We start from the raw sequence: 113572 nt of genomic DNA on the forward strand, positions 1-113572 counted from the left end.
ACCCCCGCACCCATACCTCACTCATCCTTCAACCGGCGTGGGAAAAGTGGCAGCAGAGGGGATGTCAGACCCCCAACCACGCGCGGAACCCTTGGTTGACCTGCGGATACGTCGCCCGTCCCGGAGAGGCTCGCGCAAGAGATGTCGCAAGAGAAGGCGCAGGAGTAGCCGCAAGAGATGTCGCAAGAGATGTCGCAAGGTTCGGCGTTTCGGGTGCTTCCCCAGGGGGGAGAGTGTATTATTGATTTTGAAGTCAGGCGGCAACCTGACTCAGTCTCAGTCACCAACACGAGGAGCCCCCTTGAACACGGAAGCGGAAACCGTTGACGCGGTAAGCCGACTCACGATCCACCTTGCTGGAGAGCACAAGACCGACGCATCCATCGGTCTGACGCTCATTCCCCTTCTGAAGATTCCCACGGCAATCATCGAATTCCGGCACCCTACCGGCGCGCGCGTTTGGTGGGAAGGCTGGTGCGAGGCCGCCGCAATGCTCGACAGGATCTTTCCCGAGCAGGTCGACGCGGGAGAATTGCGCGAACCCGAATTGACCATCAATTCGTTCGTGATTCTGGACGACGCGCCCCGTCGCGCCAAAATCCGGGCTCGCAGCGCGGCTGTAAGCCCCGACGGAATCGGCGCATTGTCCGTCACCGTCGGAGGTCTGACGATCGCGTGCGCGTCCCGCGCGGCTGTCGAGTGCCAGGTGCGCGGGTGGCGCGAGGCATACGACATGTTCGCCAGCGACGGAGGGTTCGGACTGCCGTCCGCCGACGACGTGGCCTCGCGCGTACGGGCCGACCACGCCCGCCACGGGGCCAACGAGCTCTTGACGGCCGCCGAGGAGCAGCGGGCAGCCCGGACGCAGTGACGCGCCCAGGGTGGGACGGCCACCGGTCGCCCCACCCTCCCGGAGCCACAGCCACCAGAGAGGGGACAGCATGACCGCCACAGGACCGATCAGCCGAGGGCAGCGGGTACGCATCGAGCGCAACCCGACCCGGAGTCTGGCCGCCTACGCCCGCCCGAGGACCGCGAACCGGCCCGCCCCGTGGCCCGAGGTCTGGGAAGGCACCGTGTTGCAAGTGACGTACGACGAAGGCGAGTTGACCGACATCGAGGTCTACGGCAAGCGCGAGAGCACCGGCGAGACCAAGCGCGTCACGTTCAGCCTCAGCCGCAACCCGTTCTTTCGTACGAGCGTGACGCCGGTGGAGTCGCCGTAACTCACCAGGTCCGGGGGGTGATTGAGGGTTGACGATCACCCCCCGCGAGAGTGTATTATTGATTCTGCGGGTGAGCGGCAACTCACCCGCCACCAACTCGACAACCCAAGGCAGGGGAACGATGAGCGAGTACCAAGACCACGTACGGCAGAGCCTCGAAGGGCAGAACGTCGACCCGGGCGAGGATCTCGGCATTGACGCCATGCGGTGGACGCCCGACCCCGTCAGCGAGGACGTGACGGACGAGGCGACGCAGACCGCCGCCGACACGGCGCACGCGTTGCTCGACCGCGCCGCCGACGCGTACCTGTCCCTTCTGAACTCCGTTCTCGGCGACGGGACGCACCACATGGTGGCGAGCGCCAGCACGCCGCACGGTGACCTCACCGAAGGCCAGGAACTCACCGTCATCGGTGACGCCCTGATCATCAACGAGGCCGCATCCATGCGTGTCTGCGCCGTGATCGCGGCAGGCATGGTCGGGTGCGGAACCGGCGGACTGGTCGTGCGCACCTTCGGCCCCAACGGGTCGGAGTTCGTACGCGGCTGGAAGGTCCGGAACTTCTGGCTTCGGCCGCTCACCGCTCAGGAGATCCGGGAGGCGTACACCGTCATCCCGGAGACCGGCGAGCCGGTGGCCCCGGAACCGGGCGTGGAGTACCGGCAGGCCGAGCGGGTGCCCCGTCCGGACCAGGCCCCGACGCACGGCGCGAGCGCCAGCCACACCGCACCCCGGGACAACCGGCCCCCGAACCGCCGCAACTGAGCACCACCCGCCGGGGCCGGTCGCCCGACCGGCCCCGGCGGGAACGCCCCTGCCGCCCCCTGCCCTGCCTCCCGGTGTGAGCGGCAACTCACCCGGCACCAACCCGCCCAGGAGTGACCCGACATGACCGCGACCACGCGCCCCGCCAGCAGCACGAGCGCCCCCGCCCAGGCGCCGGCCCCGACCCCTGCCCAAGTGCCGGCGCCCACCGCCCCGCCCCACACGGCGGACGCCCGAGGGGTGGCCCTCCCCCGCAACCTGGCCCGCCTCACCGCCCAGGCCGAGGAGGCCGGTTGGACGGCCACCGTCCAGACGCAGCCCGGACACTGCGCGTTGCTGCTCACCGCCCGCCAGGAGGCCGGGGAAACCGTCCTGCGCTGCGTGTGGCGACTCACCGCCCGGGGACACCGCTGGGACGGCGCCACCCTCACCCGCTACGGCCAGACGGCCGCCCAGGGCATCGCATGGCGCGCCGTCGCGGACCTGGTGACCGCCGAGGCGCCCACCGCCCGCACACAGCCGACCGCGCCGGACCGGGCGGACGCTCCGGCGCCCGGTCCGGCCGAGACCGCGGCGGAGACTTCGGCCCCCCGGAAGCGTGCCCGTAAGGCGCCGTCCGTGACGGAAGTCGAGCGCGCGCGTAGGGCGGCGGAGGAGTGGCCGGAAGCGATGGAAGCGCGGTCGCTGGGCGATCGTTACGAGGGGGAGTTCCGGCGCTCCGACCTGCTGTCGGAACTGTCCGTGTGCGGTGAGCGGTTCCCGTTCCGCTTCCATTTCAAGTCGGGCGGCGGACACACCGTGACCCTTCCGACGGGGGACGTGCGCGGTACGTGGGGTGAGGTCACGGGGGCCGCTATCGCGTACGTGATCGCGGAGCGTCCGGCGTCGGTGCTGCGCGCGACGGCCGAGACGGCGCGCGTGTACGGCATCCAGGCGGAGAGGGCGGCGCAGAAGGCGGAGGAGAACGCGCAGACGGCCGTGTCGGTCGGTATGGCGCGCGCTGCCCTGGACACGGTCCGTGCGTTCGCTCAGCGCATCGATTGGGACGGGCTGACGGACGAGCAGTACGACAGCGCCCAGGGTGCGGTCCGTGAGGCCGAAGAGTGCGCAGAGGGGGCAGAGTCCGCGTACGGGCGGGGCGACGTCGACACGGCCCGTTGGGAAGCGCGTGACGCTCTCGCCGTCGTGCGCTGGTTCGGGCTTGACGTGCCGTCGGCTCAGGAGTGCGCGGAGCGTGCGCCGGAACCGCGCGCGGTTGCTGGGCGGTTGCGGCCCCAGGCGTCAGCCTTCCTGCTGCGCATCACCCGCCCGGGGTGGGAGGGGCCGGCCGAGAAGACCGAGGTTCCGGCCGGCGACGCTCCGGCCGGTAGCGGCGTGACACCGGACGTTCCGGCGGAGGAGAACGAGGTCAAGAAGACCCCGGCGGTGTTGCCCGACGTCGTGTCGGACCCCGGCGGGGTGGACGGGTGGGAGACCGACGGCGGCGCGGTTGAGGTGCTGCCGGTGATCTGCCACGGCAACGGGGGCGGGGTGTTCCCGGTGGCGTTCCGTGGCCCGTATGAGGGCACGGTGCGGGTGTCGCGGGCGTGGCTGACGGAGCGTGCGCGCCGCGCGCTGACCGTGGCGCGTGAGCGGCTGACGGTGGCGGAGGAGCACGCGGAGACGTGCGCGGCGTGGCGGCGGGATGCGTACGAGCTTCACCAGGAAGTACGCCGGTCGGCTGGTGTGCTGGGCCCGGATGTGTGGGTTGCAGAGGAGACGGCAGGGGCGTGGTCCGCGCGTGCGCGTGAGGTGTCGTGGGCCGCAGACAAGCGGCGCCAGGGTGCGCGGGATGTGGTGCGGTGGCGTGAGCGTGAGCTGTCCGCGCTGGAGTCGGAAGCCAGGGAGGCCGGGGAGCGTGCGGCGGCCGGTCGCAAGTTCCTGGCCCGTGCGGCAGCCGGTGACGTTCCGGCGGGGCGTGGGGCGTGGGCGTCGGCCGATGGCGGGGCGGCGGCGATGTTCGAGCTTCCGGCGTGCGCTGAGGTGTCGCCGGACATGGAACACGCGCCGGGCATGGCGGAGCGTCGCGCGTTCGTGGATCTCCTCGCGGACGCCGTGTCGGCCCGTGACGAGGGGCGCGCGCTGATCGGGCGTGACCTCCCGTCGAAGAAGACGCACGGGCGTACGAGCGGGATTGAGAAGGGGCAGGCGTCCGCGTCGGTCAAGGCCCTGGTTCAGCCGTGGAAGGCGCCGAAGATCCCGGCGGAGGGTAAGGCGCCGACGGCGGCTCAGTTGGAGGACTGGCAGGACGGATACGCGGGTGCGCCGGTCGTGGCGGAGACGGAGGCGGCGCCGGGTGTGTGGCTGCCCATGGCTGCCCTGGCGTTCGCCGAGACGGCGACGGCGAACGGGTGGACTGTCGCAATGCAGCGCCAGGGCGCCACGGTGACCGTGCGCGCCGGGGGGCGGGCCACGGGCAAGGTTCCGGGGGAAGTGCGCGCGGTGTGGTCGGCCGGTCTGTACGACGTGACCGCGTCGGGTGCATGGGTGGACGGGGTCCGGCTGGACACCGTGGCGACGCTCCACGCGGTGAACGCCACGGTTGCTCAGCAGTGCAAGGCGCCGGGTGTTCTGGCCGAGGACGCGCGGCCGGACGCGCGGCCGGACGCGCACGCGGATTCGGTCGACCTGGACGGGTGGGAGGGCGAGGGCGGAGCGCTCGCACGGGACGGCGGAGAGCTCCCCCCGCCGGCAACCCGTGACGAGGTGTCCGCGCGGGAGGCTGACGTGGTGTCCGACCCGTCCGGGGCGGACGTGTGGGATGCAGAGGGCGGCACGGTGCCGGGCGTCGACACCCCGGCCCCCGTCGCCGCGGCTGCGGCGGTTATGCCGATCGACTGGGCGAAGCCTGCCGGGCGCGGTGACTGCGCGGCGGCAAACAGGTGTGGCGGGTACGGGGTGCTGCTGTGGGACGTGCCCGGCTGTGCTCCGCGCTGCGCCGAGTGCGCCGCACGGGTCATGGGGCACACTCCGGCGGCACTGCGCGCGCTCACCCTGCCCGGGGACGTCGCGGAGGCGGAGGAGGAGGCCGAGGCAGCCGACATCGTCATCCGGCACACCCACGAAGACGGCACCACCGTTGAGGGCTCCGCCAAGGGTGACGGGGTGTGGGAAGCGTTGCGCCCGCTGGGCTGGACCTACCGGCGTACCCCGGGGATCTTCATCCGGGGCAGCCGCTACAAGGGCGCCGACCGGTGGAAGATCAACCGGGCTGCGGAGGCGGTGCGCGCACTCGGCCTGTCGTGCGCTGTGGTGATCGAAGAGGGCATGTCGTTTGCGGAGCGGGAGGCCGCCCGCGTGGATGCGGCCGAGGAGCGGACGGAGCGGTTCGCGGACCGGGCCGGACGGGCGGCGGTGGCGTCGCAGTCGGCGCGGGATGCCTCGGACCGGATCGGCGACCGGTTCTGGATGGGTCAGCCGATCCTGGTGGGGCACCATTCGGAGGGGCGCGCCCGCAGGGACCAGGAGCGCATGCACAACGCGATGCGCAAGAGCATCGCCGAGGGCGAGCGGGCCGGTTACTGGGCCAACCGCGCCCAGGCGGCGGAGGCTTACGAGCGGTACCGGAAGAACCCGGGGCGCACGCTGCGCCGTATCGAGAAGCTGGAGGCGGAGCGGCGCGGCGTCCTGCGGGAGCGTGACGGCGTTGACGACAAGGGCCGTACGGCTGATGTGTGGCGACGCGAGCCGTCCGAGGCGCGCCGGGAGGAGCTGACGCGCCGTCTGGCCGAGTACGACGAAGAACTGACGTACTGGGCGGAGACGATCAAGGAGGCGGAGCGGCGCGGCTTCAAGGTGTGGGGTCGGGCCGACTTCGTGAAAGGCGATTTCGTGCGGTGGCGGGGGTCCTGGTACGAGGTGACCCGGGTCAACGCCAAGACGGCGACCGTGCCGCACATCCACGCCGCGTTTGATGGCGGCACCGTCGGCGCCGTCGACGGATGCCGCGTGGTCACCCGCGCGGCAACGGCTGAGACCCGGCACAAGGGCAGCACCTACACGCTCCCCTACAACGAGGTGAGCGGGCGCATGTCGGCCGAGCAGATGCGGGCCGCCCTGGCGGGCGAGTCGATCCCAGCCGACCCGCGCGACATCACCCCGGAGCCCGCCCTGTCACCGGGTTCGCCGACTGATGCGGATGAAGCGTTGAACCCTCCCCAGTAAGGGCGTATTATTGATTTTATAGGTGAGCGGCAACTCACCGGCCGCCGACCGACACGCAACGAGCAGACAGGGAACCGCACATGGGCGCCTACGGACACGACATCACCGCCGGAATGCTGGTCTTCGACCGGAAGGACTTCACCGCCTACCGGCCCGGCTCGGAGCCGGTCTGGCTGGTCGAGGCGGTGGCCGGACACGAGGAGTGCCGCCCGGGCGGCAGCACCGTCTACAGCAGGTACGCGCAGGTCCGCAACGCCGAGGTGCACGGCAAGGACACCACCCCGGCGAACTCCGGATGGACCGCCACCAAGCCCCTGGGACGGCTGGTCGAGGCCGCCGCGGAGGACGACCACACCAAGCCGGGAACCTTCCGCATGGACCGCGCCATGGTGGCCTTCCTGCGCGCCACCCGCTTCCGGGGGTGCACCTCCGACGACTACACGACCGTGCGCGACCTGGTGAACGCCGCCCCCTACGACCGGCACGGGTTCCTGGTGGGCGCACGCACGGTCACCCCGCACGGTCTGCGCTACGAACTCGGCGCCCTGTCGGTCTGCCTGGGAAACCTGCTCTGCGACCTGTCGGCAGGCCGCATGACGGCCGCCGACCTGGAGGCGGGCGGCATCTCCGTGACGCTGCTGGACGCCACCCGCGAGGCCCTGCGCACCGCCGACTCGGCCGCCCGGGCCTGACCAACTTGCCGGGCGCCGACCACGGCGCCCGGCCCCCTACCGGATTGAGCGGCAACTCATCCGGCACCACTCGATACAGGAGGACGCACCATGACCACGATCCGCCGGAACTGGACCAAGCGTGTGGCGGAGATCCGCACGGCAGCCCGCACCTGCCACGCCTACGACTCCGACAGCGGCAACATGGTGCCGGTCGACCCGGCAGACGCCTTCGAGGCGTGGGAGAGCACGCCGCGCGCCCGGCTCACCGAGGACACCCCCGGGCAGAAGTGGACGGTTCACGTTCACTCCAACCGGTTCTACGTCCTGACCGCAGAGGAGCCCGCCACCCCGGCGGACGACGAGCCGGCCGCCGAGGTTCCCGCGGCCCCCACCGCCGCGCCCGGCACCCGCCACGCGCACCAGGCCGCCGGACCGACCAGCACACACGACCGCAGCGCGGCTCGCACGCTCGCCCGGCACGCGCGGGCATCCGGCGTGCCGGACGGTGACCGCCTGCCCGGTCATCTGCCCGCCCTGGCGGTCGATCTCGTGGGAAAGACCGTCCGCGTCAAGCTCGCCCAGGGCTACAGCCACGAGCAGATCCGGGACGAGTTCGAGCAGGAGCGGGCCGAGGCGCAGGCCGCCGGAGACGCCGGGAGGGTCACGGCCCTGGGGACGGTGCTCGAGGCGCACGCGGCGATGGTGACCGAGGAGGACGCCGCCCCGTCGCTCACCAGCCCCGCCCCGGCCGACCACGGCCACAGCTCACCGGAGGAACAGCAGCCCGTCCGGCACCGCCCCGGCTCGCCGCGCGAACGGCGGGTGAGCCACGACAGCGTGCTGTCCCGCATCGACTCGGTTCTGCACGACGCCGCCGTCACCGACGACTACACCGTCAGCGGCGACGCCATGCGGTCGGTCCCCCTGACCGACCCAGGCGAGATCATCCACGCCTACACCCGCGCCCAGGCCCTGGCAGACGGCGTCCTGGTCGCCGCCGACGCCGACTCGGTCCGGGAGGCCGGCTTCCGTGTCCCGGTCGCCCTGACCAGCGCCGTATGGGAGGGCTGCGTGGCCTGGAACGAGGGCGACAGCGAACGGCAGGTGCCGCAGGACGAACGGGGCCGCCTGTGGGATGTGCTGACCATGTGCCGTGCGGCGATCCGGCGTAGCGGCGGGGGCGACGGGCAGGTCACCGTCGATCTGCGGCGGGTGCCGCGCGACGGCCGCGCCCGGCAGGCCCAACCGGTCCAGCTCGTCTGCGCGATCGGGCCGGGTGACCACGGCGAGCCCGTGATCACCATCATGCAGCCCGACGAGGACTGACCTCACCGCCCAGGGGGGCGGACACCGCGCCGCCCCCCAGTCCTGGCCGACCACGCCGCCGCAGTCCCCCGGATGAGCGGCAACTCATCCGGCACCGACCCGTCGAGAGGGCGAACCATCATGCCGTCCATCACCTACCAACTCGCCACCGAAGCCGCGCCGTTGATGCCCGGCGGCTGGAGTGCCCGTCCGTCCGCCGCCTCCGGCAAGGAGGGTGCCGCTCTGGAACACCCCGACGGGCGGCGCGTCGAGATCAGTCCCGCGCGGCGTGAGGGCTACGTCCGGGCATGGGTCGCCTATCCGGACACGTCGTACGACCTGATGCAACGGCACCGCCCCAGTACAGAGATGCGCGCCGACCGGGGCGGCAGGGCGCTGGAACAGGCCGTCCGTACCAAACTGCTGCCGGTCTACGACGAGACGTACCCGAAAGTGCTCGCGGCCAACGAGAAGTCCCGCCAGCACGCCGAAGCCCGGGCCGCCGTGGCGGATCTCCTCGTGTCGCTGGTCCCGGGAGCCGAGGTCATCCGGGCCGAACCGTCCCCGATCGTCGAGTACGAGCGCGGGAGCATCGAGCGGGTGACCGCGCAGGTCCTCGGCGGGGGCCTCAACATCGTCACCTTCCGCTACGTCGACGACGAGGCGACCGAGGCTGTCATGAAGGCCTACGGCGAGGTGATCCGGCGCACCGCCCCGACCCCGGACGGCCGTTCCGGCGAGGTCGCGCGATGAGCACGCCGCCCGCCCGCCACCGCTGCCCCTACCGGCCCGGTGCACCGTCCTGGTACGTCCGCGCCACCCGCCGCGCCCTGCCCCAGGGCCGCTTCCCCGCCCTCAAGCGCCAGCAGCTCACCGCAGAGCAGGTGGCCGTGTCCGTCGACCACTCCGGCGAGGACGGGACCGCCCACGTGACGCTGCTCATCGGACGCCACCTCGGCAAACCGCCGAGGCCCGGAGCAGCCCGCGACACCTGGCTACGGGTGCGGGCCGACATCGCCGCCCACCTCCACAAGGCCGGGTTCGCCACCGCGTTGACGAAGGCCGGTGTACGGGCCACCCCGCCCCGGCCTGAGCCGGTCGCCGTCCACCTGGAGCACGGTGACGTGTTCCGTGACGGGCTCGACGCCTTGGGCCGCTACCGCATCTGGTGCCCCGAGCACCCCCATCTGGCCGGCCGCCTGCAGAATGCTCACGGCCTGGGACCGCAGGTGTTCACCTACGTCTTCGCGACCCAGAAGGCCCGGCACCCGATCTGGCCGACCGGCTTTCGCACCCTGCACGCCGCCGCCGAAGCGTGGGCCGCCCACATGGGCCTGCCTCCGGTGACGGTGACCGAGACCTGACCGCCCCGCCGCAGGCACGTACGCCCGAAAGGCGACCCTGACCAGCACGGTTCCCCAGCACTCCCCCAGAAAAAAGGTGTTGCCCCACGGCCTGAATGGCGTATAATTGATTTCACGAGCAAGCGGCAACTTGCTCAACACCAACCGACCGCACGAGGAGCAATCCGTGAGCGACACCGCAACCACCACACCGATGCAGCGGGTCACCCTGCGGCTCGGCCAGATCCGCGTCAACGAGAACAACGTCCGCCAGGACCTCAACCTGGACGAGAAGTTCCTCAAGTCCGTCGCGGCCAACGGCGTGAAGGTCCCCGTCGTGGTCCTCCCGCTCGGCGAGGACACCTACGAGCTGAAGATGGGCCACCGGCGCTACTTCGCCGCCCGGGCCACCAAGGAGACCGAGGCGGAGCAGGACGCGATCGAGGTCCCCGCGTACGTGCTCGACCCCTCCCTGCGCGAGGCGGGCGAGGACTTCATCGACCAGCTCATCGAGAACGACGACGACTACCGCCGTGGCCTGACCGAGCTGGAGCAGGCCGACGCCCTGTTCGGCGCGGTCGGCGCGGGCATGAAGCAGGCCAGGGTGGCGGAGCTCACCGGCCGCTCCCGCAGGGACGTGTCTCAGGCGGTGAAGACCGCCAAGTCGGTCGGCGAGCGGACCCGTTCGGCGCTCGCCGAAGCCGGTACGTACGACCTCGACCTCGAAGTGCTGGGTGTGCTGGGCGAGTTCGACGACGACTCCGCCGCCGTTGACCGGCTGCTGGACGCCTACGCCAAGGGCCGCTTCGAGTTCCAGGTGCAGTGGGAGCGCGACGACCGCGCCGAGCAGCGCGCCCGTGAGCAGGTCCGCCCGCAGCTGCAGGCGGCCGGGGTGCGGCTGGCCGAGGACGGCGACACGCTTCCGCAGACCGCCGAGCCGGTCAGCGAGCTGGACGGCCCGGACGGCGAGCCCATGAGCGCCCAGGCGCACGCCGACTGCCCCGGCCACGTGGCGACCTGGGCCGAGAACCCCCGCGAGCCCGGCGAGGTGGACTACTTCTGCACCGACCCGGAGCGCTTCGGCCACTACCCGCCCCAGGAGGACGCCCCCGAGGCGGACGGCGACCAGGACGAGGAGCAGCCGCAGGCGGCGGGTGCGGCCAAGCCGTCGGAGCCGTCGCGCGAGTACGTCAAGGCGGGCAACAAGGCCTACCGCGCGGCCGAGAAGGCCCGGCAGGCGTGGCTGAAGGACCTCATCGGCCGGAAGACCGCGCCGAAGCCGCTCGCCGCGTTCATCACCGAGCAGCTCCTTTCCTGCCCCAAGCCGGTGGCTCAGTGGGTGGGCGACGCGGGCCGCCGGGACCTGGTCAAGGAGCTGACCGGCTACGACCAGCCCGCCGAGCGCGCCAAGTCGGCGACCGCGGCCAAGCTCACCCTGCTGAACTTCGCGGTGCTGGCCGCGACGTTCGAGAAGCGCATGGGCGAGGTCCGCACGTGGCGCACCGACAGCACCGCCCGTTCCGCCGTCTACGAGCTGCGGGAGATCCGGGAGGACGCCCGCACGTGGCTGTCCTTCCTTGCGGAGATCGGCTACCCGCTCTCCAGCGTCGAACAGGCCATCGTCGACGACGAGCCCTACCAGGAGGGCGAACCGGACACGGCCGACACCGACGGCCAGGCCGACGAGGACACCCCGGACGACCCGGACGGCGTGAGCGCCGAGGACTCCGAGGACGCGTCCTGACCTGCTGCCCGGGCCGGACCTGTCAGGTCCGGCCCGGGCCCCCTCCCCCTTCCCTCTCTGCGCGCTGCCCGCCCGGAAGGCCTCGCCATGCTCCGCTCCGAACTCCGCCTCAACGCCTCTCTGTTCGTTGCCCAGGCCGCCGTCAGCAACCACACGGGCCTGATCGCCCGGGCCGGTCTCGCCATGCCGGCCGCGCCGTTCGGCTCCCCCGCCTGGCAGCTGCCCGCCCTTCTCTCCTACCTTCACCGCCTCCACCAGGACGAGGAGGACCCCTCCCCCGAACTGTGGCGCGCGCACACCGAACGCCAGACCGGTCCCGTGCCCCGGCCGCACATCCGCTACCACGGTGACGGCCTGCACGATGCGGACGCGGTGTGCGTGCTCGACATCCAGCTCGGCCCGCGCGACGAGGACACCGGCTGGCCCGCCGCCGATCTCGCCGTCATCGAGCAGGAGGAAGGCGCCTGCCCCTTCGGGCGTGTCACCCGCCGCCACGGGGTCGAGGCGATCGCCGCGTACGCCGCCCAGGAGCTGACCGCCGAGCACGCGGCGCTGATGGACCGCGCCCGCCAGCACCAGGACGCCGCCTTCGTTCGCCTCGCCGGACTGGCCCAGCGTGCCGCCGAGTGGGCCGACAAGGTCCGCGCCGCCGCGCACGCCGATGCCGTCCACGTCCAGGCCGACCGTGCCCGGTCCCGCATCACCCGCTGACCGCCCCCGCACACCCGCGCCTACTGCCGCCGTTGGAGGCCTGCGCCATGTACGAGTTCGAGCCCGCCTCTCCGCCCTACGCGATCTCCGACACCATCGTCGAACACCACCTGCGCGGCCGGGACCGCACCCGCGCAGACCTGCCCGGCGGCTACCGGCTGACCCTGCGCACCCGCGAGCGGCACGGCCAGCTTGAGGCCGCCCTGGCCGCGCCGTCGCCCACCGGCCCCGCCCGAATCTGCACCGCGCGCATCAGCGCACACACCCCGACGCCCGTCACCTCCCGCATTCTCGACACGGTCACCCGCTACGCCCCGGCCCTGCCCGACGCCCGCGACGCCCACCCGCCCCTGCAGGCCGTTGCCCGCCTGCTCACCACCGGCGCCCCCTTCCAACGGCCCGGCGAGCCGGGACTGTTCGTCCGGTTCGGGCATGCGGAAGCCTGGCTGGAAGGCAGGCGGCTCAGCGTCACCCTGGGCAGCCCCGGCAGCGGCCTCAGCCTGGTCCTGGGCGGCCCGTGGGACGCTCCGTCCACCGCCCGCCTCACCGCCGCCGTCCTGCGCGAGCTGACCGAGGCCGACCAGTTCGCCGGCCAGGTCGCCTCGCTGCTGCAGCCCGGACCGTGGCAGGTCCTGTCCGACCAGTGGCACCCGGACGCCGCCCTCGTCCTGCCCGAATCCCTCCGCGTGGACCCGGAAGACCCGCTCGGCCGCCGTGTCTCCCGGGCGCTGCGTGAGGTCAAGCACGACTTGAGCGCGGCACAGCCGGACTGGGACTTCCAGGGACTGATCTCCGCCGACGGCTCGGCCGTGGCCCTGCGCGTCACCCCGCGCGATCGCGCCGTCCCCCACCTGGTCCGCAAGGTGGTGGGCGACGGCGCCTTCGACCCGGACGAGTTGGGCAACACCCGCACGACGTTCCTCCCCGCCGACCTGCCCCCACCACCCGACTTCGCCCCGGCCCGGCATCCCCACGAGGTCCCGTCCCTGGACCTCCAGGTCGCCCCCAAGAACGAGGCCTACGCGTACGGCGTGAAGCTGGAACTCGGCGACTGGGCCTACGCCTTGGACTCCCGAGCCGTCTTCTACGGGCCCGGCTGGTACCCCTTCCACGAGCACGTGACGCGCCGGGAGAAGGACCCCACCGCCCCGCTCAACGACCGCGAAGTGCCCACCGGGCGCACCGTTCCCGCCCGGGTGCGGCTCTCCCCCGACGTCGCGGACTTCTCCTGGGGCAACGAGTACGTACAGCTCAGCCCCGTCGACCACCGGGTCGAGGCGCGGCTGCATCTGTACGTCGGCCAGGAGCAGGCCCGCACCCTGGTGCGCACCGTGACGCTGGAGGTCGATCTGCGGGCGCGGCGGGTGGTGCTCCCCGTCCAGTTGCCCGCAGATCTGCGTCACCAGGCGGAGGTCAAGGGCCGGCGGATCCTCGATCTGCTGCTGGCCGCGCGACGCGAACGCGCACAGGGGGCGAGGGAGCCGCGGGCTGTCCTCGGTCCCTGGGACCGCGACCCGCCCAGCGCGGACGCCTGACACGGTCGCCGACCGCGTGAGCCACGCCCGCTCGCCGTTTTGCCCCACCGCCGGTCCGGGGCGGCAACCCCGGACCGGCCCCCCACTCACCAACTCGAAGGACACGCCGTGAACACCGTGCTCGCCGCCCCAGCCCGCCCGATGCCGGCGCCGCCGGTGTACACCCCGTATCCCGAGACGTGCACCTGCACGCCCGCCGTTCGCTACGCCTGCGGCCACTGCTACCACGAACAGTGCCTGGACTGCGGGTTCTGCACGATGGGCAGTTGCGTCTGCCGCTGCGAGTACGGCCTCGGCTTCCACCCCGGTGACTCGCCGCCCGAGGGGCCGATGTTCTGGCTCGGCGGACACCACGCCAAGTCGCTGTCCACCTGGGGCGTTCCGATGTGCGTCTCGCGCTCTGCCCTGACCGGCCGTGCCACGCTGCCGCGCGCCGCCGAGGCCTGGGTGTACGACTCGGGCGCCTTCTCCGAACTCGACACCCACGGCGGCTGGACGATCGGCCCGCACGCCTACGTCCGTGAGCTGCGCCAGTTCCGCGACGGGATCGGCCGCCTGGTCTGGGCCGGTCCGCAGGACTGGATGTGCGAGCCCGACATGATCGCCAAAACCGGTCTGTCCGTGCGCGAGCACATCGACCGCACCGTGGGCAACTTCGTCGATCTGATGGCCGAGGACCCCGGCGTCGACATCATCCCGACCGTCCAGGGCTGGCGGCCGGCCGACTACGAAGCCTGCCTGGACCTGTACGACAAGCGCGGCGTACGGCTGGCGGACCATCCGCTGGTCGGGGTCGGCTCCGTGTGCCGCCGCAAGTCGGTCAAGGACGTCTCTGCCGTCCTCGCCACGGTGGCCACCGCCGGGCTGCGCCTGCACGGCTTCGGGCTGAAGACCCAGGCGCTGGAGACGTGCGCCGAGTACCTGGCCTCCGCCGACTCCCTGGCGTGGTCGCGTGACGCCCGCTGGAACGACCCGCTGCCCCAGTGCGAGGGCAAGCACAAGAGCTGCTCCAACTGCGTGCACTGGGCGATGCGCTGGCGCGAACGCGTCCTGGACGTGCTGCACGCCCCCCGTCAGCTGATGCTCCCCACCACGACCTGACCCACCGCCGGCCGTGCCGGTCCCGGGGCGGCAACCCCGGGCCGGCCTTCCTTCACCAACTCACCGACCCGAGGGGAACACCCTGATGTCTGCGTACGAGCAACCCCCGCTCGATCTCGGCGCCGTCTGCCAGCGGTGGAAGAACCGCCGGCACAGCTGGAGGCCGACCAGCGAGGGCGGGTTCGATCCCGCTCGCTACCGCGTCCGCGAGATGCCGAACGAGCTGGTCCACACGGCGAAGGCCTTCGTGCGCGCCCACCACTACAGCGGCTCGTGGCCCGCTGTCCGCTTCGCCTACGGCCTCATCGACACCGCCGCGCCCCCGGAGACCAGCCTGGTGGGGGTGCTCACCCTGGGCATCCCGACCCAGGTCGCCGTGCTCACTTCGGTGTTCGGCCGGCTCACCCCGTACGAGGAGAGCTTGGAGCTGAACCGGCTGGTGCTGCTCGACGAGATCCCGGCGAACGCGGAGACGTGGGCGCAGGCATGCGCCTTCCGCCTGGCGGCCGCCCGGGGTGTCCGTGGGGTCGTCGCGCACAGCGACCCCGAGCCCAGGACGCGCCTCACCGCCCACGGACCCGAGCTGGTCTTTCCCGGTCACTACGGGACGATCTACCAGGCCAAGGGGATGAACTACCTGGGTAAGACGCGCCCGCGGCGCCTGACCGTGCTGCCCGACGGCTCGGTCCTCCACGGCCGTGCGATGTCCAAGGTCCGCAACGGCGAGCGTGGCCGAGGCGGAGTCGAGCGGCGCCTGGTCGCCCTCGGCGCTCGCCCCCGTGACGAGGGTGAGCCCGGCCGGGCGTGGCTGGAGGAGGCCCTGCAGGCCATCGGCGCGCGGGTCGTAGCCCACGGGGGCAATCACCGCTACGCGGCCTACATCGGGCCGCGCACCGGCCGGCGGCTCACGGCCACCTCCTACCCGTACCCGAAGGCCGACCAAGGGGGTGCGGCCGCATGACCGCCGGATCCCTCACCGGCGGCGACGATGTCGAACTGGTCATCAACTGGGGCCTGGGTGTCGACTCGACCGCATACCTGGTGAAGATGCTGGAGGACCCGGCCGCCCACGGAGTCGATCTGGCCCGCACCATGGTGATGCACGAGCTCACCGGGGACGAGTGGCCGGCCACCCGCGCCCACGCCGCTCAGTACGTGCTGCCGCTCCTGCGCGAGCACCAGGTCCGGCTCGTTCAAGTCGCCCGGGCCAGCCGCTCGTTGGAGATCGTGGTCATGGACGACTCCCGCCAGCCCGAGCGGATCATCGAGCGCGGGCCCTGGGCGCTGTGGGACGAGTACGAGTCCAACGGCACCGTTCCCCAGCAGGGCGGCATTCGGCTCTGCAGCTTGCATGCCAAGGGAGAGGTCGGCGACGCGCTGATCGCCCAGGAGATCGGCGACCGGCCGTTCAGGCAAGTGATGGGGTTCAACGCCGACGAGGTCAGCCGCAGCCGCCGGGACGAGGCCGCAAGCAAGAACCCGCTGCGCCAGGGCGTGTACCCCTTGATCGTCTGGGGGTGGGGGCGCGAGCGGTGCGAAGCGTTCCTGTACGAACGGTTCGGGGTGCGGTGGGAGAAGAGTTACTGCAGCTTCTGCTGTTTCCCGGTGTCGATGGGGGCCATGGATGCGCACCTGGACCGGATGCGCGCCCACCCGGACATCGCCGGACGGGTGCTGCGCCTGGAGTACACCTCGGTCAGCCTCAACCCGCAGGCGAGGCTGTTCGGCCGGCGCAGTCTGCTGGAGCAGTTCGACCCCGGCCGGGCTGCCGACCGGCCTGTGCTCGCCGCGTTCGAGGAGGAGCTCGCCTGTCCGTGGGCGCTGTACCACGTGCGGCGGATCCTGCCCGTTGCGAAGGCGGACCCGACCCGGCGCGGGCGGGCGATGCGCTCGGTGGAACGGGTCGACGTGGGCCGGGCTTCCACTCTCGGCCGGAGGTTGCTGAGCGTCTCGGAGCGGCGCGGCGTCCCGGTCGAGGTCGACGAGCGCTACGGGAGGGTGCGGGCGTGGGTCCAGCGGCGCGGTCCGGAGCTTCCGACCGTGGAGGAACTGATGGTCACCGCCCCGTTCCACGTCCGGGACAAGAAGGTGCCGCACTTCGAACAGAAGTGGGCCGCACATCGCCGCAGCCGGTTGTGACGTGCTCTGGGTGCCGGCGAGATTGACAGCCACCCACCAAGAGCGTCATATTGATTACGCGAAACAAGCGGCAAAAGCGGTGGGCGGCGGAAGGCACCCTCTCACGAGGGTGTCGGCCCAGGGCGGCAACCCCGACCGAACGTCCCGCCGACCACCTTCACCAACTCGACTCGCCCGCCGGCGCGTGAGCGCCGAAGGACCAAGAGGAGCAGGCCCTCAGTATAGGGCCGCGATCCGAACCGGAGAGTGCAATGTCCAAGGCCCTGAACCCGCAGCGTCGCGTCGTCGGCGACCGTGCCGTGGTCAACCGCGACTGGATCCGCGAGTTCACCGGCGCCAGCGTCGGCACCGCGGCCCGCTGGTACAAGATCCGGCTCGAGCAGCCGGAGGAGCACCGCCACCCGGAGAAGGAGCGCATCGACGGGAGCGACTTCTACGACGAGCAGCAGTTCCGCGACTTCTACACCTGGTTCCAGCAGGAGAAGGCGAACAAGGTCCTCAAGGCCGACCCCGAGCTGTACCGGGCCGACCCGGAGGACGTCGTCTCCATCAACACGGCCGCCAAGTGGCTGGGCTTCAACGGAGCCTCGGCAATCCGCAAGTACCTCAAGGACAACCCCGACTACTTCCCCAAGCCCCTCGCCGAGCCGGTCGAGGGCCCGACCGGCCGCATGATCCCTGGCTTCCGCGTCGGCGACCTGCAGGACTTCGACAAGAAGCGCACCGGGGACAAGCTCGGCAAGGCCGGCCGCCGTCCCGGGCCCCAGGCCGACGCGGCCGTCGGCCGGCCCTCCGCCCTCGAGGAGGCTCTCGCGGCCGAGCTGAGTGCCCACGCCGGCGGTGAGCCGCTCACCGCCACGCAGCTGGCCGCGCAGTACGCCGCCGAGGCGATCGACCGCGACGGCTACCACCCGGGGCTGGCCGCGGAGCTCAGCGTGCAGCACGGCGGGCCACAGAGGTCCTGGGAGTACGTCGTGCGCACCGCCCTCGAGCACCGACCCGCGGTCACGCCGGCCCGCTCGGAAGCCGACCGGCGGGCGGCCGTCGCCCTGGCCGCACTGCGCGAGCGCGGCGACGTCCGGGGACTCGCCGCCTCCCTCGCCCGCGAGCACGGAGGCAGCCCCGACGTCTGGTCGCGCGCAGTGAACGCGGCACGCGGGATCGCCGACTCGACCACTGATCGCCCCACACGGAAGGACGAGCCCCGATGACCAGCTACCAGCTCCGCGACACCACCACCCGCCAGCTCCTCGCCCGCGACCTGGCCGACTACGCCGCGGCCGAGACCGCGGCGGACCGCCTCGACGACGAACTGGAACATGCTCTTGCGGCCAATGGCGAAGGCGCCGGCCGAATCCGGCTGCGCCTGGACGTCGAGCGGGTCACCGACGGCGCCACCGAGACCGTCGGCCACCACGTCCTGCTCCTCGGCGTGGACGACGTGCCCGACCCCCTGCCCGCCGTGTGATCGCCGCGCGCGAGACGGAATCACCACCTCACGCGGCCGCGAGACGCCAGGCTGTGGCCCCCGGTAGCCGGGGGCCACAGCTGTGAGCAGGGTTGCCAAGACCCAACAAAGAGCGTATAATTGATTTCAAGTTTCAGGCGGCAATCTGGAGCCCTTCCTCCGGGACGAGCCCCGGCAGTCCCACCTGAGGCGCCTGTTCAGTCCCCTCTCTGTCGGCCGGGCGCGGCAACGCCCGGCCGACAGGTCACCAACTCAGCTCACCAGGAGACGTCGCGCATGAGCAGCAGCCTGCAGCTCGGTCTGTTCCCCACCGAAGCGGGAGCCGACCCCATGGCGGACCTCGTCCCGGACGAGGTCGACATCTACATCCTCAATCTCTCGGGCGGGAAGGACGGCCCCCGCGCCGCCGCTCTGGCGCTGGACGCTGCGCGCGCCGCCGGCGTCGAGGACCGGGTTTACACCATCCATGCCAGTCTCGGTCCCCTGGAGTGGCCCGCCGTCACGGTCGACGGCGTCCGCTACCCCGGCAGCAGCGAACTGGCGGCCCTTCACAGCCGGGCCCTGGGAGTGCCTCCCGAGCGGCACATCGAGGTCCGGCGGGCTCGTGAACTGGAGGGCGAGCGCGTCCCGTACGACCTGCTGACCTACATCGCCGAGCGCGGTGACTGGCCGTGGAAGGGCGTGCTCCCGTGCCGCAGCGACTGGAAGACCGGCCTCATCTATGGCGCCTTCAGCGCGATGGTCCGGGACCGCAAGAAGCAGCTTGGCCGTCCGGTCGTCTGCGCAAACGTTCTGGGGATCAGGGCGGATGAGAGCCCGGATCGCAAGAAGCGGCTGGCCTTCCGTACGACGACCGACAACACGGCCCGTGTCGTACACGAGTGGTCCCCCGCCCACCAGGTGACCACCCAGGAGGTCAAGGACTGGACGGACGAGCAGGGCCTCCCCCACCAGTGGTGCTACGACTCCCACCCTGGCGCGGGCGATTGGAAGGGATCCAGCCGCTGTTCCTGCTCGCTGTGCGTCCTCGCCTCCCAGCGGGACCTGCTGCTCGCCGTGAAGCGCCGGCCGCAACTGGCGGAGCTGTACGCCCTCGTCGAGCGGGTGCGGGGTGTCCCCTTCAACCCCAACACCAGCATGGCCGAGTTGATCGAGCGGGCCAGCCGCCCCGGAGCTCCCGATCCAGGGGTGGTCATCGAGGACGAAGGACCCGAGTTCGAGACTCTGACGAACGCCGTCGAGGCCGCGCTGAAGAAGCCCGCCAAGCGGGCTCGCTACGTCCGCCCCGGCACCCCGGCGGACGCCCTGCCCGGCAGCTGCGACAGCTGCGCAGCAGGCAACCCCACCGCCGCTGCGGACCAGGAGGCGTGACGTGTACAGCTCTGGCCACCTGTTCAGCGGAGGCTGGGGTGACGGCCGCGGCTTCATGAACGCCGGATACACCCCGCGCTTCGGCGCCAACCACAACCCTTGGGCCATCAAGACCGCCCGCGCCAACGTCCCGGACATCTACACGCGGGAAGCAGCGATTCAGACGATCGACATGCGCACCCTGCCCTACGCGGATGTCCTGGTCGGCTCGCCGATCTGCCGGGAAGCCACCCCCGCAGGCGGCAACAGCAAGGCCCGCGTCCAGGAGGAGTTCGACGTCGGCGACGGAACGCAGGGCAAGCCCAGCCGGTGGGAGCAGACGCGTATGACCGCGTGGGAACCAATCCGCTACGTCGACGTCCATGAGCCGCTGGCCTACGTGGGAGAAAATGTGCCCGGGTTCTTCACCCGCAATCCGCGGCTCTTCGACGCCTGGTTGAGGGTGTGGGACGTCCTCGGCCGCCGCGGCTATTACGCGACGCTCGCCTGCGTGAACTCCGCCCACGTCACCGTCGAGATGCCGGACGGCACCACCCTTGGCCCGGTCCCTCAGTACCGCGACCGGCTCGTGTGGGTGATGGTTCGCAAGGACATCGGCAAGGTTCCCAACCTGCTGCCCCGCCCCAACTCGATCTGCCCGAACTGCGGCCCGGTCCGGGGTATCCAGCACTGGCCGGGCATCCAGAATGGCCGCGGCCGCCGCATCGGTGCCTACCTGCGCAGGATGCCCAAGAGCGGCGCCTCCCAGGCGAAGCGGTCGTACTACTACGTGTGCCCGACCCAGCGCTGCCACTCGCGCGTAGAGCCGATCACCCGGGGCATTGGCGACGTCATCGACAAGAACGTCCGCGGGCACCGGTTCGGTGACGGCCGCCAGGACCGCAACGCGTTCGAGGCGTACGCGCCTGCTGCCCGTGCCGCTGTGGTGGAGGGCCACAAACGGTTCGGTGGCGAGCCGTTCATTGTCACCCGCCGCAACCACGGTGGCGCGACCCCCCTCGACGCGCCGATCGGCACCGTCACCGCGCAGGGCGGCGCTCACCACTACCTCGCGCGCCCCACCCCCGACATGAACGTCGACGAGTGCGAGTACCGCCCCCTGACCGTCACGGAGAACGCCCGCGCCCAAGGCTTCGCCAAGCAGCACGTCTTCGCCGGCGAAGAGCCCGACCAGAAGCTCCAGGTCGGCGACGCCGTGCCCGTCACCGTCGCTACCTGGGCTGCACAGGAAACACTGAGAGTCCTGCCGTCGTGATGGCAGGACTGTCGTCCTGAGCCAGCTGCAGGCAGGCGCGAGACTACGGAGCCCCAGGCGTTGCCTGGGGCTCCGTTCCGTGGTCCCGCCCGTCCATGGCCTTACGGAGCGGCGACGGTCAACGCACGAACCGCTGGTGACGCCGGACTTGCTGTGCCAGTCGTTGGAGCAGGCGCCGAAGATCCGCCCATACTGCCCGCCCCTCGAATCCGATCAGCATCTCAGCTCCCCTTTGCTGCGCTGCGGCAGGTACGCGCCGCACCACCGCGGTCCCTCGCCGACTCACACGCGCGGGCTTGCGGGGAGAGCAGGCCATCGCCGGGCCAAAGGTCTTGTTCGGCCACGAGGCCGGCAAGGAAGACGTCGACCTCGGCCAGCACGGCGGCCCGCTCGGCGGCCCCGTAGACGACGAACTCGTCGGCTGCGGCGTCGAAGGCCCGCACGTGGCTGTGCGGGCCGGTGCAAACGAGGGCTCGCGCGATCTCGGGCAGGCCGAGACTGAGGGCATCGCAGTTCCCGAAGCGAACGAGCTGCAGCAGGTCGGTGGTGACGTGTTCCCAGTCGCCGACGGTCGGCCAGTCGACGCCGCCGTTCAGTTCATAGGTGAGGGTGGACAGCGGGATGATCTCGCCCGGCTGGCGTCCTTGGGTGAGAAGGTCGTGGATCCGGGTGCCGTCGGGCTGGAGCACTTGCGGGTGGAGCAGGGAGCCGGCGGCCACGACGGTGGTGTTGATCTCCTGGGTTCCGGGGCCGACGTAGTACGGCTCGTGTGCGAAGAGCAGGTAGACGTCCTGAGTGCGGACGGCCGGGCCCGACTCGGGCTGAGGCTGAGGCTTGGGCATGAGGACGGTTCCCTTCAGCGGTGGTGTGCTGGGTGTGGTGCGAGGTGTCGTCGGCCGAAAACCCGACGGGCCCGGTGATCGCCGGGGCTCGCGGGTCTGGCCCGCATCGGCGGCGCCGCCCTCGGTGGCGTCGCGCTCAACGATCTGCGCGACCTGGTGGGCGAGTTGGAGCATCAGCCGTTCACGGGCGATGAGGCCGTCTGAGGCCGAGCGGGTGTCCTGGGTTTGGAGCAGGTCGGCGGCGTCCCACAGCAGGTTGTGGCCGATCTCGGCCGAGCGGCGCAGTTCGTAGCGCTCGCTGCCGGCGGCGGCCTGGACGAGCGAGGTGTGCAGGGCGGCGAGGCGCTGCAGGTAGCGGCAGGCATCGTCGCCTTCGACGATGTGGACGTGTTCGCGGGCCCGGCTGTCCAGCCGGTCGGGCAGGTGTTCGGCGAGCAGCGGGGCGAGGAGCATCGCTGGCAGGGCGACATCGACGGGGACTCCGTGGCTTATGGCGAACAGGCCAGCGACGAGGCTGAGGAGCGCGACGGCCGCGGCGGAGAACCGCAGGGACCCGGGGACGCTGTCCGGGGCGATGCGCTGGGCGGGGCGCCTGGTCAGCCAGCGCAGGGCAAGGCGCTGCGTACGCGTGGCAGCTGGAGTGAGCACCGCGATCCGGTGGGGGATCTCGGGCGGGCGGCCGTCGCCGGGGACGGTCCAGGCGAGCCAGCCCCAAGGGGTGCGCTCATGGACGAGCACCAGTTCGCAGGCGGCCGAGCAGGTGTGGTCACGGACGTGGCCGGTCCGCAGTGCGCGGGAGCGTTCTCTTTTCCACCGTCCCGGGTCGTGGGTGAAGGGGCGCTCGTGGTGCGCGGGCACGGTCGGTGGTGGTGTGTGGAGCGTGGCTGTCACGGGCTGATTCCTTCCAGGTGGTGGTCTGTCAAGGCGGAGGCGCACGTGGTGCAGCGGCCGTCGCCGTCGGGGTGGGCACGCCGCGGTGTGGGGCCGGGGCAGGTGCGGCAGAGCGGCCAGCCGAGGCAGGCCGGGCAGAGGTCCTCGCCGGGGGCGGTTCCGGGAACGCCGCAGCCGGCGCATTCGGTAAGGGCCCGGTAGGTCAGGGCCTCGCTCACCGTGCGGGCGGCGGCGGAGCCGGTCATCGGCTGCGGCGGCTGGTCGTCCCATGCGGATGCGTCCTGGTGGCTGGCCGCGAGGGTGGGCGGCGGGTAGGCCTGGGCGGCGCGCAGGCGGGCGGCGATGATCGCGCCGACCGTGGTCCGTACCGGATGGGGCAGGGGCCGAGCGGCGATGACGTGCCGCAGTTGCTCGCGGCTCCAGCCGGATTCCAGCATCACGGTCACGACGCGGCCTTGGTCGGTCAGCGCCTGCCCGGTCAGCAGCAGCTCGGGGCGGGCCGCCCCGAGGTCGAGCAGCAGCCGGATCCCCGGGTGCATCTCATCCGCCGCGGGAGCGGCCGGCGGGGACGTCGGTGTGGCCGGCCGGTCCGTCCGTCCCGGTGTTCGCGACGTGTCGCCGCGGCACGGACGGAGGGGTCTGGTGTTCTGCTTGTTGGTCTTCTTTCTGTTGGTGTTCTTAGTGGAGCGATCAGCCAACGTAGGTTTATCCACTGGTGGAAAACCCGACTCTGGTTGTGACCTGCTGCTTTGCAGAGCGGGCAGGTCGGTGAGGAAGTACGCGGCCGCGCCGAGGGTGCCGTCTGGGCCGCGCTCGCGTTCCCGCACCAGGAAGCCGTGCTTCTCCAGCTCCTTCAGCCCGCTCTTGACGGCTGAGTCACCGTCGCGGCCACGGCGGGCGATGTCGGCAACCGTCATCCGCCAGCCGTCCCGGTGCGTGGAGAGCAGTCCGAACAGGCCCTTGGCCTTGAAGGACAACTGGGGGTCGCGGAAGAGCTGGTTGGCGATCTGGGTGAACTGATCGGCCGCCATCACGCCCCGGCGGATCCCAGCCGGGAGGCCGCCGGCGTGCTCGGCCTCGGGGGACATGGCCATCACGTCGGCTTCGATCAGCGCGATGTCCAAGGTGGCCGGTCGGTCGGTGATGCAGTAGACGATCTCGCCGAGGGTGCCGTCCGGGCGGCGCAGGCGTTCACGGATCAGGTAGCCGTGTGCCTCGAGCTCCTGCAGGCCGGTGCGTACCGCTTCGCGTCCGTCCGGGCCCAGGCGGACGAGGTCGGTGACCGTCACCTGCCAGCCGTTCCTGTGCGTGGAGACGTACCCGAAGATGCCCTTCGCTTTGAACGACAGCCCAGAGTCACGGAACAGCGCGTTGGCGATCTGGGTGAACTGATCGGCCGCCATCACGCCCCGGCGGATCCCCGCCCCGAAGCGGCTCACCGCCCTGCCCCCGAGGCCTGCCGAGCGCAGTGGCCACGGCGGCACACCGAGCCCGCCGAGATGGGGCGGTCGGTAGTCCTGGGCGTCGAGGCGTGCGTGTGTTCCATGGCGTCAGCTCACCCGCCGACCCCGACCAGGCTGACGGCCACGAGCCCCGACCATCGGTCACGATCCGACAACGGAGCCGTCTAGCTGCCATGGTCGGGCTCATGGTCGGGCCGACCACGTGCCTTCAGCCCGGGCGCTCAGTGATTGCGCAGCCGACTGCGAAGCCCCGGACGGGCGTTGCGCAATCGGGCTGCGCAACCGGCCCGGGGATCCTGCGCAGTCGAGTTGTGCCGGGGTCGCTGCGCAGTCCGCCCGCGCGTTCCTGATCTTCTCTTGCGCAGGTCCATATCGCGCACTGCGCAGGCGTCTGTCACGGCCCCGCCGGCTTCCGTCTGCGCATCGGTATCCGGGCCCTCTGGCCGGGCGGCACGTGATCGCACAGCGGTCGCCGGTCCGGGGAACAGCACCGGACGCGATGGCCTGTCACCGGCTCCCGACTGACCCATGGTCGGGGTCATGGTCGGGCCGACCATGACCCCGACCATGGACTTCGTGTCCCCATCGTGACCATGGTCGGGGGTTCATGGTCGGTGGTCGGGTCGGGGTCGCCGGGTTTTCTCGAGGTCAGCAACATCCGTTCTGACCTGGGAGTTTGACCATGTCCCCTGGCAAGCAGGCCTCACAGAGCGAGGCCGCTGCTCCGATGGCGGCCGGCGCCCGGCTGGAGGCGATGCGCCGCCGCGTACGCCTCTCACGCGTTGCGGTCTGGACCGTCATCGCGGCCGGCCCCATCGCCCTCGCCGTCGCCGTCGCCTCCACCCCGACCACGGTCGCGGCGGCCCCCGCGCCCAAGCCCACCGCGGTGCGCACCGCGACATCCGCCACCGACCCGGGCGGCTATGCGCAGGTGTTCGTCGGCGCGTGGCTGCGCAGCGACGCGAACGACGAGACGAGTGCGCAGGCGCGGCTTGCGCAGTCGATGGCGCCGGACGTCGAACTGCCCAACCCGGCCGCCGATGCGCAATCGGCGCCTCAGTCCGTGACGGCGGTGCGCAGTGCGCAGCGGGCCGACAGTGCGTGGTCGGTGACGGTGGCTGCGCAATACGCCAACGGCTCGGTGCGGTACTACGCCGTGCCGGTGGCCGCCGACCGCACGGGCTCCTCGTTCACGGTGACCGGTGCGCCCGGTGTGGTGGCCGGCCCGGCCCGGGCCGAGGTGCCGAAGTCGTCGTACGCCGTGACCGTCCCGGAGGGGGATCTGTCGTCCGCCGTCGGACAGTTCCTCGGCGCCTACCTGACGGGTGCCGGTGAGGTCGACCGCTACCTCGCGCCGGGCGTGCACCTCGCCGCCGTCTCACCTGCCCCGTACACGGCGGTCACCGTCCAGGAGGTGTCCGCCGTCGAGGAGGATGCGGCCGCCGAGCAGGTGCCGGCGGACGGCACGACGGTGCGGGTCCTCGCCTCGGTGGAAGCCCGTGACGCGACCGGTAGGTGGCCGCTGGCGTACGAGCTCACACTCAAGGCCCGCTCGGGCCGGTGGGAAGTCGCCGAGCTTCAGTCCGGCACGGCTAAGGACGGGGGTGCCCGATGAACACCGTGCACAGCCTGATGCTCGCCGGGCAGCTGGACGACCTCGGCAATAGCTGGATCAACATGTTCAAGGAGTGGGCGACGAAGGGTCTTCAGGCCGGTCTGATCTGCCTGGTCGTCGTCATCATGATCCAGAAGTTCTCACTGAAGGCGGGGATCGGCGCCCTGCTCCTGATGGTGATCGCGCTCGGTCTGTACAACTCGCGCAACGACCTGGCGAACATGTTCACCGACGAGGTGAAGAACCCGTCGAAGGGGGCGCCCGTCGTTCCTGGGGTCGTCCGTTCCCAACTCCCGGCCTCTCGTGATCACTCGCCGGGCGTCGGGGGCTGGCTGTGAGCGCGACAGCCGCGGCACGGGTGGGCCGCTTCTACACCTCAGCCCGCCGCCACCCCTGGGTGCTGGGCAAGGTCGCCGACTGGAAGATCCCGCTCGGCCCGTACACGCCCGCGCAGATCGCGGTCGCCGTCGGCGGCGGCTTCCTTCTGATCAAGACGATCAGCTGGTGGTCATGGATGGGGCCGGTCCCCATCGTCGGGTGGGGCCTGGTCATCTGGATGGTGCGCCGGCCAAAGGTCGCCGGCCGTGCCCCGATGCAGGCCGCCTTGGGCTGGGTGCTGCTCGGCTGGCAGCCCCGCGGTGGGCGGATCGGCGGGCGCGCCGCCCGCGACCGCGCTGCCCGCCCATTGCTCGGCGGCTTCACCATCGAGGACACGCCCGCGCCTGTCCCCGCTGCGCAGACCGCACCCTCTCGTGCGGTGCAGCGGCGTCCAGCCCGGGCGCCGCACCCGAGCCCGGCCACAGACCGCTCGACCGCACCCCGCCGTACACCGGCGGTTGCTCCCGCGGCAGCTGCAAGGCCGGTGTCGGGTGTGCAGCAGCTGCTCGCGCTCGCCCAGCAAGGGGGTGCGCGGTGAGGGTTCCGATCCGTCACATCGCTGGGCATCTGGTGTGGTCGACGCAGGGCAGCGTGTGGGCGATCTACCGCCTGCACCCCGGCCCGGACGCGCAGGGACGCCGCGAGGAGACCGTCCAGGGCACTTACGTGCCCGCCCCCGTCCGAGACGAACAACTGGCAAAGATCACTCACTTGGTGCGCTCGCTGTCCGGGGCCCCGCGCCTGTATGGCATGTGCGCCCAGGTCGACCCGGGCGAGGTCGCCCTGAGGATGATCGAGGGCATCGAGCCGGCCGAGCAGGAACCCGGTGCGGGCCGGCACCCGTGGGTGGAGAACGTCGAAGCCACCCTCGACCTGCTCGACGACCAGGAGATGCACCGCCGCACCCTGTGGCTGGCCGTGCCCCTGCAGACCGAAACAGGCGGACTGCAGGTGTCGACGTCTCTCGGCGCGGCGTGGGCCGAGATCGCGCCGATGCTGGGCATGCGCCCGGCGCCGGTGGCCCGGCGCGAGGTGAGCGCGTATCGCGAGCAGGCCTCGCGGGTTCAGGCCGCGCTCGCCGGCGGCATCGCCTTCCGCCCGGCCCGCCCGGCGGAGATCGTGTGGATGATCCAGCACGCCCTGCACCGCGGCCTCGCCGAGCCCCTGCTCGCCGAAGCCGAGACCAGCGAGTTGTACGGCGGGCAGATCCGGGACGGCGTTCTGCGCTCCCCCAGCTACGCCGACCTGGGCCAGGTGCGCCTGCAGGAAGGCGGCATCGACCCCGACCTCGACGACGTCGACGAGCTCAAGAGCGCGGGGCAGATCACCCGATCCGGGCGGAAAGCCTGGTGGCGGGTGAACACCGGATCGCCGCTGGGGCGGCGCTGGCTGCAGGTCGAGTCCGACAACGGGGTGGGCTACCAGGCGCAGTTGGCGCTGGCCGAGTGCCCGCCCTCGGTCAGCCAGGATGCCGCGGATCTGTTCGCCCAGTTGGAGATGCTCGACTTTCCCGTCGACTACACCGTCGACCTGACGCTCGTGCCTGCGGAGAAGGCCCGCGACCAGGTTCGGCGCAAGAAGAACGAACTCATCGACCAGGCCGACCAGTACGACGCCCGCCCGACCGGGATGCCCGCGTCGTTGACCGAGGCCGCCCGCGACCTGGGCGAGCTCGATGCCCGTCTCTCCCGCACCAGCGTGGAGGTCGAGGTGCAGTCGGTGACGGTGCTGACGGTGTGGGGGCCGACCGCCGCCGTCTGCGACGCCCGGGCCCGCGCCCTGGCCGCGCTGCTCGGTGGCGCCGACTACCGGGCGGTGCGCCCGGCCGGTCTGCAGGAAGCCCTCTTCACTCTCGGCCTGCCCGGCACGGTACGGCCGGGGGTCGTGCGGGAGTTCACCCAGCACCAGGTCTCTGAAGACTGGGCGCTTTCCGGCGCCTTCACCGCTGCGGAGGTCGGCGACCCCAACGGCATGTTCCTCGGTATCGACCTGGACTGCGGTACCACCCGCCCCGTCATGATCAACGTGGCGGATGCACCCAAGGTCGACGCGTCCGCCTCCATGGGCATCGTCGGGGACCTCGGCGCGGGCAAGAGCGTCCTGCAGAAGCTGATCGCGGAGGCGGTGTGGGCGCGCGGCGGCTGCGCGATCTGTATCGACCGCACCCCTGTACGCGAGTGGGCTACCTTCGCCCGCACGGCGGCCAAGGGCCGGGTCCAGATCATCGACGCCGCGCAGGCCGAGGTGTCCATTGACCCGCTGCGCATGTTCGACGGGCCCGAGGGCCGTCACTACGCCCTGTCTTACCTGACCCTGCAGCTCGGCATCGGCCCGATGAGCACCAGCGGCGAGGTCCTGCACCACGCGGTCGAACAGGCCGCCGCCGGTCCCGAGCCGTCCATGCACCGTGTCCTTGAGGTCCTCGAGGAGATGGCGGCGCGCGAGGCGGGCAAGCGGCAGGACGCGGCCGCGACCCTCGCCGGCCTCATCCGGGTCGTCGCCACCAACTCTCTGGCGGCGATGGTCTTCGACCCGACGCTGCCGCCGGTGCGGCTGGACGCCTCCAGCGCCTCCGACATGATCGTGATCACCACCACGGGGCTGAAGCTGCCGCCGAAGGCTGCGTTCGCGAACCCCGAGATCCTGCACCAGCAGCCGCTGGAGGCGTTGATCGGCCGGGCGGTGCTCTACCTGATCGCCGCGATCGCACGGCAGACGGCTTTCGAGGACCCCGAGCGGTTCACGGCGGTGGTCCTGGACGAGCTGTACTGGCTCACCTCGTCTGCCGAGGGCACGGCCCTGGTCCACGAGATCCTCCACGACGGGCGCAAGCACGGCGCCGGCCTGATCGCTGGCTCGCACGACGCCGAGGAACTCGGCCCCGACCGAGGCCTGATGGCCTACCGGGCGCTCGCCCGCACCGCCGACCGTGAACGCGCCCGTCGCGGCCTGGAGTTCGTCGGGCTCGACCCGAACGACGGCGAACTGCTGCGGCTGGTGACCACCGGCCTGTCCCCCGTCGGCCAGAAGGGCCGGGAGGGCGAGTTCCTGCTGACCTGCCCGAGGCAGAACACCGGCCGCGTCAAGGTCTCCATCCCCCGCATCCCGCGCATCACCACCTCCATCACCACCACGCCCGGACGCCGCACGAGCGCTGCCTCCCCCACGGTGCCGGAGCCGCTCGCCGGTGAGGCCGCACAGACCCGTCCGAAGGAAACCGTCTGATGACCACTTTGTCCTGGGACCGCTCGAGGCGCGTCGCCGCCGTCGTGAGTGTCCTTACCGTGATCGCCGTCGTCGTCGCCGCGGTCGTGCTCGTCCTCGGGTTGGGCGTGCCGCAGGGGTGGTGGCCGCACACCGGGCAGGCCTTCGCCGCCGACGCTGCGCACCGGGATCCCTGCGCCCTGATCGTGGGCCCGGCCAAGGCGTACTGCGAGCGCGGCGCCGCAGCAAATGCTTCCGCCGGTCATCAGGACGTGGCCGGCGGGGCGTGGAGGCTGGTGCCTGCCGGTGCGGGTGTGGGTGCTCTCGTGGTGTGGCGGCTGCGCGGCGCCGCTGGGCAAAGGCGGCGCTGACGTGTTCCGTCCAGACCGCGCGACCCTGCGTTCCGCCGGCTTCGTCGTGCTGCTAACCGGCGTGTTCCTCCTGGTGAACACCCAGGTCGTGTACGCGGCCGGCAGTAACAGCGAGACCGGAGACCTGCTCGCCCCGCTGAACATCTACTCGTCCGAGGGTGTGCCGATCGACGGGTACGACCTGAACGCCGAAGGCGGCTCCATCGTCGCCTTCAAGACCCAGGCTCTGGCCTTCGCCCTGTCGGGGCTGTTCACGCTGATCCGGCTGCTGGTCGGGCTGGCGGGGTGGGCGATCGAGGTGGCCTTCCGGTTTCCGCTGCTCAAGCTCCTGACCAAGCCCGCGCAGAAGGTCGCCGACACCTACGACACGGTGGTCGTCGACACGCTCGGGTTGAAGGGGCTCTTGCTGGCCTGGGCGTTTGTGTTCGCGGGGTTCATGATCGTGCGTGGCCGGGTCGGCCGCGGTCTGGGCGAAATCTTCCTCACCCTGCTCATCGGGGCCATCGCCGCCTCGGCGCTCATTCGCCCCGACACCCTGCTCGGCCCGGACGGGCCGCTGGGGCAGTCCCAGCAGGTGGCTGCCGAGGTCGCCCAGCAGAGCGTCAACTCCTACGACTGGGGCGGCAAGATCGCCAGCTATGACCCGTGCGCGGGCATGGCCGGTAACGCCGAGATCAAGTGCGAGGAGCAGCAGGGCGACGGACCGGTCTCCTCGACCGAGGTGGCCCGGCCCATCCAGGATTCGATCACGAACGCCTTGATTGTGAAGCCGTACATGCTCCTTCAGTACGGGCGCATCCTGGACCCGGCCAAGGATTCCGACCGCAAGGCCTACGCCGTCCATCTGAAGTGGGTCACCGGCGGATACATGCCCAGCTCGACCCCGTCGGACAAGGCGAAGGATGCCTGCAGACTGATCCACGGGCCGGGCAAGAAATACTGCGAACGCGACGTCGACGACAAGCCGCCCAGCACCGACGATCTCCCTTCCCTCACGCCCGGGGGCGAGCTCCTCGACGCCTCCAACGCGATCGTCACCGACGAGGACCAGGCGTTCGCGGCGTTCCTCGCGGACATGAAGAAGGCCGGCCCGGTCGGCAAGTCGTGCGCGGCCTATGCCGAGAAGCCCACCTGGTGGCGGGTCGGCGGCGCGTTCCTGCTGCTGATCGCCGCGCTGTTCATCTGCGGGATGCTGCTGTCCAGCGCGATCGTGCTGCTGGGCACCCAAGGTGTGTGTGCGGCCGCGGCGGCCGTCGGCGGGGTCACCTTCGTCGCGGGCATGCTGCCCGGGCCCGCCCGCCAGTCGGTGTGGAAGTGGCTGTCCGTGTGGGGGATCGCGGTCCTGGCCGTGGTCGGGATCTGCGCGTTCATTCCGTTCTTCGGGATCGCCGTCGACGCCACCATCACCAATGGCCCCGACCTGATGGTCGAGCGGATCCTGCTCATTGACGTCCTGGCCATCGCCGGCGCGGCCGGACACCGCAGACTGCTGACCGGGATCGCCTCCTTCGGCCGGCGCATGGCCATGCGGATGCGCTACGCCAAGGTCGGCGGCACCCACATGCCCGGCGACACCTCCGAACTCGGCGCCGCGCTCGCCATGAACTCCCCGGCCGGGATGGGCGGATACAGCGCGGGGCTGCGCGCGTTCACCGGCGGGGGTGGCGGCAGGTTCGGGATGCTCGGCACCCGGCAGCGGCTGATGGGCGCGCTCACTTCCCTGTTCGACGGCGCGGGCATGCCGGTGGACACCGGCGGGATCCTCGCCGATGCCACGGCCGAGGCCGGGCGCGGTCTGGCTCCGCTGACGGCGGCCGCGGCCGTGGGCGGGCTGGGCGCACGTCTCGGGGTCAAGGGCGCCGGCTGGCTGCTGATCGGACGGCGGCCGGACAAGGAGCAGTTGGCCAAGTGGCGCAAGCCCACGGCCGACGGCGACCCCGGCACGGGCGGGCCGTCGGACGGCGGGGACGGCGGTTCAGACGGCACGGGGCCGCGTCGGCCCTCGGGCCCGCCCGACCGGTACCGCAACGATCAGGGGCAGGTCGTCGACCGCAACACCGGCCAGGTACTGCACGACCAGAACAGCGACCGCACGCTGCTGTCGACCCGGGCACATAATCGGCTGGTCCGTTTCCGCGGGTACCGCATCCTGCACCGCGGCGGCCGAGCCGCGTACGGGGCGACCGTTGGCCTGCCGGCCAATGTGCGCCGCGCGCGGTCGGGCGGCTCGCGCTACTCACAGGACGCCCGCCAGCAGGTGCGTGTGTGGGGCAACACCGTCCGCGAGGACGGCCGGGCCTGGGGCGACACCGGGCGCCACGTCGCCCGGGTCATCCGCGACCACACCGACGACAGCGGCGGAACCGGTCCGTTCACCAGCCGCCGCCTGCCGACCGCAGCCACGCCGGCCGCCACCCCCCGCCCGGCACCCCGTCCGCGGCCCGCACCCACCAGTCGTCCTTCGAGCCGTCCGACCCCTGCCCCACCACCGCCGACCACGCCTGCGAGCGGGCCCGCAGCAACTCCGCCTCCGGCACCGCTCCCCCGCCGGAACGGCCCTGCGCCGGTGCCTCGGTCCGATCTCGGCAGGCCCGGGAGTCCGGCGCGCCAGGGCCCGAATCGGTCCGGGCCGGTCTTCCCGGGCGGAGGAGGCGCTCGCAACAGCACCCGTGACGAGGCGCATCGCCGGTTCCAGGAGCTGATGCGGCGCACCGCGTCCGACGCCGAGCGCCGGCGCCAGGAGCGGGCCCGGCAGCCGGAAGACGGTGAGGACGAGTGAGGCCGCCTGGGCGCCGTCTGGCGCGGTGGGGGTGTGTGGTGACGCTGCTGCTGTTTGCCGCCGTGTGCTGCGCCGCGCCGGTTGGGAACGCGATCAGCGCCTACGTCGCGCTGAAGACGGGTCAGCAGGACGACGGCGGGATCGCCGAGGGCGGCAGTGCCGCGGACATCCCGCCGCGGATGCTGACCGCCTACAAGAAGGCCGTACAGCAGGTCGGGAAGTACGTGCCCAAGTGCCAGGGCATGCGCTGGCCGATCCTCGCCGGCATCGCCAAGGTCGAGTCCAACCACGCGGTGGGCCGCAACATCGCCGACAACGGCGACATCCGCCCGAAGATCTACGGGGTGCTCCTCAACGGCTCCGGCGCCGGCGGCAACACCACCGTCTTCCCTGACACTGACAACGGCAAGTGGGACGGTACCGCCACCGGTGAGCGTGCCGTCGGCCCCTTCCAGTTCATGCCCTCCACCTGGGAGTCGATCGGCAAGGACGCAGGCGGCGACAAGATCGCCGATCCGCACAACGCCGACGACGCCGCGCTCGGCGCCGCGATCTACCTCTGCGGCAACGGCCGTGACCTGACCAAGCGTGCCCAGCTCAAGGCCGCGATCTGGCAGTACAACCACTCAGGCGAGTACGTCGCCAACGTGCTGGGCTGGATCGACCAGTACACGGCGGCCGCCAAGGACCCGGACCTGAAGAACGTCTCGGGCAAGGTCCGCACCGCCATCGAGGCGGCGCTCTCCCAGCGAGGGGTGCCGTACTCCTGGGGCGGCGGCAACGCGAGCGGCAAGTCGTATGGCATCTGCTGCTCCCCCAGCGGCAAGAGCGGTGCGAACATCAAGGGCTTCGACTGCTCGGGCCTGACGCTGTACGCGTATGCCAAGGCCGGCGTCAGCCTGCCGCGCACCGCGGCCGCGCAGGCCGGTGTCGGCCAGCGCATCCCCGCCAGCCTCGGCACCGGCGCTCTCAAGCCGGGCGACCTCGTCTTCTACGCCTACGACCCCGGCCGCGATTCCACGATCTACCACGTCGGGATCTACGTCGGCAGCGGGCAGATGATCAACGCCGCCCGCCCGGGCACTGTCGTCCGGCTGGACTCGGTCAACGCTATGTCCGGCTTCGCGGGGGGAGCGCGGCTGCTGTGACCACCACCCCACGCTCACCGCGTCTGCTGTTGCTGAGCACCGCCCTGCTCGCCGTCGCCGGCGTCGCCCTGTTGGGCCTGCCGCACAGTCATCAAGAGCCACCCGACCCGGCACCGTCGCCGTCCGCGAGCGCGAGCGCGACCGCTGATCCGTCCCCTGCGGCCAGTAGGCATCCCGCAGGAGGGACGACCGTCAGCACGGCTTCCTCCACGACGTCCGCCGTATCGACGCCGTCGGTCCTCGAGTCGGCTCTGCCGCCGCACGGCGAGGGCGTGGCCGGCGACAAGGCCATCCAGCGCTCGCTTCAGGCAGCCTGGCCCGCCGACCTTCCCGCCGCCGACGAGCGGGAGCTGCTCACCGCCGGGCGCGCGCTGCTGCGCGCGGACGCCACCGGCATCGGCCGCGCGAAGTGGCCCGCGGTCTTTCCCGACGCGGGCCAGGAGGTGGCCCCGGCGTTCGCCACCGCTCGCTTCCGCGTCCAGGCCGCGATCGCCCGCCGCGACGGCAGCCCGGACAAGGCGGTGGTCCATCTGGTGTGGGCCGGCATGGACCGCGGCGGCACCTTCACCGACCTCCGCATCACCGACTGGCACTTCACCCGCACCACTGCGAAGAAGGGAGCAACGACGTGGACTCCGCAGCCCCGTCCCTGACCGACCGGGCCGATGTCACGGCTGCTGGTCAGGTACTCGGCCTGGTCACCAGCCTGGTCGACGCCGCCGACTGGCTCTACGACCACTGGTACCTGTTCGCCCTGGCCATCGCCGCGTGCTGGGGCGTGGGCGAGTGGGTGGTACGCCGTCTCGCGGCCAAGGCCTCCGCCGAGCGGATGGCCCTGGAGCTCGTCTCCAACCGGCACTTCGACCCGAGCCTGGAGGAGATCTTCCGGCGCGGTGTCCAGCTCGCCCGCGCCTCCACCGCCATGCCCTGGTGGGCGCCCCGCCGCGCGAAGGCCGTGCAGATCCGGCTGCGCGCGGATGGCAGTGCGCCGTTGCGTTACCGCGTCGAGGGGCCGGCGGGCGGTGAACGGCTGCTGTCCATCACCCCGTTCGGACCGGACATCACCGTCAACCGGGCCCGGCCGATCGTCGACGAGCCGCGGACGCATACCGTGCGCGCCGAGTTCATCCTGCGCGGCAAGCTCATTTCCCCGCTGCGAGTGGTGCCACTCAACCCCGACCCGCTCCAGCCGCTGGTCGACGCGGTGGCCGATCTGCGCGCCGAGCTCGGCGATCTCGCGGAGATCCGGCTCGACATCCAGCGCGCCCCGAAGTGGGCCCTGCGGGCGCGCCGCCTGCAGCTGTTGAGCGCCGCGCGCCGGTCCGAACGCCGGGAGTCCCAGCGGGCGGCGCGCTGGCTGCGGCAGGACGCCAGCGGCATCGAGGACTCCCTGGGCTTTCAGCTGCAGCAGCTCCTCAGTGACAACCCCGGCTCGGGCAACAGTCGGAGGTTGGTGATGCCGCCGGTCCCGCGCCGGGTGGAGCCGGCCGAGGCGCTGGGCAAGCTCGCCGAGGACGACCACCTCGTCCGGGTGCAGCTGCTGGTGATGTGCGCCTCGAACACCGAGGGCCGCGCCGAGGCGCGACTCGCCCAGCTCCAGGCCGCGTTCGACGTGTTCGGCGGCCGCTCACGGTGGGCCATGCGCGGCTGGAGGCTGGGCCCGTGGCGGTTCGGCGCCGACCACTGGCCCACCCGGCACGGCTTCGAGCGCCGCTGGAATCTGGGGCACTGCCAGCCGCCCCGCGCGAACTGGGTCCGGCTGGACGAACTATGCGGCCTGCTCAAGCCCCCCACCACGCATTGCCGCCTGCCGGTACTCGCCGGGGACCTGCCGACCTTCGCCTTCGGCGAGCCCGGGCTGCTGCTGCAGGGCATCTACCGGGGCCCGGACGGCCGGGAGCGGCTGGTCGCCACCTACGCCGAGGAGACCCTGTTCGAGGTCGGGGTCGGCAAGGCCGGCGGCGGCAAGACCGAACGGGCCCTGGCGCAGGCGATCGGCTGGGCGCACGCGGGCGGCGGGCTGATCTTCGTCGACCCGCACCGCGACTCCTGGCCGCGGGCCCTGCCGTTCCTGGCGCACGACACCCTGATGCCGCGGATCGCACTGATTGACCTCAACGGTCTCGGTCCCAACCCGCGGATCAGTTCGTGGAATCCGCTCGCCATGCACCAGGGCCAGACGGCGCACGAGGTCGTCGAGGCGATCGCCGACGCCTACGCCTCAGCCCTTGCCTGGGACGACGCGACCGCGCCGCGCGCGCTGACCATCCTCACCGCCGCGCTCACTGTCCTGGTCGCCGTCAACGAGGCGGCCTGCCAGGCCGGCCAGCCCGAGGACCAGGCCACGATCTTCCACGTGCGGGCCCTGCTCACCGACGCCGGCTTCCGCAAGGCAGCACTCGCGACGGTGGCGGGCCGGCTGGATGAGGAGACCCGCTCCTGGTGGAAGTCGGTGTTCCCGACCTTGCCGCCGGACGCGTTCGCCGTGGTCCTCAACCCGATCGCCCGCCTCGCCGCCAATCCGGTCACCCGCGCGTTCCTTGGCCAGCCGGTCGGCGTCTACAACATCCGCGCGGCGATGGACTCCCAGATGATCGTGTGGGTGTGCCCGGGCGGCAACGGGCCCACCGACCGCCTCCTGACCGCGCTGCTCGCCCGCGATCTGCTGCGCGCCGCCCGCTCCCGCAGGGACACGCCCGAGGAGAAGCGGGTGCCGTTCCGCCCGTACTTCGACGAGCTGATCACGCTGACCGGGGCGGCCCCGGAGACGATCGCCGCGATGTTCGAGGATCTACGCAAGTACCGGTGCCACATCCACGGCATGACCCAGCTGCTGGCCCGCCTCCCGGCCGCGGTGCGGCTGTCCCTGGTGCAGAACGCATCCACGCTGGCCACCACCGCCGGGTCGAAGTCCGCAGTCGCACCGATCACCGCGGAATGGGGCGACAACCCCAGCCCCGACCGGGTCGCCACCATGGACCGGTTCGAGCACTACGTCTCCATGAACGTGCACGGCCGGCGCATCGGCCCCATCCAGCTGCGCGGGCCCCATCTCGACGACGTCTTCGCCGCCCAGGCCCGCCCGCGGGAGGTCCCCGCGCTGGAGCGGGCCGCCCAGGCGAACGCCGGAGCACTCCCTCTGGACCAGCTCACCGACCGTGCCGCGCAGCAGCTCGGCCGCGTCGCCGCATTCCTGGCCGCGCACTCTCCCGCCGGCGCCGCCGCCGTCCACCTGTCGAAGGAAGAAAACGAATGGACCTGACCACTGCCCAGCCGACGGACCGTACGGCGGCGGGCTTCACGCCCAGCCCCGTGGAACCCCTTGCACATCAGCTCCTGGCCACCCTCGCCCAGCACCGCATGGCCTCCACCGGCCAGCTGCACGTCCTGCTGCGCCCGGACCGCTCCCGCCAGTCGGTCTCGGAGCGGCTGAACGATCTGCTCGACGAGCGCCTGGTCGACTTCGCCGTACTGCCCCAGTCCCATCGCACCCGGGTCTGGTACCTCACGCCGAAGGGCGCCCGCCTCACCCGGGACTGGCCCGCACTGCGGGGCCGCCCGCCGTACCCGATCACCACGGCGACGGCCGCCTCTCTGAAGACCCCCCATACCCTGACCGTCCTGCGCACGCACCTGGCGTTCGTGGCCGATGCCCGCCGCCGCGGCGACGAGCACGGACACCTGGACTGGACCCCCGAGGTGTTCCACGCGATCGGCGACGGAGAGAAGGTCGTCGCCGACGCGGTCATGCACTACACCCTCATCGACGGCCAGCAGAGGCGGAAACTGCGGGCGTTCGTCGAGGTCGACCGCGCCACCATGGGTGCCGAGCGGCTGGCCGCGAAACTGATCGAGTACGCCCGTCTGTGGACGTACGAGCCGCAGCCCGTCGGCCGGCGCCGGCAGGCGGCTGGCCCCGGATGGCTGCGCTGGTACCCGGTGTTCCCTCGCATTCTGTTCGTGCTGACCGGTGCAGGGCGTGAGGCGATGGACAACCGGATCAGCGACCTCAAGGCCATGGTCGCCCACCATCCGCTCGTGGCCGAGATGGCCCGCGAAGTGCCGCTGGGAGCGGCTGTCCTCGAAGACGTCGAAGAGCACGGGGCCACCAGTGACGTGTGGGTGCCGCTGGGTGGCGGCAAGCCCGGCCCCTGGACCGAGCTGTGACTCCTCATCAGCCACCGTGGCCAAATGTCGCAGCCTTGCAACTACACCCTAAACCACTTGAGGTTTGCTCACGCGAACACGTAGTTTACTTCTGCACAACGAGGTCTCACCTTGAACCCGCCTTGCTGTGCACCGATGTTAGGGGACGCCGCATGTCGCACGCTCCTAGTCAGATTCGCACTACAGAACGGGTCTTGGACGGCGAGTGGCCCGACCGGACGCAGGACGTCTCGTACGTCGGGGACGCGTGCGTGGTCCACGGGAGCGGCGACTTCGACCTCGCTGACCTGAGCGCGGTGCGCGGTCGCTTCCCCGGCCGGCACGTCACCCTCGACGGCGACGTGATCACCGTGTGGCCGCCGGTCCGGCAGCAGTGAAGCGCGTCTCCTCTCCCCTGCCCCTGTGTCGCCGACGCGGTCCTTGCACCGCGATGACCACCCCCAGATCCCTCACTGAAAGGAAGCAGCCCTATGACCAGTCGGCACACCTCAGCGTTCGGCAGACGCCTCACTGCACTGGCGATCGCCGTCGGCCTTAGCCTGGGCGTCTCCGCCTGCTCGGGCGGCGGCCGGGACCAGGACCATCCAGCGGCGGCCACGTCGGAAGCCAGCGGCGGCTCCGCCCCGCACGAGCAGCTGCAGGCGGACCAGCCTCTTGCCGAACTGCAGGGTCAGGGCGGCCTGTCCCTCACGATCACGTCGGCCAAGCGGGATCCGGCCGGCTACGTCACCGTGCGCGGCGATCTGAAGAACGACGCATCCACCGTGGCCGTGGTCCCCGCGGAACTGCGCGGCGACGAGCTGAAGGTGCTCAGGACAGGCCCGTCACTGGGCGGAGCGACCCTCGTCGACTTCGCTCACAAGAAGCGCTACTACGTGCTGCGCGACACCGAGGGACGACCCCTCACCACGACCGGCCTGTCCACGCTGAAGGCCGGCGAAAGCGCCCACGTCTTCATGCAGTTCCCCACGCCCCCATCGAGCACGGTCGGATTCCAACTGCCGCTGTTCGACACCGCGAACATCAAGATCGCCAAGTGAGGTGAGCGCCCGCATGGTCACCACCCGATCGTGGATCACCGCTCCGCTCCTCACCCTCACCGTCGCGGCGAGCATCCTGGCAGGAGGGCCGACCGGGAGGGCTGCCGCTACTCCCCTACCGAGCGCGGCCGCCTCGGGCACGCACGCGCCGCTCACCCTCGACTCGGGCAGCCCCGGCCTTGCGCTCCGCACCGGTGCCACGCTCGCACCTCCCAAGATTCTCGACCTCGGTTCGCAGCCAGCCGGCATTGGTGAGGTTGTCGAGGACCAGGAAGGAGCCGAACGCCGCGAGGACACAGGAACGCAGGTGACGTTCGGCCTGCAGGCTGAAGTTCTCTTCACCAAGGACAGTGCGCGGCTGGGCAGTTCGGCACGGTCCCGTATCGCCTCCGTCGCCCGGGAGATCGAGCCGCAGCCGGGAACCGAGGTCCGGGTGTACGGCTTCACAGACGACCTCGGTTCCTCTTCCCACGGCGACGCCCTCTCCCAGCAGCGGGCCGTTGCCGTCCAGAGGGTGCTGGCCCAGGAACTACGCGGCACGGCGGTCACCTTCGACACGCAAGGGTTCGGCGAGCGGCATCCGGTGGCCTCCAATGCCACCGAGGCCGGCCGCCAGCAGAACCGGCGAGTCGAGATTTCGTTCTCCCGCTCAGCGGTCAGGCACGGTTCGTTCGACGATCCGAACGCTGTCTGACGGTATGCGGGTGCGACGAGCGAAGACACAGAACTACAAATCGACATCCGGTTCCGAAAGTGACCGGATACGTCCCGAGTTGTACGAGTGAACTCAAATATCAAGCTGGGAAGTTGACTGGCATATGCGTAACCTTGCGATCACGCAAATGCATTACCGCAGCTGGACCAGGCCGCGGTTCTGGGCCGCCGGATGTCGGAGGCCGGGGGCAGCGGTCGACCGCACCGCGTCGCACGGGGAGACAACGTGACAGCTACACAACGACGCTCATCTGGGCTCAATATCGCCGCTGTTCGCACCCGGAAGCACGCAACCGCCCTGCTTCTCGCAGGGAGTCTGGTCGCGCTGGCCGGTTGTAGCGACAGCGGATCGGACTCGTCGTCCAAGCCCAGCCCTACCCCGACGGCTGTCTCGCCGTCCCCCAGCTCGACCGTCGACGCCAACGAGGCCGCCGTCCTCGCGGCGTACAACAGCTCCTGGGACGCACAGACGAAGGCCTACAGCAAGGCCTCCTCGGCGGGCACCGACCTGAAGAAGAACACCACCTTGAGGGCCCTGTTCGACATCGAGCACGACCTCGAGGTCATGCACAAGGCCGGACAGGTGACCACAGGCAAGCCGGTGATCAGCCCGAAGGTCGTGAAGGTGACCGGCGGCAAGATCCCCACGGCCACAGTGACGGACTGCATCGACACGACGCACTGGACGCTGATCGACAAGTCCTCGAAGAAGCCGGTCCCGCTGCCCACGACGCGGCTCATCAAATACGTCAGCACCGCAACGCTTGAAAAGTGGGGGACGAAGTGGATGGTCACGAAGTTGACCGCTCAAGAGCAATCCTGCTGATACGGCGCCTCGCCGCACTCACCGGCGCCCTCGCCCTGGCCTCGGCGGGCGTCGCGCACGCCGGCGACGATCCCGACGTCGGTGCCGGTAAGTGCCAGGTCATCAAGTTCTGCGTCGACGTCGGCGTCGGTGACGAAACCGGCGGCAGCGGCGGGCAGGCAGGCGGCTCGCAAGGCGGCAGCGACAGCGGCGACAGCAAGGTCGAGTGCAAGTACCAGAAGGTCGATCCGAAGCCTCCGGCCGCATGGCCGGGCTGGAAGGGCGCCGACCCCAAGAAGAACGACGTGTACTTCTACGGGTGCACGGACGGCGGCCAGAACAACCCGGACGGCTTCGTCGTCGTGCCGCTGGGGCAGCCCCCGGCGCCGCAGGTGGACCCCCGGGTGTTGGCGCAGCGTGCGGTCGACTCCATGACGCTGCTCGGCCCGGACATCGCCAGCCCCCGCGCGGCCGGGAAGTACACCGTGGGCGTCCCGATGTGGATGTGGGTCAACCAGAGCGCAACGACCTTCGGACCGAACACCGCGACAGCCACGGCAGGCGGGGTCACCGTCACCGCGACCGCGAAGGTGTCGAAGATCGTGTGGTCGATGGGCGACGGCGCCTCCGTGACCTGCAACGGCCCCGGTACGCCCTACACGTCGTCCGAGGGCATGGCCCAGTCCCCGGACTGCGGACACGTGTACGCCAAGACCTCGGCCGGTGCCCAGAACAGCAAGTTCCCGGTGACCGCGACCTCAACGTGGACGATCAACTGGCAGGGCGGCGGACAAGCCGGCCAGCTCACCGAGGTCCGGCAGACCAACGTGCAGGTGGCGGTCGGCGAAGTCCAGGTCGTCAGGTAGCCGCCGGAAGGACAGAACGGTGAGCAAGACCCAAGTAGACACAGCCCCGAACGGTGTCCCGCAGCAGGGACGAGTGGCCGGGCCCGTGGCCCCGCCCCGGGTGTCGGCTCGCCGGCGACGACCAGGCGTCATCGCCTTGTCGCTGGCGCTGATCGCAGCCGGTGGCGCCGGAGTTGCCGTCCTGCTTCTGCAGGTCGGCAACCGCACGGACGTGGTGACCGTGGTCCGCGACGTTCAGGTCGGCCAGGTCCTCACCGAGGACGACCTGGGCAAGGCCTCCGTCGCCCTGGACCCGGCCGTCAAGGCGGTACGCGCCGACAACCTGAAGTCGGTGGTGGGCAAGCGGGCCGCCGTGGAGCTCAAGCCCGGCTCCCTGCTCTCCCCTTCGCAGGTGACGAAGGACAACCTGGTGAAGGCTGGTGAGCAGCTGGTGCCGATCGGTCTGGAGCCCAAGCAGATCCCGGCGACCGCGCTGGTGCCGGGCCAGAAGGTGGAGCTGGTGCACGTCCCGGCTCAGGGAACGACGGACACCGGCAAGACGTCCGACGCCGCGCCGCGGACCATCGACGGCCGGGTCGTGAAGGCCTCCGCCGCCGCCCCCGGTACCGGGATCGTGGTCGTCGACGTGGCCACCTCTGCCACCGACGGCCCCACGGCCGCCGCGTGGGAGGCGGCCGGCACCCTGCGCCTGGTCCTCGCTGCCCCGGACGGTAACTGATGGCTGTCATCGCCCTCGCCGGGTGCAGCGGCGCGCCCGGCGTGACCACGAGCGCCCTGGCCCTGCTGCTGTCATGGCCGCTGGAGGCGGGCCGGCGGATGATCCTGGCCGAGTGCGACCCGGACGGCGGAGCCGTGCTGCACGGCCTGCTGCAAGGCACGCTCGGCGACCGGTACGGGCTGCGCAACCTCTCGGTCGCCGCCCGCAAGGGGGAGTTCAGCGAAGCCTTCTGGCGGCAGCTCATCGACCTGAGCAGTGAGGACGGCAAGCAGGACTCCCCACGCGACCGGCTGCTGCTGCCCGGCATCACCGACCCCTCGCAGTCGGCGAGCCTCGGCCAGGTCTGGAAGGTCCTCGCGCAGATGTTCCGCGGCATCGAGGCCGAGAGCGGCCACGACGTCCTCATCGACCTGGGCCGGCGCGGGGCGTACGGGCCCTCCGGGGTGCTGGCCGAGCAGGCCGACGCCACGTTCGTGGTCGTCCGCAACACCCTGCGCTGCCTGCAGGCAGCAGAGGGCCGGGTGCGCGCACTGGAGGAGCGCGTCGGCGACGTCAGCGTGCTGATGATCAACGAGGGTCCGTATCCCGCGGGCGAGGTACAGCGCGTTTTGCAGGTGCCGGTGATTGCCACGCTGCCGTACGCGCCGAAGGACGCCCGCGTCCTGTCCGACGGTGCCGAACAGCCGCGCCACTTCCCCAAGTCGCCGCTGATGAAGGCCGCCCGCATCGGCAGCACGCTGCTGGTGCAGCGGGCTGCCATGCGCCGGGCCCGGCTCGATCCACGCGGTGCCCGCGCGGCAGGCGGGGAGGTGACCCGTGCGCGCTAGGCCGTTGCATCACGACCCTACGGTGGCACCGGTCCCCCAGGAGTGGGGGCAGCAGACTAACGGAGTACCGGCAGTTGCCGGTACTGCCTCCAGTTCGCAGGTGCTCGGTACGGCGGTTCCGCAGATCACCGTCGACTACCGGGTGGCTCGGGACATCGCGTCCCAGGTCGCCAAGCAGCGCGAGGAACTAATCAAGACGAAGCCCGACATGGACAGGGCCAGTGAAGAGCAGCGCTGCCTGAACTGGATCGCCGAGGCGGTCGCGCTGTGGTCGGACGCCCAGGCGATGACGCCGCAGGAGGATGAGGCGCTGCGCCGCGCCGTGTATGACCTCCTCTTCCGAGCTGGCCGGCTGCAGCCGTACCTGGACGATGACCGGGTCGAGGACATCATCATCCAGGGCCCGCACGAGGTGTGGCTGGACTACGGCGACGGCGAACGCCGCCGGGTCGGGCCGATCGCGGACTCGGAAGAGGAACTGCTTGAGCTGCTGCGGGAGTTGGCCCGGGGCTCCGGGCACAGTGAGCGCACCATCTCGACGGCGAACCCCACCCTGGCGCTGTCCCTGCAGGACGGCTCCCGCCTCCAGGCCATCACCGGGCTCGGCCCGATGACCTACGCGGTCATCCGGCGGCACCGGGTCTCCCACGCGAATCTCGACGACCTGGTCCGGTTGGGCACGATCGACCCGATCCTGCGCGAGTTCCTCGGCGCGTGCGTGCGCGCGGAGAAGAACATCATGATCGCGGGGAAGCAGAAGGCCGGGAAAACGACCTTGATGCGGGCGATGCTCAAGGAGTTCGACCCGGAGTGCCGGTTCGCGACCATCCAGACCGAGGACGAACTGTTCGCCCACCAAAACGGCTACCACAAGCAGGTGGTGTCCCTGGTGGGCCGCGAGTCCAACGGGGAGAAGGACGTCACCGGCCGCGGTGCCGGTGAGGTCACGCTGCTGGACCTGATGCATCCGGCGCTGCGGATGTCGCTGGAGCGGATCGTGGTCGGCGAGGTCCGCGGTCCGGAAGTCGTCGCCATGATGCAGGCGTTGACGAACGGATCGGGCGGCAACCTGTGCACCATCCACGCGCGGCGGCCGGACATCATCTTCGACCGGATCGCCGAGCTGTACGCGCTCGCCCAGGAGAACCTCTCCGAGCAGCTGGCCTACCGGCAGACGGCCAACGGTCTGGATTTCGTCGTGTACGTCGACATGACGGACGAGACGCAGATCGGCGGCCGCCGCCACCGCTACGTCTCCCACGTGCTGGAGCTGACCGGGATCGGCGAGAACGGCCGGCCCGCCACCAATGAGGTCTTCTCCCCCGGCCGCGAGTGGGGAGAGTTGCGGGCGGTGCCCCGTATGGACCCGGGCTGCATCGATGACCTGCGCCGCGTCGGCTTCGACTCGGGCCTGCTGCAGGAGTCGTATGGGGCCTGGTCGGCGCCGCTGCCGCTGAAGGTGGGGGCGGGCCGGTGATCCTTCTGTGGGCGCTGCTGTCCGGGATGGCCGTGGTCGGCGGGCTGATCGGTGTCGTGGCGGGTGTCGTGGGCACGACTGCGCCGCGGCGGGCCCCTCTGCTCAAGCGCTGGCAGGCAGGCTTGCGCGGTGGGAAGAACCAGAGCGAGGACGCCCGGATGCGGCGGCGGACCCTCATGGTCGCGGCCGCCGTGGTCTTCGTGGCCGTGTGGCTGGTCTCGGGGAACTTCGTCGGGGGTGCGCTGCTGGGTGCGGCCGTCATCGGCGTGCCCTGGCTGATCAGCCCGGCGCAGATGGCGGCCGAGCGCATCGGTCAGCTGGAGGCGCTGAGTGAGTGGACGCAGCGGCTGGCGGGGTTGCTGAGGCTGGGCATGGGCCTGGAACAGGCGATGATCACCAGCCGTCAGGGGGCGCCGGACGAACTGGCCCCCCAGATCATCAACCTGTCCGACCGGCTGCGCCTGGGGTGGCGGCCGGACGGGGCGCTGCGCGCGTTCGCCGAGGAACTGGACGATGTCACCGCGGACAAGGTGGTCGCCGCGCTCATCCTGTCGGTGAACGACCGCGGCCCGGGCCTGGCTCAGGCACTGGAGGATCTGTCGGGCACCGTCCGCGAAGAGGTCGCCAAGAAGCGCGCCATCGAGGCGGACCGCGCCAAGCCCCGCACCACGGTGCGGTGGATGACCATCATCACCGTGGGCGTCGTGGTGGCCGGGTTCTTCGTACCGTCCTACACGAAGCCGTACTCCACGCTGCTGGGACAGCTCGTGCTGGCCTTCCTGACGGCCGGGTTCATCGGCGTCCTCGCCCTGATGCGCCAGCTGGGCAATTTCCGGCGCGTCCCGCGCTTCCTGGTCACCGACCCAGCCAGCACCGTCCGGCTGCCCGCGCCCGCCCCGGAGCCGGACCCGCCGATCACCGCACGGGAACCGGAAGGAGCCGCCTCGTGAACCTGCTCCCCGTTGTTGTGACCGGCGGCACCGTCGGTGCCGGCGTCGCCTTGCTGATCCGGGAACTCCTGCAGCCCCAGCCCGCGTTGGGGCCGGCCCTCAAGCGCAGTGCCCCGGCGTCCTTGACGATGCCCGAGCCGGAGCTGGACCGCGAGGAGGTGTGGGGCCGGTGGCTGCTGGCCCGCCTCGAGCGGCTCCCGGGCGTGAAGGTCCCCACCGTGAACCTGGCCCTGCTCGGGCAGGGACCGGGCCAGTTCATGCTGAAAAAGGTCGCGTTCGCTGGTCTGGGTCTGCTCTGCCCGGTGATCGCGACGATTCCGTGGATCATCGCGGGCGTGGGCCTGCCGTTCTACGTACCCGCCGTCGTCGGACTCATCATCGCCGGCCTGCTGTTCATCACGCCCGATCTCGCCGTGCGCGACCAGGCCAAGCGGGCCCGGGAGGAGTTCGCACACGCCCTGTCCGCCTACCTCGACCTGGTCGCCCTCAAGCGGGCCGCCGACGCCGGCCCCGCCGAGGCCCTCGAAAAGGCCGCCGAGGTCGGCGAGGGCTGGCCCTTCCTCTATCTCCAAGGCGCGCTGCGCCGGGCCCGGCTGGAGAAGATCCCGCCGTATCAAGCCCTCACGGAACTCGCCCACGAATACGACCTGCCCGTCCTGGACGACGTCGCCGACATCATGCGCGGCTCAGCCACCGACGGCGCCGCCGTCTACAAGGCCCTTCGGGCCCGTACCGCAGCGCTCAACGCCGAGTTGCTGGCCGATCAGGCCGCCGAAGCGAACACGGCCAGCGAGAAGATGACCGCGCCCGGAGCCCTGCTCGCCGTCCTGGTCATGCTCTTGATGGCCTTCCCCGCGGTGATCCGCATGCTGACCGTCTGAGACCAACCACGACTCGTACAACGCTCCAGAGAGGTAAAACATGAGGTACACCGCAGCCCGCACGCGCCGTGCTGTGACTCGGCTGACCACCCACCCGCACGCCGGCCCGGACAAGGCTTCCCGCCGACCCGCCGACGGCAGCCGAGGATCCCGCGTCATCGGACGCGCCAACCGGGCAGCGATCCGGCTTTCCACGCGTCTGCAGGAGAGTCTGGAGGAGGCCACCCGCCGTCCGGACCGCGGCGACATCTCCACCACTACCGTCATCATCTGGGTCGCCGCCGTCACCGGCGCCGTCCTGATCGCGGGCACCATCGCCGTCGTGATCGCCAAGTACAACGGCAAGCTCAACGGACTGTGATGTCTGGTCCCGAGCGGCTGAAGGACTGGTGGCAGGGGCGAAGATGGCGCGACGACCGCGGTGACACGGCCATCCAGATGGCGATCATCTTCCCGTTCGTGCTGCTCGCCACCGTTGCCGTGATCCAGGCCTCCATGTGGTACTACGCGCGGCAGATCGCCCTGACCGCTGCCCGTGAGGGCCTCACCGCGGCTCGCGCCTACCAGTCGAGCCCCGCCGACGGTGCGGCCCAGGCACGGGATGTGCTGGGCCGCACCGCGGGTGACAGCCTGAGCGGCTACAGCGTCTTGGCCAGCAGCAACGGGCAGCGGGTGCAGGTGCAGGTGTCCGGCACCGCCATGTCGATGATCCCGGGCATTTCGGGCCTTCAGGTCACCCAGTCCGCGTCCGGCCCGGTGGAGAGATGGACTGTCCCGGGAGGGTGAACCACGTGCGAAACACGGCCCGGTGGGCTCCAAGGCTCCGCAGCGACGAAGGCAGCGCGGCGATTGAGGCTGCCATTGTCCTCCCTGCGCTGATCATGTTCATCTGTATGGCCATCGCCGGCGGACGCATCGTCACCTCCGGCGCGAAGATCGACGCGGCAGCCGAGGACGCGGCACGGGAAGCCTCCATTCACCGCACCGCAGGGTCCGCGCAGAGCGCCGCGCAGGCGGCGGCCGCACAGTCCCTGAACGACCAGGGCATTAAGTGCTCGTCCACCAGTGTCAACATCAACACGGGCGGTCTCACCGTGCCGGTGGGGCAGGTAGGGACGGTCACCGCGACCGTGACCTGCACGGTCAACCTCTCCGATCTGCTGCTCCCGGGCGTGCCAGGAGCCAAGACGCTCACGTCGACCGCCACCTCGGTAGTGGACCAGTACCGCCAGCGGGGGGACTGATGATCTTCCGCCAGAGAGGCCTCCGCCGAACGCTCCAGGATGACCGGGGAGGCGTCACCGTGTTCGTCGCCGTGTGCGTCGTCGCGCTGATCGGGATCATCGGCGTCGCCGTCGACGGCGGCAGCAAGATGCGGGCCACGGAACGCGCCGACTACGTCGCCGGTGAAGCCGCGCGGGCAGGCGGACAGGCCATCGACCCGGCCGAGGCCATCAACGGGACCGCTATCACCGTGAATCCGCAGGACGCACAGGCCGCAGCGCAGGCGTACTTGCGCTCCGCTGGCGCCACCGGCACGGTCAGCGTGTCCGGCGACGGCAAGACCCTCACCGTCGTCGTCACCGGCACGTACGACACGAAGTTTCTGTCGGTGGTTGGAATCGGCTCTCTGTCGGTGACCGGCCATGGCAAGGCCACCCTCCTGCACGGCGTCACCGCTCCCGAAGGAAACTGATGAGCACCACCCCCTCCCCCGCCGCAGCGGCCTGGCGCACCCTGGGCCGGCTCCTCAAAGCAGTCCTGAGTCTGGTGGTCCTGGCCGCCGCTGTCGCCGGACTGCCGCTGCTGCTGGCCTGGGCCACCCCGGTCATCTGGGCTTCCACCCACGACGACCTCACGCACCTGCTGGACCGGCAGGACACGGGCGCGGCGTTCCTGCTGCTGCTCGTCGCGGTGGGGTGGATCGGGTGGGCCCAGTTCGCTTTCTGCGCCGTGCGCGAGCTGATCGCACAGCTGCGGGGCCGGACCTGGCATGCCCCGCGGGGGATGGGCGCCTCGCAGCGCGCCGCGGCCCTGCTGATCGGCAGCATCCTCGTGCTGCTGCCGACGAGTTCGGCGCTGGCCTCCGACGCCCAGGCCGCCCCGGCCACCACAGCGACCCACGTCCCGGGACAGATTCAGACCCAGGCCGAGGCCCGGCAGGCCGCCGAGACCGAGCAGGCCTCCAGGTCCTCGGCGAGCACCTCGGCGAGCACCGCGGCGTCCAGCACGTCGTACACGGTGCGCGAGACACGGCCGGCGGAGAGCCTGTGGGGCATCGCCGAACGGGAGTTGGGCGACGGTGAGCGGTGGCGGGAGATCGCTGCTCTCAACGAGGGCCACACCATGGTCGACGGCACGACCTTCCGTGCGAACAGCTTTCTGCAGCCCGGCTGGCAGTTGAAGATGCCCGACACGTCAACTGGAGTGGGAGGCCCGCGTACGCAGTTGGGTGAGGCTGCGCCAGCTGCCGGCGAGAAGGGCGAGCACGTCGTCACGGTCCACTCGGGCGACTACCTGTCGAAGATCGCGGAGAGAGAACTCGGCGACGGCGACGAATGGCCCGAGCTGTTCAAGGCCAGCCGGGGCCAGGAGCAGCCGCACGGTCTGCCCGCGATCACCGACCCGAACGTCATCTATGCAGGGCAGCAGGTCACCGTGCCCGGCGCCCAGCCCGGCCAGCCGTCCCAGGACCGTGACCAGGGTGATGAGGCGGGCAGCCAGGAGACCACTCCCCCGACCAGCCAGAAGCCGGGCGCGGGCGCCGAGCAGCCGCCCGCGCCGAGCCAGACCACCACACCCGCACCCCAGTCGTCGGCCCCCAGCGCACCGGCCAGCCGCCCTGCCGAGCAGCCCGGACAGGATCAGGCATCGCCGTCGGCAACGGCCTCTGCTACCCCGCAGCCCAGCGTCAGCGCGTCGCCCTCTACCGCCTCCCCGCCGGCGTCGGCTGAAGCGTCCGGCTCCGCTGCCGGCTCCTCCCCCGCCGCCACGGCGTCCCAGACCCCAGCGACGGCTCCGGCAAGCAGCCCGCTGAACCTGCGCACCGTTCTCGGTGCCGGCGCACTGCTGGCGGCCGCCATCACCGGTGCGCTCGCCCTGCGCCGTACGCTGCAGCGCCGCCGCCGTAAGCCCGGCGAGAAGATCGCCATCGCGTCGGAGACGTCCGCGGCAGAGGCCCAGTTGGCGGCTGCCGCCGAGCCGGGCGGCGCTGCCCGTCTGGACGTGGCGCTGCGGACGCTGGCCCACCAGGCGGCCCAGGAGGAGGACGCGATCCTGCCGCCGCTGCGGGCGGCGCGGATCGGCACCCGCACGGTGGAGGTATTGCCCGAGGATCTCACTGCGGACCCTGCGGCGCCCTTCGTGGCTGGGCAGGGCGGATGGTGGGCCCTGCCCTCCGATGCCGTCCTCCTGGACGAGGATGCCGCCCGCGAGGTGCCGGCACCGTATCCGGGGCTGGTCACGATCGGCAGTACCGAGACGGGTGATCTCCTGCTGCTCAACCTCGCCGGGCTGCCCGCGCTGCTGCTGGACGGCAACCCCGTCCACATCACCGAGGTGTGCACCTCGCTCGCGCTGGAACTCGGCATGAGCCCGTGGGCCAGCGAAGTCGAGGTCGTCACCGTCGGGTTCGGCGAGGATCTGCCGCAGCTGCTGCCCACCGCGCGGATCGCCCACATGCGCCAGGCCGCGCACGCCCTGCGCGATCTGAGCGAACGGCTGCTGGAGGCGCACCAGATGCCCGAAACCGGGCATCAGCCGTATCTGCTGCTGTGCGCGTCGTCTCTGGACGCGGACATGGCCTGGCAGTTCGCCGATGTCATCGACAAGGCGGGCACGGTCCCCGTCACTCTGATCGCTCCCGCGAGTACGGCGGCCGCGCACTTCCCCGAGGCAGAAATCCTCAACGCCTCCCTCCACGAACCGCAGAACCTCGACTACGCCGGCGTGGACATCACGGTGCAGCGCCTGGAACACGCTGCCTACCTGCAGATCACCACGGCACTGAAGGTGTCTGGGCAGGCGTCCCACCCGGCCGAGGGGCCCTGGCAAGACGTCCCGGACGAGCCCGACCACATGCAGCAGCCCGAGCAGACCGCGCCGGAGGAGCCGACCGCGGCCGCGGCCGCCGCCGTCCCGAGTGTGTCGCTGGCGGCGGCATCCGACGCGGGCAGCGGCGTGTTCCCGGCGCTGCTGGCCGCTAGCGCAGATCCGTCCGGACTACGGCTCCTGCCCACCGCCACGCCCGCGACTGCGGCAGGCGACGATCCCGGCCCGGGCACCGAGGCAGTGCCTTCGCCCCCGGCTCCCGTACTCCCTGCCGCGGCGGAGACCACTGCCGGCGACGAGGCCCCGGAGGCCGACGCCGCTGAGGCCTCGCTCGAGGAACGCGAAGGGCCGGAGGCGGAGGAGTGCGAGGCGCATGACCTGCACGCGCCGGAGATCAGGGTGTTGGGCCCGGTTGAGGTGACCGGCGTGGACAGCACGGGCCACGGTCCGCGGATGGCGCAGCTCGCAGCATTGCTCTTCTTCCGGCCCGGCCGGAGTGCAGACGTGCTGTGCTCCGACATGGATCCCGTCAGCCCCTGGTCCTCGAGCACCCTCAACGCCCGCTTGCAGGGCCTGCGTCGCTCACTGGGCAACGACCCCGCCGGCAACCCCTACGTGCCGCGCCGCAGTTCCGGTGAGGATCCGTACCAGCTCGCCCCCGGGGTGCGCTGTGACTGGAGCCGCTTCCTGCAGCTCGTCGAACGCGCTCTCCCGTTGGGTCCCTCCGGCCTGACCGATCTGGAGAAGGCGCTCACGTTGGTGCGCGGCCGGCCGTTCGGGGGCAAGGCCCTGCCCTGGGCTGAGCCCTACCAGCAGGAAATGGTCACGCGCATCATCGACGTGGCACACACGGTGGCCACCTACCGCACGCCTGCGGGCCCGCACCACGACCTCAGCGCGGCCCGCCAGGCCGTCGCGACCGGTCTCGACGTAGACGACACCGCTGAGCTCCTTTATCGGGACTGGCTCAGGATCGAGTATGCGGCCGGGAACCGGCAGGGGCTTCACATGGCCATCTCCCGCGTCCAGCAGGTCAACCGGGCGCTCGACTGCTCGCTGGAGATGGAGACTACGCAGCTCATCAACGAGCTCCTCAACGGCTCGGGCACGGCCGTGCGCAAGGCCCTCTAGCCGGCGGTTCCGCAGATGCACAGCGCGTCACTGCCCGCTGGAGGCGATGTCGCGGGCTGCGTACGCCAGGAGTTCCTTGATGGCTGCCTCGTTGGAGGCCGGAGGGCGTTCACGCCATTCGGCCAGCGTGTCGCGGACGGTCTGCGCAACGGCCTTGGCGTGCTGCGCAAGGTCGTTGTCGAGTGCCGCCGTGTCCCCGCTGGTGGTTCGGCCCGTGATGACGATGGGGCCGGCCAGCGGGTACAGGGGCATGCCGCGCCAGGCACTGGCGAGGGCCCATGCGGCCAGGTTCTGGGGAAATCCGAGCTTCAGCCCGTTGCCGTGAATGTGCAGAACGGCCCGCCGGTGGTAGACCCCTTGGTCGACGGCGTCGGATCCGACGTGTTCCTGGATCGCGATGTGCGCATCGGTAGCGGGCAGGTTGAGGTCCGTGACCGTGGCGTCCGGGTCGATGCGCAGTGCGTACATGGGTCCTCCTCGTCGGTTCACGGGTGGGGCTGCGCAATGCGCAAGGGTGCGGTGCGCACGCCTGCGCAATGATCGCGATGTCTGCGCAATGCAGTGCTGACCTGGTGTTTCTTCTGATTGCGCAGCCTGCTGGGCATGACGGGGAAACGGGGTATCCAGCCGGTGCGCGGTGACGGTCCTACTGCTGCGCTTCGGAGTGGTGGCGGATGAGTGCCTGCCAGCGGCGTTCGAAGTCGGCGGCGTTCTCGGCGACGTAGTCGGCGGTGATGGGCTTGTTGTACTGCGCAGTGATCCCGTGGGCTGCGCACTCCTGCGCAACGGCGTCGAAGGTCGGCTTGTCACTGCGCACCCGGTGCTCGGCCCAAAGGCTGTAGACCCGGAACGGCAGCAGGTAGCGCCGCAAGGTGGAGGGGCTCACGGGCTTCCCGCCACGGCCGTAGAGGCCTTTGCTGGCCAGGAACTCAGACAGTTGCTCGGCCTTCTCCGGTTCGGCACCGGTCTCGGCCTGGTACTCCATCCACGCCAGGTAGTAGCGGTCGACGGTGGTGAGGGCGACGGGCTCCCCCGCGACGGCGTCCTCGTCCGGAGACTGGTCATCGATGGCGGCGCTCACGCGCGGGGTGCGTTGCTCCTTGGCGGCCTGGGCGCCCGCGCCTGCGGGCGCCTCTTCGGGTTCCTCTTGGGACGGGAGGACCTCTTCGGCAGCCGGCTCGTCAGGGTCGGCGGCTACATCGCCGGCGGGCGGTCCGCTGCTGCCGATCTCACGCTCCTCAAAAGTTGTGACGAAGGATGCCAGGTCCTCGCCGGTGATCGGCCGGCCGCCGTCTCCAGTGATGGCGTCCCGCTCGTACACGTACGCAGCAAGAGCGGCGGCATTCGGATATGTGCCGAACTCCTGCGCGTAGTTGCGCCAGGCGCTGTGGAAGTAGTCGTACCACTGGTCGGCTGGCTCCGCTCCGGTGCCAGCGGGTTCTTGGCTAACGAGCGCATAGCGTTTCTGCAGGACCCGGAGCAGGGGCTGCACCTGGTCCTCGGAGAGCGGGTCCCCGGATCCCGTGGAGATGCCGTAGGTGTCGCGGAGCCAGGCGGCCCACTGCGTTGGGGACGGCTCGGCCTGGAACTGGGCGAGGAACGCCTGGTAGGCCTCGGCGAACCGATCGGCCGCTTCCTCGGTCGATTCCTGCCGCTCGGCCGGGCGCCCGGGCACAGGGGTTGGGACGGTGTCCTGGACCGGCTTCGGCTCTGCGCTCTCCAGCTCGGCCGCTCCCTGCTCCCGCGGTGCCGCGGTCTCGAGGACGGTGTCTTCCGCCGGGGCCGCTGCGGGGACCCGCTCGACGGTGAACTGGATCGGTGGCTCCTCGATGCCGGCGGCGGCGAGACCGGCGAGCGCGGTCTCGGCGAGCGGGACGCCGTACCGGGCAAGCCGCAAGGGCATCAACGCCTCGACGGGGGCCTTGCGACGCCAGGCTCGGCCGAAGCGGGAGCGGAGGCTGGCCTGGTAGACCAGACGCTCCTGCTCCAGCTTGATGACTTGTTCGTAGGAGCGGAGCTCCCACAGCTTCATGCGGCGCCAGAGCAGGAACGTGGGCACGGGCGAGAGGAGCCAGCGGGTGAGACGGACGCCTTCCATGTGCTTGTCGGCGGTGATGTCGGCGATCCGGCCGATCGCGTGCCGCGCGGCCTCGACAGCAACGATGAACAAGATCGGGATCACCCCGTGCATGCCCACGCCCAGCGGGTCCGGCCAGGCAGCCGCGCCGTTGAACGCGATCGTCGCCGCCGTCAGCAGCCATGCTGTCTGGCGTAGCAGCGGGAACGGAATCCGGATCCACGTCAAAAGGAGGTCCAGGGCGAGCAGGACACAGATACCCGCGTCGATGCCGATCGGGAAGACGTAGGAGAAGTTCCCGAAGCCCTTCTGGATGGCCAACTTACGGACGGCCGCGTACGAACCCGCGAAGCCGATCCCGGCGATGATGACTGCACCGGTGACGACCACGCCGATGAGGATCCGGTGTGCTCGAGTCAGCAGGATCCGGTTCCCCCTGCCCGGCCGGCGTATCTCGCCGCTCCCCGTGCTCACGTCCCACTCCCCTGTCTCGCCTCACAACTGAGCTGTTCTCACACTCCCACGGCGTGGGTCGGGTTGTGGCCCTTCGGGATCGGCTCTGGGCGGATCGTCCGCGAAAAGTGATCATTGAGTGCCATCTGCGGTGGTGTGCAGTTGGCGCTCGGGGTCCGTGCTGTCGGGCTTGCCGACAACAGTGCGGCGCCTGTCCCCAGGCTGAGGGGTCAGGCGCCGCGCGTGCACGATATTCCGTCGGAATAAGCTCATCGCTTCCGCGTGGAGTTGAGGCGTGGGATGCCGAGGGCGTCTGCAACAGCAGCGATGTCCTGGAGTGCCTCGTTGCGGGGGTCAAGGAATCGCAGCGGGCGCTGCGTGACGATGGTGTCCTTGAAGCGCTGCTTGCGGCGGATGATGGGCAGCAGCTTGGTGTTCCAGTCCGGATTGCCGCGGATGGCCTTGATGGCATCGTCTGCGACAGCTCCGCCGCTGCGACGGATGTTGCCTTGGGCGTCCATAGGGATGTTGGTGGCGAGGATGTGCTGGACCTCGGTCTTGAAGCCGAAGCGGCGGAACTTCCGCGCTCCCTTGTCCAAGGTGTCTTCGAGGTCTTGCAGGCCGATGATGTATTTGAACTCGTCGGCGACGCATCCGATGACCTCCGGGCCGACCATAGCGATCGACAGCAGAAGAATCCCGAGTGTCGGACCGCAGTCGAAGAACAAGATGCTCCAGCGGCCTGGGGGCAACTGCTCGTCCAGGACGTTCTGCAGCCACAGCACACCGGCAGGGTCGAGGCCAAGGTTGACTTCCGCATCCGCCATCTCTGGCGTCCCGAGGATGAGGTCGAGGTTGGGGATACGGCGGAACGCGTCGTCGTCTTCGCCTTCACCGATGCGGTAGCGGGCTGGCACGACGGCTTCCTCAAGCCGGTGCTTACCTTGCAGGACATCGAAGATGGTCGGCTGGCCCTCGGGTGGGTCCTGGTAGCCGAGGATGTGGGACGCGGTGCGCTGGGGGTCGAAGTCGGCGACGGCTACGGAATGCCCTCGCCCGGCAGCCTCAACGGCGAGGTTGATGACGTCCTGAGTCTTGCCCGCGCCACCGGCAATGACAGAGCAGGCGAAGATGCGCGGCTCTTCGGGTGCCTGGGTGGTCCTAGAGGTTGGCAATGGATCTCCTGAGGGTCGTGCTGGGGCGCCCCCGTATTCCGTCGGAATACCGCTGCCTCAGCGAGCGCGGTATTCCGACGGAATACGAGCCTGCCTCACTTGCCGCCGAGGCGGTCCTGTTCCCACTCGGTGGGCTGATAGTTGACGGCGGACTTGAGGTGGGCGAGGTAGTCACGGTCCTGGGCATCCCAGGGGCGGCCGGCGGCCGAGGCGCGCTGCTCGGCTACGGCCAGGGCGACGGCCAAGGCGACGTGAGCAGTCAGCTTTGCGTCGCCGGATGCGGACACCTCCGCGAAGTATTTGTCTGGCTTCGCTGCATCGGGCCCAATGGGCTTGGCGCTTGACCGGAGCCACTCGTGGGCCGTCTCCCGCGCGGCCATGCTCGGGGCAGCGAGAAGGGCGGGGGCGAAGATGCGCAGGGTCTCCCGGGGGTTCGAGGGGACTCCCAGTTCCAGGACGGTGCGGCAGGCCTGCACTCGCAATTGTGCCGCTTCGGCGCTGGGATCGGGTTCCGGTTCCTTTTGCTCCTCGGGCTTGGTCCGCCCGGTCTGCTGGTCGGAGGCGCCGAGTTCAGAGCTGCTTGGCGTTTTCTCTTCAGGGTTGCCACCCGTTGCCGGGGCTCCCTCGGGTCCTGGCTCGTCGGGGGAGTGCTTCTGCTGCTGCGGGACGGGGGGAGCCGGCTTGGTCTTGGCCTTGGCCTTGGTCTTGGAGGGTGTGGGTGCTGGCGGTGACAGAACCCTGGCGGCGGCGAAGGCAGCCTTGATTCCCTCTTCCTTCATGACCAGCCAGGCCTGCAGCAGCTGCTCCCGAGTGGTGAGCCTGTCGAGCAGGATCTCTGCCTCGCTGACAGCGAGTCCGTCCATGACGGCCTTTTGTAGTTCGCTGGGCAGCTTCAGGAGCTTGATCCGGCGCGAGATGTGAGGCTGCTTGCAACCGGTCTGTGCGGCGACCTCCGCTTGAAGCATCCCGTCGTCGAGCGCCCCTTGGAAGCCCAAGGCCTCTTCGATCGGGTTGAGGGGGATCCGTCGCATGTTTTCGGGCAGGCCGAGGAGTCGAGCCCTGGGGATCTTCGAGTTCGTGACTTTGCAGGGAGCAGTGTCGTGGCCGGCCCGGGCCAGCGAGATCGCCCTGTTGTGCCCGATCAGGGTGACGTAGTCCCCCGCCGGGACCGATCCCAGTTTGTCTTCCAGCTCGTCGAGCTTCTCCGGCTGCGTCTCAGCAAGGCGGGCACGCCAGTACTCGAGGAACCCTTCGACCTCAGCAACCGACAGGTCCTGCAGGACTCCGCCTTCTGCCTTGATCGACTCGGTGAGGTCGTCGATGTCCTCGTCCCGGTAGACGAGGCGGGGATTGAAGGGGTTGGGGTGGAGTTGCTCAAGGGGGATTTCGATGACCTCAACGGCATCAGGGTCATCCCAGATGCTTCGGGTCTTCTTCTTCCTGCCGAAGGTCATCGTGGGCCCGGAGGCTCCAGCGGCCATGAGGGGTACTCCTGAGACGAAAGGGTGCTAACTGCAGGTGACCCTAGCGGGCTGGTAGCCAGGTCCTCGCCAACGGGGCGGTATTCCGTCGGAATATCCGAGACTTCGGGGCGATCTATACGCCCACTTTTGGTAGCTCTTGTCTCGTTGTGTCCGCGCGTCCAGCATGCTGCCGTGCATCGGCCTGGGGGGACTGATATTCCGTCGGAATACTCGACCGGATGACCTCTCCCTGCGCCGCGTACCGCGCTGGGCGCCAGGGACGACCGCGCCGGAGTTCGGCTACGGCTCGCAGAGAGATCAACAAACACGAAAGGCCCCGCACCCCGGATCTGTGTCCGGGGTGCGGGGCCTCATGGTCACGGTCTGCTGGCTGGACGGGGGGCGCCGGTGGGCTGCCTCGGTTATCCGGCTTCCACGGAGCCGAGGAGGGCGGTGTACGCGATGCAGGCCCTCTTCCAGATGCGGACGGCTTCTTCGTATCCCTCCTGTGCGTGCAGGCGTGCCCAGAGATCAGGGAAGTTGCGTCCGGTGCCGTCCCCGTCTGGGTCGCTGTCCATCAGCGTGGCGAGTTGGTCTGGGTCCCTCGGAAGGTGTGGGTCGAGGTAGTCGAGCCCGGGGAGATGGGGATGCACGGTCACGGTCGTGCCGGGGACGTGTTGGGTGCTGGCCCGCTGCAGACGGAGGCCGGTGGCGATGGACGCGGCCTGGTGGAGGTAGTCGTAGGGGCCGAGGCGTATGTCGGGCAGACCCGGCCGGGCGAGGACGACGGCGTACTGCGCTTCTCGCTCGGACGTCTGGAGACGGGAGGGTCGGGCTTCCCAGGGTTGTGGGGTGAGAGCTTCGCGGAGCCGGAGCGGGTGGTGGGGGTGGCCGCCCTGCGTGACAGCGAGCGTGCTCAGCCGGTGCATGCCGGGCAGAGCGAGGACGTCGGTGACGCGTTCGGGGTGGGCGTGCGTTCCCCACCCCGCGACGAGGGGGCCGCCGGTGTGCTCGGCGACGGCGGCCGCGACGCGGAGATAGGCGGCGTTCTCCCGCCCGACGGGGTCGTCCACCGTTGCGAGGTCGCGGGGCTTGGTGGCCCGCCACGCGTACAGGTTGACGATGAGGAGGGCCCCGCAGCCCCAGCTCTGGGCGTACTTGATGCAGCGCCCGGTGGTGGGGTCGTCCGTGGTCGCGTCAGCGGTGGACGGGTTCAGGAGGACGAAGACGGCGCTCTTTCCTGTGTCTGCCCACTCGCGTGCGAGAAGGTAGCGGTACTGCCCGCAGTCGGACAGGACTGCGGAGCGCCGCACCTCCCTGGGTTTGGCGGGTAAGGGTTTCGCCATCGGTGATCCGTTTCGTGGTCGGAGTGATCTGGTCTTGGGGCCGGGCCGGTGTCCCGCGCGGCGGGGCGGTTTGAGGCGTGGTCCTTCGGGCTGGCCTGTGGTTCAGGTCAGCCGGTCGGCGTGTTGAGGACGCGGGGCAGGTGGACGTGGAGGTGTTCGACCTCAACCCCCAGGCCTTGTTCGCGCAGGTTTCGCGCGAGGAGTTCGGTGAGGCCGCTGGCACGGTGGCGGCCGCCGGCGCACCCGATGGCGATGTGCCGGGGCCCGGCGGGCAGCTGGGCGTAGGCGGTGAGGTTGTCGAGGAGCTCGCGGGCGCCGGGGGTGGCCAGGACGACGTCCTGCACGCGGGGGTTGAGGCCGTCGAGGTCCAGGATGTCGCGGGCGGCGGCCGGGTCGCGGAGGCGGTCGCGGACGTCCTCGATGCGGTCGGCCTGTGGCGGGACCGGGCGGCCTTCCGCGTCCTGGTCGAGGTGGAGGTATCCGAACGACGTGAGCTTGATGCTGCGCTCAGACATGTGGAGGGTCCCTTTGAAGAGGTGGGGGATCAGCGGGCGGCCGGAAACGGAGAGAGGGCCGCCGGCGCGGTCAGTTGGCGGCGTGTGCGGTGGAGGCGAGGAGCGTGGCCAGGGCCCGGGGCTGGTCGGAGGCTTCCAGCGTCCACAGCCGGATGGGCGTCTGGTCGACGGTGGTGTCGATGAATGTCATCCGCCACCAGAGCCAGTCGGGCATGCCGTCCTGATGGGGCTCGGTGGTGCCGTAGGCGCTGGCGCCGGTCCGGTGGGCGGTCGTGTTCAGTGCCTGTGCCCAGGCCTGTAAGGCTGTCCTGTCTTCGACCTGGATCAGGGCTGCCGGTCCGAGGCCCTTCACGTCGGCGGCGTCCACCGACTTCGCGGAGAGGCCGGGGTGGGCGGCCAGTAGAGCGGCGGCCGCGTCGGAGGCCGGAGTGCTGGGGGTGGGAAGGGCGGTGGTCATGGTTCCTCTCGTTGCCGTGGTTCGCGGCGGCCGTCGTCAGGCCGTGGCCGCCGGGGTGGTGGGGTCGGCCGGCGGGGTGCTGGTGGCGGCGGGGGTCGCCTGCCGGGCGCGTTGGGCGTCGAGTTCGGCGTGGCGATGCTGGAGCTGGTCCATGGCCGTGTGGTCGGTCAAAGCCGTGGTGATCAGGTCGCGCTGGTACTCCATTCCCTCGTAGATGCCGCGGTGGTATCGGCAGGAGTCCTGGGCTTCGGCGCAGGCCGGGCAGTCCTCCCAGTCCTGCGGGTCGTACGGCGCCGTCTCCGGTCCGGGGAGTTCCCGCGTCTGTGGGATGGCGGCGGGGGAATGGGGGCTTGTGGTGAACAGGTCCTCCCGCCAGGTGTCCGGCATGGCGCGGAGGAAGTCGGCCAGGGCAGCCGCGATCTGCGGGTAGTGGTCGTAGAGCGATGCCCAGATCCGGCCGGCTTCGTCGGCCGGGTCGGTCTTGGGGGATAGCTCGTAGGCCTCGCAGGCGTAGGCGCGGATCTTCTCGCGGCGCTCCTCCCAGCCGGTGGTGTCGATGCCGGCTTCTACGGCTGCGCCCAGGATGCGGGTGTCGTTGAGGAACTCCGGGGCCAGCAAGGACTTGGCGAGGCTTTCGGCTGCACCGGGGTCCCTGCGGGCGAGCGCGGCGACCGCCTGGTCGGTGAGGTAGGCGCTGTCGCGGGTCCAGATGTCGGCGTTGGTGTAGGCGGTGGAGAGCATGCGGGTGCGCAAGCGGGTGAGCTGGGGGGTGCTGTCCGTCATGGAAGGGCCCTCCTTGGGGGCTGTCTGGTGGGCTGTGCTCAGGGGATGGGCGTCTCTGTCACCGGGCCGTGCTCGGCTACGAGGACCCGCCACCGGATCCACCGTGTGCCGGTGCAGGTCCACCGGGTGGTGCCGCGGGTCCACAGGCGACGGTGCCGGTCGAGGACCGCTTGTACATGGGCGGGTGCTTGGAACGAGCCGGGCCCGTTGGGCCGCCAGGTGCGGGCGGCTGTCGTGCTGCTCAAGTGCTGGCAGCCACGGAGGTGGTGGGGGCAACGATCCGGGCGGACTCCGCGCGCCATGCCTCGCAGTCGCAGAACACCGACCGTTGGGGGTGTACGAGGCAGCCCCGGTGGTAGCGGTCGACTGCAGCGAGCAGTGTCGGGTGCGCGGTGCGGGCGAGACCGACGCTCCCCGTAACGCCGGGGTGGCCGTTCCAGGTGGAGTCAACGTCGAAGCCGCGGCGGCGGAGTTCGTCGGCGAGTGTCTCCAACTCGCCGGGGTCCAGCGGGTTCGCGGGGACGCGGTCGCCGTCGTTGTCGAGTTTGTACTCGACCTTGGAGACATCCACGGATACGACGGGCAGGTTGCGTGCTCCGGTGGGACAGAACCCGTACCAGCGGTTGGCAGCCGGGTGGCCGCGGGTGATGCCGTGGTGCTGCTGGTGGGAGTTGTCGGGTTGCTCTGTCGCGTACAGCCAGTCCAGGCCGGCGGTCAGGATGTCGTCGAGAGTGGTCATGGTGGGGCTCCTGGTCAAGGGAGTGAAATGGCGTCCGGATGCGGGGCATGCGGTCGTGTCGCGGTCCGGTCGCTGTCGGCTGGGTGGATTCCGCGCGGCGTTGTCGTGCTGCCGGCTGGTCTTTAGGGCGTAGAGACGAGGGTCAGGCCCGGTACGACGGGCGGGTGGTGAGGGGCGGGACGGCGTCGTGGAGTTGGCCGTCCAGGAGGCGGCCGGCTCGCTTTTTGCCGAGGCGGATCATCTCGACGCGATGCCCGAGGTCGTCGACGGGTTCTCCGACCAGCACGCTTCCGGCTACGGGGCGGCTGCGGATGACGTGGTAGCCGCTGGGGGCCCACTCTCCCCACTGCTTGAGGAAGTAGTGCACGCCCGCGGCCTGGCACTGGTCTCTGAGGCTGCGAGCCCAGGCGGGGTTCATCGGTCGGGCCTTGGGACCGGATTCGCCGCCCGCGATGACCCAGTGGATGCGTGCCCGCCGGGCCCAGTGATCACCGACGTGTTCCATGCCGTCGACCACTGCGCCCTCGGGAGCATCCAGGTAGGGGTCAGTGACGTCGGTCCGCTCGACGAGGTACGGCGTCAGGTCAACGTGTTCGACCAGCGGCTCGCACGACAGGAACCGGACCCGGGCGTTGATCTGGAGAAGGAGGGGGATCCGTTCGTCGGCGCGGCGTTGGTCTTCGACCGAGGTGCCTATCCAGACGTGGTCCGGCCAGGCGCCCGTCCAGGGCGCCATGGCGGACACGTTCTCGGGCCTCTTGGTCAGCAACTGCCAGCGCAGCCAGGGTGTCTGCTCGATGAGCTCCCAGAGCCGCGCGCGGGCGGCCGTGACCTGGGTGTGGTCCTCGAAGACGTCGCCCATGCTGGCGGCGAATACGCGGAGGGGGACGCCCGTGCGCTCTGCCTCGCGGTTCCACGTCAGGGGCTTACGCCAGTACGCGTCGGAGAGCATCCGGCGTTGGCCGCCAAGGTGGAACACGTCGTGGCCCCACCGGCGGGCGAATTGGTCCGCGTAGCAGTTCCTGCACCCGGGCGAGATTCGTGAGCACCCCCACCACGGGTTGAATGTCTTGTCGGTCCACTCGATTCCGGTGTGGTCACCCACGGGTCTCTTCTCCTGCGCGGTTGGGGGTGGTTGCGGAGGTCGGTGAGTTCCTGAGGTAGGAGGCGTAGGCGGTCTCAGCGAACCGCCACGCGGCGCGGTGGCCGCGCGGCGACGGCGCCGTTGTGGAGCCGGTCATGTGGTGGTCCTCTCGGGGGGTGCGGCCAGTTCCAGGAGCACGGTCGCGTGGCAGTGGTCAGGCTCGCCTGCGCTGGGCAGTGGGCAGGTGCAGGCCAGGTCACGGCTCTGCAGGCGGCTCAGGCCGGTGAGGACGCGGCACCGGTCGAACCTCTTTCGGCCGACGGCGTAGGTGTCGGGGCCCTCACCGTGCAGCCAGGCCCGGTAGCAGGTGCTGGCGTGCTCGCGGGCGGCAGCGGGTGTGCCCAGTTCCCGGGTGGTGCCGTCCGGTGCGATGACGACGCTGTTTTCGACGCGCCAGGGGTTTCCGTAGCGGCTGCTTCGGTCGACGATCATCGCGCTTCCGGCGCGCCAATTCTTTGTGCGCTTGCGCTGGGTGCGAGTTGGCATGGTGTCCGCCTGGGGGAGGCTGGACATGGCGCTCCTTCATGGTGTTGTGGTCCGGTCCGGGGGGAGGCAGCCGGAGCGGCCGGGCTCGGTGGCCGGCGGCCGCCCCGGGCCGTATCGGGGTGTGCTGGTCAGAGCGTGCGCGTGTTCCCCGTCCTGTTCGGCCAGGTGCGGCGGAGCCAGCTCCGCATTCGGTGCAAGCGCGCCGGCCGCCGCCTGGTGGGCGGGGGCGGCTGCGTGGGGGCGGGCTCCTCGGGGGCGGGCTCCGTGGGGTGGGTGTCGGCGGGTGCGGAGGTTGCGCGCCGTCGGTGGGCGGCAATGAGATCGCCGAGAGCGCTGGGATCGTCGGTGGAGGCGACCCACTCTCCGGAGGTGTGCCAGAGGCTGGTGAGGCAGGCGTCGGGGTCGTTCCACGTCTGGTAGTCGCCGTAGCGCTCGATGTACCCGTACTCGGACAGGGCCACGGGGCCCAGCTCGTCCTCGCTGTCGACGTGGCTGAGGTCGACGCCGTTCTCCAGCACGTGGATGGCGCTGACCTGCAGCCGTATTCCGTCTCCGGGATCGCGGGGCAGCTGGAGGTGGCCGCTGACGCGGAGCAGGTCGCTGGCTCCCAGGTCGGTCACGACGGCGTGTGCCAGCCCGGGCTCGGTGACCGTGCAGGGCATGACGAGTTCGTCGATGCGGTCTTCGGTGGGTGAGACGACCAGTTGGAACCGGGTTGTCTCACCGGACAGGTCGTCGGGGAGGGACTCGTCGTCGAGATAGCCCTCCAGAACGATCAGGCCGCCGGGTTCCCCGGGAGGAGGGGCAGGCAGGGGCGCGTTCACCGCACGGCCCTCCGTACTTGCCGGCCGCGGGGACGCAGCGCGCGGGGGAGTGCGCCCAGCGTCCTGCGGCGCTGGGCGTGCTCGCGGGCGTGGGCTCGCCCGTGGGCGTGCGCGCAGGAGGTGCAGGGTTCTTCCCCGCGGGCTTCATGGCAGTTGTGGCCCTCGACCGTTCCGTGCGGGGCGGTGATGCCGTGCAGGGCGGCGAGGCGGTAGAGGTCATGGGGGTCGGTGCCGGTGCGGACGGCGATGGTGCGCTGCGTGTAGCCGTCGCGGAGCAGGGTCAGGGCGACGGCCTGCGAGGCGGTCAGTGCCTGCCGCGGGCTGGGGATGACGGAAGCCGCCATGGTGGAGTCCTTTTTTCAACGGGGTACGGAAGAGGGCTGTCAGCTGGGCGATCCAGCGAGGTGGCGGGTGCCGGTGCCGACGAGTCGCAGCGCCGGCCGTGGCGCTGCGGGGTGCCGGGGGGCAGACAGTTCGATGTCGGCGGTGTGGACCACCAGGCGCAGGTCGCTGGTGTAGGTGTCGGGCAGGGCGAGGTAGCCGCTGACCGTCAGCGGGGCGCCGGGCTGCAGTGTGGCGAGGTCCGCGGCGGCCGCGGGGTCGGCCAGCGCGCAGGGCAGCACGGCCTCGCGGACTTCGTGATCGTGCCCGGCGGGGGCGCAGTTGTGGTCTTCGGGCGCGTACGTGAGCCGGAAGTAGGCCTGCCCGTCGATGAGCACGGCGGGGTCGGCGAGCGTCCCGCTCAGGGTCATCGGGTGGGTGTGCACAGACATGCTGAAGTCCTTCCGGGTCGTGCGGTGGCTGCGGGCGCGGCCGGGGAAGAGGCAGCGGCGGCGGTGCACGTGGCGGGTTCCTTGCGGAGATGAGCGGCGAGGCAGGCAGAGTTCTGGGGGAGCGCTGCTGCGACGCGGTGACGCAGGGCGTCGTCCGGCACCCAGATGCGTTGGCGTCCCTTCACTTGCGTGACGGGGGTGGCCAGTTGGGTGACGTCGGAGAGCTCCCAGTGCCAGGTGCTGTCGCGGTCGGCCCACGTGCTGCACCGTCCCTCGCAGTCGGTGTGCGCCTTGGAGATGCGGGCGACGGCTACTACGGCTCCCCTGGGCAGGTCCAGGTCTTGGGGCACGTGGCTCAGGGCCGCACGGTCGGTGTCGAGGCCGGCGTGGACGAGGATGAGTCCCTGGTAGGTGGGCGCCCAGCTGCGGTTTTCGATGTCCTTGCCGAGGGTGGCCACTGCCGAGGCGTAGGGCTGCCAGAGCGTCAGGGCGCGCACCGGGTACGCCTCACTGATCACGGGTTTCATACCGAGGCCCTCGCTTCCTGTGCCGGGGAGCTGATGGTCACCGTGGTGGCCGTGGGGCTGGCGGCGCGGCGGTGGGCGCGGCGGCCGCTGCGCCCGCGCGATTTTTTGATCGCGTACATGGCGGCGTCGGCGGCTTCGAGGACGGTCGAGGCCGACGGCTGCTGCACCTCGGCGACTCGTACGGCGCCGATGGAGGCGGTGACCTTGAGCGGGCCTCCCGGCCAGGGCACTGGCCTGGCGAGCTCGTGGGCCAGGCCGTCGATGAAGGCCTTCAGGTCCTGGACGCTGATCGCGGCGACGAACTCGTCCCCGCCGAGGCGGGCGCAGACGCTGCGGGGTCCGCCGTTCTGCGTGACGAAGTCGTCCAGCCGGGCGCCCTCGGCCGTGAGCACGGCGTCCCCGGCCTTGTGGCCGAAGTCGTCGTTGACGGGCTTGAAGCCGTCGAGGTCCAGGAGAAGCACGTGGGTGATGCGCCCCTGGCGGATCAGCCGTTCGGTGCGGTGCATCCAGGGGCGTCGCGTCCACAGGCCTGTGAGGGGGTCCCGTCGTTCGGCGCGGAGCTTGCGGACGAGCAGGCTGGCGTGGAGGGCCCATCCGGCTGCCGGTATCGCGGCGGTGAGCATGATCTCGTTCACGGCTGCCCCGCTTCGGTGTCGGTGATGGGGCGGACGACGACGTACTGGTCGTCGGGGAGGGACTGGTGGACGTGAGCGCCGTCGCCGAGGATCGCGGCCTCGGCATCGGCCTTGGCCAGGGCTCGAGGCTGGTCGGTGCCGATGGAGTAGAGGCGCTCGCCGGGGCGGCCGGCGCAGGGCGCGCAGCCCGGTGCCAGGGAAGTGGTTGCGGGCTGGGTTAAGGCTGTGGTCATCTCGAAGTGCCTCCGTTTCGGGGGTTGGTGGGGCGCGCCCGGTGGTTGCAGGCCGAGGGCGCGCCCCGCACGCGTGAGTGGGGCAGGGTGCCGGCGCCGTAGGCGCGGTTAGGGGTGTGTCGGCTTGAGGTGGGCCGCCGTGCGGTTTCAGGGCGTAGGCGGTCGGGGGCGAGCGTGATGTCGCCTTGAGAGGCGCTGCTCGTGGCGTTCCGAGGCCGGTTCAGGCAGGCAGTGCAGGTCGACCGCGTCCTTCGCGGCAGCGGTCAGCCACCGTCCGTGCTGTTTGACCACCGGTGCCCGTCAGGGCACATGAAGGTGTGGTTGCTCAGCAGTTGGAACGGGCCGCGGTCTTCCCACGCGTGGGTCCCCTCCGCCGGTGTCTGTTCGCACAGCGGGCACTTCCAGGTCGCCAGCTCGTACCAGGCCAGCGGCCGCGGCTGCGTCGACCTCGAGGGCAGCACCGGCACGGACGGGAAGGCCGCGCCCTCCAGGACGAACGCCAGGTGATCGACCGGCTCCGGCGCCTTCGCAGAGCGGACCGGGCGGGGTGCGATTCAGTCGTCCAGCCGTCCTGCCCATTCCGGCAGCCTCTGCTTCACCGGCCGGGAGCGGGGCACGGCTCGTACGAAGCACAGCACCCCTACCGCGACTCCGGCTGCGGCCGCGGCGGCCAAAGCCCACGAGATTTGTGCACCGAGCACGCTGTACAGCAGGGCCAGGGCGCATGCGGCCACCGCGTCGCCGTAGAACACGACGGCCCCCACCGCGAATCCGATGCTGTTCCTGATCAACGTCAGCATGAGTCGCTTCCCCCTCATGCCAGGGTCAGGCCGGTGCGCCACGCGGCGCCGACCGTACGGACGCCGGTGAACCCCTCATCAGCCAGCAGCGACAGTGACAGCGCCGTCTGCTCGTACTGCCACTCCAGGGTCTCGTCCGGCACCCGCCGGTTGGGCGGCCGCTTGTTGTTGCGCAGCAGGCAGACGTCGAGGCCGGTCACGAACACGACCGCGACTACGGGCCTGCCCCACCGCTGGGCCCGTGCCACAAGCCGGGCACGGACAGCGGCTTCTACGTTGGTGGAGTCGAGGACCGTGGTCTCGGCGTACTCCAGCCGCGTCTCCACCAGCAGGTCCTGGAGCTGGACAGCCTGCGGAGTCACGGACTGGTTCCCCGCGTCCCCGCTCAGGAGCCTGCGCAGACCGTCCAGGCTCACCACCCAGTCAACGGGGAAGGCGTCGGCGAGACGCGTCTTGCCCGCAGCTGCGGGGCCGACGAAAACCACGAGGGTCCCCGGCTCGAAGAGCTTCTGGGCTTCGTCGCGCTCGTGTGCGTCGGCGTCGTGGGCTGCGTCCCGGGCGTCGGGGTATCGGTAGTTGCCGGCCTGGCAGCCGGGTGACTGGCAGTCCCAGCCGAACGTCCCCTGGTTCAGGTGGCGTTCCGGGAACCGCCATGTGAGGTGCGGCTCCAGAGCGGAGCTCGTCATTGGAACTCTCCCAACTCATCTTCATCACAGGTCAGTTAGCAACCGGACGGGCAGGCGCCCGTGGACCGGGCGGGCGGGGTGCGTTCTTTACGGCGTAAAGAGCCCACCCGCACGGGTCCGTCCTGCTGTCACAGGTGGATGGTGATCTGGTGCCGGTGGTCACCGGCGTGGGTGTGCACTGTCCTGCGGTGGGCGTCCAGACCGGCGGCGCCGCCCTGGATCGGCAGGTGACACTCGGGGCACCCTTGGAACCACGTGTCCCCCTCGGGCAGTTCGGCCGGGGTGAGCGGGTGCGGGTGCGGCGGCCCGGGCTTCATGCGCCGATCACCGTCCGGGAGCCGGGGACGTATCCGATCGCGCTGGCGACGCAGCCGATGTCCATGAGGCTTCCGGCGGCGTCGATCCGGTCCCGCAGGACCGTGTTACGCGCCCAGGCGTGCCTGAGCTGTTCGACGAGCCACTTCGTGTCGTCACCGGCCTCGGCGAGCGTGGCCTCGATGGCGGCCAGCCGACCGGTGTTGAGCACGCCGGCGGCCAGGTAGGCGTCAGCCCTGCGGATTTCATCTTCGGTGAAGGCCTCGCCGATCCGTCGTGCGGCGTCGGCCTCCGGATCATCGCTGTAGCTGGCCAGCCCGCGGAGCATGACGGCCTCGCAAGCGAGCGCCCAGTCGTCCCAGCCGGTCTTGTTGCTGCTCTCGCGGAACGTCATGCCCACCCTCTTGGCGGTCATCGGCGGCCGCCGGTTCGGGTGGTGAGCCAGGTGGTGACGGCGGCTGCGCCAACACCGATCGCGCGGTGCAGGGCCGCATCCAGCTCCATCCACGCACTGCCCGGCCCGGTCAGCTCCGAGGTGGCCTTGCCGTCGTCATCGACGCGGGCGGCCTTGCAGTGCTCGATGTAGCCGGTCTTACCGGTCTTCTTCGCCAGCCACAGCAGCAGTGCGCCGCGGTCGATCGCGGCGTGGGTTCCGGCGTTGATGGTCGCGCCGGCGAGCAGCGCGCCGGGGGTAACGCGGTAGCCGAACGCGCGGGTGATCGCGATGGACGCTGCCAGCTGTACGGCGGTGTACGAGGCGACGTGGGCGCAGACCGCGCGCCTACCGAGGGCGCTGGCGGTCAGGGTCGGCTCGTTGCCGCGCTCGTCGGCTGAGTCGGCGGGGCACCCGTCACGGTAGACGAGGTGGTCGCCGTACAGCCGCTTACGCGATGCCGTTTTCGAGCCCTGGACCCAGTGGTCGCAGGCGGGGTGAAGCTCGCCGAAGACGCTCAGCAGGGTGCCGAACAGGGCGAGGCGTTCCACGTTCAGGGAATGACGGGGCATGTTGGGATCTCTCCTGATCTCGAAGGGGGTGAAAGGGGAGCGGGGCCGCTGGTCTCTTCGCCGGGCGGCGAGCGTGCCGATCGCTCAGGGGCGGGCATGATGGCGGAGCCGGTCTCCACCGGCCCCGTGTCCTTGGCTGCGTCGGGAGAAGTCGGCGGGCCGTAGAGCGTCAGGCCGTCTCGGGGGTGATAGCCGGCCGGGGGGAGGTGCTGCGGTTGCCCCGGAGTTCGGCCGTGCACGCGGCGCACAGGAAGCGGCACACCGCGGCGAAGGGGTCGGTCGTGCCGGTCCCGAGCTCGGCCAGGCAACCGCAGTTGTCGCAGACGAGGCCGATGAGCTTGCGGAGTTCGTCGAGCTGGCTCGCGAACGCGGCGCGCTCGTCGGGGAGCATGGCGGCGACGATCCGCTGAGCGTCGTTCCGGTCGCCGGCGAGTACGGCATACACGGCTGCCGTCTCCGGGAACGCGGCAACGGCGGTCGCCGTGACCTCGGTCGGGGGGCAGCAGGTCGGCGGCTGGAGTTCGCGGTCGTCGTCCTCGGCCGGGCCGGGGTCGGGGGGCACCAGCGGTGCGGGCGTCTCGTACGGGGCGGTGATCTTGGCCACGGCGACGCGGATGCGGTCGGCGTTGTCCAGGACGAAGGAGCGCTGCTGCTCGGGCGTGATGCCGTTCAGGTGAGCGGCGGTCTCGTCCTCGGGCGGGCCGGCCGTCTCGGCCAGGTGCTCCAGGTGGAGCGTCGCCACGACCAGCTCGCTGATCATCGGCGTTTCCGTGGCTCGGGTGCTGGGGCCCACGGCCTCGGCGGACTCGGGTGCCTCCGTACGGCTGTGGGTGATGTCCATGGTCGTCATGGGGAGCTGGCCCTCCGTGTCGGTCGGAGCCCGTCTGCCGGGCCTCTGCACTGCCCCGGCCCGCGAGGGGTCGGGGCGGCACAGGGGTCCGGCAGGTCAGGCGCTGACCGGCTCGTCCCACACCTCGCGGTTGAGGTGCTGCTCCAGGAGGCCACGCACCTGGTCCATGGACGTGACGGGGACCGGCTCGTCCTCGGTCTCCGGGACGACGAAGGCGTATTCGTGGGTCGCGAACTTGCCGTCCTCGTTCTTGCGGTAGTGCACGTAGGCGCCGTCGGTGAGGGGGAACAGGGCGCTGGTGCCGTCGATGCCCACCCACAGCTTGGCCTTGTGCAGGAGGTTCCCGGCGGGGTCGATCTTCCCGGAGTACATCGCGGCCTCGTGGGCGCCGCCGGCCCGGGCGGCCTCGGTCAGGCGGTCGATGAGTTCCTCGGCGTCGGTGGGCAGCTCCTCGTCCGTCTCCTGTGTGTCCAGCCCGTAGGCCGGGGAGGTCGAGGTGCGGGTGAGGGCACGCAGCGGCGACATGAACGAGTCGAGGAGCTCGCTGACCCCGAAGGCGAAGGCGATTGCGATGAGGCCTGCGCAGAAGGCGGCCCAGGTCGGCGTGGTGCTGCCCGGCCAGCCGTCGACTCCGGCGGCGGTCAGCAGGGCCGGCGCGTTGTAGCCCAGTACACCGCCGGTTCCGGCGGCGGCCAGCAGGACGACGTTTTCGAAGCCGGCCATGGCGATGGCGGCGGTGGTGCGCATGGTCTTGCCCATGGGGTTCTCCTCCTTGGGGAGTCCGGGAGTGGGATGCAAAAGCGGTAGGCCGCCCGATCCGGGATCAGGCGGCCTGCGGAAGGTGGCCGAACAGCCGGTGGTGCACGTCGCGTTGACCAGCGACGGTCACGTGCTCGTCCTGAGATCCGATGAGGTTGTCTGCTGCATTGCCGTCCGAGGCGAGCGCGGGCGTGAAGTCCATGGGGGCACCTCACCCTTCGGCCCCGACCAGGACGGCGACCATCAGCCCCGACCACCGGTCACGATCAGGCAACGTGTTGTCTGAGCTGCCGTGGTCGGGGTGTTGGTCGGGCCGACCATGACGGGCCCGGGCGCTGAAGTGCCCGGGCCCGAGTTTTGGTCGCACCCTGCACTGCCGCGGAGAAGGCGTGATGATCGCTGCGGTCAGCTTGCTGCCCGCAGACTCCAAGGCGGCGGGAGCGGCTCATTGCCGCCGCTCTGCGCCAGTCGCGGTCCGACCCCGCTCCTGGAGGCTGTCGGTGTCCGCGTCTTCTTCTTGCGCACTGCCAGGTATGGGACGGAGCAGTGCCAACACCCCGTCCAGTTCATCCGGCTTCACCAGGACGGCGCGCGCCTTGGAGCCCTCGCTGGGACCGACGATGTCGCGGGACTCCATGAGGTCCATCAGCCGCCCGGCCTTCGCGAAGCCCACCCGGAGCTTGCGCTGAAGCATGGACGTCGAACCGAACTGCGTGGACACGACCAGTTCGGCCGCCTCGCACAGCAGGTCGAGGTCGTCGCCGATCTCTTCGTCGATCTCCTTCTTCTGCTGGGTGCCCACGACGTCGTCCCGGAAGACGGGCGCCATCTTCTCCTTGCAGTGCTGGACGATGGCCGCGATCTCGTTCTCGGTCACGAAGGCGCCCTGCATACGGGCCGGCGTGCTCGCTCCCATCGGCAGGAACAGCCCGTCGCCCTTGCCGATCAGCTTCTCGGCGCCGGGCTGGTCGAGGATGACCCGCGAATCGGTGAGCGAGGCGGTGGCGAAGGCGAGCCGGGAGGGCACGTTCGCCTTGATCAGACCGGTGACGACGTCGACCGACGGCCGCTGCGTGGCGAGCACCAGGTGGATGCCGGCCGCGCGCGCGAGCTGCGTGATCCGCACGATCGCGTCCTCGACGTCCCTGGGGGCGACCATCATCAGGTCGGCGAGCTCGTCGACGATCACCAGCAGGTACGGGTACGGCTGGAGGTCGCGCTCGCTGCCCGCCGGCGCCTTCACTTTGCCGCTTCGTACGGCGGCGTTGAAGTCGTCGATGTGCCGGAACCCGTAGGCCGCGAGGTCGTCGTAGCGCAGGTCCATCTCCCGTACGACCCACTGGAGGGCCTCGGCGGCCCGCTTCGGGTTGGTGATGATCGGCGTGATCAGGTGGGGGATGCCCTCGTAGGCCGTCAGCTCGACGCGTTTGGGGTCGACGAGGACCATGCGCACTTCCTCGGGGGTCGCGCGCACCATGATGGAAGTGATCAAGCAGTTGATGCACGAGGACTTGCCGGAGCCGGTGGCTCCGGCGACCAGGATGTGCGGCATCTTCGCGAGGTTGGCCATGACGTAGCCGCCCTCGACGTCCTTGCCGAGCGCGACCAGCAGGGGGTGATCGTCGTCGGCGGCCGCTGCCAGCCGGAGCACGTCACCGAGGTTGACCATCTCGCGGTCGGTGTTGGGGATCTCGATGCCGACCGCAGACTTGCCGGGGATCGGCGAGATGATCCGCACGTCGGGGCTGGCGACGGCGTACGCGATGTTCTTCGTCAGCGCGGTGATCCGCTCGACCTTCACGGCCGGGCCGAGCTCGACTTCGTAGCGCGTGACCGTCGGGCCGCGTGTGAAGCCGGTGACGGCAACGTCGACCTTGAACTCGGAGAAGAGGTTCGAGAGTGACGCGACGACCGCGTCGTTGGCGGCACTGCGCGCCTTGCCGGGCCCGCCGCGCGCGAGGAGGTCGAGCGAGGGCAGCGCGTACGTGATGTCACCGGACAGCCGGAGCTGTTCCGCGCGCGGGGGAACATCGCGCTCCTCGCCAGCGGACGACGCCTTGGTGAGGTCGGGGACAACCAGGGGAGTCGACGTCGTCGCGGGCGGCTGTGCAGCGGGGGCCGGCGTTGCTGCGGCCTTGAGTTTCCCGCGCGGCGCGAGGGCCGCCTGCTTGACGCCGTCGGGGTCGTACGCCACTTCGACGGGCCCGCGACGGCGGGTGCGCGCGGTCGGCGGCGGCTCGTGCCGCTGCTCCGGGATTCGCTCGTCGTCCGCACTGGGCATGTCGGCTGTCTGCTCCTGGACGACGCCGAGGTGCACGACGAGCGCCCGCAGCCGCTGCGGGATGGCGTTGACCGTGGTGGCCGTGACGACCAGCAGCCCGAAGACCGTGAGCAGCACCAGCAGCGGGGCGGCCAGCACGTTGCTCACGGTGTAAGTCAGTGGGGTCGCGACGCCCCAGCCGATCAGTCCGCCGGCGCCCCGAATGGCCTGCATGCCGTCGTCCCGCGCGGGCGAGTGCGACGCGATGTGGATCAGTCCGAGGAGGCCGATCAGCAGCGTGGACAGGCCGATCACGATACGGCCGTTTGCCGTGGGTTTCTCGGGGTGCCGGACGAGCCGGACGGCGATCACCACGAGCAGGATCGGCACGAGCAGGTCGAGCCGCCCGAAGGCGCCGGTCACCAGGATCTCGACCAGGTCGCCGACCGGGCCCTTGAGGTCGGCCCAGGTGCCCGCGGCGACGATCAGCGCGAGGGCGAACAGGAGCAGCGCAGCGCCGTCCTTGCGGTGTGCCGGGTCGAGGTTCCTGGCGCTCCGCCCCATGGTTCGGAACAGCCGGGACACCATCCTGGTAAGGGTGGGCGCCGATTTCGCGCGGGTCCTCTTCGCGGGGGCCCGCTTCGCGGGCGTCCTCTTCGCCGCGGCCCTCTTCGCCGGTGCGCTCTTGGCCGGTGTCGTCTTGGCGGGTGTCGTCTTGGCGGGAGCCCTTTTCGCGGCGGGTTTCTTGGTGGGGGTCTTCTTCACAGTGGCCTCCATGGAGGTTGGGTAGGCAGGCGGTGCTTGGGTGAGGGGGACCTGGCGGATCGGTCTTCTGCCGTTACGCGAGCAGGGTCATGACGAGCGCGAGGCCGGCGAAGGCGATGAGGACTACGGCAGCCAGCGAGAGACGGGGGTGCGGTGCCCCGGCAAGGGAAGTTGGTGGCGAGGACCGCCAGTACGCGGTCTGGGTGGCCGGGCGGACACCGCACGGCCCCGCGGTTCCGCCTGTTGGGGCGGCGAGCGGGGGCGTACGGAGAACGGCCGATCACTGGTGGAGCGGGGTGTTGCGGAATCAGGCGAGGTCGTTCTGCGCGTCATGCGGGGCCAACGTCACTCCTGGTCGCCGGGGAGTTCGTTGTGGGTGGTGCCGAACCACTTGGTTTGGGTGTGCAGTTCGTTGTGCTGCACGTAGTTCGGCCCGGTGAAGTGGTTGACCGTGTTGTTCGGCAGGGCGGAGGCGCCGTCGCGTACGGCGCGCCCGATCATGCGGGCTGCGACGCCGATCGATGTGATCACTCCGACGGTGCCTACGCCGACGATGGTCAGCGTCGTCGGGCTGACGTGAGCCAGCCGCCACAGCACCAGCGAGATGGCGGCGCTGACCGGCAGCGAGCCGAACGAGTACACGAGTACGAGTGCCGCGTGGTCCGTGGCCCGCTGGGACATGGGCGGTCGTCCGTGCCGATCGAACGGCACGTCGTCTCCCATGGCGGGCTTGGGCGGCGGAAGGTCGGGGGCGACGAGTCTGGTGGTCGTGGGGGCGTTGCTGCTGTACCAGTTGGCCAGCATGCGCGCCTCGTCGACCGCTTCCTGAGCCGTCTGCCCCCGCCCGAGGCGTGCGAGGTCGTCGGCCATGTGGCGTGTCTCCTTGCTGAGGGGTCGGGGGTGGACGCAGTAGAGGCGGCCCGCTGGGTGCGGGCCGCCTCTTTCGTGGGGTGGCGCTCTACTTGGACGAGACCGAGTTGACGGTCTGGGAGGCGGACTGGACTCCGTTGCCGATCATGGTCTGAACCTTCTCGACGGCCGTGGCACCCCAGGGGGTGGCGACCGCGAGGATCCAGAACAGGGACACGGCGAGGAACTCCCGGCGGCGGAAGGAACTGTCCCTCTTGAACCAGATGCCGAGGCCGATGCAGACAAGGACGAAGAGTCCGGTGACGGTGATGTTCATGGAGAAAGCTCCAATTCGGTGAGGGCGGGGTGGGGTCAGGCGTCGACGCGTTGGTCGTCGAGGGGGGAGGCCGTGTGCCAGTCGCGGTCGATCTTGGTGAGCTTCCCGAGCCGTTCCAGACGGGTCGTGGCGTTCGCGACATTCGACGGCTGGAGTTCGGTGACCTCGGCGATCTGCTTGTTGCGCCGGGCACCGCCGTCGACCGCGTACCAGACCTTCTGGGTGCGGGTGAGCGGCACGAGTTCGTCCAGGTCCTCGTCTTCGCCGTCCTCATCCGTGGCGGCCGGCGCGGGCTTGAGGTCGATGACCGTGGCGTGCGGGCTGTTCTTGGACTGCTCCTGCTTGATCAGGTCGAGGAGGAAGGCTTCCTCCTCGGCGGCGTCCAGGTAGCGGTATTCCTCCCGGCGCAGGTACGCGGCGCCGGCGGCTTCGGCCTCCGGGTCGGAGAGGGTCGCCATGGGGAACCCGCGGGCGACGCGGGCCGGGTTGGTGTGGAACATGGCCCGGGACTGGGTGTACTGGGCTTTTCCGTCGGCGAGGTAGAACAGGCCGCCTGTCTCGGACCCGTCCGGGAACCGCTCAGGGAGCGGCTCCAGACGGAATTCCGGGGTGCGGGAGCCGAGCGACATGACGTCGACGTCGGCGCGCGCGGTGCGGAAAAGGCCGATGTTCCCGGACTGGAGCATGTCGCGAATGGCGTTCGCGCTGGCGTCCGATCCGATGGAGTCCAGGTTCGGGATCTGGACCCAGGCCCGTGCGGACAGGCCGGCCGCCCGGGAGAGGCGGCCCACGCTGGACATGGCCCGGGTCAGCGGCTTGACGTGGAACGCGTGAGGGTCTTTGAGGACCATCTCGTTGAACTCGTCCCAGGTGACGACCATCGGTGCGAAGGGCTCGCCGGGCACGAAGAACGACCGGCCCTGCTCGATGAACCCTTCCGCGTCCAGCCACTGCATCTTCATCTGCTCGCTGTAGCGGTACTCGCTGACGCGGGTGGCGGACTGGCCCATGAGCATGGCCCCGACCGGCGACTTGACCAGCCAGTCGAGATCTCCGAACCAGGATGCGTACCCGGCGCCGCCCTTGCCGTCGGCCAGCCAGGAGATAAAGCCGTTGACTCGCTGGGCGACCTGGAGGTCCTCTTCCAGGGAGGTCTTGCCGGCGCCGGTGGTGCCGGAGCCGAACGAGTGCACCGCCGACGCGGACGGCCGCCCGGACAGGCCGCGGCGGACCGGGTCGAACTTCAGCAGCCGCCACTTCGCCGGACGGCCGTAGATGTCCTTCCCGACCGTGACGTAGCCCTGCTCGTCCATGGTCAGAGCGCGCAGGTCGAGCGCCACACCCTCCTGCAGCGGGTTGGTGCTCATCTCGTTGACTTCGATCCTGCGGGCGTCGATCACGCGCAGGTGAAGCCGGGCGACGGCGTCCTCGCCGGGCATGTCCAGGGCCTGAGCGATGCTGCGCGGCTGTACCTCGGCGACCGAGGAGCCCCGACGCGGCATCAGGATCTTGAACTGGCGGCCGTACTCCGTCTCCTGCACGTCGTACAGCTCGCTGCCCATGTACGGGCCGAACTCCTGCCACACCGCAGGCAAGTCGTCCATGTCCAGGTCCTCGGCGGCGGCTGCCCGCAGCCGGACGGTGAGCTTGGCACGGCTGGCGGACATGTCGTCGGGGCGGTAGACGTTGACCGCCCGGGGCGGCACGTCGAACGCGATCGAGATCTCGTCCTGCCCGACGGACAGCGCGGGCCTGGCGGTGGTGGACACGATGATCGCGGTCAGCTTGTCGTCGTCCAGGTGAATGTCGACGAGCTTGGAATCGGGCAACGGGCCGCGCTCGCACGCGATCCACTCATCCCACCGCGCCAGGTACCACCCCGCTCCCTCCGGGTGTCCGGCCGGGGAGACCTGGAAGTCGGGACGGGCCCACACCCACGATCCCCACGAGGATCCGGCGAGCGCGGTAACGATGTGGGCCCACCAGGGCACGTCTATGAAGCCGCTCGCGGGGATCGCCGCCAGAGGCCCGGCACGCAGCGCCATCTCGGCGGGCGTGTACCGGCGCCACCAGCCGCGCTCCCAGTCGGGCAGGGCCTTGGCCCACATCCGCCGCAGCCTCGCGCAGCGGTTGCGGTAGGCCTCGGCCTTCGCCGCGCGTACGAGAGCGGCGCGGTCGTCCCGGTGGCGCCAGCCGTCAGCGATGCCGATGGTCGGCACGAGCATGCCGTCGCTGCCCACGGACGGGCCGTAGCCGTCGCCTTGGGCCAGGCGGCGGCGCATCCGGCGGACCTTGCGCCGGTAGCCGCGCCGGCTGCTGCGGGCCATCCACTCCCACGGCTCGCCGTGCCCGGGCAGCCAGCGCCACGGGCCGGGGTTCATTGCCAGAGCGGCCCAGCCGGCCGCGAGGCCGGTTGCACCGATCGTGGTGAACAGGAGCGGGTCGCCAGACAGCAGGCTCGAGGCGATGCTGAGACCGGACCCCACGTACAGGCCGGGGTTTTGCATCTGGGCCGCCCGGGCGCGCAGCCCGGTCAGCTCCTGCGGAGTGTCTTCTTCTTCCTTCGTCGCTTCAGTGGTCGCTGCCATCCGGCTTTCTCCGATTCCGGGATGTCACAAGGGCGGGGGCCGCAACTGCGGCCCCCGCCCTTGGTGGTGTACGTGTCTGGCGCTTACTGCTCGGGCTTGATGAAGCGCCGGTTGGCCATCGGCACGTGGTGGGTGCGGTTGGCGTCCGCCATCCGGCCGTGCTGGGCCGTCGTCTCATCGGCCAGGCCCTGCGCCACGGTGGACAGCGTGTCGGCCGCCGAGACGATCGTGCCGACGTTCGCCGACATGGCCTCCGTCAGCGTCGCGACCTCCATGTACGCGGTGGTGGTCGGCGCGTCGACTTCCAGGACCGTCATCGCGTCGGACATGTACTTCGCCGAGGCGCCACGCTCGTCGAAGCGGGACTTGAGCCGTTCGACGGCCCGCTTGGTGTTGGCTGCGCGGATGCCGTACGCCGCTGCCCTTGCGAGGACGGCGGCGTAGGTGACGATCGCGCCGAGACCACCCTTGGCTTCGCTCATGGTCAGGCTCCCCTCGTCTCGTAGACCTCGGTGCCCGCGGAGGTGTCCTCGGCATCGACCGCGTCGGAGATGTAGACCTCCCGCTCGGCCACGGACTCCATGTCCTTGGCGATGCCCGCGTAGAGGCCCTGGCCGGCCACAAGGAGGGCCTTGGCCTTCACGACGGCCTCGCCCTGGGCTTTGGTGTTCGACTTCAGCTCGTCGAGCTGACTGTCGATCACCCCGTACTGCTCCTTGCCGCGGGTGACCCAGCCCATGACCTTCGGTCCGAAGCCGACACGCTCCATGGCCACGAGCAGGGCGTCGCCGCGGGAGATCTCCCGCTGGCAGCGCTTGCCGATGCGCTCGTACACGACCAGGTCGTCCTCGCACATCAGGGAGAGCTCGTCGCTCTCCTCTTCAACGGACTCGTACGACACCTCTGCTGCCATACGCCCAACTCCTCCTCCGGCGGCGGCCGGTTCCTTGGTGTTCGTCGATTCGGTCTTAGCCGCTCCGGGATCCGTCACGGCAGGTGCGACGGCCGGGTCGGGATCCGTCACGGGCGTCGCGGGGTCCGTGACGGATTCCGTCACGGGCGTCCCTTCTGCCGTGACGGGTTCCGTCACGGCTTCCTGGGCCTTCTCCGCGTCGTCTTCGAGCGGGATGTAGATGGGCTTGAGTCCCGGATTCGTCCGTCGAGGTGCCTGGCCGGTTGCCGGGTCCGTCTCCTTCGAGCTGCGGGGACCGGGCACCGGTACGGGGCCATCTGCGGCTCCCTCAGGGGCCGTTGGGGCCGTTGTGGCTCCCGAGTCCCCCTCGGTGTCCGTTGGCGGCTCAGAGGCCCCCTCAGGGGGCTTCTCGCCCGCTTCAGGAGCCGACGGCGGGTCCGGCCTCGCCAGGGACACCCCGTCGCCCTTGCCGCTGCCGGTTCCGGCCGTCGGTGGGTCCGCCGGGATCGGCGGCACCGCCGGCGGGTCGCGCGGAGGCAGCGGAACGAGCACCGGAGCCGGGTCCGGGTCGCCCTTGGCACGACGGCGCTTGCGGTACTCGCGCAGCGCGCCCCTTCCGGTGTCCTGGGCCCAGGCAACGCCCTGCGCGGTCCACAGGCCGGCGCGGCGCCCCACCGGGGTGGCCACCCGCTCGATGCGGGTGTGGCCGCGGTAGCCCGACCGGAACGCCTCCGGGAGCGTGAGCACCGGGTCGCGTTCCGAGGCCGGCGCCTCCTTCCACGGCGAGACACCGGGCTTGCGGTCGGCCGGCGGAGCGACGCCGTGCTTGTCGGCGATCTTCTGCACGGACTTCTCGTGCCGGGTCTTCTCCCGAAGGATGTCTCGCTGCGCCGGGGACAGCCCCAGCTTCGCCTGCTCGCTCTGCGCGCCATGCGTGTGGACGAGCCACGCGCACGCCGCGAGAAGCAGAACTTCCATCGCATTCCCCTCACGGAGTGCAACCGGGGGGAGTGAACGCGGCCCTCGTGCGCGTACGTACGCGTGTAGGGCCCGGTCGCGTTCATCTCCCCCCGGGGTGAATGAATGAGTGAACGATCACCGCGAGTAGCGGTCGGTGATCCGCTGGAGGGCGTCGCGGACCTCGCGCCAGGCGCGGTTGGCGATCACCGGATCGGGGTCGCGCAGCACGCCGCGCAGCCGGTCCAGTCGCTTGATCGCACCCTCCTTGGCGGACCTCCTGTCCGCCTCTCTGATCTCCTTCGTCCAGTACGCAGATCCGCGTACCGCGTGGCGGTCGGTGGTCTGCTGGAGGAGGCTGCCGACGTCGCGCCAGGCGCGGTTGGCGGCCGCCGGATCGAGTCCGCGCAGCACGCCGTGAAGTCGGTCCAGTCGCTTGATCGCACCCTCCTTGGGGGATCGCGCGTCCGCCTTTTTGATCTGTTTTGTCCAGTACGCGGATCCGCCCATCGGACCTGGTTTTCCTCCGTTCGTTCGGGGGTCGGGTGGGGGTGCAGAGGGCGCCGGGTCTGCTCGCTGGGTCTGCTTGCCGGGTCTGCGAACGTTCCGCTCACCGGGTCACTCACCAGCTCACTCATCGGATGGCTTTGCACCGATTTCGACTGCTTCCGGCAGTCGCAGCAAAGGCCAACCCGCCGGGGCGAGTTGGCCTTCACTGGTGGTGCCGGACACCGCTCAGGCGTCGGTCTTCTCGGGCGTCTCGGACTCCTCGTGCGACATCAGGTGGCCCCAGACGCGGCGCACCCGCTCCTCGCCGCCGACGAAGCCGGCGTCGCGGAAGGCGGCGACGGCCTGGCGGTAGGACAGCGGCGGGTCGTCGGAGTAGCGCAGGTGCCGCAGGACGACCTCGAGCTGCGCCTCGGTCAGCCGCTCGCCCGTCACCGGGGTGGGCACGCCCGCGACGGCCGCGACCTCTTCGAGCGTGACGGTGTGCGACGACTCCTGTGACGGCGTCTCGTCCGTGACGGACCCGGGCGTGACGGAGCCGTCGACCGTGACGGTTTCCGTCACACCGTGCGCGACGGAGCCCATGACGGTGTGCGTCACGGTGTCCGTGACGGATTCCGTGGACTGTGACGGCCGCACGGTCGTGTCGCCGCTGACCTGCGTGCCTGCCTGCGTCGCACCCTCCGGGCCGCTCGTGACGGCGGCGTCACGGGGCGGCGGGTTCGTCACGGAGTGCGTGCCGTCGGTGTGACGGACCGCCTGGTCCGTGACGGACCCCGTGCCGGAACCGTCTCGCCCCGTCGTGCCGGGAAGCGCGGGCGTGACGGATGCGGTGAGCGCGGGCGTGACGGATGTCAGGTCGAACATGCCGGCCAGCGCGTCGTTCGCGCCTGCCGTCATCCGGTCCCGCTGAACCGTCACGAGGCCCGCGCCGAGCGTCGCGTCGCCCGTGCCGACCTTCTTGGCCAAGTCCCACGACTTCAGCTCCGACTCCTTGCGCGTCTTCTCGTCGGGGTGGTTCGCGGCACGGGCACGGTGGTACGCGAGCTGCTGCATCGTCTTCGCATTCCGGCGCTGAGCCTCCATGTCGACGCCGGTGACCCGGATGACGATGCGGCGGGCCAGCAGTCCCATGCCCTCCGCGGAGGAGCACATGGCCAGCGGCGTGACGGCGAAGACGATCGCCTCGGTAGCGGTCTGCGCGACGGCGGCGCCGGTGCCGGAGGCCGCTGCGGGCAGCAGCCACAGCCCGACCCGGACGGCGGCCGGCGAAGACTGGCCCAGCAGGGTCAGCCCGACGTAGACGAGCGCCAGGGACAGCGTGGCGCCCTCACCGGCGGCGACCACACCCCAGGCGGTGGCCGAGCGGTGGAAGACGCCGGTGATGTTGCTGTAGGTGCCCCACGCTCCGAGGCCGGCGAAGACAACCATCGGCACAGCGGCAGCGATGAGGATGATGCGCTGGCCCCGGGTCAGCTTCGCCTCCAGCGGAGGGGAAGTGGAGGTGGGTGTGGGTGTCATGGTTCATCACTCCTGAAGGCAGTTGAGGGACAAGGGGGCCGGGCCCGGTACGGGGGGGGATGGTCGTACCGGGCCCGGCAGCATGAAGGCCGGCCTCCCGTCGGGGAGGCCGGCCGTGGAGCACGGGATCGGGGGAAGTCCCTGCTGCTCCCTGCCGGTCCCGCCGAGGTAGATCGGCAGGACCGACAGGGAGCCCCGGGGCGAGATGGCCCCGGGGTGGGTGTCAGACGAGTTCGCTGTCGCTCAGGTCCTTCTCGCCGGCCATGACCTGAACCTCACGCAGCCGCTCGCGCTGCGCGTCGATCTCCTTGTGGACCTTGTCGATGAGGCGGTCGCCGATGCCGCGCCAGCTCGCCGTGGACGAGGTGTAGGCGCCGTGCCAGGCGATGTGCCAGTCGGAGTCGTCCAGCCCGAGTTCCTTCGCGATGGTGCTCAGCGGAAGGTCCTCGTCCTCACCCGCGACCTGGATCTGCTCCTCAGCGAGCTGGGTGAGCTTCTCCGCGATCTCGTCGAAGGCCTCGGCCGCGGACTCGGCGGCGCGTTCGGCGTCGGTGAGCCGCAGCAGCTGGGCGCGCCAGCGGCCGTCCTCGGTGGTCCAGAACTCCCGGAAGGCGGCCACGAGTTGTCCGTGGGCGGCCGTCCATGCCTCCCACAGCGGAGCGGCCTGCTTCAGGAGCGGTCCGGCCTGCCGCCGTAACCGCGCCTTCGACCACAGGACCCGCGCGGCCTCGTACTGGTTCGACAGCTCGGTGGACTGCTCGCGGGTCAGTGTCGTGTCCCGGATGGCCTCCATCGACATCTGCGGCTGCTCTTCCAGGCCGGTGAACGCGCGGAAGGAGTAGGTCACCCAGCCCTCGAAGCGTCCGGGTTCGGACCGGAGGAACAGCGGGTGGTGGTAGCGGGAGATGTCCGTGGCCATGGCGGCCCGCGTCGTGGTGCCGGGCTGGTAGCGGGGCATCAGACCGGTGTCGTCCAGCGGTGTCTTGAGGGGAATGAGCTCAGCCATCGATCCTCCAATGATCGAAAGCCCGGGGCCCTCCCGGGCTCACAGGCAAAGCAGGCGGGATGCCCGGGATGGGATCAGGCGGTCGCGGGAACCGGCACGGGACGGCACGGGGCGACGATCTGTCCGTCGGGCAGCAGTTCACCGGTGTCGTCAAAGACGAAGAGGCCGTTGCACAGCAGGCTCCAGCCCTGCTCCGGGTGGCTGGCCACGGTCTGCGCGGCCTCGCGGTCGGGACTGTCAGCAGGCGGGCAAGTCGGCTCGTGCCGGCACAGCGACGAGGGGGTCACGGTCATGACGAACTCCTTCAGGGGGTCGGGGACGGTGTGGACCGGAGCGGGCGCCAAAGGCGCTGGGGCGATCGGTCCCTGCGTTCTCCGCCGCCACCGGGCCGACGATGGCCGGGCCGGTGGCGACGGGCTGGGCAGGGGCTGCAGGTGATGTGCGGTCAGGCGCCAGCCTGGCGAGCCCGGTTGCGGGCCGCGCGGCGCTTCATCGCCCGGCGCTCGTCCTCGGACAGGCCGCCCCACACGCCGGCGTCCTCACCGGACTCGAGCGCCCACTGCAGGCACTGGTCCATCACGGGGCAGCGGCGGCAGACAGCCTTGGCCTCCTCGATCTGCAGCAGCGCCGGACCGGTGTTGCCGATCGGAAAGAACAGCTCGGGGTCTTCCTCCCGGCAAACGGCGCGGTGCCGCCAGTCGATGCCGGCCTCGGAGGCGGGCATGTGGGCAGCGGAGAGGCTGACGAGGTCCTGGATGTCCTGCATGGGGTCCTCCGTTGAGATCGCAGATACGGGCAGCCCCAGGAACGCGGAGTCCCTGGGGCTGCGGGGGGATGGGGGCGGCTGGACGCGGTGATCTCCGGCCCCGCCTGTGCGGTGGTGCTGCAGTGGCAGAGGCTGACCTTCCGACCGTCCGCCCCGTACGACAGCTGGTGTTACTCAGCCCGGAGGCGGCACCTGATCTGCTTGCCGAGCGGCGACGGCTCGACCGTCCAGTAATCGGTCAGCAGGTCGAGCAGGTGCAGACCGCGTCCGGACATCGCCTCGGCGCTGTCCAAGGCGACATCGCGGCGGTCCGGCTGACCCGGCACGGGGTCGTGAACGATCACCTCGACGCCGGACGGGACGGCGTACACCTCGGCGATCAGCAGGACGGGCTCGTTCTCCGAACTGGCCCGCAGCACGTTGCCCATCAGCTCGGACACCACGAGTTCGGCGGAATCAGCGAGGCCCGGGTCAGCGCCGTACGTCGTCGCCACCGAGCGGGTCAGCAGGCGAACAGCGCTGAAGGCCTCCGGGGAGGCCGTCATCTGAGCGCAGAAGCCGCGCCGCCGCTCGGTCAACACCAGACCGGGCACCGGGTCGGGGACCACGAGTCGTTCGTCCACGGCCGCGGCGTGCAGAGTGCCAGTGCCGAAGACCGTGGCGGTCACCGTGTCCCACCCCCTTGACCACCCTGCCGGGCCCGGCGAAGCGCCTCGTCGGCCTGGCTCGGGTGTTCGTCCCCGTCGGCACCGAGCGGGGTCCGGGATGGCATCATGTTCATCAGCAAGGTCGTGTTCCTCTCACGCGACGGATGACGACCGACAACGGCCCCGGGGCGCAATCCCGGGGCCGTCATCGTTTGTTCGGTTTTCACGAACTGGGTTGGCCTCCCCTAGCAGAGGCCAACCCAGGAGGGCTGCTGACCTGGAAGGCCCTGCTGCCCCCTGCCATCGCCGCTCGTGCAACAGGCGGCGAGCACAGGCAGCGCAGGAACTACAGACGGCGCAGCTTCTCTGCCAGCGTCGTGATCACGCTGCTGAGGTCGGCCCGCTCAAAGCGATCCAGGTGCGGGCCGTAGTGCAGGAGCGTCGCTTTGAGTGCGTCGTGAGCCCGCTGGATGTCCGTTCGACGAACCATCGACTCGGCTGCGGCCCACTGCAGCTCGCGCAGCAGCGGAAGACCTCGTTCTTCACGCTCGTCTTCCCGTCGCTCCAGCTCATCGCGGAAGGCCAGGGCCTTCCGACGAGCGGGCTCGGTTCGCTGTTTGTGGACATAGAGGTGGGCGAGCCGAACGCCGTCTACGCAGCGGATGTGACCCGTCTGTCGGCAGGTGGCGCACACATTGCAGTGGTTTCGGTAGAGCTTGAGCGCGCCCTTCGCGTCCAGAATGGGCTCAATAATCTGAAGGACGGCCGGGATTACTCGGGTCTTCGGCTTACGCATCACCCGGGTGGACCGACGGCTCTTGGTGTCTGCGATCCCATCCGTAAGGCTTTTCACCCACTGTGCGACTGCCACATCCAGGTCAACACGGCGGTTGCTGCTGGGGCAGCGGAGCGCCTCAGCTTCATCAGCGGGCCCGCTGTGATGAGCGACCAGCTTCGGGGTACGGCTCTGGGCTCCGGCGACGGGGCACCAGGTCTCGCAATCCGGGCAGACCAACGACACGAAGTCGGGCCGCAAGTCAACGTGCTGGACCGGGAGTTCGGATACGACGATCGCCGGTCGGGCGCTGACGGTTCGAGTGCGCGTCCTGCGCAGTCGCTTCTTGGCCGTCGGCTCCACGGTCGTTGCCGGCATCGAAGACTCCTCACATACGAAGGGAATCGGGTTGCGTCGCGGTGCGATCTCCGCCCGCCAGGCCGCACGGTGAACCGGCGTCCTGGAGGACGGACAGCGCATTGCGCTGCAACGTTCACGCAGGCAGTCACGGTCCGGAGGAGTTGGTTTAGCTCTCGACTCCGGGCCACCGAAGTGGCGACAGCTGCGGTAATGACGCGGTGTTCCCGGAGGATCACCATCGCCTTACCTACATCAGGTTGCCTCAGGTACCCTCAGGTGTCAAGCGGTATAGTGAGGCATCTGAAGAAGCGAAGGAGGCGATATGCCCGGGGCGCAGAGAGCCGACAACCGGCCGCCGTATGCACGCATCGCGGAGCACTACCGCGAGCTCATCAGCTCCGGGGCACTGTCGCCGGGCGACCTGCTGCCCAGCATCCGGGCACTGGCAGATCAGTGGAACGTCAGCACCGCCACGGCCGACCGGGCGATGAAGCTCCTGCGTGACGAGAAGCTCGTCCAAGGCATTCCAGGTGTCGGGACAGAAGTCATGGGACGGCCCGTGTCGCTCTCTTCGGGCTCCGATCGCCACGACAGAAGTGGCAGAACGAAGTCGTCCTGGGGGGACGGCGAGCAGTCGAGCGGCCACACGGCAGGCATAGTCGCCGCCCCCCAAGAGGTAGCGACTGCGTTCGGCATCACTGCTGGTGATGACGTGATTCAGCGAAGCCGTGTCTATCGCGATGCTCATGGGATCGTTGCCCATTCGACGTCGTGGATCCCAGCGGAATTCGCCCAGGTCATCCCCGAACTTGCAGAGAGCAAGCGCCTCAAGGGCGGCCTGTCACTGGACTTGATTGCGCAGGCCACCGGGCGAGAAGTCGTCAAGCGCGTAGATGAAGAGACTGCGCGCATCGCGACCAAGCAAGACCTCCAGCTCCTGGAGCTGGAGAGCGACGTGGTCGCAGCAATTCTGGTCCTGACCGCCCGATTCCTTGACGCCGACGGTGACGTCCTTGAATACGGAGTCGACCTGGGCGCTCCCGGCAGGACACGGCGGACCACCTCGGACTTGGCGCGGTGATCGTCCAGATGGACGCGCTGCCTGACGACACCCTTTTCAGCTGCCTCGAGAACCGACTGGGAGATCTGCTGCGAGCCGAAGCCGCTGACTCCTTGACCGCGGAAGGACGATTCGAGATCACCCGGATCAACGCAACCCTGGCCAGCCGACCGGTGCGTGCGCCTCGCGGTGTTCTCATGACCGGAATGCCGGGTGCAGGCAAAACGACGCTGGCCCGCGCACTCGAGCGCGCGGGCTACCGGAGGCTCTGCCCCGACGAGGAAATGTTCCGCCGCTACGGCCACTACGGCCGCGACTTCCCTCGCGGCGAGTTCCGCGTCAGGGAGGCGCCAGTCCTCAAGGACATCGCCATAGAACTCCGGCGCCTCCTGCTGGCCGGCCACGACACCGTCGTCGATCACGGCTTCTGGACGTCGGAAGACCGGGCCGAATGGCGCGCGATCGTCATTGAGGCCGGCGGGATACCGGAGCTTATCTACCTGCCTGTGCCCCACGAAGTGCGTTGGGCACGCATCAAGGAACGCAACCGGCTGGCGACGGTCGACGCGAACTCGATCGAGTTCAGCGAGGAAGACCTGAAGCGATTCGCCGGGCGCTTCTACCCACCGACCGCCGACGAACCCCACATCGTGTACGACGGGCAGCCGGAAGAGCTTCTGGCCGCTCTTGGCCGGGAGGCCGAAAGTGACGGAGCGCAGGGACAGATCCGCGAAGCCCAAACGCCCAGGGGCGACGTTGAGTCGGCCTGACGGTCGCAGGTTCGACATGGGGTCCTCCGACCAGGGGCTGGATCTGCTTCAACCAGCTTCCGGATCGTTGGGGCGCAGAGAGATGTCCCCACGTAGCAGTGGTGTGGACTCAGCGTGGCAATACGGCCTCGTCTGCCTGGTCACGGACCGCTTAGGAGGTGTGTAGTGATCGCTGTGGATCGGTGGACAGGTGAAGAGGCGCTGCTACTGCGGTCAGTGAAGCGTCAGTCTGTCCGCGCGTTCGCCGAGGACCTCGGCATCAGCCCCCGGACGGTCTCCCACTGGCGGGAGAACAAAGATCGCGAATGCCGTCCCTCAATGGCACAGATCCTCGATGCGGCACTCGCTCAGTGCACTCCTGAAGAGCAGGAGGCCTTCCGCTTCCGACTGGCCGCACTGCGCGGAGACCCTGTCACTGCCACAGGAACTCAAGACGCCCAGCCGGCACCATGCACCGTCGTCTCTCACAAGTTCCTACCGGTGTACCTGGGAGAGCGACTCAGCTCTCTCTATGCAGCTGCAGCACCACGACCGCCGGGCCCCGGCGGCCTTGAGCAGCGAGTGCTACCCGGTGGGCATCGATCGGCACACACATCCACAGTCCACGTCTATGCCTGCGGGATCGCGTTGGTCCTTCTGGAGGAACACCAACGCGTGGACTCACTGACGGAGTTGGCAGTGTGGCGTTACCGCTCGTACCTGACAGATCGTGCCTGGGTTGGCCAGCGCATGATGCACTTGCTGGACCAGTACAGCCAAGGTGGGACGCCAGATTATCGGTCGCCGGATCCGGAGTACGTCCTGTCGGTGTACGAGTTGCGTGACCACTCGTGGAGCAAGGCCGGGCTCGACACGGCCCTGCAGTTGCTGACGACGCCGTCGGTCCTCGTCAATCGCCAAAATCCGCAGAACATCACACCTCTCGGAACCGGTGTCGAGGACGCCAAGTTCCGCGACGGCTGGGAGCATCCGGAAGCGGTGGCGTTCGACGGCGGTGCTTCACGGGGAGTGGCTGGCTGGTCTGGAGTGGCCTACCACCCGCAGCCGGACGAACGTGCACTGACAACGAGCCAGATCGTTGCTCTGGAGTTGGACGTTCAGGCGCTGTGGGCCCTGTCCTCGCACGTCCTGCACATGATCGAGGAAGGCAAGGATCCGGTGATGCCGGCGGAGTACGGGTGGCGCTTTCTGCGCGGCGCGTACGTCCGGCTTACTACGGCCAGGCCAACGGAGACTGCCCAGCACCGGGTGATGCGGGAGGCCATCCTCGCCACGAGCGAACTTCCTGATCGGCTGCGTGCCGCCCAGGATGCCCTTCGGGACAGCAATCAATGACGGTCATGGGAAGGCGGCCTGGGTGGAACCTCGTTCGACTGCACTGCTGGTCATCGACGTACAGCAGGGCTTCGTCAACCAGCACAGCAGTGGCGTTGTCCCCGCGATCGTGCGGCTCGTTGAGGGCTGGCGGGCGGCCAACGCGCCCGTAGTACTGACGAGGTTCCACAACGAACCTGGCTCGCCGTACGAAAGGATCACTGGCTGGACGAAGCTACGCACGACCGAGGAGCAGGCTGTCGTTGCTGAGCTGGCTCCGTTCATCGACGGCGCGGCCGCGGTCATCGACAAGGCGCAGGCCTCCGCCTTCACTCCCGAGGGCGCCGAGATCATTCGTAATGCGGGATGGACCGATCTCGTGCTGTGCGGCATCGACACGGACGCATGCGTATACGACTCCGCAGTGGCCGCATACCAGAGCGGCTATCGGCCATGGATCGTGACTGACGCCTGCGCCTCTAGCGGCGGGGCTCAATACCACGACGCCGCGCTGCTACTCGCTGCGCGGAACATCGGTGCCTCCCAGCTCGTCACCAGCGAAACAGTCCTGTCTCGAATCACCGGAACCCAGGGAGCACAGACGTGAACGCATCGACGTACGACGCGGACATGCTTGTGGTCGGCGCCGGCCCGGCCGGGGTGGCAGCCGCGCTCATGGCGGCCAGCCTGAACCTGCGGGCCATCGTGGTGGAATCCGGCCCAGTGGGCGGCAAGCTGCACAGGGTCAGCGCCTTGGAGAACGTATCGGGCAACTGGTCCACCGGCCCTCAGCTGGCCGAGGCCCTGGCCGCGGACCTTCAGCGCCTACAGAAGGCCGGCCGATGCAGGGTCGTGCAGGGGCACGCGGTGAAAGCCACTGGGCACGACGGCCGAGCCGAACTCGCCCTTGCCGACGGACGCGTCTTCACTTCGGCGTCCATCGTGGTCGCCACTGGTGTGACCGAGTTGGCTCCGTCCGACCTGCAATGGGTAAGCGCTCCCGCCGACTTTTCGGCTTCTCCACTCTGGCGGGCCACTCCGCAGGAGCTCACGGGGCGTACGTACGTCCTCGGTGCTGATCGTCCGCTCGGCACTTGGCTGCGAGCGCACCCGGATTCGACAACGACGCTGCATGTGCTGTGCCCACCGACCGACAGATACAAGGCGGCCGAGGTCGAGGACGACCGGCGTGTACGCCTCGTCCCTGTGTCGCACGCAGCGATCTCCCGGCCCGCGTACGGCGATGGCTGGACAGTCGAGGTGAAGGGCCACGAGGGGATCAAGACCGTCTACGCCGCTACGTCGGTGCTCAACAACCTCGGGAGCAAGCCAGCTGGTTTGGCTGGGCTGGTCTCTGGTGAGGACGGCTACTGCCCGCCTAATCAGCAGCACCGGCGCATCCGAGTCGCGGGGGATCTGCGGTCTGCGCGTTTCCAGCGCATTGCAACCGCCCAGGGGTCAGGGGCCGAGGCCGTACTCGGTTACTACTACGAGACCGCGCTACGGACGGCGAACGGAGCCGCCAGGTGATCCGCTGTGTCTCGGTGCGCTTCCAGTCCTTGGCCGTTGTCGTCGGCCGGCCGGAGAGCGTCCAGGGCGGCCTGGAGCGTGGCCGAGTCGCGGCTCCAGCGTTTGGGGGCGATCAGCTTCAGCCTCGGTGCCTCCGGCGGCGCCATGACCTGGCTCTTGCAGTCGACGACGGGGACGAGGCCGAGATTGTGGGTGAAGAGCAGGACGGGCTTTTGCGCGACCAGCGAGCGGAGTTCGAGGCGGGCAACAGGTCCGAGGACGTGGACACGGCTGCCGAGCCGCTTGGGCCTTCCGATGACGACGAGGCCGTCGAGCTGGTCTACGAGCGTGTCCCAGGCGTAGGGCCGTCCCTCGAAGGCGGAACCGTAGTGGAGGAGCTCGACGCCTTCGGGCAGGTCCTCGGTGATGCGCTTGAGCCAGCGCTGCCAGTTAGCGTCGTTAGTGGTCTTGGGTGCGGCGCTGACGTAGACGCGGACCGGATCGCCGGTGCGACGCTCTGCGGCGAGGCGGTGCATGGCCGCGATGTAGCGGCGCTGCTGCTCAGGGCGGGCGAAGGTCTCCACGTCCAGGGGATCGTCATGCTTGGGCATCTGCGTCGCGTGCATACCGCTCATCATGCCCGGGCTGTGACTCAGGTGGGGAACAGGGCAGGTAGCCGAGGGGTCTGGCGCTCCGTCAGGAGGCGTTCGTCCATTAGCGACACGAGTGGTACCGGGGTGTCGCCGCGGGATCTAGGAGGGGTACCGTGTCCCCTGAATAAGATCCATATAGAGATGGTTAAGCCCCGCGAGGTGGAGCTCCGGGGCACGGCCGCAGACCTATCTAGGGAAGGTCTCGACATGATGCAGGGTACCCGTACCCTCCGACACGCACACACCAAGGCACCCGCCGTGGCAGCGATGGCTCGTACGTCGCTCCGGCTGAGTGCCTTCAATGTCTTCCCGCGCCAGTCCGGCTGCGGGCACATCTCCGCCCCGGAAGGGGGCGAGATGTCGTAATCGTCTATGGCGGCGCCCGTTGAACGGGCCTTCGAGCCGCCGGGACGCCCGGCCACCCAGGTGATTAGCCGTCACCTCGGCTGATGGCGCCCCATCTGCCACCAGAGGGTTTGCCGACCCCCTGAAGGGATTGTCCGTCCGGTTGCCGCCGGCCGAACAGTTCGATCTTGGTTCCAGACGAACCAGCGCCAGAGGCGCCTTTTCTATGCCCACCTCGATATCGAAGCGAGGCAGGACCCATGTTGCAGCATTGCGCTGCCCTTTGTCAGCCCATCCATGCCCGATTGGCGCATTTTGCGGCGTCTTCCCGGTCACAGTTTCTTCTTGAGCCACCCATGCCGCCATGCCAGCGGACTAGCACGGCGCCCCGAGCGCAGTTCTCTAGGACATCCACGTGAGCGGCATGGCAGCGTCGGCCGCGATGCTGTGGGAGCGCGTCGACGACGTCGTGGTCGACTCTCCGGTGCTTCCCGCCCAGCGGGATGTGCTGCGGTCGCTGCCGGGCGGGGGCCAGCCGGGTGACGGCGGCCTGGATGACGCGTTGCGGCTGGGTCGGGGTATGCGGCTGCGGCTGCTCGCCGCGGTCCGGGCGCTGCTGGCGGATGAGTCGCTGGCCGGGCTTGGGGATGCGGCGCGGTTGACCACGGTGGTGCTGTTTGCGAAGTCGCGGGCGCCGGAGGGGCGTAAGGACGATCTGCAGTCGTACATCTGGGGTGCGGAGCTGGGTCGGTGGCTTGGGATGACGGCGTCGACGGTTCATCACGACGTGCTGCCCGTGCTGCGGCAGAGGGACGCGCTGCACACCCGGATGGTCGTCAACGATGAGGGGCACCCGGTCGGGCTGGACTGTCTGGTCATGCCGCTGTGGCGGGCGCACCAGGGTGGGGGAGCGGCGCACCCGCTGGCGTTGAACAAGGCGGAGTTGGCGGTGCTGCTGCGCTTGATCGAGGCGTTGTTCGGGCCGGGGTGGGCGCCGGAGGACAAGGAGCCGACGCCGCCCGGGCTGCTGGCCGGTCGCACGGGCAAGGGTGCGGCGACGGACCGGCTCGGGCTGTTGCTGATGGTGCTGAACACCCGGGCGTCGGGCTGGCTGCAGCTGTGCGGCGGCTCGGTGCGGAAGAAGGAGGGGCGCGGAGCTGCGACGCTGTCCCGGCTACTGGGCTGCTCGCCGTCCGGGGCGCGGAAGGTGCTGGCCCGGCTGACGGAGGCCGGTGTCGTCGCGCGGCAGCGCAAGGCGACGGTGACACGGATGAACGGCCGTGGCCGGGTCATGCTGCTGCCGGTCGCCCGTGCGTACGGCCGTGTTCTGGCCCCTGTGGAGCCGGTTTCGGGCTCTGGATCGGTGTTTTCGCAGCGTCCCGATGGTGCAGTCGGAGATCTTGCTCCTGGCCAGGATGCCGGTGGCCTTGGCACGTCTGGGTTTTGTGGTGCTGAGGCGGCCGTGGAGGCGGGAGATCGGGAGCGTCCCGATGGTGCAGAGTTCCACGCAGACCACGCTTCTGTGGTTACTCCCGTTTCTCCTCCTCCGCTCTCTGGTGGTTTTTCCGGCGAAGGCCGTGGGGGTGAAGGCCGTCGGCCGGAGCACGTGTGCGTGCGCGAGGACCAGGCCGTGGGTGGCGAGGACGCCGCTGCCGAGCCTGCGTCGCCGGTAGCGGAGGTCGGCCCGCTCCGCGGGGAAAAGCCTGGCAAGTCCGCGGTCGATGAGCAGGGTGGGCAGCGTGCTGCCGGGACCAAGGCCGGTGGTCGGCTCGAGGCCGTGGCGGGCGAAAAGACGCGGCAGCAGGGGAGGGCGGACCTTCCCGAGGATCTTGATCTGCGGGTTGCTCTGGGGCCGGTCGCGTGGCTGTGGGCGGGGCTGAACCGCTGGCAGCAGGACCAGGTCGTAAAGGCTGTGAATGCCGAGCTGGAGCGGCTGAAGGACCTGCTGATGCAGCCGGAGGGCGCGCCTCGGCTGCTGGCCGACCGGCTCACCGACCGGCTGGAGGAGACCGGTGGTGAGGCGCGGGTGAGCAGCCCGTTCGGCTGGATCACACGGCGGGGCCTGGTGCAGCGGCCGGCCTGCTCGGACGTGCGCTGCGACGACGGGATCCGGCTGGACACCGGCGGCGACTGCGCCAACTGCGGCAACGTGATTCACATCCGCCGTGCCCGCCGCGTGCGGATCGCGGCCGACATCGACCGGGAGCTGCCCGGGCTCGGCGTGGCGGAGCGGCGCCAGGTCCTCGAGGAGCGGCTGCGTGAGTACGCCGCGGCGGAGGCGGAGGACTTCGTGTGGCGCCGTGAGCAGGCCCGCGCGGAGCAGGCCCGGCGGGAGAAGGCCCGTGCGGCTGCCCGGGAGCGGGGGGAGCGCGAGCGCCGGGAGGCGGCGGCCGCCGACGCAGTGCGCCAGGCCCTGGCGTGCGAGGACTGCGGGCAGCAGCGGTCGGCCGGGCTGTGCGAGGCGTGCCGTTACCGGCGCCGGACCGAGGCAGCGATCGCGGAGGCCGGGCTGGTCGCGGCTACATGGGCGGCGGACCTGGACGATGCCGCCGACGTCGCCGCGGTGGCCGCGCACGTCCGGGCAACGCTGGAAGCCGACATCGAGACCACCCACCAGCAGTTCCTTCAGCTGATGGAGCCCGGCGAGCTGGAGGCGAACCCCAGCGCTGCGGCGTCCGTGCTCGCCTTCAACGCTCTCCAGGCCGTGCAGCAGGCCCTGCCGGAGTACCGCAGCAGCGCCCTCGGGCGGTTGGGCAGCACCCTCGAGGCCGACGCGGAAGCCCGCCGGGCATACAAGACCGAGCAGAACCGCAGGTGGTTCCGCGCGAACCCGAACGGCGCGGACGCGGTCGCCGCCGCGACGAAGGCCGCCGACGCCGCTCGGGAGCGCACTGCCGAGTACCTGCTGGCGACGCGGTTGGAGCAGCTGCGCAAGCGGACGGCGGCCCGTACCGAGACGGTCGCGCCTGCGCCGTGGTCGGCCCGGCTGACGGAGCTCGCGGCTCGGCCCCTCGATGGCGACCAGGCCGGGGCGGCGATCGCGTGAGCAGCGAGCTGAGCGGGGTCGACCTCGCGCGCCAGGCCCTGGCCGCGGCCCGGGAGGCGGCGAAGAAGAACGGCGGCGCCCAGAAGGCGAAGCCGAAGCGGTCCCGGACGCAGGTGGTACGGCGCGACGGCCGCGAGCCGCTCGGGCTCGGCATGGCGATCACGATGATGATGACCGAGCGCGGCATGGTCGCCCCGGCCGCCGGCGGCAGCCTCCTCGCGCAGTTCGGCGACATCCTTGCCGCGGCCGCGCCCGAACTCGCTGGCCACGTCCAGGCCGTGGCTTTCGACGCGGACACCGGCCGCCTGGACGTCGCCCCCGAAGCCCCCGCGTATGGCACGAAGCTGCGCTGGAGCGCACCCAAGCTGATCACGGCGGCCAACGCGAAGGTGCCCGACGCGAACGTGCGCACACTGCACGTCCTGCCGCCCACCCCCGGGAAGGCCAGCCCCGCCAAGGCGGCCGCCGCGGCAGGGCCGCAGCCGACCATGCCCGCCATGCCGTCGCCGCGCCCTGCCCCGCCGGACGGCTACCACCGGGCGATCGAGGCGCACCGCCAGGCCGCGCCGCCGTCCCGCGTGGACCCGGCCATCGCCCAGGCGGTGGAGCGGCAGACCGCCGCGCTGCGGGCGCTGTCCCGCCGCGCGTTTCCCGAGCCCGACACCGTCGCAGACGATGCGCCGGCCCTGATCGAGCAGGCCCGCGCACAGCGCCGCCGCCAGGCCGCGGCGACCGAGGCCGCCGCCCTGCGCCGGGCACGAGCGGAGAAGGCCGGTCACCAGCCCCGCTCAGTTGAAGGTGCCAGCAGGGCCAGCTAGCGCTGGGGGCCTGATGCCCTGGCCAGCCGGGGTCGTCAATGCGCCGAAGTGTTCGGGAGGGGCTGGTCGCCCTCAGTGCCGTGGGCGCCAGCGGGTGAACATGCACTGGTCAGCTCCTGCGCCGAGACGGAAGGGCAGGGCTACGCGGTCGAGGGGGAACGTCTCGCCGGGTGCGTGGACTGTGTAACCGCAGCGGATGTAGAAGGCGCCGAGGTCCCGGTGTGCCTCGTATGAGCCGTACAGCAGGAAGTAGCCGAGCTGCTGGTGGACTTGCCAGGCCCGCTTGAGCAGGGCGCCGGCGATGCCCTGCCCTCGGGCGTTCTCGGCAACAGCCAGGCCATGGATCTTGGCGATGAACAGGCTCAGAGCCAGGGCCTTCTCGGCGGTGTAGCCGTTGTTCATGGCCATGTCGATGACGGTTCCGGGGGCGGTGGCAGACAGCACGCCGACGGTGCGGTCCTGCTCGTCAGCGGCGACCAGCGTCAGGCAGACGGTGGTCATGGCCTCGTTCCTGGGCCGGGACGTGAAGGCGTGAGCGGCGGCGTCGTGGTACGCCTTCGGGCCGGCCAGTCCGGCGAGCATGGCGGAGGCGGCGGAGCCGTCCTCGATGGCGGCGCGCAGGACGGGGATGATCCTGACTCCGTCGCCGGTGGTGGCCATCAGCGCGTCGGCGGCGTCGAGGTCCTGGCCCTGGGCCAGACGGATGCGGGTCCCGGCCGGGCCCTGCCAGCCTGCGCGGACACGGCCGGCGGACAGGGGCGGTGCCTGCTTTGTCTTCTTCGCCGGGTGCTTGCCCATGAACGAGTCCCCCTGAGTGGTCGTGATGCCGTCAACGGCCGTGTTCTGGCCGCTTGTTAGGTCGATCTTGTCCCGGCGGGCGTCCGGCGTAGCGCCGATTTCCGGTCGGCCGGTCGGCGGGAATTGTGGCGTCATCCGTCGTTGGTGAACCGGATCTGGCCGAACCAGGCTCGGAAGGCGTAGACGGCCCCGCTCGTCAGGTGATTCCAGGGCGGGGCCGTCGGCGCTTCGGGTGGCTCTACCGCATCGCTGCGTACTCCTGCGGTGCCGTGCGGAGGATGTCAAGCATCTGGGCCTCGGTCAGCTTCCGGAAGGCCACCGCGGACGCGTTCGCGATCTTTCGGAACAGGACGTCGGCAGGGATCGGCGGCAGGTCAGCGAAGAGAGGGTGATGGTCTGATCCGGCGCCTTCGCTGAACTCGCGGTGCAGCAGCCACACCGCCTCAGCGAACATGGGGTAACTGGTCTCGTGCTTGCTCCACAGGCAGCGCAGCGCGTCGCCGCCGAAGTCCCGGTTGATGAATCCCCAGACGTACGCCATCTCGGCCGTCTTATCCGGGAACTTGTCGTCGTTCAGATACCGGACCCAGTCGTTCAGGATGTCCCAGCGCAGCGCGCTGACGATCACCCCGGTCGGTGCCTCACTCAGCCGTAAGTCGGTGGCGAACTCATCATTGAAGGTCATCTGGCGACGGTAGCGAGAAGCAGCGCCGGCCCGCCACGGCGCCCGCTCGCCACCATGATCGGAGTCGCGTGACGCGGAATCCCTGGCTGGCCACCGGGACGTCAGGCAGCGTTTCCGGGCCTCGCAGCCGCGTCAGGCAGGTTCGTGAGCGCCACCAGGCCCCTCGAAATCGACGCCGACGGCGACGAGGGCGGCGCGTACGCGGCCGATGTCGGCGAGCATGGCAGCGTCGGGGCCGCTGCGGCCGGAGGCGGAACGGGGAAAGCCGCCGGGCAGGGACGGCGGCGACAGAGCTTGTCGAACATTTCTCCGATCATGCCGGGGTGTCCGCGCTCGGGCCACCGTGCGAGGTGCTGACCTGGTGTGATGGTGCCCACTGATGGACTGGCGGGCGGCCGGCACCAGCGCCGGTCCGCATCTGCCAGGATGGGGGGATGGCGGGAGAGACAAAGACGCACGACGAACGGCTCCGGGACCTGGAGGCGTCGGCGTTCCGAACGGGGCGCACCCTGGCCGAGCACGGCGAGCAGCTCGGAGAGATCCGCGAGCAGCAGACCACGGCGTTCGGGAACATCGACTCACTCGCCAACGCCATCGGCGCGCCGGGAGATCGCACGATCACGCAACGGTTGGATGGCCTCGATCAACGGCTGGAGGGTATGGAGCGCGTTCTGTTCGCTCTGGCCCGGGCCCAGGGCATTGACCCCGACACTCTGGCGTGAGCAGGCCAGGGCCTCCGTCTCCAGTCGAGATCAGCGGGCAGTAGCCATGGCGTGCCTCCGCTGGTGGACGGCGCGTCGCCGGTCATCTCTCCCTTGCTTGGCCCAGTCCGTATGGCGGCTCCGGTGTCACGCCGGCTGAACTCCACCTGAATCCCCAGGCGCATTCTGGCTCTGCCGGAACGGCTGCGGTCCCGAGCAGGAGCGCTTGACGGTCCAGCGGCCCTATCGTCTCGGCCATGGATTCAGAGCAGTTGAAAAGTTCATCTCAAAGGTGGATGAATGCGGCGCTGGCAGCCTTTGTCGAGGGGACTGAAAGCTACGACTTCGCCGTTCACCACGCCGGCGTCGCTACAGAGCATCTGCTCAAGGCCTACCTCGCTGGAATCCACCCGGCTCTGATCGTCGACGGCCGGCACTTCGACTCGTTGCTCCATGCCACGGGCCTGGGCTCCCACGCGGCTCCTCTGACCAAGGTCAAGACCATCGGCCTCGCTGAAGCCCATGAGCGGGTGCTGAGGCTCCTTCCCAGGAAGATCCCGATCGACAAGAAGGCCCTCGAGCCCCTGGCGGACGCCCGCAATGGGGTTGCCCACAGCGCGATACACGACGCCGCACAAGCTGAAGCGGTATTCACGGTCTGCTTGCGCCTCGTCGACCCGGTTCTCGAAGAACTGAAAGTCGATCCGAACGGCTACTGGGGCCCCTACCGGGTCCTGCACGACAAGCTGGTCGATGAGCAGGTGCGACAAGAGCGCGTCGCGGCGGAAGCTCTGCTCGTCAAGGCACGCTCACTGTTTGAACAGCGCTTCGGGCATATGTCCCGCAAAGAGCGTGATGTGGTTTTGGCCGCAATCACCAGTCAGCCGCTGATCACCATGAGCCGGGAAGCACCGAAAAAGTGCCCGGCCTGCGGTTCTCAGGGGTGGGTGGCCGGTCTAGTGAACGTCCAGGGCATCGCCGGCCAGGAAGGGGTCTACCTCGTCCCTTACGGATTCCACTGCGCGGCATGCGACCTCGAAGTGAGCAGCAAGCTTCTCTTTCACCTCGGCGACCTGGACGAGGACGTTCTCTTGGACGACGACCCCTACGACTACGTCGGGGACGGACCGCCGGTTGACGAAGACGTCTACAGAGGCCGATGAGCCAGCTCTCCTCGGACGCCCGCTCCATCTGCCTCGACCGTCCTCGAGTAATCGAAACCACGACGTGGGACACCACGAGCGGCATCAACTGCCGTGCTGCGTGGGCAAGATGAGCGCATGACCTTCGACTGGAAGATTCCCCCGTGGCAGCGGAACGAGGACTGCACGCACATGGCCGTGATGCTCACCAGCGCCGGTGGTGGGCAAGTCGCCCTCACCACGGAAAGCGTCCGCGGTGACAACGCCACCGAGGCCCTCGCCGACCTGCTCATGGGTCCAGGCGGCGCAGGCGGCGCGGTGCTGCTGCCCAGCCTCATCGCCGTGGTGGTCCGGCGCGGCATCGATGTCATGTGGATGGCCCAGCCGCCCATCCAAGTGGCGGCAGCAGGCGACGGTGAGTGGAACATCGCCGTCGAAGGCGCGGAACAGAACGACGTCACCGCGTTCTCCGCGAAGGACACACGCAACCTCCTCGCCCGGCTGCAGGCTGCCTACAGCGCCGGGTAGACCGGTCGCCTCAGAGACGTCCTCAGGCTCGCGTCCGCGATTCGCGGGCGCGAGCCCGTTCCATGAGCCTCACAGGCCCCGAGCCGTTGATCACCTTGGACAGAGCGTGAGCAGCCGGCTGGCCGGAAATTTGACGACTGCCGGGCGGCGGCAGGCTGCGACCGGATGCGCTGGCACACGATCGGCTTCCCCTGATGGACGATGGGTCCTGCTATGAGGGACCACACTGAAGCCGTGACCGTGCACCATGCCACCGCTTCCCGCTGGGCTCATGTGGCCGAGCGTCTGCCCGCTCGCCTCGAGGAGCTGTCCGGTCCCGCGACCGGGACGGTTGAGCTGCCGTTGCATCTGGCTTGGTCGGGGCTGAGGCGCTTCGAGGTCAGTGACGAGAAGCTGCTGCTGGGCCTGTACCGCATCGTGCTCACGAACGGTCTACGCGAGGACCTCACCGGCTACCTCAACGCCGATCTGCTCGTGAGGCACTGGCCACGCCTGCGGATCGCCCTGGGCAAGCCGGTGCGCACCTGCTGGGAGCAGCGTTTCCCAGAGCTGGTGGCGGCCGCCGCTGCGGCATGAGACTTCCAGACGGCCTCGGGCTGCGCCTTGCGGAGCCGTACACCGAGGACGAGGACGGCGGCTGAACCGGCTGTTACTGAGTGCCGTGCAGGCGCTGTTGGCGGGCGGTGACGAGGGCGCGCCAGCGGGTACGGACGGTGAGTTCATCGTCGAGCCAGCGTATGGCGGGCCCGGCGGGCTGGGGCAGGTCTCCCATGGCGGCTGCGATGTGGCGGTAGTAGGCGAAGTCACCGTTCGCGGTCGCCTCGTGCAGACGGTCGAGGGTGGCCGCCAGGTCGTCCTGTGCGCCGCGTACAGCGTGGTGGAAGGCGAGGGCGGTTTCCAGGAGCGGGGTGAGCCAGGCGAGGCCGGCGACGGTGATCTCGGTGCGCAGCACGGTGGCGCGGTCGGTGACGTCGCGGTCGGTGCCGGCGTCGCGTACGAGGCCGACGAGGTGGGCGAGGAGGGTGGTGGCGCGCTGGTCGAGGTGGGCCAGGAGCTGGTGGGCGAGGGCGAGCTCGTCGTCGGCACGGGCCGGGTCGGCGAAGGCGGTGACCAGGGCGATGTGGGTCTGGGCGATGGCCCGCTCGCCCGGGGCGTCGTGCTGTTCGGCTTCGGTCCGTGCGGCTTCGAAGGCGGCGGTGGCGCGGTCGATGTCGCCGTGGGGCCACCGGATGTGGCCGAGGACGCGGTGGTGGCGGCCTTTCCAGCCCAGGGTGGGGACGGCGGCGAGGGCGGTGGGGAAGTCGCCGCGGATGCGGGCGAGGTTGGCCAGGCCGCGGCGGGCGCGTACGGCGAGCCGGCCGTCGGCGTCGGCGACCTGGCGCATGCCGTCCGCGGCGGCGTCGGTGCGGCCGAGGTCCTTGTGGGCTTTGGCCCGGTAGTACAGGGCGAGTTCGGCAAGTTCGCCGGACAGCAGGCCGGTGCTCAGGACGGCGGTGAGGCGCTCAGCGGTGCGTTCGCGGTGTTCGTGCTGGCGGCGGCCGATGGCGACGAGGAGTTCGGCCAGAGCGTCGGCGGGCGTGTCCGGACCCGTATCCGGGCCGGTGCCGGACGCGGAGACCAGAGCGTGGGTGGGCGGGGCGAGGGGTTCCCACACGGAGTCGTCGGTGTAGGCGAAGGCGGCGTCGGTGAGCCAGCTGAGGTCGTCCAGACGGTGGTCGCGGGCCAGGCGCAGGCCCTGGCGCAGGCACGCGACGAGGAGGGTCCGGCCGGGGACGTCGGCGCGGCCGTCCTGCCTCTGCTGGCCGAGGGCGGTGAGAGCGCGTTCGGCGGCCCGGTGCCAGTCGGCGGAGGTCCAGCGGTCCTCGGTGTGGTCGTCGGCGGTGCGTAGTGCGGTGCGGATGGCGCCGTGGAGGTGGTAGGGCCAGATCGCGTAGGGGTCTTCGGTGATCATGGGCCGTTCGATGAGTCTGCGGGCCGCGGCTTGGTGGGTGAGGCCTGCGGCGTGGGTGGCCAGGTCCAGGTCGAAGGCATCGAGCAGGCTGGCGCTGCGTAGGACGTGGCGCTCGTCGGCGGTGAGGTCGGAGAGGGTGCGGGCGATGAGCGCGGGGAAGGTGTGGTCGAAGTCGGCCGGGGTGGGGGTGCGGCCGGTGCGGCGGATCTCCAGGAAGCGGGCGACGGCCAGGTCGAGGTGGAGCGGCAGGCCGTGCGAGCGCTGGGTGATGACGGCGCGGATGTCAGGGCTGATCAGCGGCTGGCCGTCCTGGGTGAGGCGGTGGGCGAGGTAGGTGTCGCAGTCCTGTTCGGAGAAGTCCCCGATCAGGTGCTGGCGGGCGCCGCCCTGTCCGGCGGCGCGTGCCGGCTGCCCCGCTTGGGGGGTCAGGCCGGGCCAGGCGGCGGGGCCGGTGTAGTCGAGCTGGCCCTGGAGGGCAGTATCGGCCCACTGCAGACGGTTGCGGCCGCTGATGACGAAGAAGCAGTTCGGCATGAGCCACACGAGGCGTTGCAGGAGCCGTTCGGTGTCGCGGTGGCGGTCGCTGGTGTCCTCGAAGGTGTCCAGCAGGAGGACCGGCACGGCCGCCTTCTTTGCGGGCAGGCGGCTGATCTCCCACGCCAGCAGGTGCGGGTAGAAGGAGAGTGCTTCCAGGTCGGGTTCGGCCTCGAGCAGGGCGGCGGTGCGGGCGCAGCCGGCGAGGGCCTGCGCGCGTTCGCGGCGCTCTCGCAGGGCCTGTACGAGCGCAGTGGTGACCTGCCCGGCCGCCGAGCCCACCAGGCCGGGCAGTTGCAGGGCGCCGATGGCCTCGCTGACCGCGGCCTGCAGTTGCCCGGGCAGCATCTGTCCGAACTTCCCCACCAGGCCGGTGCGCCGGACGTACTCCTCCAGCGGCTCACCGGGGTGCTGGGCATCCCAGTAGCGGCGCAGTGCGAGGTCGAAGCTGGGCAGAGGGCGGCCGACGGTGGCAGCCAGGGCCAGACGGATCGTCAGCACGACGCGCTCGAAGTCCGAACCGGTCGATGCCGAGCGGGCCAGGTCGATGCGGATGGGCAGGATCTTCTCGCCCGCCCAGGCGGGGGCACCCCAGTGCACGGGACGCTGGTCCGCTGCGGTGAGCGAGGATTCGAGTTTGCGCAGCAGGGTCGACTTGCCGACGCCGCCCACCCCGTGAAACACGATCACGTTGTTGCGAGGGGCTTCGAGGTCCTCAACGTTGAAGGCCGGAGCGGCGATGTGCCGCAGGTGCTCCTCGATGGCGGTGGCGACGAGATCCCACTGGTCTTGGCGGTTGGTGAACGCCTCGTTGCTGCCCACGGGGTCATTGGAGCTGAACAGCGCACGAAGGTCGGTCATGTGGTGTGTCCCCCCGAAGTGATCACCTGCGGTCCCAATTTATGCTGCGGACGGTGGCCGGCGGCAGCGCCGGCGGGATATGCAGGCTGAGAGGAGCCGGTGATGGACTGGTTCCCGCCCACGCCGGACAATGATCTTTTCGCCGTCCGGTTCTCAACGCGCCTCGAGGTGGTTCTCCGTGCACGACCCCGCATCGTCCTCCCCAGAACCGCCACGTTCACCATCGTCGGGACCGGCTTGGGACCCGGACGGCGGCGACGCCGGGTATGAGATGGCGCACGAGATCGTGGGGAACGTCATCGCCTGGTACAGCCGGCAGCTCCTCCTCGCGCGGCGCTCCGGGGACGAGCAGCGCCTGGAGGAACTGAAGGCGCGGCGTCAGGAGTGCGTGGAGGACCAGAACCGGCTGAGGACGGCTGGGCCCGACGAGATCACGCGCATCGCCGCCGTCTATGCCGCACGCCTGAAGGAGTTGGAAGCCAGCGAGGCGCAGCCCGAGTCGTAGCTTCGGCGCCACCGTGCCTGTCCCGCCTGGGCAGCTGCCCGAACCGCGGGGTTAGAGTCTGCCGTCATGACCGCAGTCCCGTTCCCTTTCGCTGCCGCCCCGGACGGGTGGCGAGTGGCGATCAAATGCCCCGACGACGGCGTGATTCTGGTGATGCCAATCGTCGGCTGGGCCACCCCCGTCGACGGCATGCGACGAACCGATGCCCAACTGGCCGTCGAGCCCGTCATCCTCTTCGACAACGTGGACGAGCCGCTGATCACCACTCTCGCCGACACGCTCAACGATTGGACCGACGGCGAAACACTGCACCAGATCATCGCGCCAGGCTTCGAAGTCCGCGAAGTGCCAGACGGCTGGTCAGTGCGCGAATACGGGGACTGACCACGCGAACGCCCGCCCCGGGGTGAGGGCGGGCGCTGGACGGCGGGCGGCGTCAGTGAAGTCCGCGCCGGTGAGCTTCCCGACGGATCCACTCCGCTTGTCGGCCGACCCGCTCCGCCCGCTCACGTGCCTCACCGACCAGATGATCCGGAATCGACCTTGGTTTGCCGTCCGGCTCCAGCAGCAGATCCGCTTTGTGGGTCAGAGGCAGCATGTCCGCACTGGCGTAGCAGTCCGTCCAGCCGATGCTGTGGCCTGACGGTGGGCATACCCGGTCAGCGTGAGCGGTAGCCAGTAGATGGTGGGCGGGCTCGCCGCCGAGATCCGTCTCGTGCGGTTCTGGCAGAAGGCGAGCGATGAACTTCGCGGCGTTGACGCGGCCTATGGGCACGAGTCCTCCTGGACTCTTCAGCGGTCGCACCCCGACCGCCCAGGCCCCGCGCCTACCGATCAAGCTACAGCATGCCACTGGCGGGCATGGGGAGCGCGGCCACGGGAGCCTGCGCGTCGAGCTGATGCGGCTGCAGGGCTGGAGGCATTAACGGGCCTGCCAGGCGTCCGATCGCGATGAGTTCATCGCGGTACTGCGGCATCGCGGAACGCAACCAGCGCTGGGCGGCACAGAACCGCGCGGCTTCCTCAGTGGTGTAAGGGCGGGACTGCTCCGCAGCCAGGGCCCAGGCGGCGGCAGGACGCCGTGCCCACCGTCCCTGGGTGATGTGTTCGTTTCGGTAGAGGACGTGGGCGTCCCGCCGCATCACCGTGACCGAGTCGACCACGGACAGCTGCTCAGCAGCCGCCACCACCTCGGGGAGGACGGCGAAGTGAGTGTCGTGCCCGGCGGCGGTGGTGAACCGTGCGGGTACGCCTCGCTGGCTCACCGTGGCGTAGCGGACGGCCGTGCCCTGCCGGGAATCGGCTGCGCGCACGGCCAGGACCAGCAGCTCCACCCGGTATCCGGCCTGACGGTACAGGGACGCGCTGGTGATGAAGGCGGCGGCGTTTTCCGGGGTGATCTCGATGACCACGTCCCCGCGCCGCTCCCGCACGTACGCTTCGGCCTGAGCCTGCCACGCCCGGTAGTCGGCGCGGATCCGCGCGGAGGCCGTGCGCGGCTCCTCACGCAAGAGCTGCAGGTAGTCCGGGTGGGAGAATTTGAAGTCGTCACCCGTGATGTGGGCTGGGCCGTCGCGCAGGGTGCGCCGGACCATCTGAGCGGCCCGGGTCTTGCCGGCGCCGGGCTGACCCATCACGTACACCGCGACGGGTCTGTCCTGCGGTGTGATCCGTCCCAGCAGCGGAACGATCAACTCGTCGAAGATCCAGCGGTGTTCCTCTGCGGAGAGCCGGTGGTAGTCGACCCCGGGAGGCTCCCGGCGCGGCTGGGCGGTGCGTCGGACCGGCTCGGCCAGGGCAGCGGCGCGTTCGGCGTCGCGGCGGACCGCCAGCGTCCAGTCCTCCGGCAGTCGGGGATCGGTCAGGCGCCGGTCGGCGTCGGCGAGCTGACGGCGGAATCGGCCCGTCTCCCTGGCGTCCCACGGACGGCTGCGCTCAGCGAGCACCGCGCGTGCCGCGCCTGCCGGGCGGCACCATTGCCCGGACGCAAGTTCGTTGTCGTACACGGCCTCCAGCGCCGTCTCCGTGGAGCGCCGGACGACGAAAACCCGGTCCGCCAGGTGCCCGGCCTCCACCATGCCGAGGGTCTCGACCAGGGCGGCAGCGCACTGGTCGTGATTGTCCCAGGAGACGTACCTGGCCCGACCCTCCTCGGCGAGGCGCAGGTACCGGTCCAAAATGCCGAGCTGGCTGACCGCCTCGGGCACGGCAAGGGCCACCAGCTCGACGCGGTAGCCAGCCTGCCGGTATGCGGCCATCCCGGCCAGGAACTCTTGGGGGTGGGCCAAAGGCGCCTCCACCACCGCGTCATACCGGCTGGCTCGCACCCGAGCCTCCACTTCGGCCTGCCACTGGTAGGTCTCCGCCCGCACCCGCACCCCAGCGGTCCGTACGTCCTCGCTGAGCAGGGCTGCGTAGTGGGGGTGGATGTTCTTGTAGGCGTCGCGGTCCACCCGCACCGCACCGCCTCGCCGCTCCAGCGCGGCGTGCACCAGGTCGACGACCAGCGTCTTGCCGCTGCCTGCCTGCCCGGCGACGAACACCACCACCGGGCGCACCGGTTCCGGCTGCGGCACTGCGCCGCCCAGGACGCTGGGCAGGACGGTTCCGGTCAGGACCTCCTCGGACCAATCACCGGCCGGCACTGCGACACCAGACGCCGCCGGGCCCGTGCCCGGCGGCTGTGCCAGCGGCGACGCGGGACGGGGGCGGTGCGGCGCACTCACGTACTCCTCCACGAACGAACGGGTGAAAAGCGGTGTAGGGGAGCCCCGGCTCCGGCCTAGGCCGGAGCCGTCGATGAGTCCTGCTGCAGCTGCTGGCGCAGCGCATCGAGGGTGCGGCCGTCCGCGGTCCGCCACAACACCCACCCGTTCGACGCCGTGCCGGTAACAGCTGAGGCCGCCTTCGACGGCGAGGTGTACGCCACCGCCTGCCCTTCGACGATCAGCCGCCCGTCAGCGGTCACCGTCGCCACGGCCTCCCGGCCCGCCCGCCGCTGCTGGAAGGACAGCGTGTCCCCGGCCTGCAGCAGCCCCTTCAACAGCAGCTCAGCCAGCGGGCCCTGCGGGGCCACGGCACGCCCGGGACCGGAGGCATCACCCTCTGGGGCCCCGTGGGGCGCGAGGTCGAGAGACAGGGTGATGTGAACGGTCTCTTCCGGCCCCGCGGCGGCCAAGCGGGCGATCAGGGACGAGTCGAAGTGCAGGCTCACGGTGGGCAACGCGGGTCTCCTCTGAACGACGCGACACGACCACTAACCACTCTACTGTAAAGCGCTCAGCAGTACTCCAGTCTAGAGCGGTGAGGAGAAGTCGCCAGGCCTGCAGCGCGCCGGCGCCTCCACCTACGGCGCCACCGTGGAACGCGTTGCCCCCAGTGACCCGCACGGTCTCGCGCGGCCCGTCCGCGAATGTGGCATCGGAGAGACCTGCTCCTGGGGCACCGGCGCGTACGCCTGTGTGCACGTCACGGCCGCCGGCACCCGGCCCGCACCGCCGCGAGTCCGAAGGTTGTGCCCTAGACCGGCGAGACGCGCAGGAGCCGGTGGGTGCCTGCCTGGCAAGCAGGCACCCACCGGTAGTTCGTCATGGGTGGGCCTAAATCGCCCTACCGGGCGGGTTCTTCTGCTGGCCGCTGATTAGCCGGGCGTTCGGTCGTGGCCGACTCCGGGGAGGAACTGGGAGCAGGCGGAACGCAGTTCGCTGAGCAGAACCGTGGCGGAACACCCGGGTCCCAGCCGTAGGCGTTGAGGCGGCCGCCGCAGGTCACGCAGGCGCCGAAGACCTTCCCAAGGCGCCGTGCTTCGGCACGCGCCACGTTGTGCAGGCGAAGACGCTCCCGTTCGATCGCGTGCTGCATGGCCAGTGTCTCCTCTTCGCTCCAGAACATGTCATCGAGCGCATCGGGGGCTACGAAGAGGGAATCGAGCAGAGCCTTGCTGACGCGCTCATAGGTGCCGTTTGCGGTGGCGGCCTTGATGAGGAGGTCTGCTTCCGCGCTGCCTTCGAGACGGTCTACGTCACGGCCGGCGTCCGGCTTGAAGCTGTGCGCCCATTCCTCGGTCATGGAGACCAGAGCGTCGCCGCTGCAGTCCGGGAGGTGGCTGGAACAGTGGAGGAAGGCCCAGCCGGGCTGGTCGTTCCGGCAGGCGGATGTCTGGCACAGCTCCCTGACCATGTCCTGCGTGAGGATGAGCTGGAAGCGGCGGTTGCCGCAGACGACGACTGCCTCTTCCAGAGGACTCATGGACTCCAGCGTGAGACGTGCGGAGCGTCCCTCTTGCGCTAGTGAGCCCGCGAGTTCCAGAACGGTGCCGTAAGGCACGGCACCGCCGAGCAGCCGGGAGTGGAACACCTCCGGCGCGAGTTCGGAGTCGTAGCCCCAGTCGACGTCTGCCGGGGCAGCGGTGGCGCACTCGGTCAGCAGCTGGGAGAGCAGGAAGCCGTTTGGCTCCCGGTCGGTCGCGGCAGCCATCTCGCGGGCGGCCTGGGTGTAGCGGCGGCCTGTTTGAACCTGCGTCTCGCGGATCGCGGCCTTGCGCTTCTTGTCCCTCGTCATGACAGTCCTTCCGCAGCATGCCCACGCCCATGCCGCAGCAGGAGTCATCACGTTCAAGGGGAGATTGCTGCGCGAGTCTGAGACCCTTGTCCGCTTGCCGGGCGCGTGGGTGCGGTTCCGGCCGGGAATCTGACATGGCCTGGCATGCGCGTGCCGCACCATCGGCGGCAGCGTAGCGCATACGACGCACGAAGGAGCAGCCAACGCCCGGGGCCCAAACGGCTCCTCGCCCACACCCTGCACCCGCTGCCCGGACATCGTTGGACGTCGCTACCCGTTCGATGGAGCAGGAATCACCCAGTTGACGCAACGCGGGCGTCATGGTCCACGGTCGGACCTACAAGTACTTGGGGCAGAGGCTGGCTGTGGGCTATGCACCCCGGGGAACGAACAGGCCGCGGCCGGGCAGGAATTGGGTGCCTTCCGGAATGTGGGTACGGGAGACCAGGCCGGAGACCATCGGTTCGGGATAGCCGGGGATCATGCGCAGCCGGACGTTGCCTTCCAGCGGCTTGAAGGAATGGATCATCCCGGTGTGGGCGGGCTGGGCGATCAGCGGCCCGGGAGTGTGGATGACGAGCTGGGCGCCGTGGGCGTACCCGAGGCGGGCGTAGAACTCGGTCAGATCCGGCCTGTGGTCCAGGGTGATGAGCCCGTAGCCCTGGCGGGAGAGGTAACGCTCGGCTTCGGCGATGAGGGCGCGGGCGATGCCCTGTCCGCGGTAGGGCTCGTCGACGGCGACGCCGTGAACGGTGCCGAGCCGGTTGATCAGGGCGGCTTGGTTGTGCTCGCCGGTGACGCCCGGATGGTTGACGATCCAGTCCGGCGGCGAGGCGGTCAGCGCGCCGGCGACGGCACCGTCCTGGTGCTGAGCGACCAGGAGAAGGGCGCGGCCGTGGGAGAGGGGGCCCTGGGGGCCTCGTAACAGGACGGTGCGCGAGCTCTCGAAGGGTGCGGGGTCGTCGGGATCGGCGAGGGCGAGTATGCGCATCATGACGTCCTCGTCCGAGAAGCGGGCCGAGCGGACACGGAACGGCTTCTGCCGGGCGAGGGGTTTCTTCTTCCGCTTGGCCACCGGGGCCTCCTCCAGGACGTGTGCAGCGGTGCCCGCGAATCCTGCGGGGCGCTGATGTTGCTACCCAGGTCTCACCGGGGGCGATGCGGCCGCTGGCCGCACGGATAGCTGATCGGCTGGGGCGGAAGGCCCGCAGGGGAGTCCGGTTGGACGGGGGCGGGCTGCGCGTTTCCGGCCAGAGAGCACAGGCCCGGGAAAGAGGAACGGGTAGCGGGCCGACATGTCGCAGACCAGCGGCGTGGTGCCTCTGCACAGCCTTCTTCCCCGCGCCGTGGCATCCGGTGCGGTGCGGCAACTTCCCGCCAATCCCGCCTACTTAGTTTAGCTGTAGATACGAAAGCGGTACGCTGTAGATATCTACAGCGCTACAGCGGGAAAGGACACAACACACCTCGTGTACAAGCTGCGCCCTCTGGCCAACGGCCTGCGAACCGACCACCCCGTCCCCGACCTGCCGTTCGTCGACGACTCCCACATCCCCCTCGACGACCCCCGCGAGCTCGAAGCCGTCGGCCGTAAGCGCGGCGAGGGCATGTGGGGCCGCTACGACCTCGAACGCACCGCTGGCGGATGGCGCGCCTACACCACCGACTCCCAGCGGCACGAGTTCGCCTGGTGCGTGCGCTACCACCCCGACCACGGCCGGACAGTCCTGCTCGTGCGTGACGAGGACGCCAACGAACTGCACGCCGAATGGCACGGCGGCCCGCTGCTGTTCCGGGCGGGCGGCTACTGGTGGAACGGCGCCACCTGGTTCCGGCCGGGCCAGATCTGGGACGCGGCGGATGAGGACTTCGTCCGTTCCCCGGTCCCGGCCGCGATCGCTGTCACCGCCGACCAGCTCCTGGACGACACCGCCGCCCCGGACGCCGGCCGCCTTCTCAAGGTCACCTCCTTCGACCCGGACGCACCGCTCGCCGGACGGTGGAGCGACCACCTCGCCCTGTGGGCGAAGCGCCGCGCGAACCGCGACGGCGACTTCCCTCTCAGCCAGTGCGTGGTCCAGCTCTCCGCTCCCGAACTGGCAGCCGACCAGCTGCTGGGCGTCACCGAGTTCGCGGGCCTGGCCGGCATCGCCGCTTCCACCCTGCGCTCGTACGCCTCCCGCGGCGAAGGCAACGTTCCCCTGCCGCAGGCCACGGTCAGCGGACGCAGTGCCTGGTCCCGCCCGGTCGCCCAGGACTGGGTCACCCAGCGCAGCCGGGAGAACGTCGCGGCCGCGGTGGCCGGGCCCGACCCCGAAGCCCTTCCCGCCGGCGTGAGCGACCTGCGGGAACGCCTCACCGCCAAGTTCCAGGCCCTGCTGTGGGGCCGCCCGCAGACCCGTAAGCGCTGGGTGCTGCGCCACCGCAACGAGCCGGACGTGCGGGAGGTCTCCGACGAACTCGCCCTGCACGTCGCCACCCGCCTGGACGACATCATCCCCACCGACCACCTGGCCGCCACCATCCGTCACGCCGTCCTCGACGAACTGACTGAACAGCACGGCTGGGACAGCGACGAAGGCGACGACCGCACGCACTTCTACGCCCTGACCACCCCCGTCGCCAAGACCCTGGACTGGCTCATCCGCCACCACCCCGACTACGGCCAGTACGCCATCGGCGACATCGTCCGCGAGGCCCAGAGCCGTCTCGACATCCCCCGCGACGCCGTCGCCGACACGCTGCTGCGGTCCCTGTCGATGGACGGCAAGCTCGACAGCGCCAGCCTCACTGCGTACCTCGACCTGGCACTGCCCCCGGAGAAGACCGGCTGACGCGGCAGTCTCAACAAACGGCGGCTGCCCGTACGAACGTCGTGCCCGCCAGCCCGCACAGCGAGCCATCACCCACAACCGACAAGGAGAACCCCGTGCTTGACCGGTTCGCCATCGACGACGGACGGCACCTGCCGAAGATCGTCATCGACGAGGACGCATCCATCGCCGCCGGTGAGGCCCAGTACCGTGCCGACTGCTCCTGCGGCCGGATGCCTCCCCACCCGGCAGGCGCCCGGGACCAGGCCCTCGCCGACCACATCGCCCACGTCAACACCCGCCTCGGCCCCTCCAAAGGCCCCGACTGGCTCCCCCTCGGAGCCCGCCTCGCCCTGCTCTTCCTGGGCTGCATGGCGCTGTGCGCCGGGGCCTTCGTCGGCTCCCTCGAACTGGCCGACGCCATGCACCTGACCGGCTCCGGCGCCGCCGGCGCACGGGTCGGCGGTGTCCTGACCGGATTCGCCGCCGCCGGATGCCTCATGGTCGCTGTCCGGCACTACATCGCACCCACCCGCGTCTGATACCGCACGACGCAACGGACGGCGCCCGAAGCCATCGGAAGTGGCTTCGGGCGCCACTCCGACTCTAGTGACACCCTCCCACTCAGCGCGGAATTGATTTCAAGGAGCAAGCGGCAACTTGCTCCGCGCCAACTCGCTTGCCTCCCCCGGGGAGGCCGAAGGGGGACACCATGCCCTGGTACCTGTGGATGCTGCTCGGCGCCGTGGTCTACGTCGGACTCAGCTACTACCTCACCGAATCGCTCGTCGCGCTCAAGCCCAAGCCCCCGGAGACCTGCTCCTGGTGCTCCAGCGCCTCCGGGCACACGGTCACCGGCCACTCGTACGCGACCTGCCGCGGCCCCGTCCATGCCCGCCTCGCCGAAGAGCGCCGTCGCGCCGACCAGAAGTTTAGGCAGGACCGCCGAGCCGAGAATGCCCAGCAGCGGGCCGCGGCGACGGATCTCGAACGGGCCCGGCAGGCGGGCCGGTTGCGGATGCTCCAGATCGGCACCATCACCACCCGGACCGGCCCGCGCGGCAACGAGATCCACGTCAAGGGGTGGGGCTTCGACTCCCTCTCCGGTCCCTACAGCGGTCCCAGCAACGGCACCACGCAGTCGTACAGCAGTACCGGCGCACCCGAGAAGACGTGCGGCTGGACCATCCAGGAGCTCCACGCCGTGGCCCACGGCGGGGCCTGCCAGTGCGACGTCGTACGCCTCGCCCAGTACGCCCAACGGTGAAAGAGCGTGGCGTACTTGGCGCCGACCGCTCCGCTGGGGGTGCCGCCGGCCGGCGGCACCCCCAGCTCGGCTCACGCAGTCCGGGAGAGCGGCTCGCTCGACAGACGGTGCTTGCGGACCTGCCGGATGATGAACGGCCGCAACAGGGTGTTGCCCGGGCGGGTGTACACGTAACGGCGCGCAGCGCAGATCTGGAGCGTGTTCAGCTCGTCGACCTCGGCGCGGGAAGCCGACAGGTACGCGGGGTTCGGCCCGATGGACAGCACATACCCGGGGCTGATCGGCAACAGGACCGAGTGCGCGTCGCCGATGGCCATGTTGTACGAGACCATCGGGCCGTCGCGGCGCATCGTCAGGGCCGGGGTGTCGCCGATGAGGAACTCGCCCTGCTCCGGGCGCAGGATCTGCACGGCGTGGCCGGCCAGAAGACTGCGGGCCTTCGCGAACGAGGCCTCGATACGGACCCGGAACAGCGCGCCGCTCTCGTACGCGTCGGCCATGGGCGCCAGGACGCGTTCGGCGTGCAGGGCCAGGCCCTCGCGGCCGGTGACGAGCAGGCCGGTCTTCTCACGCGCGGCCAACTGCAGCACGACCTGGTCCTCGTCGAGGAACCGGCGGAAGCGTTCTTGGTAGAAGGCACGGAAGATGGCTTGGTGCAGGTCGCGGTAGTGCTGCGAGCGCACCCAGTGCAGGGCGATCACGTCCCGCAGCAGGTCGACCGTGTCGGGCTCGTCCAGGGCCGTGCCCGCGGCGACCGAGGCGAAGACCTCGGGCAGGTGCTGCTCGACCTGCTTCCACACGTGCTCGATGGAGGCGGAGGCGTACGGGACGAAGTCCTCGATCCAGCCGACCCCGCGCGGGGTGCGGGCCTTGCACGGGCGCTGCGGATTGCGCAGGTCGTGCGGCTGGACGTGGAGGCCGGCGGTGTGCCGGATGGGCGTAGCGAACTGGGCGAGCAGCACCTGGGAGATGAGGTGCTGGCGCTTGACCGGTGCGTCGGTCTCGGAGGCGAGTTCGGTGATGCGGGTCATGTCATCGCGTCCCGCAGACGGCAGTTGTGCAACCACAGCTCAATGATCCCAGGGTGCTCCGTGTTCCCGCCTGCCCTTTTGCGGTGCTGCCCGAGGCGGGCGCCAGGCCGGGGGAGGGGCTTGACGCCGACCAATAGGAGCGTATAATTGATTTTAAGGATCAAGCGGCAACTTGTTCCGCAGGGCACCACACCAACTCAATTCGCCTCCCTCAAAGGGGATCGCATGAGCACGAACGGAACGGCCGGCCCCGAACAGTCAGCCCCGGCCAACCCCCTCGCTCCCGGAGACCTGATCTTCGTCTACAACGGCCCGGGCCTCGTCACCCGCCTGGAAGGGTGGGCCCTGAGCCTCATCGAGATGATGTTCGGTGACGGCCCCGACGCCACCATCCGGCGCAAGGTCGCCGTCTACCGCAATGCCGACGGCAGCCTCGACATCAGCGCCCGCGTCTCGCGCCTCGCCGCCGTGGAATCGGCCTGGCACCTCGTCAACCCGGCCGGTGACATCGTCAACGGAGGCCCTCGTGGCCGCCACGGCGAGAAGCCGTCCCAGACCGCCGAAGAGCTCGAAGCGGAGCGTGACTCCGGGAAGTACAAGTCCCACGAGGGATCGGTCCCCGTCTACGGCATCCCCAGCACCGCGCAGCGCTCGCCGTCCGCCGACACCGAGTGGGTGCGCGAGGTCCGAACGGAGGCCACCTTCCGTGCGGCGCGCGGCGGAATGTACCGCTGGTACGAGCCGGACGCCGCCCCCGCCGACCAGCCCGCCGCCGTGACGGACACGCCCGGTCCCGTGGCCGACGGCCCGTACGCGAAGGCCCTCGCGGCCGCCAGGAAGGCCGGCGCCCGCCACGCCGACGACGCCGGACTGATGGCGCTCTTCTGCGCGAACACCCTGCAGCACCTGGTCGGCGCCGTCTCGCCCCAACTGGTCTGGGAGGGAGCACAGCGCCGCAGCCTGTCCACCACCGACCTGCGGGACCTGTGCGCCAAGGACGTCATGGCCGTCTCCGACCTCCAGTGGACGACCGGCTGACGCCTCACGCGTCCGCACACTCCCCGGACTGAACTCACCAGCTCCGTCAGCACTTCCGAGCACGAACCCCTTCGCCCCGGCCACCCGGCCGGGGCGGACCCCAGGCTTCTGCGAGGCGATTGCGATGACCACCCCGACCACCACTACATCTCCGGCCACGGCCCGTCCCACCACCGCGGTGACGCCCTTGATCCTCGCGCACACCCGGCGTGCCGCCAGCCCGGACTACTGCCTGCCGGCCTGGTACGACGAGCACCACGCCCGCCAGTTCGCGACCGAGTTCCTCAGCCGTGCCGAGGTCGCGGCCACGATCCGCCGCTACTTGGAGGTCAAGCGGGCCAGCGAACCCCTGCGGCACATCCCCGGCAACGAGTTGACCCGCGAGCAGTGGCAGGCCATGTGGGACGCGGATGACGAGCTGGGCGACCTCTACCGGCGCCTCGACCGTGCCTGCGCCCTCATCTACCTGCCGGACGGCTACCGGCCCCAGCACCTGGACCACCTGGCCGAAGCCTACCGGGCCGGCAGGATCCTGCCGGATCCTCGCCAGCCCGCGCCGATGCCGGGCGACCTGCTCGTCGAGCACCACAACAGCCTGGGCTCCTCCCTCAAGCCGCTGTCGCGGATCCGGGCAGGCGAGCGCATCGAGGCCACGGTGACGATCGCCGCGGTGAGGCGCTTCGCCGGGCACGTACGTCTGCTGCTGGAGAGCGACGACGGCGAGACCGCGCACGCCCGGGTGTCCGCCAGCCGCTTCACCGCGGCCGAGCAATCCCTCGGCCGTCAGCTCAAGGTCGGCGACCAGGTGCTGGTGCGCGGCTACGTCGAGCAGGAGCCCGCTCTGCGCCCCGGCGTCCGCAGCGTCGACGTCTGCTCGATCCGGGCAGCGGCATGAGCCGGGCCATCTCCCTGGTGCCCTCCGCCGCGCGCCACGCGCGGACGGTGGAGGACACCAGGTCCACCCGCTACCTCGGAATGGCGGGGGAGGTGCAGGCGCTGTTGGCCCGGTGGCGCGACGCCGGCCGCAGGCGCCGTAGCGAAGTCCGCGCCTGGCAGAGCGCGAGGACGCTCGAGGACGTGGCGGTCCTGACGGCCCAGTGGCTGCGCGGCCTGCTGCTCTTCCACCCCAACGGCCATCGCGGCGGCCCGGATCCGGAGACCCTGCCGTTGGCAGACGTGCTCGCGGCCGCCAACGGCGTCGGGATCCTCACCAACCAGTCCCAGCCCGGCGAACTCGCCGCATTCCACGGGCGGCCCTGGCGGCAGCGGGCGTTCGTCACCGCGTTCGTCGCGGACCCCTCGCTTGCCCGGGCCCTGTGCTCGCGGGCCGCCGGGGCCGGACTGGTCGTACGGGTGTACCGGCCCGGAAGCCGCATCGACGAGAACGGGAAGCGGGACGCGGTCGACGTCACCGTGTGGGGCTCCCGCGTCAACACCGGGATAGGGGACTGGGTGTCGCCGCGCGCGGTGCGGCGGATCCTGCCCGGCTGCGACCGCCAGGCCGTACGCGAGGTCGCCGCGGCGTGGCAGGTCACGCTCATTGACCCGGAGTGGGGGCGCCAACACGGTGCTGTGGCCGCTCCTCAGCCGGTCCACGGACGCGTTGCGCCCGGATGCGCCAAGTTGCCGCGCAAATCGGCCAGTTGTCCCTCAGCACCTATCGCGGGTCAAAAATGGCCCGGTACATTTTTGACCCATGGAAGAGCGATCCCCTAAAGAGGCGGCCCTGGCCGCGCTGCGCACCTGGCGCGACTTCACGAACGACCGGGACCCGCTGGTCACCGCCGCTGCCCGGGCTGGCGCGTCACAGGCCGAAATCATCGAGGCGAGCGGCCTGGCCAAGGGGACCGTCCGGACGATCCTCAACTCCCCTCCGGAGGACACGAACGTGACCACCACGACCACCGACCCGCTCGCCGGCCTGCACCACTCGCACCTGGTGCGGGTGGACCGCGAAGGCTCCGACCGGAAGTTAGTCTTCAGGCCGTTCACTGGCGAGGAGCCGGAACCGGAGAGCGGCGACAACATCTACGCCGCCCACCGCACGACCCTCGGTCCCGAGCTTGCCCAGGAGCTGACGGACGAGTACCGCGAGGCTCACAGGAAGTGGCAGATCGCGCGCTTCAAGACCGCGCTGCGCCCCCTCGCCAAGGAAGCGACGCCGCTGTGGAACGCCTACGTGACGGCCA

Annotated in this window: 112 protein-coding genes and 1 pseudogene (1 of these 113 cut by a window edge); 64 read left to right on the plus strand and 49 right to left on the minus strand. The window is 70.3% G+C overall.

Features of this window, described 5'->3' with window-relative positions:
* The first annotated feature begins 301 nt into the window (after window positions 1-301).
* The 18 genes from ACFY30_RS33620 (at window position 302) to ACFY30_RS33705 (ending at window position 20841) form a co-directional block, all read left to right on the plus strand.
* Window positions 302-871 (plus strand): hypothetical protein, encoded by a 570-nt coding sequence (locus ACFY30_RS33620; protein WP_390848920.1) that lies wholly within the window; start codon window positions 302-304, stop codon window positions 869-871.
* 70 nt (window positions 872-941) lie between these two features.
* Window positions 942-1226, plus strand: coding sequence for a hypothetical protein (locus ACFY30_RS33625; protein ID WP_390848921.1), 285 nt, complete (start codon window positions 942-944; stop codon window positions 1224-1226).
* A 121-nt stretch (window positions 1227-1347) separates the two neighbouring features.
* Complete coding sequence (locus ACFY30_RS33630; protein ID WP_390848922.1) at window positions 1348-1992, plus strand: hypothetical protein; 645 nt, start codon at window positions 1348-1350, stop codon at window positions 1990-1992.
* 123 nt (window positions 1993-2115) lie between these two features.
* Window positions 2116-6195, plus strand: a complete 4080-nt coding sequence (locus tag ACFY30_RS33635) for a DUF3560 domain-containing protein (RefSeq protein ID WP_390848923.1) — start codon at window positions 2116-2118, stop codon at window positions 6193-6195.
* Between the two features lie 80 nt (window positions 6196-6275).
* Window positions 6276-6887 (plus strand): hypothetical protein, encoded by a 612-nt coding sequence (locus tag ACFY30_RS33640; protein ID WP_390848924.1) that lies wholly within the window; start codon window positions 6276-6278, stop codon window positions 6885-6887.
* Window positions 6888-6977: 90 nt separating this feature from the next.
* Window positions 6978-8195: a DUF6573 family protein gene (locus ACFY30_RS33645; protein WP_390848925.1), complete on the plus strand. Its 1218-nt coding sequence runs from the start codon at window positions 6978-6980 to the stop codon at window positions 8193-8195.
* A gap of 120 nt (window positions 8196-8315) precedes the next feature.
* Window positions 8316-8927, plus strand: coding sequence for a hypothetical protein (locus tag ACFY30_RS33650; protein ID WP_390848926.1), 612 nt, complete (start codon window positions 8316-8318; stop codon window positions 8925-8927).
* Complete coding sequence (locus ACFY30_RS33655) at window positions 8924-9538, plus strand: hypothetical protein (RefSeq protein ID WP_390848927.1); 615 nt, start codon at window positions 8924-8926, stop codon at window positions 9536-9538. Before ACFY30_RS33650 ends, ACFY30_RS33655 begins: the two co-directional genes overlap by 4 nt.
* 166 nt (window positions 9539-9704) lie before the next feature.
* Window positions 9705-11261: a ParB/RepB/Spo0J family partition protein gene (locus tag ACFY30_RS33660; protein WP_390848928.1), complete on the plus strand. Its 1557-nt coding sequence runs from the start codon at window positions 9705-9707 to the stop codon at window positions 11259-11261.
* An 87-nt stretch (window positions 11262-11348) separates the two neighbouring features.
* Entirely contained in the window at window positions 11349-11972 is a 624-nt protein-coding gene (locus tag ACFY30_RS33665) for a hypothetical protein (protein ID WP_390848929.1), read from the plus strand.
* A 47-nt stretch (window positions 11973-12019) separates the two neighbouring features.
* Entirely contained in the window at window positions 12020-13507 is a 1488-nt protein-coding gene (locus ACFY30_RS33670; RefSeq protein ID WP_390848930.1) for a hypothetical protein, read from the plus strand.
* 108 nt (window positions 13508-13615) lie between these two features.
* Window positions 13616-14608, plus strand: a complete 993-nt coding sequence (locus ACFY30_RS33675; protein ID WP_390848931.1) for a hypothetical protein — start codon at window positions 13616-13618, stop codon at window positions 14606-14608.
* A gap of 85 nt (window positions 14609-14693) precedes the next feature.
* Complete coding sequence (locus ACFY30_RS33680; protein WP_390848932.1) at window positions 14694-15569, plus strand: hypothetical protein; 876 nt, start codon at window positions 14694-14696, stop codon at window positions 15567-15569.
* The gene (locus tag ACFY30_RS33685) at window positions 15566-16747 is read left to right on the plus strand and encodes a hypothetical protein (RefSeq protein WP_390848933.1); all 1182 of its coding nucleotides are present in this window, start codon (window positions 15566-15568) and stop codon (window positions 16745-16747) included. The genes ACFY30_RS33680 and ACFY30_RS33685 overlap by 4 nt, the downstream gene beginning before the upstream one ends.
* Before the next feature lie 251 nt (window positions 16748-16998).
* Complete coding sequence (locus tag ACFY30_RS33690) at window positions 16999-17958, plus strand: hypothetical protein (RefSeq protein ID WP_390848934.1); 960 nt, start codon at window positions 16999-17001, stop codon at window positions 17956-17958.
* Complete coding sequence (locus ACFY30_RS33695; RefSeq protein ID WP_390848935.1) at window positions 17955-18215, plus strand: hypothetical protein; 261 nt, start codon at window positions 17955-17957, stop codon at window positions 18213-18215. Before ACFY30_RS33690 ends, ACFY30_RS33695 begins: the two co-directional genes overlap by 4 nt.
* 276 nt (window positions 18216-18491) lie before the next feature.
* The gene (locus tag ACFY30_RS33700; RefSeq protein WP_390848936.1) at window positions 18492-19586 is read left to right on the plus strand and encodes a phosphoadenosine phosphosulfate reductase; all 1095 of its coding nucleotides are present in this window, start codon (window positions 18492-18494) and stop codon (window positions 19584-19586) included.
* A 1-nt stretch (window position 19587) separates the two neighbouring features.
* Window positions 19588-20841 carry a DNA cytosine methyltransferase gene (locus tag ACFY30_RS33705; RefSeq protein WP_390848937.1) on the plus strand — a complete coding sequence of 418 codons (1254 nt, stop codon included), beginning with the start codon at window positions 19588-19590 and terminating at the stop codon, window positions 20839-20841.
* Window positions 20842-21062: 221 nt separating this feature from the next.
* Here the strand turns inward: ACFY30_RS33705 and ACFY30_RS33710 are convergent, their stop codons facing one another.
* Both ACFY30_RS33710 and ACFY30_RS33715 read right to left on the minus strand, forming a co-directional pair.
* Entirely contained in the window at window positions 21063-22574 is a 1512-nt protein-coding gene (locus ACFY30_RS33710) for a hypothetical protein (protein WP_390848938.1), read from the minus strand.
* The gene (locus tag ACFY30_RS33715) at window positions 22571-24013 is read right to left on the minus strand and encodes a hypothetical protein (protein WP_390848939.1); all 1443 of its coding nucleotides are present in this window, start codon (window positions 24011-24013) and stop codon (window positions 22571-22573) included. The genes ACFY30_RS33710 and ACFY30_RS33715 overlap by 4 nt, the downstream gene beginning before the upstream one ends.
* Before the next feature lie 706 nt (window positions 24014-24719).
* Here ACFY30_RS33715 and ACFY30_RS33720 point away from each other — a divergent pair.
* The 25 genes from ACFY30_RS33720 to ACFY30_RS33840 all read left to right on the plus strand — a co-directional run bounded on the left by ACFY30_RS33720 (window position 24720) and on the right by ACFY30_RS33840 (window position 51158).
* Window positions 24720-25652, plus strand: a complete 933-nt coding sequence (locus tag ACFY30_RS33720) for a conjugal transfer protein (protein WP_390848940.1) — start codon at window positions 24720-24722, stop codon at window positions 25650-25652.
* Window positions 25649-25990, plus strand: a complete 342-nt coding sequence (locus ACFY30_RS33725; protein ID WP_390848941.1) for a hypothetical protein — start codon at window positions 25649-25651, stop codon at window positions 25988-25990. The genes ACFY30_RS33720 and ACFY30_RS33725 overlap by 4 nt, the downstream gene beginning before the upstream one ends.
* Window positions 25987-26568, plus strand: coding sequence for a hypothetical protein (locus ACFY30_RS33730; RefSeq protein WP_390848942.1), 582 nt, complete (start codon window positions 25987-25989; stop codon window positions 26566-26568). The genes ACFY30_RS33725 and ACFY30_RS33730 overlap by 4 nt, the downstream gene beginning before the upstream one ends.
* On the plus strand, window positions 26565-29255 hold the full coding sequence (locus ACFY30_RS33735) for an ATP-binding protein (protein ID WP_390848943.1): 2691 nt from the start codon (window positions 26565-26567) through the stop codon (window positions 29253-29255). Before ACFY30_RS33730 ends, ACFY30_RS33735 begins: the two co-directional genes overlap by 4 nt.
* Entirely contained in the window at window positions 29255-29605 is a 351-nt protein-coding gene (locus tag ACFY30_RS33740) for a hypothetical protein (protein ID WP_390848944.1), read from the plus strand. Before ACFY30_RS33735 ends, ACFY30_RS33740 begins: the two co-directional genes overlap by 1 nt.
* A gap of 1 nt (window position 29606) precedes the next feature.
* On the plus strand, window positions 29607-32384 hold the full coding sequence (locus ACFY30_RS33745) for a hypothetical protein (RefSeq protein ID WP_390848945.1): 2778 nt from the start codon (window positions 29607-29609) through the stop codon (window positions 32382-32384).
* A gap of 38 nt (window positions 32385-32422) precedes the next feature.
* The gene (locus ACFY30_RS33750; RefSeq protein ID WP_390848946.1) at window positions 32423-33532 is read left to right on the plus strand and encodes a C40 family peptidase; all 1110 of its coding nucleotides are present in this window, start codon (window positions 32423-32425) and stop codon (window positions 33530-33532) included.
* A complete protein-coding gene (locus ACFY30_RS33755; protein ID WP_390848947.1) occupies window positions 33529-34185 on the plus strand; it encodes a hypothetical protein in 657 nt (218 codons plus the stop codon). Before ACFY30_RS33750 ends, ACFY30_RS33755 begins: the two co-directional genes overlap by 4 nt.
* Window positions 34161-36794, plus strand: a complete 2634-nt coding sequence (locus tag ACFY30_RS33760) for an ATP/GTP-binding protein (RefSeq protein ID WP_390848948.1) — start codon at window positions 34161-34163, stop codon at window positions 36792-36794. Before ACFY30_RS33755 ends, ACFY30_RS33760 begins: the two co-directional genes overlap by 25 nt.
* Entirely contained in the window at window positions 36785-37699 is a 915-nt protein-coding gene (locus ACFY30_RS33765) for a replication-relaxation family protein (RefSeq protein ID WP_390848949.1), read from the plus strand. Before ACFY30_RS33760 ends, ACFY30_RS33765 begins: the two co-directional genes overlap by 10 nt.
* Before the next feature lie 194 nt (window positions 37700-37893).
* On the plus strand, window positions 37894-38076 hold the full coding sequence (locus ACFY30_RS33770) for a hypothetical protein (RefSeq protein ID WP_390848950.1): 183 nt from the start codon (window positions 37894-37896) through the stop codon (window positions 38074-38076).
* A gap of 93 nt (window positions 38077-38169) precedes the next feature.
* A complete protein-coding gene (locus ACFY30_RS33775) occupies window positions 38170-38739 on the plus strand; it encodes a hypothetical protein (RefSeq protein ID WP_390848951.1) in 570 nt (189 codons plus the stop codon).
* Window positions 38740-38752: 13 nt separating this feature from the next.
* Window positions 38753-39433, plus strand: coding sequence for an OmpA family protein (locus tag ACFY30_RS33780; protein WP_390848952.1), 681 nt, complete (start codon window positions 38753-38755; stop codon window positions 39431-39433).
* A 246-nt stretch (window positions 39434-39679) separates the two neighbouring features.
* The gene (locus tag ACFY30_RS33785) at window positions 39680-40279 is read left to right on the plus strand and encodes a hypothetical protein (RefSeq protein WP_390848953.1); all 600 of its coding nucleotides are present in this window, start codon (window positions 39680-39682) and stop codon (window positions 40277-40279) included.
* Entirely contained in the window at window positions 40237-41124 is an 888-nt protein-coding gene (locus ACFY30_RS33790) for an ATP/GTP-binding protein (protein ID WP_390848954.1), read from the plus strand. The genes ACFY30_RS33785 and ACFY30_RS33790 overlap by 43 nt, the downstream gene beginning before the upstream one ends.
* A gap of 19 nt (window positions 41125-41143) precedes the next feature.
* A complete protein-coding gene (locus ACFY30_RS33795) occupies window positions 41144-41842 on the plus strand; it encodes an SAF domain-containing protein (protein WP_390848955.1) in 699 nt (232 codons plus the stop codon).
* The gene (locus ACFY30_RS33800; protein ID WP_390848956.1) at window positions 41842-42669 is read left to right on the plus strand and encodes a hypothetical protein; all 828 of its coding nucleotides are present in this window, start codon (window positions 41842-41844) and stop codon (window positions 42667-42669) included. Before ACFY30_RS33795 ends, ACFY30_RS33800 begins: the two co-directional genes overlap by 1 nt.
* 100 nt (window positions 42670-42769) lie before the next feature.
* A complete protein-coding gene (locus ACFY30_RS33805; protein WP_390848957.1) occupies window positions 42770-44146 on the plus strand; it encodes a CpaF family protein in 1377 nt (458 codons plus the stop codon).
* Window positions 44143-45096 (plus strand): type II secretion system F family protein, encoded by a 954-nt coding sequence (locus ACFY30_RS33810; RefSeq protein WP_390848958.1) that lies wholly within the window; start codon window positions 44143-44145, stop codon window positions 45094-45096. Before ACFY30_RS33805 ends, ACFY30_RS33810 begins: the two co-directional genes overlap by 4 nt.
* On the plus strand, window positions 45093-45977 hold the full coding sequence (locus ACFY30_RS33815) for a type II secretion system F family protein (RefSeq protein ID WP_390848959.1): 885 nt from the start codon (window positions 45093-45095) through the stop codon (window positions 45975-45977). The genes ACFY30_RS33810 and ACFY30_RS33815 overlap by 4 nt, the downstream gene beginning before the upstream one ends.
* 73 nt (window positions 45978-46050) lie before the next feature.
* Complete coding sequence (locus ACFY30_RS33820) at window positions 46051-46338, plus strand: hypothetical protein (RefSeq protein WP_390848960.1); 288 nt, start codon at window positions 46051-46053, stop codon at window positions 46336-46338.
* Window positions 46338-46763: a TadE/TadG family type IV pilus assembly protein gene (locus ACFY30_RS33825; RefSeq protein ID WP_390848961.1), complete on the plus strand. Its 426-nt coding sequence runs from the start codon at window positions 46338-46340 to the stop codon at window positions 46761-46763. Before ACFY30_RS33820 ends, ACFY30_RS33825 begins: the two co-directional genes overlap by 1 nt.
* Entirely contained in the window at window positions 46742-47221 is a 480-nt protein-coding gene (locus tag ACFY30_RS33830) for a TadE family protein (protein WP_390848962.1), read from the plus strand. The genes ACFY30_RS33825 and ACFY30_RS33830 overlap by 22 nt, the downstream gene beginning before the upstream one ends.
* Window positions 47221-47673, plus strand: a complete 453-nt coding sequence (locus ACFY30_RS33835; protein WP_390848963.1) for a pilus assembly protein TadG-related protein — start codon at window positions 47221-47223, stop codon at window positions 47671-47673. Before ACFY30_RS33830 ends, ACFY30_RS33835 begins: the two co-directional genes overlap by 1 nt.
* The gene (locus ACFY30_RS33840; protein ID WP_390848964.1) at window positions 47673-51158 is read left to right on the plus strand and encodes a hypothetical protein; all 3486 of its coding nucleotides are present in this window, start codon (window positions 47673-47675) and stop codon (window positions 51156-51158) included. Before ACFY30_RS33835 ends, ACFY30_RS33840 begins: the two co-directional genes overlap by 1 nt.
* A gap of 27 nt (window positions 51159-51185) precedes the next feature.
* Here ACFY30_RS33840 and ACFY30_RS33845 read toward each other — a convergent pair whose 3' ends face one another.
* The 26 genes and pseudogenes from ACFY30_RS33845 to ACFY30_RS33970 form a co-directional block, all read right to left on the minus strand.
* Window positions 51186-51626, minus strand: coding sequence for a hypothetical protein (locus tag ACFY30_RS33845; protein WP_390848965.1), 441 nt, complete (start codon window positions 51624-51626; stop codon window positions 51186-51188).
* Between the two features lie 1357 nt (window positions 51627-52983).
* A pseudogene (locus ACFY30_RS33850) lies at window positions 52984-53661 on the minus strand (DUF2637 domain-containing protein); the annotation flags it as partial.
* 296 nt (window positions 53662-53957) lie between these two features.
* A complete protein-coding gene (locus ACFY30_RS33855) occupies window positions 53958-54863 on the minus strand; it encodes a ParA family protein (RefSeq protein WP_390848966.1) in 906 nt (301 codons plus the stop codon).
* 95 nt (window positions 54864-54958) lie between these two features.
* Window positions 54959-56344 carry a ParB/RepB/Spo0J family partition protein gene (locus ACFY30_RS33860; RefSeq protein ID WP_390848967.1) on the minus strand — a complete coding sequence of 462 codons (1386 nt, stop codon included), beginning with the start codon at window positions 56342-56344 and terminating at the stop codon, window positions 54959-54961.
* A gap of 404 nt (window positions 56345-56748) precedes the next feature.
* Complete coding sequence (locus ACFY30_RS33865; protein WP_390848968.1) at window positions 56749-57672, minus strand: DUF1643 domain-containing protein; 924 nt, start codon at window positions 57670-57672, stop codon at window positions 56749-56751.
* A gap of 107 nt (window positions 57673-57779) precedes the next feature.
* The gene (locus tag ACFY30_RS33870; RefSeq protein ID WP_390848969.1) at window positions 57780-58187 is read right to left on the minus strand and encodes a hypothetical protein; all 408 of its coding nucleotides are present in this window, start codon (window positions 58185-58187) and stop codon (window positions 57780-57782) included.
* A gap of 70 nt (window positions 58188-58257) precedes the next feature.
* Window positions 58258-58644, minus strand: a complete 387-nt coding sequence (locus ACFY30_RS33875; RefSeq protein ID WP_390848970.1) for a hypothetical protein — start codon at window positions 58642-58644, stop codon at window positions 58258-58260.
* Between the two features lie 36 nt (window positions 58645-58680).
* A complete protein-coding gene (locus ACFY30_RS33880; RefSeq protein ID WP_390848971.1) occupies window positions 58681-59427 on the minus strand; it encodes a hypothetical protein in 747 nt (248 codons plus the stop codon).
* Between the two features lie 241 nt (window positions 59428-59668).
* A complete protein-coding gene (locus ACFY30_RS33885) occupies window positions 59669-60166 on the minus strand; it encodes a hypothetical protein (RefSeq protein WP_390848972.1) in 498 nt (165 codons plus the stop codon).
* Window positions 60167-60308: 142 nt separating this feature from the next.
* Complete coding sequence (locus tag ACFY30_RS33890; RefSeq protein ID WP_390848973.1) at window positions 60309-61271, minus strand: DUF5131 family protein; 963 nt, start codon at window positions 61269-61271, stop codon at window positions 60309-60311.
* A gap of 132 nt (window positions 61272-61403) precedes the next feature.
* A complete protein-coding gene (locus ACFY30_RS33895) occupies window positions 61404-61823 on the minus strand; it encodes a DUF4326 domain-containing protein (protein WP_390848974.1) in 420 nt (139 codons plus the stop codon).
* 101 nt (window positions 61824-61924) lie between these two features.
* Complete coding sequence (locus ACFY30_RS33900) at window positions 61925-62620, minus strand: hypothetical protein (protein ID WP_390848975.1); 696 nt, start codon at window positions 62618-62620, stop codon at window positions 61925-61927.
* Complete coding sequence (locus ACFY30_RS33905) at window positions 62617-62964, minus strand: hypothetical protein (protein ID WP_390848976.1); 348 nt, start codon at window positions 62962-62964, stop codon at window positions 62617-62619. Before ACFY30_RS33905 ends, ACFY30_RS33900 begins: the two co-directional genes overlap by 4 nt.
* A gap of 39 nt (window positions 62965-63003) precedes the next feature.
* Complete coding sequence (locus tag ACFY30_RS33910; RefSeq protein WP_362998595.1) at window positions 63004-63393, minus strand: hypothetical protein; 390 nt, start codon at window positions 63391-63393, stop codon at window positions 63004-63006.
* Window positions 63369-63920 (minus strand): hypothetical protein, encoded by a 552-nt coding sequence (locus ACFY30_RS33915; protein WP_390848977.1) that lies wholly within the window; start codon window positions 63918-63920, stop codon window positions 63369-63371. The genes ACFY30_RS33910 and ACFY30_RS33915 overlap by 25 nt, the downstream gene beginning before the upstream one ends.
* Window positions 63917-64555 (minus strand): GGDEF domain-containing protein, encoded by a 639-nt coding sequence (locus ACFY30_RS33920; RefSeq protein WP_390848978.1) that lies wholly within the window; start codon window positions 64553-64555, stop codon window positions 63917-63919. Before ACFY30_RS33920 ends, ACFY30_RS33915 begins: the two co-directional genes overlap by 4 nt.
* Complete coding sequence (locus ACFY30_RS33925) at window positions 64552-64788, minus strand: hypothetical protein (RefSeq protein ID WP_390848979.1); 237 nt, start codon at window positions 64786-64788, stop codon at window positions 64552-64554. Before ACFY30_RS33925 ends, ACFY30_RS33920 begins: the two co-directional genes overlap by 4 nt.
* A 554-nt stretch (window positions 64789-65342) precedes the next feature.
* Window positions 65343-65588 (minus strand): hypothetical protein, encoded by a 246-nt coding sequence (locus tag ACFY30_RS33930; protein ID WP_390848980.1) that lies wholly within the window; start codon window positions 65586-65588, stop codon window positions 65343-65345.
* A gap of 14 nt (window positions 65589-65602) precedes the next feature.
* Entirely contained in the window at window positions 65603-66274 is a 672-nt protein-coding gene (locus ACFY30_RS33935; RefSeq protein WP_390848981.1) for an AAA family ATPase, read from the minus strand.
* A gap of 128 nt (window positions 66275-66402) precedes the next feature.
* Window positions 66403-66591 (minus strand): hypothetical protein, encoded by a 189-nt coding sequence (locus ACFY30_RS33940; RefSeq protein ID WP_390848982.1) that lies wholly within the window; start codon window positions 66589-66591, stop codon window positions 66403-66405.
* Window positions 66588-66983, minus strand: coding sequence for a hypothetical protein (locus ACFY30_RS33945; protein WP_390848983.1), 396 nt, complete (start codon window positions 66981-66983; stop codon window positions 66588-66590). The genes ACFY30_RS33940 and ACFY30_RS33945 overlap by 4 nt, the downstream gene beginning before the upstream one ends.
* 17 nt (window positions 66984-67000) lie before the next feature.
* Window positions 67001-67594, minus strand: a complete 594-nt coding sequence (locus ACFY30_RS33950) for a hypothetical protein (RefSeq protein WP_390848984.1) — start codon at window positions 67592-67594, stop codon at window positions 67001-67003.
* 169 nt (window positions 67595-67763) lie between these two features.
* A complete protein-coding gene (locus ACFY30_RS33955) occupies window positions 67764-68444 on the minus strand; it encodes a hypothetical protein (RefSeq protein WP_390848985.1) in 681 nt (226 codons plus the stop codon).
* A gap of 96 nt (window positions 68445-68540) precedes the next feature.
* Complete coding sequence (locus ACFY30_RS33960; protein WP_390848986.1) at window positions 68541-69203, minus strand: hypothetical protein; 663 nt, start codon at window positions 69201-69203, stop codon at window positions 68541-68543.
* A gap of 64 nt (window positions 69204-69267) precedes the next feature.
* Window positions 69268-69405 (minus strand): hypothetical protein, encoded by a 138-nt coding sequence (locus tag ACFY30_RS33965; protein ID WP_390848987.1) that lies wholly within the window; start codon window positions 69403-69405, stop codon window positions 69268-69270.
* 243 nt (window positions 69406-69648) lie between these two features.
* Window positions 69649-72027, minus strand: a complete 2379-nt coding sequence (locus tag ACFY30_RS33970; protein ID WP_390848988.1) for a DNA translocase FtsK — start codon at window positions 72025-72027, stop codon at window positions 69649-69651.
* Between ACFY30_RS33970 and ACFY30_RS33975 the strand changes: the two genes are divergently transcribed.
* Window positions 72026-72253 (plus strand): hypothetical protein, encoded by a 228-nt coding sequence (locus ACFY30_RS33975; RefSeq protein WP_390848989.1) that lies wholly within the window; start codon window positions 72026-72028, stop codon window positions 72251-72253. The two genes, ACFY30_RS33970 and ACFY30_RS33975, sit on opposite strands and share 2 nt — an antisense overlap.
* 320 nt (window positions 72254-72573) lie before the next feature.
* On the opposite strand, the gene ACFY30_RS33980 is transcribed toward ACFY30_RS33975, so the two are convergent.
* From ACFY30_RS33980 to ACFY30_RS34035, 12 genes are all read right to left on the minus strand, one after another.
* Window positions 72574-73098: a hypothetical protein gene (locus ACFY30_RS33980; protein ID WP_390848990.1), complete on the minus strand. Its 525-nt coding sequence runs from the start codon at window positions 73096-73098 to the stop codon at window positions 72574-72576.
* A gap of 88 nt (window positions 73099-73186) precedes the next feature.
* A complete protein-coding gene (locus ACFY30_RS33985) occupies window positions 73187-73414 on the minus strand; it encodes a hypothetical protein (RefSeq protein ID WP_362997511.1) in 228 nt (75 codons plus the stop codon).
* Window positions 73415-73449: 35 nt separating this feature from the next.
* Complete coding sequence (locus ACFY30_RS33990; RefSeq protein ID WP_390848991.1) at window positions 73450-76002, minus strand: hypothetical protein; 2553 nt, start codon at window positions 76000-76002, stop codon at window positions 73450-73452.
* An 83-nt stretch (window positions 76003-76085) separates the two neighbouring features.
* Window positions 76086-76484, minus strand: coding sequence for a hypothetical protein (locus ACFY30_RS33995; protein WP_390848992.1), 399 nt, complete (start codon window positions 76482-76484; stop codon window positions 76086-76088).
* A 2-nt stretch (window positions 76485-76486) separates the two neighbouring features.
* Window positions 76487-77893 carry a hypothetical protein gene (locus ACFY30_RS34000; RefSeq protein ID WP_390848993.1) on the minus strand — a complete coding sequence of 469 codons (1407 nt, stop codon included), beginning with the start codon at window positions 77891-77893 and terminating at the stop codon, window positions 76487-76489.
* Between the two features lie 117 nt (window positions 77894-78010).
* On the minus strand, window positions 78011-78382 hold the full coding sequence (locus ACFY30_RS34005; RefSeq protein ID WP_362997503.1) for a hypothetical protein: 372 nt from the start codon (window positions 78380-78382) through the stop codon (window positions 78011-78013).
* Window positions 78383-78607: 225 nt separating this feature from the next.
* Window positions 78608-79900 (minus strand): hypothetical protein, encoded by a 1293-nt coding sequence (locus ACFY30_RS34010; protein WP_390848994.1) that lies wholly within the window; start codon window positions 79898-79900, stop codon window positions 78608-78610.
* A gap of 223 nt (window positions 79901-80123) precedes the next feature.
* Window positions 80124-80906, minus strand: a complete 783-nt coding sequence (locus tag ACFY30_RS34015) for a hypothetical protein (RefSeq protein WP_390848995.1) — start codon at window positions 80904-80906, stop codon at window positions 80124-80126.
* A gap of 74 nt (window positions 80907-80980) precedes the next feature.
* Window positions 80981-81199, minus strand: a complete 219-nt coding sequence (locus ACFY30_RS34020; RefSeq protein ID WP_390848996.1) for a DUF5999 family protein — start codon at window positions 81197-81199, stop codon at window positions 80981-80983.
* Window positions 81200-81351: 152 nt separating this feature from the next.
* Window positions 81352-81609 carry a WhiB family transcriptional regulator gene (locus tag ACFY30_RS34025; protein ID WP_390849087.1) on the minus strand — a complete coding sequence of 86 codons (258 nt, stop codon included), beginning with the start codon at window positions 81607-81609 and terminating at the stop codon, window positions 81352-81354.
* Window positions 81610-81842: 233 nt separating this feature from the next.
* On the minus strand, window positions 81843-82340 hold the full coding sequence (locus ACFY30_RS34030) for an ATP-binding protein (protein WP_390848997.1): 498 nt from the start codon (window positions 82338-82340) through the stop codon (window positions 81843-81845).
* Window positions 82341-82665: 325 nt separating this feature from the next.
* Window positions 82666-83472, minus strand: a complete 807-nt coding sequence (locus ACFY30_RS34035; protein ID WP_390848998.1) for a hypothetical protein — start codon at window positions 83470-83472, stop codon at window positions 82666-82668.
* A gap of 304 nt (window positions 83473-83776) precedes the next feature.
* Between ACFY30_RS34035 and ACFY30_RS34040 the strand changes: the two genes are divergently transcribed.
* The 5 genes from ACFY30_RS34040 (at window position 83777) to ACFY30_RS34060 (ending at window position 88128) form a co-directional block, all read left to right on the plus strand.
* Window positions 83777-84535 carry a GntR family transcriptional regulator gene (locus ACFY30_RS34040; RefSeq protein WP_390848999.1) on the plus strand — a complete coding sequence of 253 codons (759 nt, stop codon included), beginning with the start codon at window positions 83777-83779 and terminating at the stop codon, window positions 84533-84535.
* A complete protein-coding gene (locus ACFY30_RS34045) occupies window positions 84532-85284 on the plus strand; it encodes an AAA family ATPase (protein WP_390849000.1) in 753 nt (250 codons plus the stop codon). Before ACFY30_RS34040 ends, ACFY30_RS34045 begins: the two co-directional genes overlap by 4 nt.
* Window positions 85285-85938: 654 nt before the next feature.
* Entirely contained in the window at window positions 85939-86619 is a 681-nt protein-coding gene (locus ACFY30_RS34050) for a hypothetical protein (RefSeq protein ID WP_390849001.1), read from the plus strand.
* Entirely contained in the window at window positions 86594-87205 is a 612-nt protein-coding gene (locus ACFY30_RS34055) for an isochorismatase family cysteine hydrolase (RefSeq protein ID WP_390849002.1), read from the plus strand. Before ACFY30_RS34050 ends, ACFY30_RS34055 begins: the two co-directional genes overlap by 26 nt.
* On the plus strand, window positions 87202-88128 hold the full coding sequence (locus tag ACFY30_RS34060; protein WP_390849003.1) for an FAD-dependent oxidoreductase: 927 nt from the start codon (window positions 87202-87204) through the stop codon (window positions 88126-88128). Before ACFY30_RS34055 ends, ACFY30_RS34060 begins: the two co-directional genes overlap by 4 nt.
* On the opposite strand, the gene ACFY30_RS34065 is transcribed toward ACFY30_RS34060, so the two are convergent.
* Window positions 88086-88718, minus strand: coding sequence for a hypothetical protein (locus ACFY30_RS34065; protein WP_390849004.1), 633 nt, complete (start codon window positions 88716-88718; stop codon window positions 88086-88088). The two genes, ACFY30_RS34060 and ACFY30_RS34065, sit on opposite strands and share 43 nt — an antisense overlap.
* Window positions 88719-89529: 811 nt before the next feature.
* Here ACFY30_RS34065 and ACFY30_RS34070 point away from each other — a divergent pair.
* Together ACFY30_RS34070 and ACFY30_RS34075 are read left to right on the plus strand one after the other, a co-directional pair.
* Window positions 89530-92151, plus strand: coding sequence for a hypothetical protein (locus tag ACFY30_RS34070; protein WP_390849088.1), 2622 nt, complete (start codon window positions 89530-89532; stop codon window positions 92149-92151).
* On the plus strand, window positions 92148-92969 hold the full coding sequence (locus ACFY30_RS34075; protein ID WP_390849005.1) for a DUF721 domain-containing protein: 822 nt from the start codon (window positions 92148-92150) through the stop codon (window positions 92967-92969). Before ACFY30_RS34070 ends, ACFY30_RS34075 begins: the two co-directional genes overlap by 4 nt.
* A 72-nt stretch (window positions 92970-93041) precedes the next feature.
* On the opposite strand, the gene ACFY30_RS34080 is transcribed toward ACFY30_RS34075, so the two are convergent.
* Both ACFY30_RS34080 and ACFY30_RS34085 read right to left on the minus strand, forming a co-directional pair.
* Window positions 93042-93767: a GNAT family N-acetyltransferase gene (locus ACFY30_RS34080; protein WP_390849006.1), complete on the minus strand. Its 726-nt coding sequence runs from the start codon at window positions 93765-93767 to the stop codon at window positions 93042-93044.
* Window positions 93768-94005: 238 nt separating this feature from the next.
* The gene (locus tag ACFY30_RS34085) at window positions 94006-94452 is read right to left on the minus strand and encodes a hypothetical protein (RefSeq protein WP_159104261.1); all 447 of its coding nucleotides are present in this window, start codon (window positions 94450-94452) and stop codon (window positions 94006-94008) included.
* Window positions 94453-94886: 434 nt separating this feature from the next.
* On the opposite strand from ACFY30_RS34085, the gene ACFY30_RS34090 reads away from it, so the two are divergent.
* The 4 genes from ACFY30_RS34090 to ACFY30_RS34105 all read left to right on the plus strand — a co-directional run bounded on the left by ACFY30_RS34090 (window position 94887) and on the right by ACFY30_RS34105 (window position 97399).
* The gene (locus ACFY30_RS34090; protein ID WP_058928871.1) at window positions 94887-95174 is read left to right on the plus strand and encodes a hypothetical protein; all 288 of its coding nucleotides are present in this window, start codon (window positions 94887-94889) and stop codon (window positions 95172-95174) included.
* Between the two features lie 236 nt (window positions 95175-95410).
* Window positions 95411-96316, plus strand: coding sequence for a hypothetical protein (locus tag ACFY30_RS34095; RefSeq protein WP_390849007.1), 906 nt, complete (start codon window positions 95411-95413; stop codon window positions 96314-96316).
* A 117-nt stretch (window positions 96317-96433) separates the two neighbouring features.
* The gene (locus ACFY30_RS34100; protein WP_390849008.1) at window positions 96434-96823 is read left to right on the plus strand and encodes a hypothetical protein; all 390 of its coding nucleotides are present in this window, start codon (window positions 96434-96436) and stop codon (window positions 96821-96823) included.
* Window positions 96824-97057: 234 nt separating this feature from the next.
* On the plus strand, window positions 97058-97399 hold the full coding sequence (locus ACFY30_RS34105) for a hypothetical protein (RefSeq protein WP_390849009.1): 342 nt from the start codon (window positions 97058-97060) through the stop codon (window positions 97397-97399).
* Window positions 97400-97472: 73 nt separating this feature from the next.
* Here the strand turns inward: ACFY30_RS34105 and ACFY30_RS34110 are convergent, their stop codons facing one another.
* Entirely contained in the window at window positions 97473-100169 is a 2697-nt protein-coding gene (locus ACFY30_RS34110; RefSeq protein WP_390849010.1) for an ATP/GTP-binding protein, read from the minus strand.
* Window positions 100170-100440: 271 nt separating this feature from the next.
* Here ACFY30_RS34110 and ACFY30_RS34115 point away from each other — a divergent pair, with 271 nt between their 5' ends.
* Both ACFY30_RS34115 and ACFY30_RS34120 read left to right on the plus strand, forming a co-directional pair.
* Window positions 100441-100674, plus strand: a complete 234-nt coding sequence (locus ACFY30_RS34115) for a hypothetical protein (RefSeq protein ID WP_390849011.1) — start codon at window positions 100441-100443, stop codon at window positions 100672-100674.
* A 66-nt stretch (window positions 100675-100740) separates the two neighbouring features.
* Window positions 100741-101058 (plus strand): hypothetical protein, encoded by a 318-nt coding sequence (locus ACFY30_RS34120; protein WP_390849012.1) that lies wholly within the window; start codon window positions 100741-100743, stop codon window positions 101056-101058.
* A gap of 455 nt (window positions 101059-101513) precedes the next feature.
* Here the strand turns inward: ACFY30_RS34120 and ACFY30_RS34125 are convergent, their stop codons facing one another.
* The 4 genes from ACFY30_RS34125 to ACFY30_RS34140 all read right to left on the minus strand — a co-directional run bounded on the left by ACFY30_RS34125 (window position 101514) and on the right by ACFY30_RS34140 (window position 106309).
* Entirely contained in the window at window positions 101514-103319 is a 1806-nt protein-coding gene (locus tag ACFY30_RS34125) for a zeta toxin family protein (protein ID WP_390849013.1), read from the minus strand.
* Window positions 103320-103456: 137 nt separating this feature from the next.
* Window positions 103457-103888, minus strand: coding sequence for a DUF4357 domain-containing protein (locus ACFY30_RS34130; RefSeq protein ID WP_390849089.1), 432 nt, complete (start codon window positions 103886-103888; stop codon window positions 103457-103459).
* 395 nt (window positions 103889-104283) lie between these two features.
* Complete coding sequence (locus tag ACFY30_RS34135) at window positions 104284-105234, minus strand: hypothetical protein (protein ID WP_390849014.1); 951 nt, start codon at window positions 105232-105234, stop codon at window positions 104284-104286.
* Window positions 105235-105604: 370 nt separating this feature from the next.
* Entirely contained in the window at window positions 105605-106309 is a 705-nt protein-coding gene (locus ACFY30_RS34140) for a GNAT family N-acetyltransferase (protein WP_390849015.1), read from the minus strand.
* Window positions 106310-106703: 394 nt separating this feature from the next.
* Here ACFY30_RS34140 and ACFY30_RS34145 point away from each other — a divergent pair, with 394 nt between their 5' ends.
* From ACFY30_RS34145 to ACFY30_RS34155, 3 genes are all read left to right on the plus strand, one after another.
* Complete coding sequence (locus tag ACFY30_RS34145) at window positions 106704-108068, plus strand: hypothetical protein (protein ID WP_390849016.1); 1365 nt, start codon at window positions 106704-106706, stop codon at window positions 108066-108068.
* Window positions 108069-108163: 95 nt separating this feature from the next.
* Window positions 108164-108589, plus strand: a complete 426-nt coding sequence (locus ACFY30_RS34150; RefSeq protein ID WP_390849017.1) for a hypothetical protein — start codon at window positions 108164-108166, stop codon at window positions 108587-108589.
* A gap of 170 nt (window positions 108590-108759) precedes the next feature.
* The gene (locus tag ACFY30_RS34155) at window positions 108760-109314 is read left to right on the plus strand and encodes a hypothetical protein (protein WP_390849018.1); all 555 of its coding nucleotides are present in this window, start codon (window positions 108760-108762) and stop codon (window positions 109312-109314) included.
* Between the two features lie 71 nt (window positions 109315-109385).
* On the opposite strand, the gene ACFY30_RS34160 is transcribed toward ACFY30_RS34155, so the two are convergent.
* Window positions 109386-110345: a DUF4238 domain-containing protein gene (locus tag ACFY30_RS34160; protein ID WP_390849019.1), complete on the minus strand. Its 960-nt coding sequence runs from the start codon at window positions 110343-110345 to the stop codon at window positions 109386-109388.
* Window positions 110346-110570: 225 nt separating this feature from the next.
* Between ACFY30_RS34160 and ACFY30_RS34165 the strand changes: the two genes are divergently transcribed.
* The 4 genes from ACFY30_RS34165 to ACFY30_RS34180 all read left to right on the plus strand — a co-directional run.
* Window positions 110571-111383 (plus strand): hypothetical protein, encoded by an 813-nt coding sequence (locus ACFY30_RS34165; RefSeq protein ID WP_390849020.1) that lies wholly within the window; start codon window positions 110571-110573, stop codon window positions 111381-111383.
* 124 nt (window positions 111384-111507) lie between these two features.
* Complete coding sequence (locus ACFY30_RS34170; RefSeq protein WP_390849021.1) at window positions 111508-112278, plus strand: hypothetical protein; 771 nt, start codon at window positions 111508-111510, stop codon at window positions 112276-112278.
* Entirely contained in the window at window positions 112275-113099 is an 825-nt protein-coding gene (locus ACFY30_RS34175; protein ID WP_390849022.1) for a DUF6919 domain-containing protein, read from the plus strand. The genes ACFY30_RS34170 and ACFY30_RS34175 overlap by 4 nt, the downstream gene beginning before the upstream one ends.
* A protein-coding gene (locus ACFY30_RS34180) for a hypothetical protein (protein ID WP_390849023.1) crosses the window boundary here: on the plus strand, window positions 113080-113572 show its 5' portion. 362 nt of this gene lie beyond the right edge of the window; only the first 493 of its 855 coding nucleotides appear in the window; its start codon is at window positions 113080-113082; the stop codon falls past the right edge of the window. The genes ACFY30_RS34175 and ACFY30_RS34180 overlap by 20 nt, the downstream gene beginning before the upstream one ends.

The sequence above is a fragment of the Streptomyces sp. NPDC000345 genome (genome assembly GCF_042898825.1).
Classification (GTDB): Bacteria; Actinomycetota; Actinomycetes; order Streptomycetales; family Streptomycetaceae; genus Streptomyces.

Excerpts from the sequence above, each read along its gene's own strand:
- ACFY30_RS34120 (WP_390849012.1), top strand. The coding sequence starts at position 100,741 with ATGACCGCAGTCCCGTTCCCTTTCGCTGCCGCCCCGGACGGGTGGCGA.
- ACFY30_RS33910 (WP_362998595.1), bottom strand. The coding sequence starts at position 63,393 with ATGTCTGTGCACACCCACCCGATGACCCTGAGCGGGACGCTCGCCGAC.
- ACFY30_RS33935 (WP_390848981.1), bottom strand. The coding sequence starts at position 66,274 with ATGACGAGCTCCGCTCTGGAGCCGCACCTCACATGGCGGTTCCCGGAA.
- ACFY30_RS34160 (WP_390849019.1), bottom strand. The coding sequence starts at position 110,345 with ATGACCCGCATCACCGAACTCGCCTCCGAGACCGACGCACCGGTCAAG.
- ACFY30_RS33720 (WP_390848940.1), top strand. The coding sequence starts at position 24,720 with ATGTCCCCTGGCAAGCAGGCCTCACAGAGCGAGGCCGCTGCTCCGATG.
- ACFY30_RS33960 (WP_390848986.1), bottom strand. The coding sequence starts at position 69,203 with ATGGGCAAGACCATGCGCACCACCGCCGCCATCGCCATGGCCGGCTTC.
- ACFY30_RS33905 (WP_390848976.1), bottom strand. The coding sequence starts at position 62,964 with ATGGCGGCTTCCGTCATCCCCAGCCCGCGGCAGGCACTGACCGCCTCG.
- ACFY30_RS33665 (WP_390848929.1), top strand. The coding sequence starts at position 11,349 with ATGCTCCGCTCCGAACTCCGCCTCAACGCCTCTCTGTTCGTTGCCCAG.
- ACFY30_RS33825 (WP_390848961.1), top strand. The coding sequence starts at position 46,338 with ATGTCTGGTCCCGAGCGGCTGAAGGACTGGTGGCAGGGGCGAAGATGG.
- ACFY30_RS34065 (WP_390849004.1), bottom strand. The coding sequence starts at position 88,718 with ATGCCCAAGCATGACGATCCCCTGGACGTGGAGACCTTCGCCCGCCCT.
- ACFY30_RS33860 (WP_390848967.1), bottom strand. The coding sequence starts at position 56,344 with ATGGCCGCTGGAGCCTCCGGGCCCACGATGACCTTCGGCAGGAAGAAG.
- ACFY30_RS33650 (WP_390848926.1), top strand. The coding sequence starts at position 8,316 with ATGCCGTCCATCACCTACCAACTCGCCACCGAAGCCGCGCCGTTGATG.
- ACFY30_RS34110 (WP_390849010.1), bottom strand. The coding sequence starts at position 100,169 with ATGACCGACCTTCGTGCGCTGTTCAGCTCCAATGACCCCGTGGGCAGC.
- ACFY30_RS33780 (WP_390848952.1), top strand. The coding sequence starts at position 38,753 with ATGGTCACCACCCGATCGTGGATCACCGCTCCGCTCCTCACCCTCACC.
- ACFY30_RS34095 (WP_390849007.1), top strand. The coding sequence starts at position 95,411 with ATGGATTCAGAGCAGTTGAAAAGTTCATCTCAAAGGTGGATGAATGCG.
- ACFY30_RS33635 (WP_390848923.1), top strand. The coding sequence starts at position 2,116 with ATGACCGCGACCACGCGCCCCGCCAGCAGCACGAGCGCCCCCGCCCAG.
- ACFY30_RS33875 (WP_390848970.1), bottom strand. The coding sequence starts at position 58,644 with ATGACCACCGCCCTTCCCACCCCCAGCACTCCGGCCTCCGACGCGGCC.
- ACFY30_RS33845 (WP_390848965.1), bottom strand. The coding sequence starts at position 51,626 with ATGTACGCACTGCGCATCGACCCGGACGCCACGGTCACGGACCTCAAC.
- ACFY30_RS34015 (WP_390848995.1), bottom strand. The coding sequence starts at position 80,906 with ATGGCTGAGCTCATTCCCCTCAAGACACCGCTGGACGACACCGGTCTG.
- ACFY30_RS34170 (WP_390849021.1), top strand. The coding sequence starts at position 111,508 with ATGACCACCCCGACCACCACTACATCTCCGGCCACGGCCCGTCCCACC.
- ACFY30_RS34035 (WP_390848998.1), bottom strand. The coding sequence starts at position 83,472 with ATGCCGGCAACGACCGTGGAGCCGACGGCCAAGAAGCGACTGCGCAGG.
- ACFY30_RS33945 (WP_390848983.1), bottom strand. The coding sequence starts at position 66,983 with ATGACGTTCCGCGAGAGCAGCAACAAGACCGGCTGGGACGACTGGGCG.
- ACFY30_RS33725 (WP_390848941.1), top strand. The coding sequence starts at position 25,649 with ATGAACACCGTGCACAGCCTGATGCTCGCCGGGCAGCTGGACGACCTC.
- ACFY30_RS33955 (WP_390848985.1), bottom strand. The coding sequence starts at position 68,444 with ATGACGACCATGGACATCACCCACAGCCGTACGGAGGCACCCGAGTCC.
- ACFY30_RS33885 (WP_390848972.1), bottom strand. The coding sequence starts at position 60,166 with ATGACCACTCTCGACGACATCCTGACCGCCGGCCTGGACTGGCTGTAC.
- ACFY30_RS33980 (WP_390848990.1), bottom strand. The coding sequence starts at position 73,098 with ATGGCCGACGACCTCGCACGCCTCGGGCGGGGGCAGACGGCTCAGGAA.
- ACFY30_RS33975 (WP_390848989.1), top strand. The coding sequence starts at position 72,026 with ATGGTTCGGAACAGCCGGGACACCATCCTGGTAAGGGTGGGCGCCGAT.
- ACFY30_RS34000 (WP_390848993.1), bottom strand. The coding sequence starts at position 77,893 with ATGGAAGTTCTGCTTCTCGCGGCGTGCGCGTGGCTCGTCCACACGCAT.
- ACFY30_RS33990 (WP_390848991.1), bottom strand. The coding sequence starts at position 76,002 with ATGGCAGCGACCACTGAAGCGACGAAGGAAGAAGAAGACACTCCGCAG.
- ACFY30_RS33700 (WP_390848936.1), top strand. The coding sequence starts at position 18,492 with ATGAGCAGCAGCCTGCAGCTCGGTCTGTTCCCCACCGAAGCGGGAGCC.
- ACFY30_RS33670 (WP_390848930.1), top strand. The coding sequence starts at position 12,020 with ATGTACGAGTTCGAGCCCGCCTCTCCGCCCTACGCGATCTCCGACACC.
- ACFY30_RS34165 (WP_390849020.1), top strand. The coding sequence starts at position 110,571 with ATGAGCACGAACGGAACGGCCGGCCCCGAACAGTCAGCCCCGGCCAAC.
- ACFY30_RS33800 (WP_390848956.1), top strand. The coding sequence starts at position 41,842 with ATGGCTGTCATCGCCCTCGCCGGGTGCAGCGGCGCGCCCGGCGTGACC.
- ACFY30_RS34005 (WP_362997503.1), bottom strand. The coding sequence starts at position 78,382 with ATGGGCGGATCCGCGTACTGGACAAAACAGATCAAAAAGGCGGACGCG.
- ACFY30_RS34115 (WP_390849011.1), top strand. The coding sequence starts at position 100,441 with ATGGCGCACGAGATCGTGGGGAACGTCATCGCCTGGTACAGCCGGCAG.
- ACFY30_RS34085 (WP_159104261.1), bottom strand. The coding sequence starts at position 94,452 with ATGACCTTCAATGATGAGTTCGCCACCGACTTACGGCTGAGTGAGGCA.
- ACFY30_RS34080 (WP_390849006.1), bottom strand. The coding sequence starts at position 93,767 with ATGGGCAAGCACCCGGCGAAGAAGACAAAGCAGGCACCGCCCCTGTCC.
- ACFY30_RS33995 (WP_390848992.1), bottom strand. The coding sequence starts at position 76,484 with ATGAGCGAAGCCAAGGGTGGTCTCGGCGCGATCGTCACCTACGCCGCC.
- ACFY30_RS33740 (WP_390848944.1), top strand. The coding sequence starts at position 29,255 with ATGACCACTTTGTCCTGGGACCGCTCGAGGCGCGTCGCCGCCGTCGTG.
- ACFY30_RS33680 (WP_390848932.1), top strand. The coding sequence starts at position 14,694 with ATGTCTGCGTACGAGCAACCCCCGCTCGATCTCGGCGCCGTCTGCCAG.
- ACFY30_RS33940 (WP_390848982.1), bottom strand. The coding sequence starts at position 66,591 with ATGAAGCCCGGGCCGCCGCACCCGCACCCGCTCACCCCGGCCGAACTG.
- ACFY30_RS33965 (WP_390848987.1), bottom strand. The coding sequence starts at position 69,405 with ATGGACTTCACGCCCGCGCTCGCCTCGGACGGCAATGCAGCAGACAAC.
- ACFY30_RS34020 (WP_390848996.1), bottom strand. The coding sequence starts at position 81,199 with ATGACCGTGACCCCCTCGTCGCTGTGCCGGCACGAGCCGACTTGCCCG.
- ACFY30_RS33865 (WP_390848968.1), bottom strand. The coding sequence starts at position 57,672 with ATGGCGAAACCCTTACCCGCCAAACCCAGGGAGGTGCGGCGCTCCGCA.
- ACFY30_RS33915 (WP_390848977.1), bottom strand. The coding sequence starts at position 63,920 with ATGAAACCCGTGATCAGTGAGGCGTACCCGGTGCGCGCCCTGACGCTC.
- ACFY30_RS33645 (WP_390848925.1), top strand. The coding sequence starts at position 6,978 with ATGACCACGATCCGCCGGAACTGGACCAAGCGTGTGGCGGAGATCCGC.
- ACFY30_RS33630 (WP_390848922.1), top strand. The coding sequence starts at position 1,348 with ATGAGCGAGTACCAAGACCACGTACGGCAGAGCCTCGAAGGGCAGAAC.
- ACFY30_RS33685 (WP_390848933.1), top strand. The coding sequence starts at position 15,566 with ATGACCGCCGGATCCCTCACCGGCGGCGACGATGTCGAACTGGTCATC.
- ACFY30_RS34070 (WP_390849088.1), top strand. The coding sequence starts at position 89,530 with ATGGCAGCGTCGGCCGCGATGCTGTGGGAGCGCGTCGACGACGTCGTG.
- ACFY30_RS33830 (WP_390848962.1), top strand. The coding sequence starts at position 46,742 with ATGGACTGTCCCGGGAGGGTGAACCACGTGCGAAACACGGCCCGGTGG.
- ACFY30_RS33775 (WP_390848951.1), top strand. The coding sequence starts at position 38,170 with ATGACCAGTCGGCACACCTCAGCGTTCGGCAGACGCCTCACTGCACTG.
- ACFY30_RS33925 (WP_390848979.1), bottom strand. The coding sequence starts at position 64,788 with ATGACCACAGCCTTAACCCAGCCCGCAACCACTTCCCTGGCACCGGGC.
- ACFY30_RS33895 (WP_390848974.1), bottom strand. The coding sequence starts at position 61,823 with ATGTCCAGCCTCCCCCAGGCGGACACCATGCCAACTCGCACCCAGCGC.
- ACFY30_RS33870 (WP_390848969.1), bottom strand. The coding sequence starts at position 58,187 with ATGTCTGAGCGCAGCATCAAGCTCACGTCGTTCGGATACCTCCACCTC.
- ACFY30_RS34040 (WP_390848999.1), top strand. The coding sequence starts at position 83,777 with ATGCCCGGGGCGCAGAGAGCCGACAACCGGCCGCCGTATGCACGCATC.
- ACFY30_RS33970 (WP_390848988.1), bottom strand. The coding sequence starts at position 72,027 with ATGGGGCGGAGCGCCAGGAACCTCGACCCGGCACACCGCAAGGACGGC.
- ACFY30_RS34135 (WP_390849014.1), bottom strand. The coding sequence starts at position 105,234 with ATGACGAGGGACAAGAAGCGCAAGGCCGCGATCCGCGAGACGCAGGTT.
- ACFY30_RS34100 (WP_390849008.1), top strand. The coding sequence starts at position 96,434 with ATGACCTTCGACTGGAAGATTCCCCCGTGGCAGCGGAACGAGGACTGC.
- ACFY30_RS33655 (WP_390848927.1), top strand. The coding sequence starts at position 8,924 with ATGAGCACGCCGCCCGCCCGCCACCGCTGCCCCTACCGGCCCGGTGCA.
- ACFY30_RS34175 (WP_390849022.1), top strand. The coding sequence starts at position 112,275 with ATGAGCCGGGCCATCTCCCTGGTGCCCTCCGCCGCGCGCCACGCGCGG.
- ACFY30_RS33930 (WP_390848980.1), bottom strand. The coding sequence starts at position 65,588 with ATGCTGACGTTGATCAGGAACAGCATCGGATTCGCGGTGGGGGCCGTC.
- ACFY30_RS33765 (WP_390848949.1), top strand. The coding sequence starts at position 36,785 with ATGGACCTGACCACTGCCCAGCCGACGGACCGTACGGCGGCGGGCTTC.
- ACFY30_RS34090 (WP_058928871.1), top strand. The coding sequence starts at position 94,887 with ATGGCGGGAGAGACAAAGACGCACGACGAACGGCTCCGGGACCTGGAG.
- ACFY30_RS34055 (WP_390849002.1), top strand. The coding sequence starts at position 86,594 with ATGCCCTTCGGGACAGCAATCAATGACGGTCATGGGAAGGCGGCCTGG.
- ACFY30_RS33640 (WP_390848924.1), top strand. The coding sequence starts at position 6,276 with ATGGGCGCCTACGGACACGACATCACCGCCGGAATGCTGGTCTTCGAC.
- ACFY30_RS33835 (WP_390848963.1), top strand. The coding sequence starts at position 47,221 with ATGATCTTCCGCCAGAGAGGCCTCCGCCGAACGCTCCAGGATGACCGG.
- ACFY30_RS33690 (WP_390848934.1), top strand. The coding sequence starts at position 16,999 with ATGTCCAAGGCCCTGAACCCGCAGCGTCGCGTCGTCGGCGACCGTGCC.
- ACFY30_RS33985 (WP_362997511.1), bottom strand. The coding sequence starts at position 73,414 with ATGAACATCACCGTCACCGGACTCTTCGTCCTTGTCTGCATCGGCCTC.
- ACFY30_RS33840 (WP_390848964.1), top strand. The coding sequence starts at position 47,673 with ATGAGCACCACCCCCTCCCCCGCCGCAGCGGCCTGGCGCACCCTGGGC.
- ACFY30_RS33950 (WP_390848984.1), bottom strand. The coding sequence starts at position 67,594 with ATGCCCCGTCATTCCCTGAACGTGGAACGCCTCGCCCTGTTCGGCACC.
- ACFY30_RS33625 (WP_390848921.1), top strand. The coding sequence starts at position 942 with ATGACCGCCACAGGACCGATCAGCCGAGGGCAGCGGGTACGCATCGAG.
- ACFY30_RS33695 (WP_390848935.1), top strand. The coding sequence starts at position 17,955 with ATGACCAGCTACCAGCTCCGCGACACCACCACCCGCCAGCTCCTCGCC.
- ACFY30_RS34010 (WP_390848994.1), bottom strand. The coding sequence starts at position 79,900 with ATGACACCCACACCCACCTCCACTTCCCCTCCGCTGGAGGCGAAGCTG.
- ACFY30_RS34155 (WP_390849018.1), top strand. The coding sequence starts at position 108,760 with ATGCCCTGGTACCTGTGGATGCTGCTCGGCGCCGTGGTCTACGTCGGA.
- ACFY30_RS33880 (WP_390848971.1), bottom strand. The coding sequence starts at position 59,427 with ATGACGGACAGCACCCCCCAGCTCACCCGCTTGCGCACCCGCATGCTC.